The organism is Aeromonas sp. QDB63 (genome assembly GCF_027707425.1).
Lineage (GTDB): Bacteria > Pseudomonadota > Gammaproteobacteria > Enterobacterales > Aeromonadaceae > Aeromonas > Aeromonas caviae.
Genome location: NZ_JAPCIS010000011.1, coordinates 1 through 112,648, shown reverse-complemented (window position 1 = coordinate 112,648; position 112,648 = coordinate 1). Strand labels below are relative to the sequence as shown.

The window sequence follows — 112,648 nt, the reverse complement described above, 5'->3', positions numbered from 1 at the left end:
GGCATGACACTGCTGCGCAAGAGCGAGAACAGCGAATACAAGTACACCCTGGCCTTCGTCGGCTACGGCGACGAGAAGGATGAAGCCGTCATCGAGCTCACCTACAACTGGGGGGTGAGCGAGTACGAGCTCGGTTCCGCCTATGGTCACATCGCCCTGGAAGCGGACGACATCTATGCCACCTGCGAGGCGCTGCGCGCCGCCGGCGCCAAGATCACCCGCGAACCGGGCCCGGTGAAGGGCGGCACCACCGTCATCGCCTTCGTGGAAGACCCGGACGGCTACAAGATTGAGCTGATTGCCAAGAAAGACGCCGGTACCGGCCTGGGCGCCTGAGCCCACGCCGCCTGGCGGTGAGAAAAACAACGGGGCCCAGGGCCCCGTTTTCATTGGCTGCGGCCACCGTCAGGCCAGGCGGAAGCGCCCCATGCTCTGGCGCAGACCCGCCGCCAGCTGGCTCAGCTCCAGACAGGCTTTGGCGGTGTGATCCGCGCCAGTCGCGACCTCGTTGGAGGAGTCGTTGATGCGCGCCACGTTGCGGCCCAGCTCATCGGAGACCGCATCCTGCTCGCCACAGGCACTGGCAATCTGGATCGCCATGTCGGCTATCTGGGCCACCGCCTCTTCAATCTGACGAATGCCCGCGCTGGTGCGTTCGCTCTGACTCACGCACTGGCGGATCATCTCGCAACTCTGGCCGGTCACCGACTTCGCCCGGTTGGCACGGGCCTGCAGGGTCTCGATGATGGCGACGATTTCGCCGGTGGAGGCCTGGGTACGCCCCGCCAGGGTGCGCACCTCGTCGGCCACTACCGCAAAGCCGCGCCCCTGCTCACCGGCACAGGCCGCCTCGATGGCGGCATTGAGTGCCAGCAGGTTGGTCTGGTCGGCAATGCCGCGAATGACATCCACCACCAGGTTGATCTGGGCAGACTCTTTCTCCAGTTAACTCACCAGGTTGCCCGCCTGCTCCATCTCACCGGCCACCCGGGTGATGGCATCCAGTGCCCCCTGCACATCCTGACTGCCGCGACGGGCCAGGGCATTGGCGGAGCTTGCCGACTCCGAGGCCACCTCGGTGTTGCCCGCCACATCCGCTACCGTCGCCTTCATCTGGGCCATGGCGGTGGCGACCTGGGCTATCTCCTGCTGCTGGCTCTGGATCCCCTGGGATGATTGCTCGGAGACCGCGCTCACCTCCTCGATGGCGGCCCCCAGCTGGGTCACGGCGGCGGCCACCTCCTCGATGAGCCCACGCAGGTTGTCCTGCATCTTGAGGGAGGCGCTGGCCAGCATCCCCAGTTCGTCCTGCCCGATGTGCTGGCGATCCAGCCGATGGGTCAGATCCCCCAGGGCGATGGCATTGGCCTGGGCCACCACGGCTTGCAGGGGCAGGCAGATCTGGCGGGTGAGGAACCAGGTCATGACCCCCATGAAGATCAGCAGGGTCGCGATGCTCACCACGGCAAAGGTCATCACCATGGTGACGCTGCCAAGCAGGCTGCCACGGTTCTCTTCCACAAAGCCAAGATTCACCTTCACCAGGGCACGCACCGCCAGCTCCAGCTCGGTGTAGAGTCCGTTCGAGCGAAACAGCGCCTCCCTGGCCTCATCCCTGCTGCCCTGGAACAACAGGGCATCCACCTGGTTGACGGCCCCCAGATATTGCAGCCACTGCTGCTTGACGCGGTTGAAGGCCTGGCGTTCATGCTCGGCCCCCACGGTTGCCTCGTAGGCATCCATGACCTGCTGCACCTTGCCCAGGCTCTCCTGGATGCGGGCGCGGCGAACCTGCCTGTCGACGGCATCTTCCACCATCAGCAGGGCAAACTGGGCACGGCGCACATAGGAGACGTCATAGAGCAAGTTGTCCACCGAGAGCACGCTTGGCAGGGTGGAGTCGGTGAAGTTCAATACCCGATCCCGAATGTCCCGCAGTTCGGTGGCGAGAAACAGGCCGAAGACGGCGTTGATGACGGCAATGACCGCAAAGACGGCGGCAATCTTCTTGCCGATGGAGAGATGCTTGTAAGACATGTTGGCTGGTGATCCTCGACTGCAGATGTGCAGTGACACAATGATCACATCCGTGTAAGCGGTGACCCGAGACTCCTGACGGGAAATGACGATGGGAGCAAAGAGAGGGGATCCCTTGCTTCCCGCTCGCCCCACGCCGGGCCTTGTGCCCGCCACGAGGCTGCCAGCACAGGAGCGACCAGCTCGACGCAAAACTTGAGCCGATTGCCACAATCGGTCCGCCGTCATGGACAAAGCAGGGGCCAGGTTATGTAATGGCCGTTCGTCTCTCCCCATTCCTGTCTTCAGAGGCCCCATGGACAACGTATCGACCCTCTCCCCTTCCTGGTCTGTCCAACTGCGCGAGCAGATAGCAGATCGCCCCCTCATCGCCCTGGGGCTGCTGCTCGCCCTGGTCGCCGTGCTGCTGCTCCTGGTGCAGAGTCTCGTCATGCTGGCAGCAGGAGAGATCACGGCCGGGGTACGCTATGGCCTCATTGGCGGCGCTGCGGGTTTTGCCGCCACGGCGCTGGGCGCCCTGCCTGCCCTGTTCCTGCGTGCCGTCCCCCAACGGGTGGAAGATGCCATGCTGGGGTTCGCCGCCGGCATGATGCTGGCGGCGAGCGCCTTCTCCCTGCTGCTGCCGGGGCTCGAGGCCGCCGAGGGGATCACGGGTGACGGCTTCCTCGCCGCCGCCGTGGTGGTGGCCGGTATGACCCTCGGGGTGCTGCTGATGCTGGGACTGGATCAATTCACCCCTCACGAACACGACAAGACCGGCCCCTGTGGTCCCGGCCATGAGAGCTGCTCACGGGTCTGGCTGTTCGTCTTCGCCATCGCCCTGCACAACCTGCCCGAAGGCATGGCCATCGGGGTCAGCTTCTCCCAGGGGGACATGACGGTGGGACTGCCCCTCACGACCGCCATTGCCCTGCAGGACATTCCCGAAGGACTGGCTGTAGCGCTGGCCATGTGCGCAGCCGGTTTTCGCCCGCCGGTGGCCGTGCTGGTCGCCATCGGCAGCGGCCTGCTGGAACCGCTCGGCGCCCTGCTCGGGGTCGGGCTCGCCAGCGGCATGGCCATCGCCTACCCCATCGGCCTCGGGCTCGCGGCTGGTGCCATGCTGTTTGTTGTCTCCCACGAGGTGATCCCGGAAACCCATCGCAACGGCCACCAGACCCACGCCACCCTGGGCCTGATGGCAGGCTTCGCCCTGATGATGACACTGGATACAGCCCTGGGGTGAGACGCCGACGCCCCATGCAACCCGTGGTCTCCCATGAAGTGATCCCGGAAACCCATCGTAACGGCCACCAGACCCACGCCACCCTGGGCCTGATGGCAGGCTTCGCCCTGATGATGACGCTGGATACAGCCCTGGGATGAAACGCCGATGCCCCATGCAACCCGTGGTCTCCCACGAAGTGATCCCGGAAACCCATCGCAACGGCCACCAGACCCACGCCACCCTGGGCCTGATGGCAGGGCTTCGCTCTGATGATGACACTGGATACAGCCCTGGGATGAAACGCCGATGCCCCATGCAACCCGTGGTCTCCCACGAGGTGATCCCGGAAACCCATCGCAACGGCCACCAGACCCACGCCACCCTGGGTCTCATGGCGGGCTTCGCCCTGATGATGACCCTCGACACCGCGCTCGGCTGATCACCCCCCTCAAGCCCCGTACGCCCGGTGACGACAGCGCGAACCCCTTGAAATAAGAGGGGGAAATCGCCTAATGTTGAGCCCCCGGCGCCCTTTGACTGGTTGATGTACGGCGCCTGAATCCCATCGGAAGCCTGCCCGGATGACCCTCAGGATAATCCTGCTGCTGTGTCTGCTTGTCCTCACCGCCAGGGCTATTGGCGCCACCGAGGTCTTTTATACGGCCGCGCAGCAGGCGTCGTCCCCCAAGTACGTGACGCTCCCCGACGGGCATGTCGGCGGGATCTGCGTCGATCTCTTCCGGCTCATGGAAGCAAGGGAGCCAGCCCTTCGCATTGAGGGAGATCAGCGCTTCCTGCCGCTGCGACGGCTGGAAAAGAAGGTGCAGCACGGCCAGCTGGACTTCATCTGCGGCGTGGGGGAGAGCCCGGCCAGGCGGGATCACTTCATCGTCCTGACCCCCGCCATCTTCACGGTGCGCTACCACCTGGCGGTGCGCCGTGACGATCCCGTCGAGATACGCAGCTGGCAGGATGTCAGGGCCCTCGGCCAGGCGGGCATCATCCTCATCAACCATGGCAGCGGCGCCATCGCCCGGCTCCAGGACATCGGCGGCCTCATCATCGACAGCGGCGGGATCAGCAACCAAGCCAACTACGAGAAGTTGTTGATGAAGCGCGGCCGTTTCGTCTACTACCGCTCCCCGGGGTTTGAGTCCGACTTGCGCGAACAGGGGCTGGCCGACAAGATCCGCATCCTCCCCACCGTGATGGAAGAGACTCCCTTCTACATCCTGTTCCATCGCCACAGTGCCCCCGAGCGCCTGACCCTGTTCGCCAACACCCTGCAACGGCTCGCAGACAGTGGTGAACTGGCCGCCCTGGCCAGACGCTACCCCTGACCCCCCATCCGCGCCATCGCAATGCTCGGCGCCACCGCCAAGTTTTGCTATCATCCACGCCAACTTTTTCGGCCCAGCGGCCATCGAGACGAGGTAGATGATGAAAGTAGGTATTATCGGCGCCATGGAGCAGGAAGTAGCCCTCCTGCGCAGCCAGCTGAGCGAGCCCACCACCCTGCAACTGGGCGGCTGCGAGTTCTATCAGGGCAAGCTGGCCGGTAAAGAGGTGATCCTGACCCGCTCCGGCATCGGCAAGGTCGCCGCCAGCGTCGCCACCAGCCTGCTGCTGGAGAAGTTCGCTCCCGATTGCGTCATCAACACCGGTTCCGCCGGCGGCTTCGCCCAGGATCTGCACATCGGTGACGTGGTCATCGCGAGCGAGATGCGCTTCCACGACGTGGACGTGACCGCCTTCGGTTACGAAATGGGCCAGATGGCCCAGCAGCCCGCCGCCTTCCCCTGCGACGAAAAACTCATCGCCCTGGCACAAGCCTGCATTGCCGAGCAAGGCAAGCACCAGACCAAGGTCGGGCTCATCTGCACCGGTGATCAGTTCATGTGCAAACCGGACGCCATCGCGAAAGCCCGTGCCGACTTCCCGCAGATGCTGGCGGTGGAGATGGAAGGGGCCGCCATCGGCCAGGTGTGCCACATGTTCAAGGTGCCCTATCTGGTGGTACGGGCCATGTCGGACATCGCCGGCAAGGAGCAGGTGGAATCCTTCGATGCCTTCATCGAGGTGGCGGGTCAACACTCCGCCGAAGTGATCATCGCGCTGCTCGGCAAGCTGTGATCGACGCCCCCTCCTGGGATGCCCTGATGACCGCCCTCGCCTCCACGACGGCGGGCATCATGGTGGGGGCCGCCCTGCTGGAGGCCCTGCTGCCCTGGCCCGCACGCTTTCGACCCGGCGCAGCCGTGCCTCTGCTCACCCGCCTCGGCCAGAAGGTCTATCGCCCCGACGGCACGCCACGCCAGCAGAGCCAGGCCGGGCTCCTTGCCCTGCTGGTGGTCTGGGTGCCCTGCGCTGCCGGTCTCTGGGCGGTGCGCAATCTCTCCCTGTCCGAGCCCCTGTTCGACCTCCTGTTCCTGCTGCTGATGCTCGAATCCCGCCCCTTGCGGGAACTCGCCCAGGGGAGCCGCGCCCTGGCGACCCAGGAGACGCTGGTCGTGGCGAGGCTGCAGGTCGCCCCCTGGCTCAAGCGGGAAACCGGCAAGCTCTCGGTGATGGGGTTGAACAAGGCGGTGAGCGAGACCTGCGTACTGCGCCTCGTCGGTCAGTGGGCCGCCCCCCTGCTGGGCTTCGCCCTGGCCGGGGTACAAGGTGCCCTGCTGGTGCGGCTCGCCCAGTTGACCCATCTGGCGTGGAACCTCAAGCAAAGCGCGTTCGTCCACTTCGGCCGCCCGGCTGCGGCGCTCTATCAGGGTTTCTGCGCCCCCGCCATCCTGCTGCTGGCGCTCCCCCTGTGCCTGACCCAGGTGCGCGGGCTGGGCAACAGAATGCGCCCTGCGCTGCATTGGCCTCATCCCGCCATGGGGGTCCTGCTCGCGCTGCTGGCCCGGGCGACGGGCAGCCGACTCGGCGGCCCCCGCTACTATCAGAGCCAGCTGGTGCGCTTTCCGGTATTTGATGAGGGGAGCGAACCCGATGCCAACCTGCCCCTGCGCCTGCTGCAGCGTCTGCAACTGACCGGCTGGGGCTGGCTCGGGCTCTCGCTGCTCCTGACATGGATGGCGCTCAATCATGGCTGATCGCGTTTCCCTTCGTGCCCTGGGCCTGTTTGTCTGCCTGCTGGGCACCTCACTGTGCGCCATGGCCACCCCGCCGCAGCGCATCGTGAGCCTCACTCCCCATCTGACGGAACTGCTGTTCGATATCGGCGCCGGGGATCGCGTGGTCGCCACCGACGATGCCTCCGATTACCCCGCCGAGGTGGCCAACCTCCCCCGGGTGGCCAACTATCGCAGCATCAACCTCGAGGCGCTGCTGGCCCAGAAGCCGGATCTGGTAGTGGCCTGGCGCTCCGCCCAGGCCCGCATGCTGGGCCCGGTCGAGCGCCTCGGCATCCCCGTCTTCTACTCGGAGCCCACCGACTTTGCCTCCCTGGCCACCGAGATGCGCAGCCTGGGGCACCTGCTCGGGCTCACGCCCAGAGCCGACGAGCAAGCCCGCGCCTATCTGACCCGGCTCGACGCCCTGGCGGCGCGCTACGGCGAGCCCAAGCCCCTGTCTGTCTTCTATCAGCTCTGGTACCCGCCGCTCACCAGCGTCAATAATTCGACCTGGCCGGGGCAGGCCATCACCCTCTGCGGCGGACGCAACATCATGGCGAAGACGGGAGCAGCCTACCCCCAGGTCGGGCTGGAGCAGGTGATCAAGGGCAATCCCGGGCTTATCCTGGCTGGCGGCCGGGATCCTTCCGTGCTGGATCACTGGCGGCAGTGGCCCATGCTGGACGCCGTCAAACACCAACGGCTCGCCCTCATCAACGCCGATGAACTGCACCGTTTCACCCCCCGCGCCCTCAACGCGGTGGAGCAGATATGCGAGGCGATCGCCGGGACTAGCGCGCAAACTCCTTGATGGCGCCTGCGTCACGGCGATGCTGTCTCCCATATCGCTGGTTATGGCATAAAATATGCTTTTGAATCTAACAGACACTCACTTCATAACGGGACCATGACATGTTCAACGGCAAAACGATCCTGATCACCGGGGGAACCGGCTCCTTTGGCAAGAAGTTCATCGAGGCTGTCCTCTCCCTCTACACGCCGAGCCGGTTGATCGTCTACTCCCGTGATGAACTCAAGCAGTTCGAGATGCAGCAGCGTTTCAATCACCCCTGCATGCGCTATTTCATCGGTGACGTACGGGATGCCGAACGCCTGGACATGGCCATGCACGGCGTGGACTTCGTGGTGCATGCCGCCGCCCTCAAGCAGGTGCCTGCCGCCGAATACAACCCCATGGAGTGCATCAAGACCAACGTCGGGGGCGCCGAAAACGTCATCAAGGCGGCCCTCAACAACGGGGTCGAGAAGGTGATCGCCCTCTCCACCGACAAGGCCGCCAACCCGGTCAACCTCTATGGCGCCACCAAGCTCTGCTCCGACAAGCTGTTCGTGGCCGCCAATAATATGGCGGGCAAGCACCCGACCATCTTCTCCGTGGTGCGCTACGGCAACGTGGTGGGGTCGCGCGGCTCCGTGGTGCCCTTCTTCGATCAACTGATCAAGGAAGGGGCCAGCAGTCTGCCCATCACCCATGGCGAGATGACCCGCTTCTGGCTCACCCTGCAGCAAGGGGTGGAGTTCGTGCTGACAAACTTCGCCCGCATGAAGGGGGGGGAAGTGTTCGTTCCCAAGATCCCGTCCGTGCGCATCACGGATCTCGCCAGCGCCATGGCCCCCGAGCTGCCCCAGGAAGTTATCGGCATCCGCCCAGGGGAGAAGCTGCACGAGGTGATGTGCCCGGCTGACGACTCCTACCATACCTATGAGTTCAAGGACTATTACGTCATCGCCCCCAGCATTACCTTCAATCACCGTAGCGATGACTTCTCTGTCAATGCCATAGGAGAACAAGGTTGCAGCGTGCCTATAGGATTTGAATACAACTCTCTCAATAATCCCGTCTTCATGTCCCAGAGTGAGTTGCAGCAGCTCAACAAGGAGGTATTGGCGGAATGATCCCCTATGGCAAACAGGACATTTCGACGGCAGATATTGCCGCAGTCAATGCAGTACTAAGCTCCGACTTCTTGACTCAAGGCCCGAAAGTCGCCGAATTCGAACAGGCACTCTGTGCCTACACAGGGGCCAGGTATTGTCTGGTGGTCGCAAGCGGTACAGCGGCCTTGCATCTGGCGGTCGCAGCAATGGAATTGCCCGAGGGTAGTGAAGGCATAACTACACCCAATACCTTTGCCGCTACGGCCAATAGCATGGCTTACTGTGGTATCAAGCCTGTATTCGCCGATATAGACCCCATCAGCTATAACCTATCCCCCAGCTCAGTATCGGCCCGTATAACTTCAGCCACTCGGTTACTCAGCCCTGTTCATTTTGCAGGTCAACCTGCGGACATGCCGGCTCTTTCCCTCATCGCCAAACAACATGGTCTAAAAATCATCGAGGATGCGGCCCATGCGATTGGCTCCTGCTACGCCGATGGTAGTCCGGTTGGCAGTTGTCGCTATTCGGATGCCACCATCTTCTCATTTCACCCTGTAAAAACTCTTACTTGTGGTGAAGGGGGTGCAGTGATGACGAATGACCCTACCTTGTATCAGCGCATGTTGCTGCTACGCAGCCATGGCATTACCAAAGATCCTGCTCTAGTCAGCCAACAACCGGGGCCCTGGTATCACGAGATGCAGACCCTAGGCTGGCATTACCGCATGACTGACATGCAGGCGGCCCTGGGCTTAAGCCAGTTGCAACGCCTAGATCTGTTCAAGGCGCGCCGCCGTACCCTGGTAGCGCAATATAACCAGGTACTGGCAGAACTTTCCTGGCTTAAGACTCCCCAGGAAATGGAGGGGCTCTCCTCTTGTTTCCATCTCTATGTGGTAGAAATCGATTATGCAGCTATTGGTAAGAACCGCAGCGAAGTCATGGCTTCATTGATGGCTGAGGGCATTGGCACCCAGGTTCACTATATTCCTGTTTATCATCATCCTTGGTATCGTGAACAATATGGAGACAAAACAGGGTCATGTCCGGTCGCAGAGCGTTATTATCAGCATTGTCTCTCTTTGCCTCTCTATTTCACTTTGAGTGATGAAGAGCAGAGCCACGTGATCCAAGCTATACAGCGCTTGGCCCGTTAGTCAGAAAATACTGTGTATCACTCTTGGCAGCCCGACCTCTATGACATGGAAACTCCTATGACCACAGCACAGACCCTGGCCATCATCCCTGCGCGGGGAGGAAGCAAACGCATTCCGGGTAAGAATATTCGTCCTTTTGCTGGTGTTCCTATGATTGTGCATTCAATTAGAGCTGCACAGGACGCGGGCTGTTTTGATCAAATCATCGTCTCAACCGATGATGAACTAATCGCAGAAGTTGCTCTTCAGTACGGTGCAAGCGTGCCATTTATCCGCCCTCCTGATTTAGCCGATGACCATGCGGGAACCCAAGAAGTGATCGCACACGCCATCAACTGGGCCATCTCACAAGGATGGCAACTCGGTTCAGTGTGCTGTCTATATGCAACGGCGCCTTTCGTCCGTGCGGATGACCTACGTACTGGCCAAAATATACTAGAAGAGAGCCATCAGCATTTTGTTTTTAGTGCCACTACTTTTGATTACTCTCCTTACAGAGGATTTATTCGATCTGGTGATGGTGTCGAAATGCTTTTTCCCGAACACTTTCCCACCCGCTCCCAGGACTTACCCGAGGTCTTACACGATGCGGGGCAATTTTATTGGGGTAAGCCCACAGCTTGGTTAACCGAGCAGCGGCTGTTCAGTGCCAATGCCAGCCCCCTGATGCTGCCAAGGCACCGGGTTCAAGACATAGACACCCTCGAGGATTGGCGCAGGGCCGAATTACTGTGGCAATTGCTCAAGCAGGAGGAAGTCACATCATGAGTGCCCACATTTTCTCTACGACATCAGAAAATGCCCTGTCCTTGAACATTTACAGTAGAGGAAATGCCAGCTGCCTATTGAGTCATCTCAACTATTTCGCAGTCAATGCCGTGAGCAAGAAAATGCGTCGACTCGATACCTTGTCCCAACAGTTGAATGCCCCAAGCTGGCTGCTCAAGAGCTATTTCATCCAGGAGCTGTGCAAGCGGGGCATCCTCAGCCTCGGCAGCCACAACCTGAACCTTGCCCACAGCGAAGAGGACGTCCAAACCCTGCTGGCCGTCTATGCCGATATCCTGCCGGCGCTTATCCGGCTGGATGCGGACAAGGCCATTCATCAGGCCCTGGATGGCGAACCTATCCAGCCGGTGTTCAAGGTGCGTTGAGTGATGAAACTTTGGATTTTTACTGAAGGAGATCAATTGAGAGGTTTAGGGCATCTAAGTAGGTGCTCTTCGTATGCGGCTGCATGGCAAAATTTAGGAGGCATTGTTCAGTGGGTTATTGATGGAGATTCAACGGCCAAACGATTCATGAATCAAAGTAATGTCATATGGAAAAAATGGCAGCATGGGAATATAATTGTTCCCTCAAATAAAAACATTGCTATTGTCGATAGCTATACAGTATCCTTAGAACAGCTTGAATATTTATCTTCGTTATTTAATATAATATCATACCTTGATGATACCTTTCGCTTACCCTATCCCAAGGGAATTGTTGTACATCCAGCATCAACTTCAACTCAAATCACAAAAAGTTCATGTTGCTGGTTGACAGGGCCTACTTGGCAGTCTATTAGACCAGCATTTATCAAAACAATAAAAGAAAAAGCAGTAGTAGGCACTATTAAAAACATTCTCATTATGATGGGAGGAACAGATATTAGAAACATTACCTCCCTCGTTATTAGTATTGTAAGGAAAGTATATCCCTCTGCAAGGTTACATGTCATAACAAATATTGCATTAGACAATGCGAATAATTGCACCTATTACAGTAACCTTAGTGCTAATCAAGTAGCCGATTTAATGCGTAAAAATGACATATCTATTTGCGCTGCAGGTCAGACAATTTTTGAGCTGATCGCATGCTTACTACCCTCAATCATCATAAAGACAGCTGAGAATCAATCGATTCAATTAAAGCAAGTTTCATCTAAAGATCTATTTCCAGTGATTGAGGAATGGAGTCATGATAACTTAAAAGAAAAAATATCATTCTACCTTTCATTATTAGATAGTTATGATGAAAGGAGTAAGTATGTTTATAAAATGAAGAATTATGGTGTCTCCGATGGTGCAAGTAGATTTGCAAATTTGCTTTTTTATTACTCAAAAATATCAGATGTTATAGCTTACGGTTGTCTAAAATTAGTTCCCTTCACAATGCTGAGCAAGGCTGAAAAGATAAAGATTTTGTCTATAAGGAATAGAATTAAAGTACGCTGCCAGATGATGAACACCAAACGTATTTCAATATCCTCACATTTTAGATTTATCAGCACCCAGATTAATAATCCTTTAAATATAAACTATGCAGTATTTTATGGCGATGTAATTATTGGTTCTACATCTTTACATAAAATAGACTGGGTATATAAAGAGGCTTGGTTAGACATATATAGACACCCGAGCCACAACTGGTCTGGTTTTGGCAATAAAATTTTACTTGCAGCAAAGCACGTGGCTTTTGACATTGCACATCTAAATAAACTCAATCTATGTGTTAAAAACAACAATAAAAGTGCTTTGGATTTATACAGAAAGCATGGCTTTATTCAGGTATGTTCGGAAAATGACATTGTAAAAATGACACTTTGCAAAGAGAGTTATCAACAAAATGAAAAATACTAAAAAATCTATCTTAGTTATTTCCGCACATCCTGATGACGAAACAATTGGCTGTGGTGGTACTATTGCAAAGCATATCAGCCAGGGTGATTCGGTATACGCACTATCATTTACTGATGGTGTCAGCTCAAGAGAGGCCCATGCGGATCGCACCACCTCAAAAGACAGAGTAAAGGCATCTGAAATGGCAGCTGAATTACTTGGTTTCTCTTGGATTAGCAGAGGCGAGTATCCAGATAACATGCTAGATACAATACCAGTACTGGATTTGGCAAAAAATATAGAAGCAGTGAAGAGAAAGTATTCTCCGGATATTATTTATACTCACTCCTATGCAGACCTTAACGTCGACCATAGAAAGGTTCATGAAGCAACATTGATCGCTTTTAGACCCCAACCAAAAGAGACCTGGCAGGAAATTAGGGCTTATGAAGTAGCATCATCAACTGAATGGGGAATGCAATCCTTTACCCCTAACTTATTTATTAATATTGATGAGTTCATAGAAATAAAAAAAGAAGCCCTAGCATGCTATTGGATGGAGTTGAGAGACACACCTCACCCAAGATCTATCTCATCGATTGAATGCATTAATAGAGTTAGAGGTTCTCAAGCCGGATTCAATTATTCTGAAGCCTTTGAAATAATTAAGTCGAGAGGATTTTAAATGAAATTTGCCATTGCTTGTAAAAGTGATCACTTCTGGCATCAAATGAAAGCCCAATCACCAGAATTAATTAGTGAAGCAAGTGGTATATATAAATGTCAAGATGATTTGCGTTCATTACTAGAAAGCAATGTGGATATAGTTTTCTTTCCACACTGGTCATGGGTTGTACCTAGTGAAATAATAAATAAAACCACCTGTATTTGCTTCCATAGTACACCACTACCCTATGGGAGAGGGGGGAGCCCAATTCAAAACATGGTTTTAAATGGGCATACAGACACTCAGGTTGTTGCACTTAAAATGACGAATCAACTAGATGCTGGGCCAATATATCTACGTCAAGATGTATCGCTTATTGGGGGCGGAGAAGAGATTTTTAGAAGAATATACCAAACAACAATATCTATGATGAAGAGCTTATTGATTGCTCTTCCATCTCCTACAGAACAAGAAGGCGAGGTTACGATTTTCACACGTAGACAAAGTGATGACAGCAAACTTGACATGTATCATAGCATTGATAATGTATTTGATAAAATAAGAATTTTAGATGTGGATAACTATCCTCCTGCCTATATAGAAATAGGAGATTATAAATTAACTTTCACACATCCATCCATGAGACTTTCTGGCGAAATTGATGCTCATGTCAAGATACACAAAATAAGATGACATATTTAACAATCAATTCAAATATTAGTTATGAATAACTTTCGTCTTAATCACGTTCAAATAACAGAAATAGAGACATTCATGGCCCAAAGAATTCATCCGGCTCGATGCTTTATCATTGCCGAGCTCTCTGCCAATCACGGTCATTCTCTGGAGACGGCCCTAGCGACAGTACGCTCAGCCAAGGCGTGTGGCGCCGATGCCATCAAGATCCAGACCTACACAGCTGATACTATGACCCTTGATTGCGGCAATGAATATTTCCAGATCAATCAGGGCACCATCTGGGATGGCACCACGCTCCACAAACTCTATCAGGAGGCCTATACCCCCTGGGAGTGGCATGCCGCCATCCAGGCCGAGGCCCGCAAAGAGGGGCTCGTCTTCTTCTCTACTCCCTTCGACACCAGTGCCGTCGATTTTCTGGAGACGCTCGACGTCCCTCTCTACAAGATCGCCTCGTTTGAAATCACCGACATTCCTCTGATCGAGTACACCGCCAGCAAGGGAAAGCCGATGATTATCTCGACCGGTATCGCGACCCTGGCCGATATTGATGCTGCCGTGCAGGCATGCCGCCGCGTGGGCAATCATGACATCACATTGCTCAAGTGCACTTCTTCCTATCCAGCGCCGGTGGACGAGGCCAACCTGCTCACCATGCCCAATATGAAGCAGACTTTCGGAGTCGAAGTGGGCTTGTCGGATCATACCCTGGGAGAGGCCGTTGCCATGGCTGCCACCGCCCTGGGGGCTCGTGTGATAGAGAAACACTTCATTCTGGACCGAGCCCTGGGTGGGCCGGATGCCTCCTTCTCCATGACACCGGATGAATTCGCTCATATGGTCGAGGGAGTACGGCAAGTCGAGGCTGCACTGGGGAATGTCAGCTATCACCTCAACGACAAGACACTGCGAAACCGGAAATTTGCTCGTTCTCTCTTCGTCTGTGAGGACATGAAAGCCGGGGATGCATTCACGTCACGCAATGTCCGCTCCATCCGCCCTGCCGATGGGTTGCCCCCGGTTCATCTTCCATCCCTGCTGGGTCGCCATGCCAGCCAGGATATTCAGGCCGGCACGCCGCTGGCATGGTCATTGATTGTCTGACTGCAAGGAACATCCCATGGATCAGAAAAATGTCTTCATGGCCCGGGAAGGGAATGAATGGTATGAGCGCAACAAGAGCGCCATTCTCGGCAAGACACTGGACAACGACCCTATCTTCAAGGCGCTGGCGTATCTGGGCTGCAAACCTGCCAGGATTCTGGAGATAGGGTGCGCCAATGGCTGGCGGCTAGCGCAGCTGGCCGAGCACTACGGTGCCCGATGCTATGGGGTGGACCCCTCGGCCAGCGCCATACAAGACGTTGAATATGGTAACTTTCGCTCTATTTAAACTAACAATTAATTTTCTTCCTGTTGAGGGCTGAACTCATTGAAATAGAATCTAAAGTACATATCCAAAACGATATTTTATTTATGTGTAACTGGCTCAGATAATATTACGTTTCTAACCTTCAACAAAAGGATCTTAATATGAAAGCAGGTCATGTTTTATTACAGAGGGAAACCAATAACAACCTTAGCATTACAATAAGGAACTTAACGAGTTCAGACATCACCCTTCAATATTGTAACTGGTTGAATGACAAAGAGACAAATCAGTATCTTGAGTCTCGATTTACTGAATGGGACATGCAATCCCTTTTAAATTATTATCATGAAAAGAACAAATCAGAACTAATGCTGGCTATCATTGATGATGATACAGGAACACACATTGGAAATATAAAGGTCTCAGGAATAGATAAACACCATCACAGAGCAGAGATAGGAATCATCATTGGTGATGAACATTTCTGGGGGAAGGGAATTGCAACCACGGCCATTGGAATCGTTGCTGACTACTGTTTTGACACCCTGAACATTCATAAGTTAACTGCCGGTGCATATGCCGACAACCTAGCGTCCATCAACGCCTTCATAAACAATGGTTTTATTATTGAGGGGCAAAGAAAAGAACACGTCCTGACGCCATCAGGTTGGTCAGATGTGGTTTTGCTAGGAAAATTAAAAGTTCAAAAACAATGATGAAACGCCGACTCAATGTCGGCGTTTCATTGTCATGTCCTAAATAAGTTCATTACTTCATTATCAATCATATCCACACTATCAAGCGCTTGTGGATACATCTCCTTTGCCTTCGCCAAAAACTCAAGCCAGAGGCCAATGGCTGGCTGCATCAGCACTAATGTTTTTTCTTCATCTTCAAAAGAATAGAGAATGGAGCTCAGCAGGGTAAACACATAGTTCATCGAACCAATCATAACTTGTGCAATATGCTGCTGTCGGGTAGCGGCGATTTGAGAAAGATAGCCAAAATTGCGCAACATCAACTGATTGATCTCATTACGAGACGTAAATTCCTGTTGCCATTCGGTCACCATCTTGTCAATGAAAATATTGAAGAACTCGATATCCAGCAATGGCTCGAAATTTTTCTTTGACAAGGGGATAGGTGCACAAAAGGTGCCAATTTCCCCAAGCAGAGCAGACTTATCAATCGGTATAGAGAGACTTATATCTGCACTTGGAAAGGCCTTCGCCCTCTCTATCTTGGCTCCATCGCTGCAATTAAAACAACTTACGTCTTCATTGGCAGCCAGCACCTGCTCGATCACCCATCTTGAGGTATCAAACATAGCATTACTTATTATAGTTTCACCAAAATTCCCTTCACGTTGCCATAAGCTATCGCCATACATCATATCCCCCAGAGCGCGGGCACTTTCCTCATTGTTATAGTACGAGCTGAATTTAGAATGATGGTGACCCTTGTGCTTATAGCCATTATCCAAACCGAACAGATACAGCGTTTTAAAACCAAGATGGATAGGAGCAGCAATACCGATATTCCCCACCAAGGGATTTATTCCACCAAGGGATACGTAAGAACCCACATGGGGAAAGTAATTATGGTATAGTCTCACTCCCGGCTCGCTTGGCTTAAATAAAAGCGCAGACATATTAAACAAAGTAGCGCAATCAGGATGAATTACATCTGCACTCAAAAAAAGAATATCTTGGAGATAATCAGGATCGTTTAAATTAACTAGAAAATCATAGACGATTTTCGTTCGTTCAATCGCAACGTAAATGTCTGGTTTAATCCCCACTTTGTGTAGTGCGGAAATGGCACTACCACAAGCAACAAGAATAGCTCCATCCTTATTTTCTTTAATTATATCTAATGATTCATCTAAAGAAGGGCCATTCCCAATAATGAATACTGGAGTGTGCTTAAATCTGTTTGATAACTTCTTTCCCTTCTGTATAAATGGTACAGAGCGCTCAATATTAGTTACTGTGTGAGATAAGGAAATTATATTGTCATCAAAAAAACCCCATCCCATTACCAACAAATAATATTCCTGTTGTACTTTTTCTATCAGCTTTCTTATCTTTTCGTTCTGATAACCCCACATAACAAAAGCATTGGCGACTAAGAAGGAACCGCGGCTGTGAATGGCCGAGGCGAAGTCCTTGACGATGGTCTCTTCATCCTGTCCCAACAAGATCTGCAGTCCCAGATTCTCCTGATGCAGGTAATCGAGCAAGGGTGCCCAGTCAAAGCAGTACAGAGAGGCGTAAAAGAGATCCAGATCCGGCTCAAACAAGAAGAGGGTGCCAATCTTGCACCTTTCATAGAGATAACCAAGGTGGTACCCGAGACCGACGCCGAATACCAGGGCACTGGGCACCTCGCTGGGCACATGACCAAGCAAGGTTTCCTTCGCAGAAATGTCGTCAAGATAGGTATTCAGCTTGTTGAGGTACTCGACATGCATAAAGCCCAGGGGATTGGCCTCTTGACTAAAGGAGAACTTGGACAAAGTCCCCTTCTCCATGAACTCGGTCACCAGGGTCTCGCATATGAGGTAGGGCTCGGCCCCGTAAACGGCAACATCATCATCGAGCCACGCCAGATTGGGTTGACCATTTTCAGTGCAGAATAATTTGAACGGGCGGGCCGGTTGATATGCCTCATACATGTCGGCGATATGGGGAATATATCGACGAAATGCCGCCATATTCTGTGCAAAACGCAACGGCAGTGCGACTGCCATGGCCGCTTCCTGTTCGGCTTGCTGCTGTAGTCGCAGTGCCTCCTGTTCGGCTTTTGCCAGGGTAGCATTCAAATTGACTGACATCAGAACTCCTTGCTGTTCACGCGATACGCTTGCCCAGCCTTGTTGGCTTTACCGACTTGAGCTAGCTGTTTGAATACGATCTGGTGATGACTGGCAGCCAGGGCTTGCAGACGTGCGTCCTCAATAGCGTGTGCGGCCGCCAGGGTGGCGGCAGGCTGTCGCTGCATCGGCTCCACCCTGGCCAGCTGTACCAGACTGTCTATCAGAGCCAGCCGCTCATCCATGCACTGCAGGGCCTCGTCATATTCTTTTTGTTCCAGCAGCGTTTCCATCAGGCTGACATTGTCCTGCAGCGCCGCTTCGAGGGCGGCTAGCGCGGTGCTCACAGCTCACCCAGCTGCTGGCGCATCTGAAAACCTTGCTGTTTTTCTGCCTCGGGCAGCTGATCCCAGGCGGATTTGATCGTCACCATCAGGTTCATGACCTCATCGAGGGGAGCAACATCTCGTGTCAGGCTGGCATCCCAGATCCGCTCATCCATATAGGCATAAAGGCCGTGCAAGTCTTCGGAGATGGCGCCCTGGCTCATATCGAGTGCATCTTGCAGCCCATGCAACAAGCCTTGCGCCTTGGAGACGGCGATGGACTTTGCCTCCATGTCTTGCCGTTCGATGGCCCCTTTGGCCTGTGCCAGGCGCTCGAGAAATCCCTGCATCATCAGTTGAATGACACGGTGCGGATCGGCAACCGCCAAATCAGCCGCTATGCTGGTTGCCTTATATGCCTTCAGATTACGGTGGTACATAAGATGAAACCTCGAAATATCACTCTCAATTATCTTTTATTTGCAATGTAGACAGGGCAGATGCCGAGTTGTTCATTTTGACCAGCAGGGCATCCAGGCTGCCGTATTGGGCACGCAGGGCCGCCTCATATTTCACCAACTGGGCATTGCTGGTCACTTCTTTCTGACCCAGGCTACGCAGATCCGCATTCAGGGTATCGGTGCGCTGCGCCAGCATGCCCCCTGACTTGGTATATTCTTTGAGCCCCTTGCTCAGAGAGCCGGCAAGGCCCTTTTCATTGCCAAACAGGGCCACCACCTGATCGAAGTTCTTGTCGACCGCTTCCCCGAACTTCGTCTTGTCGAGGGACAGTTTTCCCTTGTTATCCATCTTGATGCCAATCTCGAAGATGGTCGAATAGGTCGAGCTGCTCTCAGAAGGGCTGACCAGCAGATTGCTCATGAAGGTGCTGATGGCCCGCGTCGTGGAATCACCGGCCAAGGCACCGCCGTCATCCTGTTTCACGCCCCCGACGAAGCTGCTGCGCTTGCCGAGCGTCCCTATCTTGTCCTGCAAGGCGTTGTAGCCATCGACGAACTGCTGCACCAGCTCCTGAATGGAGGTCTTGTCGGTGGTGATATCCACCTTGTTGGACTTCAGATCGCCATTGCTGTCCTTGTCCGATACCCGCAGCACCGTCAGCTTCAGATCCTGAATGCTGTCATCGAAGACATTGGTATCGCTCTTGAGGACGTTGCCATCGACCACGATCTCGGCGCTGCTCGCCGGCTGAGTCTGACTCATGGCACTGCCGGCGGCACCGGTCGAGAAGATATCCAGCTCGGCATTATCGCCCGTGATGGTCAGATCTTTGCCATCGCCCGACACACCCGAATCGATGATGAGTTTTGCCTTGCCATCCGCAGTGTTGACTATGTTGACGCTCAGGCCGAAGTTGTCACCACTGCCGTTGATGCTCTTGCGGATATCTTGCAGGGTATCCCCCGCTTTCACATCAACCTTGAATTCCTTGTCACCCGCCTTGAAGGTCAACTTGCCATCCTGGGTGATCAGAGGGGCCGTCGAGCTGTCAAACATCCCTTCCTGCCGGCTCGTCTGTGCCAACTTATTGACGGTAATATTGTACTGACCGTTGGAGCCGCCGCTCTTGCTTTCCATCTTCAGAACAGGATCATCTTTGTCTTGCGTGATATTGATGGCCCGTTTGTTGAACGCACCCGGGGCACTCAACTTGTCGAGGATGTCGGTGAAGGCGGAGATAGAGGACTTGAGCTGGCCTATGCCAGACAAGGTGATCTGGGTACTGTTGCGTTTGGTGATGATCGGCTGCTGCAACTGGGCCTTCTTGGCCTCCACACTCGCCGAGATCACACTTTCAAGCTGGAGCCCAGACCCTGCACCCGCAGAGGTAATCGCCATACATCCTCCTGTTTATTAACTTAAAAAATAGGGTCAAACCTGGCCATCGAACAACAGACCCGAGAGGTTGATGCTATCGTCTCCCCCCTGTTCCATGGCCTGCAGTCTCTTTTTCATCAAGAGAATTTCTTCACTCGGGATCTGGCGTATTACCTGCCTGGTATCGGCATCTATCACCTTGATCACAGGCTGATCGAGCTCAGGCACAAGACTGAAGTTGATGGTCCATCCCTTCACTCTGCTCAAACTGTCCAGCCTTTCTTGCAATTCTTGGGCCTGCTTTTCTAATTGCGCCTTCTCGGTGCGCGATGCTGACGCCTTGATATGCGCTGATGGTTCTTGCGATGCCTTGGCTGTCGGCTCGACCCCCGCCTGCTGCTCCACACGCTCCTCAGCGATGGGTGGAGAAACAGACATGGCGGCCTGAGGGCCGCCATGTTGAGTTAGCGTCGAAGTAACAGAGGGCATGGCTATCGATTCATTGGCCATCTGCTGCTCCTTCTATCAGTAGCTGATGGGTGTAACGGCTTAGCCCAGCAGTGACAGAGCCGACTGCGGACGCTGGTTTGCCTGGGCCAGGATGCTGGAAGCCGCCTGCTGCAGGATATTCTGCTTGGTCATGTTGGCGGTCTCGGTGGCAAAGTCCGCATCGCGGATCCGGGAGCGCGCGGCGCTGACGTTTTCCGAAATGTTGGCCTGGTTGCGGATGGTGGAATCCAGACGGTTCTGCACCGCACCCAGTTCGGCACGCTTGCTGTCCACAACCTCCAACATCAAGTCGGTAGCAGCAAGAACAGCCTGCGCATCAGCTTGCGTGCCTATGTTGATATCACCATCAGCACCACCACCAAAGATGGTCGTCATATCGATGGATGTACCGATGATTGTCCCCAAATTTACATCCGTTCCCGCTGCTTTTGCGATCCCCGATATGCTGAAACCTCCACTCTGGGCCAAGCTAAAGCCGATAGTCTGATTGGCATCGGCACCCACTTGGAAAGTGCCGCTGTAGTTGCCATCCAGCAGCTTGGTTCCGGCGAAGGTGGTATCTTTCGAGATACGATTGATCTCGGCACCCAGTTGATTCACCTCCTTTTGCAGAGCTGCACGATCTTTATCAGAGTTGGAGCCGTTGGCAGATTGTTGGGCCAGGGTACGCATACGCTGCAGCATGCCGGTCACTTCATCCATGGCCCCTTCCGCGGTCTGTGCCAGGGAGATGCCGTCGTTGGCGTTGCGGTTGCCCTGATCCAGGCCGTTGATCTGGGAGGTCAGGCGGTTTGAGATCTGCAGGCCCGCCGCATCGTCCTTGGCACTGTTGATGCGAAGGCCCGATGCCAGTCGGGTATAAGAGGTATCCAAAGACTTACTGGTATTCATCAAGTTACGCTGGGCGTTCAGTGATGAAGTGTTGGTATTGATAAACATGGCCATAAAAGATTTCTCCTGATGAACAAGAAACTGCGGGCTCTGCTTGCATCTATGCAGCCAGGGTCCCACCGTTCAGATGGACAGATTGAACGGTCTGTGCCATCTGGCGGGCCCCCTGTTTGAACGAACACAAGACCCGCAGTTGCGCAAATGTTGGATTTCCGAACACCCCTCAATTTGCTTCACTCTCTGTAACGGCAACCCCATCAGAAGCTTTAGGAAATTTATTGCCGTATTCATCAGCAGAGAGGCAATATCTCTCCGCTTACAGCCCTGTGCTGGATAACTCGATTCTTTTAACTTGAGGTCGGGACTTGTTCAAAATTCAACACAGAAACATGCTTTTCATGGCATGGTTTATGCTTAATGTTATTGAGCTGCCAATTTTTCGGCGCTCATAAAAAAGGCCGACAATGTCGGCCAAAGAAGAGCTTACGCTCAGGAGAACAACCTCGAGGGTGACAGAGTGAACGATCTGCGCAACACTCGAGGGGTAATACCAATAAGAGAACTTTTCTTTCGATAGGACAAGGCGTAAATCCGAACACCCCATTGTTCCATCTTGCTTACCAGGGCGGCCTGAACAACCGCCCTTTTCTTTTTCTTGCAATCAGTCCTCTTAGCCTTGCAGCAGGGAGAGCGCAGACTGCGGGCGCTGGTTGGCCTGGGACAAGATGCTGGAGGCTGCCTGCTGCAGAATATTCTGCTTGGTCATGTTGGCAGTCTCGGTAGCAAAGTCTGCATCGCGGATACGGGAACGCGCAGCGCTGACGTTTTCCGAGATGTTGGCCTGGTTGCGGATGGTGGAGTCCAGCCGATTTTGCACCGCACCAAGTTCGGCACGCTTGCTGTCAACAATCTCCAACATCAAGTCGGTAGCAGCAAGGACAGCCTGCGCATCAGCTTGCGTGCCTATGTTGATATCACCATCAGCGCCACCACCAAAGATGGTCGTCATATCGATGGATGTCCCGATGACTGTCCCCAAATTTACATCCGTTCCCGCTGCTTTTGCGATCCCCGATATGCTAAACCCCCCCGACTGAACCAAACTAAACCCGATGGTCTGATTAGCATCAGCTCCCACTTGGAAAGTCCCACTAAAATTGCCATCGAGTAGTTTGGTGCCCGCAAAGGTTGTGGAAGTAGAGATACGATTGATTTCGGCACCCAGTTGATTCACCTCCTTTTGCAGAGCTGCACGATCTTTATCAGAGTTGGAACCGTTGGCCGATTGCTGGGCCAGAGTACGCATCCGCTGCAGCATGCCGGTCACTTCGTCCATGGCACCTTCAGCTGTCTGCGCCAGGGAGATGCCGTCGTTGGCGTTGCGGTTGCCCTGGTCCAGACCGTTGATCTGGGAGGTCAGACGGTTGGAGATCTGCAGACCTGCCGCATCGTCCTTGGCGCTGTTGATGCGCAGGCCGGAGGCCAGACGGGTGTAGGAGGTATCCAGGGATTTGGTGCTGTTCATCATGTTACGCTGAGCGTTGAGCGATGAAACGTTGGTATTGATATACAGACTCATGATTTTTCTCCTAAGCTATTAAAATTTAACTTTAATTCACTCAGGCTTTATTGTGTTTTGTGCCTGATATGTTTAGTTAACGGCGCCTTTTCACAAGGCTTTAATTTCTTTTTTCTGCCTTTCTGGCAGTAATCGCCGCCTAACCTATATATCGGCCTCTATTCCCTTCCCTTGAGAAAAAAATCGGGATTTTTTGTCACCTGACTGCCTGCCCCACGGGCCATAGTGGCCACAGCCCGCATCAGACAAGGCGGGAGCGTGATCTTCACCCAGCCTTCAGAAACCGGCGCTGGCTCCCACTTTTGCACGCCAGCATTGCTCATCCCCACACCTTGCCCCTAAAATCGCCGCCCCATCATCTATTAGACGTGAGTTGTTCTCCATGCAGACTCTGGTTGAGCAGATCGTTTACATCAGCGACATGTTTGGTACTGCGGTATTCGCGTTTTCGGGGGTCCTGGTGGCGGGTCGTCTCAGAATGGACGGCTTTGGCGTCATGGTGCTGGCCGCGGTGACTGCCATCGGTGGCGGCACCATCCGCGACATGATCCTGGGGGCGACCCCGGTGTTCTGGGTTCGCGACCCTCTCTACATCTGGGTGGTGATCGCCACGGCCCTCGTCGGCATGTGGATGGTCAAACTGCCCCGCCGCATGCCCTGGTACGTGCTGCCGGTGGCGGACGCCTTCGGGTTGGCGCTCTTTACCGTGATCGGTGCCCAGAAGGCCCTCAATTTCGGCACACCCGGGCTCATTGCGGTGATCATGGGCACCATGACGGGGGTTGCGGGCGGCATGATCCGTGACGTGCTGGCCCGGGAGGTGCCCATGGTGCTGCAAAAGGAGATCTACGCCACCGCCTGCATTCTGGGCGGCATCCTCTATACCCTGTCGCTGGAGGTCGGGGTAGACAGGGTCAGCGCCATGCTCATCAGCATGCTCGGGGTGTTTGGTCTGCGGGTGGCGGCCATCTACTGGCACCTCTCCCTGCCCACCTTCTCGCTGCAGCGCAACTGAGAAGCCTCAGAGTGGGCGAGATCCCATCCCGGCAGGGACAAGATTGAACCAAGCCGGCTTTTCTGTTGTCATACAGGGGTCGTTTCAAGCCGGAAAACCTCATGCAAAAACTTGGGCTCATTACCACGCTTGTTCTGATGATGGTGGCAGCGGCTCATGCGGGAGCACAGGCCCTGTTCGGGCGTCTGGCATCCACCCCGGTGCAGCAGTTCAACCAGCAGATCCGTCAGGCGAGCAGCAGTCAGCAAGGCTGGGTCAACGACTATCGCGAAGTGGCTCGCCGCTTCGTGGGCCATAAAGATGTACCCACCCGTATCCATGCTCAACAGCTGGACAACGATCTGGTGCTCTCGGTGGCCCTTGATGGCCAGCGTAGCGACATGCTCTACATCCTGACCCTGTTTCGCAGCAACAACCTGTGGCAGATGCGTCAGGCCGAGATGGGCTGGCGCTGTCAGGGTCAGGAAACCTTCACCCCGGTCCCCTGCCCCTGAGCGTCTACCTTCATCCGAGTGAAATAAAAAATCCGGCGCCTTGGCCGGATTTTTTATACGCGTCTTGCCGTCACATCACGGACGGTAGACCTTGACGTTGGCAAAGCCCTTCTCTTTCAGGTAAAGCGCCTGCAGTTTGCTCATCACGCCACGATCGCAATAGAGCAGGTAGGTCTTCTCTTTCGGCAGGTCACCAAAGGCGGTGGCCAGCTTGAAGAAGGGGATATGCATGATCTCGCGCCCTTCCACCACCAGCGGCTTGTCGTCATGCTCCTCCATGGAGCGAATGTCCAGGATCACCTCGTCGTCACCGCTCTCGGCGGTGGTCTCCACCTCCTGCACCTCGGCGGCGGTCTCTTCACCGATGCGACGAATGTCGAGGTAGCGGGCCTCGGCCACCACCTTGTCCAGAATGGCAAAGTCGAAGTTCTCCTCTTCCGCCTCGATGCGGGAGAGCTCGGCCTTCACGGTCGGCTTCTTGGAAATCACGCCGCAATACTCCGGCATGGTCTCCGCGAACTCCAGGGTGCCGATGCGGCGGGCTTCGCTGATGATGTCCGGCTTGTCCCAGGTGATGAGCGGGCGCAGGATCACCTTGTCGGTCACCCGGTCGATGACGTTCAGATTGGTGAGGGTCTGGCTGGAAACCTGGCCAACGCACTCGCCGGTCACCAGGGCCGGGATCTGGAACTCGTCGGCCACCTTGGCAGCGGCACGCATCATCATCCGCTTGAGCACCACCCCCATCTGGCCGTTGTCGATCTTCTCGAGGATCTCGGCCACCACGGGCTCGAAGTCCACCGCGGTGAAGCGCACCCGGTGGGAGGAGCCGAAACGGTTCCACAGGTGATAGGCCACCTGCTTGACGCCAATCTCGTGAGCCGCCCCACCCAGATTGAAGAAGCAGTAGTGCACCCGGCAGCCGCGCTTGATGAACTGGAAGGAGGCGACACCCGAGTCAAACCCGCCGGAGAGCAAGCTCAGCACATCTTCCTGGGTGGCGATGGGCATGCCGCTCAGCCCCTGGTGGATGGCGCTGACGATGAAAAGCTCCTCGCCATCGATCTCGAGGTTGATCTTTACATCCGGGTTCTTGAGGCGCACGCCGTTGCTCACGCAGTGCTGGTTCAAACCACCGCCCACGTAGCGCTCCACTTCGAGGGAGGAGAACTCGTGCTTGCCGTGGCGCTTGGCACGCACGCAGAAGGTCTTGCCCTCGAGCTGATCACCCCAGACGGCTTTCACCTGCTCGAAGATGTCGTGCAGGTCGGTAAACTTGCTGGCCTGCACCTCGAGGAAGGCCTGAATGCCGGGGATGCAGGCCAGGGCTTCGATGGCTTGCTCGCGGAACTGGTCATTGCGGGAGCTCACGATCAGCTTGTCCCAATCCATCCGCACCCGGGCATCGTCGTCAAAGCGGCGCAGGACATTGCGGATATTGCCCTGCAGGATCTTGATAAAGCGCTGGCGAACCGACTTGCTCTTGATGGTGATTTCAGGGAACAGCTTGATAATGAACTTCATGGTAATGACTCGGGTGGCCTTGATTTAAGGGCGCGAATTATATCAGAACTTTGTGACCAGCGCCTACTGCATGAGCGGCTGCTCACATTCCCCCACGCAAAGTTTGCCGCATCCGGGCAATCATGCGTATATTCCCACCCCTGCATCCTGGCAACACAGCATCCATGAAAACCCATATCTACTACCCCGGCATGGAGGTACGCGACGAGCTCTGGCTCAAGTTTGCCCTGCTCTATCTGGAGCGGCTCGCCTTCGTCTTCACCGTCAGTGAGAAGAGCGGTCTCACCGCCCTGCTGGAGACCCTGCGCCAGCAAACCGACCTGCTGGCCGAGCCGCCACAACCCGCCTTCTTCGCCCATATCACGCCCCAGGTCGAGAGCCAGATTGCCGGCCTGGTCGCCCCCGACTTCGTGCGTCACAAGGTGTTTGGCAACAGGGAGCTCATCGCCCGCTGGCGTTCAGCCCCCAACCACGACTGCTTCTGCCCGGCTCAGGCGGGACTGGAGCGGCTGCACGGGTTTTGTCTGACCCACGGCTTTGCGACGCAGGATGAAGGGGGGATCAGAATGGCGCGCCGCTTTGCCAACCTGCTCTCCATGCGCCTCGCCCGTGAGTGGGCACTCGCCAATGACGGGGCGCTGATTACCGATCACGACTATCTCGACCGCCTGCTTCACCTGCTCGAATCTCGCTACCACAATCGCGGCGGTCAGGATTGCTTCCACCTCGAGATCCCGCTGCAAGTGCCCACTCACCTGGCCGACATCCCGTTTGCAGAGCTCATTGCCCTGCGGGGGCGAAGCGGCTTTCGTCAGCAGCTCGCCGAGTTCCATCAGGCCCTCGATGCCCTGCTCGCCATGCTGGGCAGCGGCTACGCCGAACCCGCCGTGTTGACCCGCTTCGAGCAGGCCCAGCAGGGGTTCACACCCTTGCTGGGACCCGAGACCGTCACCCTGCCGCTCACCACGCTCGTCAGTACTGGCTTACCGGCCATGGCGATGATCCACCACCTCAAGGAGAGTCACCCACAGAGCGACCTGGTGTTTCATCCCATCAAGAAGAGCCACTTCCACCAGCGCAAGAGCCGGCATTTCTTCACCCGGCTGGGGCAGGTCAAGCCCTGACTCCCCGCCTCTGCCGGGGAATCGACAATCAACTGACGGCATCGGGACCATCACCGATGCTGTCAATATTTTGGCGCTCACCACGCCCTCAGGAGGAGTTTTCCAGCCGAAACTCGATGCGATCGCTGTTTCCCGCCTCATCCACCACCACTAGCTGATAGCGGCCCGCCTTGCTCACTACTTGATCCCCGTCCCAGCGCAGCCGCTGCCCGTTGAGAAACCAGGCCGGCTTGCCGACACCGCCGAGCACCCTGGGCTGCAACCGATAGCGCTGACTGCGGATAAGGTTGCCCTCCCCCAGCGCCAGGATGCGGATGGGGGCCTGCTGCTCGGCGCTCTGTCCCTCCCCCGCGCAGCCCCTGGCAAGCAGCGCCTGACGCCGCTCGCCCGGTGAGCGCCATGGCTCCAGCGACAGCGGCCAGAGCGCTCTAAAAGCGGATTGTGCCGCATCGTGGCAGCGGGTCAGCGTCGGCTTGCCGTCGACAGTGAGCGCAACCTGGCGCAGCGGCGAGGGCCAATCCATGGGATCCGGCAAGGTGGGAGGGTCGCGCCCTTCCAGCAACCAGGCGCTCTGATGCTGCAAACAGGCCTCAGGCAGGGTCGCGCTCCCCTTGCGCCCCAGGGGCCAGCAAACTTCGGCCTCGCTCACCGTGTTGGGTTGTGCCGGCAGGGGGCTGTTGTCCGAGAGCCGCGAATAGGCAGAGAGCAGCAGCGGCACTGCCGCGCTCTGGCCGTAGAAACCGGGCATGGGAGTGCCGTCGGGGCGCCCCAACCAGACGCCGATAGTCCAGCGACCGGAGACCCCCATCGCCCAGCTGTCGCGATAGCCATAGCTGGTGCCGGTCTTCCAGGCCAGCCGGTTGACCCGGCCTGTCGCCTCGCTGGCAAAGGGCTGATCTGAGCGCCCCTGCGCGCTCAATATTTGCCAGATGATCCAGGCCGCTCCCGGGCTCAGCAAGGGGCGTGACACCGCCTGCTGCCCCGCCAGCCAGACCGGCATCGCCACCTGCCCCTGCCGGGTCAGCGCACTGTAGAGCGCCACCAGCTGCTCGAGCCGAATGCCCGCTGCCCCCAGCGCAATGGCCGGATTGGGCTTGTCGGAGAGCGCCAGCCTCACCCCGGCGTTGTCGAGGCGGCTGACCAGCTTGTCTGCCCCAAGCGCCTCCAGCACCTGCACCGCCGGCACGTTGAGGGATTGCTGCAGCGCCTGGGCAAGGGTCACCGGCCCCTGAAAGGCGCCGGAGAAGTTGGCGGGGCGATAGTCAGACCCGAGCCTTGGCGCATCGGAGAGCAGGGAGGCCGAGTGCACCAACCCCTCGTCCATCGCCAGACCGTAGATGAAGGGCTTGAGGGTGGAGCCGGGGGAGCGGATCGCCTGCACCATGTCGAGGTAACCGTGGCGACGCAGATTGCCATACTCGGCGCTGCCCACATAGGCGCGCACCGCCATGGTCCTGTTGTCGACCAGGAGCAACGCCGCTGAGGTCTGCTCGGGGAAGCGGCGGATATAGCTCGCCACCCGCCCCTCCAACCAACGCTGCAGATCGCCGTCGATGGTGGTATGCACCAGGGCCCCGGCCTGATGGTCGGCGGCGAGACGGGCAAACAGTGGCGCCGCCATCGGCGTGAAGTGACCGCGAGCCAGCACCGGCTCTATACGCCCCTCCTGCCAAACCTGCTCTGGCCAGACGCCCTGCACCACCAGCCGCTGCATCACCTTGTCGCGGGCGGTGCGGGCCCGCTCGGGATGCCGGTCCGGCCGGTTGCGGCTGGGAGCCTGCGGCAGCACCGCCAAGAGCGCTGCCTCGGCATAGGTCAGCTTGGCCGCACTCTTGCCCAGGTAGGCAAAACTTGCCGCCTGCACCCCCTCAAGATTGCCGCCAAACGGCGCCCGGTTGAGGTAGACGGTGAGCAGGGTGCGCTTGTCGTAGTGCCACTCCAGCTGTAGCGCGCGCGCCATCTGGCGCAGCTTGCCGGGCACGCTCCTGTGGTAGGGCTCGATAAGACGCGCCACCTGCATGGTAAGGGTCGAGCCGCCCGATACAGCCCGCCCATAGCGCAGCCACTGCCAGACCCCGCGCACCATGGCCACCGGATTGACTCCGGGATGACGCCAGAAGTAGCGATCCTCGTAGCCCAGCAGCGCCTCAATATAGCGGGGGGAGACCTGCTCCAGGGTCACGGGGTAGCGCCACACGCCGCTGGTATCGGCAAAGGCGCGCAGCGGCCGCCCCTTCATGTCGAGCACCACCCGTGCATAGGCAGGGTCGAGCGGTGGCGGCGGGAATAGTCGATCCAGCACCAGCAATGACAGGGGCAGTGCTACAACGCCCAGCACCGAAAAGCGCAGCCAGCGTGGCAGGCCACCAAGCCAGCGCCAGCCAGCGTGGCCAGTGCGACCCAGGCTCAGCCAGCAACGCTGCCAACGGGTGAGCGGGCGAACCCGCTCAAGGGAGGGTGTGTTACTCAGAGATAAGCACCTCGTGGATATCCTCACCCACAGCCCGGATCTCGGGTCGGTACATATCCTCCACCTGGGTCGGCGGCACCTGATAGCGACCCGGCGTCACCGCCCGCATCAGGTAGACCAGTTGCTGGTTGCTCCCCTCGCTCAGATCCAGCGCTGCCGTGTAGCGGTCATCACGAAACTCCTGATGCTTGAGGTAGTCGTTCCACTCGCTCTGCCACGCCGGTTTCCCCTCGATGGAGAGCTCTTCGAGCTTGATGCTGTTGCCAAGGGCCGGATTCTCCAGCTCGAAGCCGGCGGGCACCATCTCCACCAGCAGGGCATCGGGCACCGCCGATTCACTGCTGACATTGAGCCGCACCACCACCAGATCGCCGACCTTCACCTTGGTCGGGTCAAAACGCTGACCGTCGCTGTTGAACCAGCTGCGGGTCACGCTTATCCCCTGACTCAATCTGGTAGGAGCCTGTTCGGGGTAACCGACCAGGGTGCGCTGCACATAGAGGGATCCCCTGCCCTCGTTGGTGACGGTGCTCGCGGCCAGTGCCTCTGAGGCACCCTGATGCAGCGGAGCCGAACCGCTCAGGGATCCACTGCCAAGAGAGGAAGTTACCCTGGCCTGCCAGTCGGCGGCCGGATCGACGCGGGCCAGTCGCAGCAGGGCGAGCCGCTCCTGGGTGCTGAGCCACTGACGGTGAGCCAGGGTATCGGCCACCTTGGCACTGAGATCAGGCCAGCGCTCCGCAGCCAGCTTGTGCTGGCGCAGCAAGGAGAGCTCAAGGGCCTGATCGCGCAGCGGCGAGCCGTAATCACCCAGATAGTCATCACCGCGCTCGGTCGCCAATGCCCGGCTGAGGGCCTTGGCGGCGTTCTGCTCATCCCCCATGGCCGAGAGCGCCAGCGAGAGGTGCAAGAGCGGCAAGCCGGAGCGGGCGTGATCGGCCTGCTGCTCCCAGACAAGGCGCAGGGTAGCGAGCGGCGCCTTGCCCACCCGGGCCAGCACATAGGCACTGTAAGCCTGATAGGCCAGCCGGCTGTGCTCGGGAGCACTGCTCCAGCGCTCACCATACTGACTGTCGGTAAGATAGCTCTGCAACCGGTTCAGCGCCTGATTGAGCATCGCCTCCGGCACGGAGTCGCCCGCCTCCTTGCGCGCCAGCAGATAGTCGGCGGCATAGGCGGTGAGCCACTGCTCCTCGTCGGAGCGACCATCCCACAGGCCAAAACCGCCGCTTGGCAGTTGCAACCGCTGCAGCCGTTGCAGCAGGGCGCGCTGCACATCCGCCTCACTCGCCGCTTTCTTGCCCGCTGCGGGTTTACTCCAGGCGGCCCGCTCATCCGCCGTGGTCAGCAAGTAAGGCCAGGCACGGGACAGGGTCTGCTCCAGACAGGCGTAGGGGTAGTCGGCCAGCGCCTGCCACTGGGCTGCCGGATCCCAGGGGGGAGTGCCGGAGAGGCTGAGCAGCCCCTGCAGGTTGGCGCGATCCAGCCCGGCCAGCTCAGCTGGCGCAAAGCTCATCTGCTGGCCGGGGGACAGCATCTGATAGCGCTGGCGAGTCTCGGCCGGCCAGGGGGAGCGCAGCGGCAGATACCAGTCGCGGCTGATGGCAAAATCCTTGCCGCTGGCTGCCAACTGCAGGCTCGCCACACCGCTCGCCCCGGTCACGGTGAGCGGCAGGGTCAGCCACTGCTCCTCGCCGTTTTTAAGGGAAAGGGTGCCGGGCAGCTCGCCATTTGCCTTGAGCCCGCCGTTGAGGGTCCAGGCAAGGGAGAGGGTCTGATCCTCACCGCTCATGTTGCGCAGCTGCACCAGCGCCCGGGTCTCATCGCCTCTGGCGCCAAAGCGCGGCCAGCCAATCTCGGCCACCAAGGGCGCCACCACCTTGACGGCGCGCTCGGCCTCACCGACCTGCTGTTCGTTCCAGGCCAGCGCCATCAGCGCCAGCTCGCCGTTGAAGTTGGGTAGATCGAGCGGGATCACCGCCTTGCCGCTCTCATCAAAGCTCACCTCGCCACTCCACAGTGCGGCTATCTCGACCCGGCTCTCCAGCGCGCCACCCTTTTTCAGCGGCGCCCGATCGCCCCCGTAGTTGAGGCGGGCCAGCTTGCCATCCTGCGGCGGGATCACCTGGCCGTAGTTGTCGAACAAATCTTGGGCGAAGCGCTTGCGACCAAAGAAGATCTCGAACGGGTCGAGCGGCTGGTAGTCGCTGATGTTGAGCACGCCCCGATCCACCGCCGCCAGCACCACCCGCCCCTGGCTATTGGGGGTGGAGGTTGCGGTCACTTCCAGCCGGGTGAGCGGCACCGCTTTATCAGGCGCGCTCAGGGTGAGCTGCAGACGGCGCGCTTCCCGATCCAGGGTGAGCGGCACCAGACCGACCGAGCGCAGGCTCTGCACACTCTTTTGGCTCACCGGCTTTGAGTCACTGTCTGGCGCGGCGATCTGGGCCGAGATATGCAGATCATGACGCTGCCACTCGGGGCTGACCGGGATCTCGAACTCGCCGCGGGCATCCTTGGCATCGCCGCCGGCCCCCATGAGCTCGATACGCTGCCACCAGCGCAGGCCGTCGCCATCTTCCACCAGCAGCAAGCCCTTGCCGGGTCGAGGGGCCACCAGCGTCACTTTGGCCTTGTCCCCGGCCAGATAGGCGCGCTTGTCGAGGGTGATGGCAATCTTGTCAGGCCGCGCCTGCTCGCCACCGCCACCCCAGGCGTAACTGCCTATCTCCACCCGCAGGCTGGATTGATGGCCCTGACTGTTCTCCACCTCCAACCGATACCAGCCCGCAGCCAGTTGCAGCGTGAGCGGGGTCGGCCCCTTGCCATCCAGCTGCAGGGTCTGCTCCTGCTCCAGATAGGGCTGGCTGTTGAACTCGTACTTCCACCCCTCCCCATCGGCGTAGTGCCAGTAGTAGTCGCGGTACTCGTTGATGAGGCGCACCTTCACCGCCCCCGCCACCGGCTGGCCTTGTTCATCGAGGTTGAGGATCTGGAAGGGGAGCGGCTTGCCCCCCTCTACCCGCTCCGCTACGAAATCGGCCTTGAGCGCGGGCCACTGGCTGCCCGCGGGCCAGCCATACTGGGTGCGGCTGCGATTGACGGCGCGACCGCCGGGCTCGGAGAGCGACACCCGATAAGCCACCTCCAGCGGCCCGAGGGCGCGCACCCCATCGAGCTCATCAGCAAGCGAAAAAGTCCCCTGCCCCTGCGCATCCAGGGTGAGATTCAGCGGCTCGAGATCCCTGGCCTGCTCGGCGAGCAGCACGTCACCCAGGGTGAACTCCTGCCACTGAGTAAAAGGCATGGTGGCGCGGCTTAACTTCACCTCCGCCTTGGCCTTGGTGGCGCTGGCTGGTGCGCCGTAGAGATAGTCCCCTTGCAGCGGCAAAGTGAGGGCGGCGTCCAGAGTCGTCACTTCCCCATCCGGCCCCTTGCCAAGCTGCAGTTTCAGCCGCTCCGGCAGAAACTCCTCCACCAGAAAAGGCCACTCGAAGCGGCTACCGGCAGCGGTCTTGAGGTTGATGGTCCAGCGCCCGAGCGGCGCATCATCCGGCAAACGCAGACCGTAGTGGGCCGCGCCCAAATTGTCCGGCAGCAGCCGCTTTTGTTCGAGCAGCTGGCCGTCCGGCTGTTTCACCTCCAGCTCTACCGCCATCCCCGGCAGCAGCTGACCATCCTGCCCCTTGAGCAGGATCTCGCTGTCGAGCCGCTCGCCGGGACGATAGAGATCGCGCCCGCTGAACAGATAGAGCTGCTGGGCCTGCCAGGGCTGGGTGCCGAGATCGAAGGTGGAGAGATCGAGCGCCGCCCCGTCGAGGCGCAGCACCGCCAGATGCTTGCCCTGCTCGGCCAGCAGCAGGCGAGCCCCCTGCACCTGATCGAAGCGGCGATGACCTTGGGGGTCGGTGGTTTGCACCTGCAGCCGGTTGCCCTTCTGGTCGAGCAGGGAGAGCTGCACATCCTTGAGGGGGTCGGCGCTGGCCAGGGAGCTGACGAACACCTCCAGCTCATCGCGGTAACGGCGGGCACTGAGCCCCATGTCGCTCACCGCAAAGTAGGTGGTCTCCTTGCGCCAGTCGTAGTTGCCAAGGGGCGACATCACCGCAAAGTAGACGCCAGCCTCCGCCAGCTGCGGCTCCTTCACATTGATGAGGCGGGTCTCGCGCCGGTTGGCATCGAGCTCCAGCGCGTAACGGCCGCTGAACACCCGCTTGGCCCGCTTGGTGATCTGCTCAAGCTCCCAGTTGCCCATGCCGGCACCGGGGCGATACTCGGCCAGGAAACGGGGCAGGTATTCGGCATCGACCCGGAAGAAGTCGATATTGACCTCGTCCACATTGACCGCGCTGATGGGCAGGCGCAGCTCGTCGCGCAGCGGCAATACCATGCCGCTCGCGGTAAACGACGCCCCCGCCTCCAGCGGCCGGGTTTTGAGGGTCCAGCTCTGGGGGGATGGGCCCAGCCCCGCCTTGAGGCTCACCTCGTAGCGTTTGTCGGGCTGGACGTTCGGGAAATAGAGGGTGCGACCATCGTCGGCCAGGATCCACTCCCCCTGCACCTGCTTGCCCCCTTCACTCACAGAAAGCCAGCTCTGCCAGTTTGCCTTGGGCACCAAGGGGCCGGAGAAGACCAGCGCCAGCGCAGGGGCATCCCTATATTGGCGGGCATTGGCCTGCACCACGGAGGCGGGCGCTCCCGCCTCCTGCCGGGCCATCGGTTCTGTCGTCGGAACCTGGCTGACAGGCTTGTCGGGGCCGCAACCAGCCAGCAGCAGCGCCGCCAGCCAGGCCACACGGGGAAGACGAGTCACGGGGCAGGAGAGAGAGAGGTGCATGGTGTTCATCCCGGGTTGGATCGCCGCAGCGCAGGAGCCAATAGAATAAAGCGTCACTCCCGGGAACACCAACTGCCATATCGGGCGGCATCGGCCAACAGAGATGGGCGCATCGCCTCGAACGGGAGCGCGACGCCCCGTGAACCGCGAGGTTTATTCGAGACCCTGCATGCGATGTCCTGTTCCATGAAAGAGGATTGTCGTGATTTTCTGAACCCAGGCTAAACCGGGCACCACTGTTCACTTGTGCGCGATCGGGCCATTCATTATTCTCGGCCCTGCTCAACGCAGGCCTTCCAATCAACGACATATCAAGCAGATAAATATTTTTTAAGCCTTGAACACCTGTGCCATACATAACGTGCAGGTGCGCTCGATGTATGCCTCAACCATTGAAAACAAACTTATTAATTGTCCATCGACCAGAATGCCGACCTTGAGTTCACACAGGGTCAGCGGGGTCATGCATCCATCCCTCTCTGGAGTCATATCAGCATGGAAAATAACGATCTGTCCCTCGTCGAAAAAAGATTGGTTGCCCGATTCCTGGACATGTTCATCAAATTTGGCCTTATTCTGGCGCTAGGCTCGTTCTGCTTCACCGTGTTCTCCCCCTTCATGAACATGATGCTGTGGGCCCTGATCCTGGCGGTCACCCTTTACCCCCTCCATCAGCGCTTTGCCGCCCGACTCGGGGGAAAACAGGGCCAGTCGTCCACCCTGCTGGTCCTGCTGGGCATCCTGCTCATCGTGGCCCCCACCGTTGCCATGCTCGGCTCCCTGGGAGACAGCGTCAGCGCCCTGATAGACAAGGTGAACAACAACACTCTGGTGATTCCGGCGCCTTCCGCCGACATCGCCAGCATCCCGCTGATCGGTGCCAAGCTGCACGCCTTATGGACCAAGGCATCCGTGGATCTGCCGAGCCTCCTCATCAGCTACAAGCCGCAGCTCGGCGACATGGCCAAGCAGACTGTCACCATGCTCGCCAGCATGGGGGGCGGCCTGCTGGGCTTCGTCGCCTCTTTCATCGTGGCTGGCATCATCATGGCCTGGGGGGCGCCGGGTGCCATCAGCGCCGAGCGCATCGCCATGCGCATCACCGATGAGCGCAAGGGCCTCGCCCTGACCAAGCTGTGCACCAGCACCATCCGGGCCGTGGCCATGGGGGTCATCGGGGTCGCCTTCATCCAGGCCCTGCTGGCTGGCGTCATCATGTCCCTCGCCGGGATCCCGGCGGTCGGCATTTTCTTCGTCCTGGCGCTGATCCTGGGTATCGCCCAGGTCCCCGTCATCCTGGTCACGGGACCGGCCATCGCCTTCATGTGGATGGCGGGGGATCACGGCACCCTGCTCAACGTCATCTACTCAGTGCTGCTGGTCGTGGCCGGCATGGCCGACAACGTGCTCAAGCCGCTGCTGCTGGGACGTGGTGTCGATGCGCCCATGCCGGTAGTGCTGCTGGGGGCCCTCGGCGGCATGGCCACCAATGGCATCCTCGGCATGTTCATCGGTGCCACCCTGCTCTCCATCGGCTATCGCATCTTCATGGCCTGGGTCAACGACGGTCTGGCCAACGCGGAAAAATAACCCCATGGCCGACGCACTTTCTCTCCTTCGCCCCCTGTTTGCAGGGGGCACCTGCCTGCTGCTCGGTGCCTGTACTCTGCTCGGGCCCGATTATCAGGCCCCCGGTGTCGAGGAGATGGCCAACTGGCACAGCGCCAGCGAGGGTCAGCAGGCGGTGACGGTGACCGACTACCGACGATGGTGGGACAACTTGCACGATCCCGTGCTGAGCGCCCTGGTGGAGGAGGCCTTCCTCAAGAATCCGGACGTGCAGATCGCCGGCCTGCGGATCCTCGAGGCCCAGGCCCAGCTTGGCATCGCCGAGAGCCTGCTCGGCCCCCAGGCGACGGTGGGAACGGCAGAATTCCTCCAGGCAGGTCAGACCCGGGGCGGCCACAGCAGCGCGGGCAACAGCTACGGCGCCGGCTTCAACCTCGGTTGGGAACTTGACTTCTGGGGCAAGTTCCAGCGCGGAGTCGAGGCGGCGGATGCCAGCTATTTCGCGACCCTGGCCCAATATGACGACATCCAGGTGTTGATGGCCGCCCAGGTGGCCCAGCTCTATGTGAGCATCCGTACCCTGGAGGCCAGGCTCCAGATCGCCCGGGAGAATGCCCGCATCCAGCGGCGCAGCCTGGAGATCACCGAGCGACTGTTCAAGAGCGGCAACAGCGCCGAGCTGGACGTGCAGCAGGCCAGGACCCAGTACCTGGGCACCCTGTCCGGCATTCCCCAGCTCGAGACCAGCCTGCGCCAAAACCAGAACGCCCTCTCCACCCTGCTCGCCAGAGCCCCGGGTCCCCTGCCCGAGATGGCCTCAGACACCGGCAAGATCCCCCAGGGCGAGCTGGCCCTGGTCACCGAGATGCCGGCGGATCTGCTGCGCCGCCGTCCTGACGTGCGGGTGGCGGAGCGTCAGCTGGCCGCCCAGTCTGCCCTCATAGGGGTGGCCGAGAGCGAGCTCTACCCCTCCATCACCCTGCTCGGCACCCTGGGAGTCAATGCCAGCGGCGGGGAAAGTGGCACCTTCTCCTGGGCCGTCGGTCCTTCGCTGAGCTGGAACCTGCTGGATCAGGGGCGGCTCGGCAACCAGATCCTGGTGCAGGACGCCCGCTTCCAGCAGCTTCACGAACGCTATCGCGACAGCGTGTTCAAGGCGGCCCGCGAGGTGGATGACGCGGCCGTGGCCTATGCCAACGGCCAGGAGGAGATCGCCCTGCTGACCCAGACCGGCGAAGCCGCCCGCCGCTCCCTCGAAATCGCCAACACCCAGTACCGCGAGGGGATGGCGGACTTCCAGCGGGTACTCGACTCCCAGCGTGCCCTGTTCAACCAGCAGGAGCGCCTGGTCAACAGCCGTGGTGCCCGGATGCGCGACCTCATCACCCTCTACAAGGCACTGGGTGGCGGTTGGGAACAGGGGCGCGAACGTCCCCTGGTGACCCCCAAGGTGGAGGCTCAACTGCGCACGCGCGCCGACTGGGCCCCCCTGCTCGACGCAGCCCACTCCCCCATGACACAGAAGGCAAACACCCATGACTGACACAGCCTCTCCCGGTCAGGCCAGCCGCCGCGCCACCCTCGGGCTGCTGGCCGCGATCCTCCTCCTGCTCACCTGGTATCTGCTGGCGGACAGGTTGACCCCCTACAGCTCCCAGGCCCGGGTGCAGGCCTTCGTGGTTCCCGTCGCCGCCGAGGTGGCAGGCCAGATCAAGCGGGTCTATGTCCACGACAATCAGGACGTGGAGGCTGGCGCCCCCCTGTTCGAGATCGATCCCGAGCCTTATGACATCGCCCTGGCCAAGGCCAGATCCGACTACCAGACGGTGCTGAGCGGCGTCAAGGCAAATACCGAAGGGGTCAAGGCGGCCGAGGCCTCACTGATGGCCATGCGCGCTGCCTACGACAACGCGGCCAAGGATGCCGAGCGCCAGGAGCGGCTCTATCGGGAGGATCCGGGGGCCATCTCGGTGCGTCGCCTGGAGGTGGCCCAGGCCAACCGCGAGACCGCCAAGAGCCAGGTGGCGGCGGCCGAAGCCGACGTTCGCCGCGCCATCGAGGCCGCCGGGGAGAGCGGCGATGACAACTCCCAGCTGCTCAGTGCCCGCTCGGCGGTGCACAAGGCCGAGCTGGATCGCCAGAACACCCGCGTGGTGGCGCCGGGCCGGGGGCTCATCACCGACCTCAGCACGGATGCAGGCCAGTTCATCGGGGCCGGCGCCCCGGCCATGACCCTGATCGCCATCCACGACGTCTGGGTATCGGCGGATCTGACGGAGAACAACCTCGGCAACATTCGACCAGGGGACAAGGTCGCCATCCTGCTCGACAGCCTGCCTGGACAGCTATTCGAGGGGAAGATCCGCAGCGTCGGCTACGGGGTGGGCGATGGCAAGAACCAGCCCGCCGGTACCCTTCCCACGGTGGACAACAACCGCGACTGGCTGCGCCAGGCCCAGCGTTTCCCGGTCAAGGTCGCCTTCATGGGCGACGACTTTCCACCGGTCGAGGCGCTGCGGATCGGTGGTCAGGCCGACGTGCTGGTCTACACCGGCGAGAGCGGGGTGATGCACCTCCTGGGGACGCTCTATATCCGCCTGATGAGCCTCTTCTCCTTCCTCTATTGAGACGCCAGATGCATAACGCCGACAGGGCTGTACTGCGCATTGGCACGGGCATCGGGCTCGCGACGGGGATCTGTTACGGCCTGGCGCTGCCCATGCCCCACCTCGGGGTCATCATGGCCTGGGTGGTGTTGTGCCGACCCGGCGAGCCGCTCAGCCTTGGCAAAGGGTTGCTGGGTGGCGCTCTGCTGCTGGCCGTGATGGTCGGCGGCGTGCTGCTGGTGCCCCTGCTGACCCACTATGCCCTGGCGGCCGTGCTGCTCGTCGCCCTGCTGCTCTACCTGCTGATGCAGCAGGCGATGGCCGGCAAGGGGGCCGCCGCCATGCTGCTCATCATGGCCATCACGGTGATCCCGGTGGCCGGTCTCATCGAGCAGTCCCTTGCCATCGCCCTTGCCCAGATGATGGGACTGGGGATCCTGATAGGCACCCTGGTCAACCGCCTGGCCCACGCGCTCTTCCCTCCCCTGCCGGTGGCCGGGGCGGCGGCAAGGCCCGTGCCATTGCCCCCCGAACACCCCGAGCGGCTGGCGCTGCGCGCCGTCGCCATGGTGCTGCCGGTGTGGCTGATGGCCCTCGGCAATCCGGCGTTCTACATTCCGGCGGTGATGAAGACGGTGACCCTGGCCCAGCAGAGTACCTCCCTCAACGCCAGACAGGCGGGCCAGGAGCTGGTGCTCTCGACCCTGATGGGCGCCCTGCTGGCGTTCGCACTCTGGCTCGGGCTCAGCCTCTGGCCCTCGCTCCTGATGCTGGTGCTGATGCTTGCCCTGATGACCCTCTGGCTGGCGCGGCGCCTGGTGCGGCTGGTGGCGGGGCGTTTCCCGCCATCCTTCTGGAGCAACGCCTGGATCACGGCGCTCATCCTGTTTGGCCCGGCCATCGAGGACAGCGCCACCGGCAAGGATGTGTGGTTGGCGGCCGCCATGCGCTGCGGCCTCTATCTGGTGGTGGCCGGCTATGGCTGGCTCTGTATCTTGCTGCTCGAACAGTGGTGGCCAGTCGGCCGCCCACTGGCAGAAGCCAAGCTAGGAGATTGATATGTTAACGATTTTTTTGGTCGGCATCCCGGTGATCCTGGTCAACATGCTGCTGCAATCCCTGGTATCCGTCTGGTGCATCCGCTTCTACGTCAAGCGATTCAATCGACGCGAGGGGGCCCTGGCCGGCATGCTGGCTTTGTTTGGCATCATCACCCTGGTGATGCTGGGCAACCTGGCCCAGATCGGCGTCTGGGGAGTGCTCTTCCTGTGGCTCGGGGAGTTCGATACCCTGCAGGAGGCCGTCTATCACTCCGGGGTCAACTTCGCCACTCTGGGCTATGGCGACATCGTCATGAGCCCGCAGTGGAAGCTGCTCGGCCCCCTGGAGGCGGTCAACGGTGCCCTGATGATAGGCCTCTCCGGCGCCTCCATGCTCGCGGTCTTGCAGCACCACATTCGCAATCAGCTCGCTGACAGCCCCCCCTGAGAGCGAGGGGGCCACCTGCGGCAAACCCGTGCGGCAACAAAACGGGCCACTCACTGGAGTGGCCCGTTTGCATACAGAGTGATCAATCGGGCCATTTCAGCCTGGAGGATCTACTCGGCGATCACCGTCTGCCAGGTCTTGAAACCGCCGGAGAGGTTCTTCACCCGAAAACCGTGCTGGCTCAGCAGGCGGCAGGCCACGTGACCGCGCAAACCCACCTGGCAGCTGATGAGCAGCTCTTTATCCCTGGGCAGCTCATGGAGGCGGCCACGCAGCTCGTCCAGAGGAATGTGCAGCGCCCCCGGAATGCGCCCCAGCTTGTCGAGTTCGGGGCCATTTCGCACATCCACCACCAGCTGATGGGGGTGGCGAGCCTGCACCTCGGCTGCGTGGCAGAGCAGGGTGTCCCCCTTCAGATGGTTGCTCGCCACGAACCCGGCCATGTTGATCACATCCTTGGCCGAGCCAAAGGGCGGCGCATAGGTGAGCTCCAGATCCTGCAGATCAAACACGGTGAGGCCGGCGCGCTGGGCCACCGCCAGCACGTCGATGCGCTTGTCGATGCCATCCTTGCCGATGGCCTGGGCGCCGTAGATCTTGCCATCGGGGGCAAACAGCAGCTTGAGGCTGACCGGGTGGGCACCGGGGTAGTAGCCGGCGTGGCTGCCCGGGTGGACATAGACCTTCTCGAACGGCAGCCCCAGCTGCACCAGCCGCTTCTCGTTCAGCCCCGTGCTCGCCACCGCCAGATCGAACAGCTTGCAGATGGCGGTCCCTTGCGTCTTCTTGTAGGTTTCGCTTCGCCCCAGCATGTTGTCGGCGGCAATGCGCCCCTGCCGGTTGGCGGGGCCCGCCAGCGGGATCAGCACGGACTCGCCGGTGACGAAGTCGGTCTCCTCCACCGCGTCCCCCACCGCGAAGATGCAGGGATCCGAGGTGCGCATGCCCGCATCCACCTTGATGCCGCCCCGCGGTCCCAGCACCAGCCCCGCCTTGGCGGCGAGCAGAGTCTCGGGCTTGACGCCGATGGCGAGGATCAACAGGCCGGTGTCGAGATGAGAGCCGTCATTGAGGGTCAGGCGCAGTCCACCCCGCTGGGCGGTCGCCACGGCGGCGGTCTTCTCGGCAGGCACCTCCAGGCTCTCGATGGCCGAGAGGCCGGTGCGCAGGCGCAGATCGATGCCCTCCTCCCGGATACGGGCATGGAGCATGTTGGCCATCTCCTTGTCCACCGGCGCCATCACCTGATCGGAGAGCTCAAGCAGGGTGACATCCAGCTTGCGCTGGTGCAGCGCCTCCATCATCTCCAGCCCGATGAAACCGCCCCCCACCACGGTGACGTGGCGGGTCTTGTCGTGCGCCAGCGCCGCCAGGATGCGATCCATGTCGGGAATGCTCCGCAGGGTGTGTACCCCCGGGCTCTCGATGCCGGGGAAGGGAGGCCGGATGGGGGCAGCGCCCGGGCTCAGCAGCAGCACGTCGTAGGCTTCGCGCCGCTCTTCGCCGGTGAGCAGGTTGCGCACCAGCAGGCTCTTGCCGGCCCTGTCTATCTCGATGACGTCGTGAAACACCCGCACATCCACGTTGAAACGGCGCTTGAAGCTTTGCGGTGTCTGCAGCAGCAGGGCATCCCGATCCGGGATATCCCCCCCGATGTGATAAGGCAGACCGCAGTTGGCGAAGCTCACGAACTCGCCCCGCTCGAACATCACGATCTCCGCCTCTTCGCTCAAACGGCGGGCACGGGCGGCGGCGGACGCCCCCCCGGCCACACCACCCACTATCAGGATCCGTTTCATCTGCAAGACTCCACTCAACAGGAAATGACCAATAAATTAGACTTATCTAATTTAGAATTCAATGAAATTTTGTTTGCCACGGATTTGCAGTATTCTTGCCCTCCGACAATTGCTCAACAGGATAGTGTCAGTTCATGTCGTCTACCGCGCTCAGCCATCTTCCGACCGCCAGCCAGGCGCCCCTGTTCTTCCGCCTGGATACCCGTAGTCAACGGCTGGTCGCCCTGACCGATGTGATGCAGACGCCGCTCCACTGGCTCGACGAGCCCCGCAGTGCCTGGCCGGCCCAATTGCCGGACGCCCTGCGCCAACCCATCGAGCAGCGGCTGGCCAGCGGCAAGGGGGGCAAGCTGGTGCTGCGCTTTGACGCCCTCCTCTGGCACATTTCCCTCTCCCACGAGCAGGACGCCTTCTGGCTCATCTGCCTGCAGACTCAGTCCCAGGAGAGCGCCGCCAGCCTGTCCCTGCAACTGCCGCGCCTGAGCCAGATGGCCAGCCAGCAGCAGTATGACGCCATGCTGGAGAGCCTCAAGGAGTGCCTTGGGGCCGATCGCCTGATCCTCTGGCACTACCAGGCCCATGGCGCCCTTGGCGGCGAACAGCTGACCCCGGTGTTCACCCTGGGGGTGGACGCGCTCGGTGCCATTCGCGGAGACAGCCGTTACATCCGGGCCCTGCGCGCCCGGGGCGCCCTGAGCTTCTCGGAGGCGGCCCACCAGCCCATGTTGAGCCAGCACTACTATCTGGCCGATGCCAATGTCTGCTCCCGCCTGGACGGCGCCTTGCTGGAGCAGGAGAAGCTCATCGGCGTGCTCAGCCTGGAGTATGCCGAGAGCACCCTCATCAGCGATGACACCCTGCAACTGGTGCGTCATTGTGCCCGCTTGCTCGGCCACTGGCAGCCGGACCCCGTGGCGACCGACGCCCCGGACCTCGCGCCTCCCCCGGGGCTTGCCAACCTGACCGGCAACGATTACTGCCGCGCCCTGCTGCGCTGGGCCATGGGCCTGAGCGGTGCCCACAGGGGCTGGATCGGCGAGTTTCAGCCTCGCGGCCAGGATCTCTGGCTCATTCCCCGCTGCGTGGTGGAGGGGGATGCTTTCGCCGTCGTCAAACCCATGCCCATGGACATCGGCCCGGGCCGGGAGATCTTTCAGCACGGGCAGAGTCTCTACGTGGAAGATCTGGCCCTGCGCTATCCCCAGTCCAGCCAGCTGCTGGCCCTCGACGCCAAGGCCTATGTCGGCATCCCCTTCCCGGGGCCAAACGGTCTCCCCCTGGGGCAGCTCACCCTGCTGCTCGCCACCCCTCTGGCCGATCCCGCGCCCCTGCTGGACGTCCTCTACGAACAGCGCGAGCGGGCCGCCAGCGAGTTGCAGCGCCTGGCCAATGACGATGCCCTGCGCCTGGCCGAAGTGGCCTTCAACACCCACGACGGCCTGCTGGTGATGGATCCCGGGGGCATCATCCTCAAGGTCAATGCCTCCTTCAGCCGCATCACCGGCTTTGCCAGCGAGGAGATGCTGGGCCTGCACATCGACGCCCTGAGGCCCACCTACTATGGCGACACCCTCAAGGAGGAGGTGATCGCGGCGGTCAACCGGCAGGGATACTGGCTCGGGGAGGAACAATGCCTGCACAGGGAAGGACACCTCTTCCCGGTGCGGCTCATGGTGAGCGGGGTCAAGGACGAGGAGGAGGAGATCAGTCACTTCGTCTGCAGCTTCCACGACATCACCCAGGAGAAGGAGACCGCCCGCCACATCGAGCGCCTCGCCTACTACGACGACCTGTGCGATCTCTACAACAGGCGCAGCCTGACCGACATCATGCAGCGCACCCTGCAGGCCCCGAGTGGTCAGTGGGGGGCCCTGCTGCTGCTGGATCTGGACAACTTCAAATCCATCAACGACTCCCTCGGTCACGCCTGCGGCGATCTGCTGCTCCAGGCCGTGGTGGTGCGACTCAAGTCCCTGCCCCAGGAGAACCTGGTGCTCGCCCGCACTTCGGGTGACGAATTTGCCCTGCTCTTCACGGCACTGGGCCAGGGCTATATCACCGCCAAGATCCTGGCGGAGCACTTTGCCCGGGAGCTGATGGGGATCTTCCGTGCCCCCTTCGACATCGGCGATCACAAGCTGCACTGCAGCGCCTCCGTGGGGATCAGCCTGTTCAGCGATGACGACAAGGATCACCTTGTCCTGATGCAGCAGGCCGATACCGCCGTCCACATGGCCAAGCGCGCGGGCCAGGGCAACCATATCTTCTTCAGTGAAGCCATGGCGGAAAAAGAGAAGAGCAAGCTTTCTCTCAACAACCAGCTGCGCGATGCCCTGCGCAACAACGAGCTGGTGCTGCACTACCAGCCCCAATACCGGGTCGACAACGGCACGCTCTCGGGCATAGAGGCGCTGCTGCGCTGGCAGAAGGCCGACGGCACCATGGTGCCACCCGGGGAGTTCATCCCCATCGCCGAGGAGACCACCCTGATCCAGGAGATAGGCTACTGGGTGATGAAGACCGCCTGCGCCCAGTACAGCTTCTGGCTCAACAACGGTCTCGCCATCCCCCATCTGTCGGTCAACGTCAGCGCCCGCCAGTTCCACACCGCCGGTTTCGTGCAGCAGGTGGAGTACATTCTGCGGGACACCGGGGTGCCCCCGTCGCGCCTGCTGCTGGAGATCACCGAGTCCGTGGTGCTGGAAAACCGGCTGGAGAGTATCGCCAGGATCCGCCAGCTCAAGGCCCTCGGCCTGCTCATCTCCATCGACGACTTCGGCACGGGCTACTCCTCCCTGGCCTATCTGCGGGATCTGCCCGCCGACGAAGTGAAGCTCGACAGAAGCTTCATCCAGACCCTGGTCCACAGCGAACAGGACAAGGCCATCGTCAAGGCCATCCTGGATCTCGCCCGGGTGTTTCGTTTCACCGTCACCGCCGAAGGGGTGGAGGAAGAGGAGCAGCTCGCCGTGCTCAAGGCCCTGGGATGCCAGCATTATCAAGGCTTCCTCACCAGCCGGCCGCTCCCCGTCAAGGCACTGGAGAGCCTGCTGGGTGCCACCCCTGCGGGCTAAACTGGTAGGATTTATAGGGCTTTCTGTCATAAAATAACGACCGCTCGAACCTTGTCCGCACCATTGGAGTCGTCTATGTCAGTCATTAACCGGATCCCCGCCGTTGAATCCAAGGGACCTGCCACCCCCGGCACGCAGCGGATCCCGACCGTTGAAGCCAGCGACACCGGCACTACCGACATCATTGGCCGGATCCACTCCGTCGAGACCTGCGGGACCGTCGACGGCCCCGGCATCCGCTTCATCGTGTTCATGCAGGGCTGCCTGATGCGCTGCAAGTATTGTCACAACCGGGACACCTGGGACACCCAGGGCGGCCGCGAGGTCACCGTGCCCGAGCTGATGAAGGATCTCACCAGCTATCGTCACTTCATGAATGCCTCCGGCGGTGGCGTGACCGCCTCCGGCGGCGAGGCCATGCTGCAGCAGGAGTTCATCGCCGAACTGTTCACCGCCTGCAAGGCCCAGGGGATCCACACCTGCCTGGATACCAACGGTTTCGTGCGTCACTACGACGAGTTGCTCGACCGGGTGCTGGACAACACCGATCTGGTGCTGCTCGACATCAAGCAGATCAACGACGAGAAGCACATTCCCCTCACCCACGTCAGCAACAAGTACACCCTGGAGTTCGCCCGCTACCTGGCCTCCCGCGGCCAGACCATGTGGATCCGCTACGTGGTGGTACCCACCTGGTCCGACGATGACGAGAGCGCAGAAGGACTCGGCCAGTTCATCGCCGAGCTGGGGGAGTGCGTCGAGAAGGTGGAGCTGCTGCCCTACCACGAACTTGGCAAGCACAAGTGGGACGTGCTGGGAGATACCTACGATCTGGTCGGCATCAAGCCCCCCAGCAAGGAGACCATGGACAGGGTCCAGGGCATCCTTGGCAAGTATCACCCCAACGTGAAGTATTGAGACAGGAGGCCGCCCGGCAGAGGGCGGCCTCTTTTCATTGCGCCGGCATTCGCCACGGCGCCATCACCGACAGCCGCATCCGGGGGAACCGCTCATGAGTGAAGGACAAGTCGCCGCCCTCCTGCTCTGGCTGGTGCTGCTCGCCTTCAGTCTGAACGCCTCCCTGCTGCGCACCCTTGGCGCCCACCCGCTCTATCAGCATCTTTGCCTCGGCGGCGCCATCGTGCTGGTACCGCTGTGGACCTTGCGGGCCGGGTTGCACGAGGGGCTCGAGATCCACTTTCTCGGCCTCACCAGCCTGACCCTGTTGCTGGGCTGGCGCCTCGCCCTGCTCGCCCCCTGCCTCACCCTGCTGCTCCTCGCTTACTTCGGGGTCATCCCCCTGGCCGACATCGGCTGGCAGGCCCTCATCGGCGTTGCCCTGCCGGTGGCCACCAGCTGGCTGCTGTTTCTGGGGAGCTGGGCCTGGCTGCCTCGCCACCTCTTCGTCTACCTGTTCGTGGCGGCATTTCTCGGGGGGGCGCTGAGCATCTCGGCCAAGGTGCTCGCCAGCGCCCTGCTGATGGGGGTGAGCGGCACCTACTCCTGGCACACCATCAGCGCCGACTACCTCTCCATCTGGCCGCTGCTGCTCTTCCCCGAGGCGCTCCTCAACGGCATGACCATGACCCTGCTCGCCGTCTATCGCCCCCACTGGGTCAACACCTTCTTCGACAGGGAGTACCTGGGGCGCTGAACCTGCCCGTAGTCCATAAAAAAAGCCCGCAGTTGCGGGCTTTTTCTCTGCTGGCAGTCAGACGCTGCGCGGGCGCAGGTGGGCATGCCAGCGGGCTTCCCACTTCTTGAACAACCAGACGATGACGAAGGTGAGCAGCATGTAGAGCAGACCTGCGGTCAGGAACGCCTCGAACGGACTGTAGTAGCGGGAGTTGATGATCCGCGCGGCCCCCGTCAGATCGACGATGGTGATGATGCCCGCCACCGCCGACCCCTGCAGCATGAAGATCACCTCGTTGCTGTAGGCCGGCAGCGCACGGCGAAACGAGTTGGGCAGGATGATGCGGGTGAGGGTCTGCCAGCGGGTCATGCCAAAGGCGCTTGCCGCTTCGATCTGCCCCTTGGGCATGTTCATCACGGCGCCACGCACTATCTCGGCGGTGTAGGCACCGGTGTTGAGAGTGAACGCCAGCAGGGCACAGAACCAGGCTTCCGAGAAGAGGGACCAGGCCGCACTGTTCTTGAGCCACTCCCACTGGGCGGCACCGTAGTAGATGATGAAGAGCTGCACCAGAAGCGGGGTGCCACGGAAGAAGTAGATATAGGCCCAGATTGGCCCCTTTATCAACCAGTTGCGGCTGTTGCGCAGTATGCCCATGGGCACCGCCAGCATGAGCCCCAGCATGAGCGAGGCGGCCACCAGCCAGATGGTGGTATAGAGCCCCTCCCAGTAGGTGGGCCACTCCTTGAGAATGATCGAGAAATCCATGGCTTACCTCGTCTTGATGGCGTAGTGACGCTCGGCCCACTTGAGCGCCGAGGTAGAGACTGCGGTGAAGACCAGGAAGATCAGCGCCACCGCCATGTAGAAGGTGAAAGGCTGCTGGGTCGAGCCCGCCGCGAGCGACGCCTTTCGCACCATGTCATCGAGCCCGATGATGGAGACCAGGGCAGTGGTTTTCAGCAGCACCAGCCAGTTGTTGCCAAACCCGGGCAGGGCGTGGCGCATCATCTGGGGAAAGAGGATCCGCACAAAGACCTGGCTTGCCCGCATACCGAAGGCACGGGCCGCCTCGAGCTCCCCCTTGTCCACCGCCAGGATGGCGCCGCGGAAGGTCTCGGTCATGTAGGCGCCGAAGATGAAGCCGATGGTGGCGACCCCGGCCGCAAACGGGCTGATGTCGATGTAATCGGGCAGCAGGGAGACCCACTCCTGGTTCGGGTTGCTCGCCAGCAGGTGGTTGTTGTAGGCCTCGTTGACCCAGGTGCAGATCCCGTTGATGAGCACCTGGCCGCCGAAGAAGAGCAGCATCATCAGCACCAGATCCGGGATGCCGCGAATGACGGTGGTGTAGGCCGCCGCGATGCCGCGTGCCCACTTGTAGGGAGAGAGCTTGGCCAAGGCCCCCAGCATGCCGAGCACCAGGGCCAGCAGCAGGGAGGCGAGCGCCACCTCCAGGGTGATCCAGGCCCCCTCCAGCAGAGAGGTTTCGTATCCTTTCAAATCAAACATATGCAATGCAGCTCCATCGCAATCGGGCCCGTCACTCCCAGCGGAAGGCAACGGGCCCGATGACTACTGACGGGATCAACCTGTCGTTGTTCGCCTGACGTCGGCTTACTCGCCGTACACGTCGAAGTCGAAGTACTTGTCGTTGATTTCCTTGTACTTGCCATTGGCACGCAGGGCCAGGATGGCGGCATTGAATTTCTCTTTCAGATCCTTGTCAGCCTTGCGCACCGCGATGCCGGCACCCTCGCCAAACCACTTGGGATCGGTCAGTTTCGGGCCGATGAACTCGAAGGCATCGCCCCCTTCCTTCTTCAGCAGGCCGTCGCTGATGGCGGCGGAGTCGGCCATCACGTAGTCGACACGGCCGGATTTCAGATCGAGGTAGGCTTCATCCGCAGTGCCGTAGCGCTTGATGGTGGCGTTGGGGAAGTTGTCGGTGATGTAGGTGTCCATGGAGGTGGCACGCTGCACGGCGATAGTCTTGCCGTCCATGAAGGCCTTGTCGAGCTGGATTTCGGTCCCTTTCTTGGCGGCGAAGCGCGCCGGGATGTGCTGGTACTTCTGGGTGAAGTCCACCTTCTTCTTGCGCTCTTCGGTGATGTCCATGGTGGCGATGATGGCGTCATACTTGCGCGACAGCAGCGCCGGAATGATGCCGTCCCAGTCCTGCTTGATCAGGGTGCACTTCACCTTCATCTCTTCACACAGGGCGTTGGCGATGTCGATGTCGAAGCCTTTCACCTCGCCGCTCGGCTCGGTCCAGGAGAAGGGGGGATAGGCCCCTTCCACCCCGATCCGGACCTCTTTCCACTCCTTGGCCATCAGGCTACCGGAACACAGGGCCGTCATCACGGCAGTCGCCAGCATCAGCTTGTTCATGTATCTCTCCTTGATAAACACGTCGATCGTTGAAAGTACGGATGGTTTAAATTGAATCCCGTCCATCAATAGATGGACGAGATGAATTGCTTGAATCGCTCCGACTTGGGATGGGCGAAGATCTCCTTGGGATTCCCCTCCTCCTCCACGCGCCCCTGGTGCAGGAACATCACCTTGTTCGACACGTCGCGGGCGAAGGACATCTCGTGGGTCACCACCATCATGGTACGCCCCTCTTCCGCCAGCTCGCGCATCAGGCCAAGGACCTCCCCCACCAGTTCAGGGTCGAGGGCCGAGGTAGGCTCGTCAAACAGCATCACCTCGGGCTCCACCGCCAGCGCCCGGGCGATGGCGGCCCGCTGCTGCTGGCCGCCGGAGAGGTGACCGGGATAATAGTCGCGACGCTCCCACAGCCCCACCCGGTTGAGCAGATGCTCCGCCTTGGCGATGGCCTCGGCACGGGGCACCTTGAGCACCTGGATGGGCACTTCGATGATGTTCTGCATGATGGTCATGTGGGACCAGAGATTGAAGCTTTGAAACACCATGGCCAGTCGGCTGCGGATACGCTCCACCTGGCGCATGTCTTCCGGCAGGCGTTCGCCGGAACGGCTGGTTTTCATCCGGATCAGCTCCCCATGGAGGGAGACGCTGCCCGATGAGGGGGTTTCAAGCAGATTGATACAGCGTAGAAAGGTCGACTTCCCCGAACCCGAGGAGCCGATGAGGGAGATCACATCCCCCTTGTGGGCCGTCATATCGATGCCCTTGAGCACTTCGTGGGTGCCAAAATACTTGTGCAGATCACGAACTTCCAGTGCGGCAACGTCGCTCATCCATTACAACCTTGTCTGTCCCTAGACGCCGCTTCGGCGTGACTCCACCATCGTTAATTTAACAAAACGTTAACCGATGGCAACCTTCAGCGAAAATATCATTGAGGTAGTGAAAAAACAATACAGAACCGAGGTATTTGGTGTTTTATCTGTATTTTTATTGGCCTATTGAGTATTTTTCAGCACTTTGTCTGCATAAAATCCATTTTTTGTCGCACCTTCCCTACCGCTCTTTTATACCCGCATCGCACTGGTAGCAAGCATATTTCACCATATCCGCCAGATGTCACCCAAAAGGACTTTATTCACCCAGGCAGATTCCCCTTCTCTCGTCATTTCATGGGGATGAAATTGATTTTTCAGGTGATGTGGCCCTCTTTCTCTGTTTGCATACAGAGCCGACTGTCATCAAAAAACACAACAATATGATAAAAAAGTCCCGTATGGGCCATGCTGATGCACAGATCCGTGACACAGGTGCAACAAGTCGTGATAAGGTGCCGTTTTTCCACGTTTTGTGATCGAGGCCCCGATGTTGCTCAATGTGTTGCTGATCCTGCTGCCGCTGGTGATCGGCTATCTGGTTCCCCTCTCTTCCGCCCGTCTGATCAAGCTGGTCAACCAGTCCCTGGGCAAGATGGTCTACCTCATCCTGTTCCTGATGGGGCTGGGGCTGGCCTATGTGGAGAACCTGGGCAGCAACCTGGCAGTGATCTTCAAGGTGGCAGGGGTGATGCTCGCAGCCATTACCCTCTGCAACCTGCTGGCCCTGTGGTGGCTGGACAAACGCAGCCCCCCCACCCACGAGGCCAGTGACGGCAAGATGCCGAGCAAGCTGCACCTGTTGTGGGAATCCCTCCAGCTCTGTTTCGTGGTGTTGGGGGGCGTCTTGCTGGGGCTGGTGGTGGACCTGCGCGCCCTGCCCATCGACAAGTGGAGCGAGTGGGCCCTGATGCTGCTGCTCTTGCTCATCGGCATCCAGATGCGCAACTCCGGCATGCGCCTGCGCCAGATCCTGCTCAACCCCTGGGGCATGAAGATCGCGCTCACCGTCATCCTCAGCAGCTGGCTCGGCAGCCTGCTGGCCGCCCAGCTGCTCGGCATGCCCTTTGCCCATGGCCTCGCGATAAGCTCCAGTTTTGGCTGGTATTCGCTCTCCGGCATCCTGGTAGCGGACAAGCTGGGCCCGGTGCTGGGCTCCGCCGCCTTCATCAACGATCTGGGGCGCGAGCTTATCGCCATCCTCATCATCCCGGTGCTGATGCGCCGCCACCCCAGCGCCGCCATCGGCTACGGCGGCGCCACGGCGCTGGACTTCACCCTGCCTGTCATCCAGAAATCCGGCGGCATCCAGGTGGTGCCGGTGGCCATCGTCTCCGGCTTTATCCTGAGCCTGCTCGGCCCCATTTTGATCCTGGGGTTCCTGGCCATCTGAGCCCCATGGCACGAAAAAGCCCGGCACTGCTGCCGGGCTTTTTGTTGATGAACTGAGCGGGCTGAATGACAGGCGCCGGTATTCAGGTGCGCCACCGACCCCCACTCATCACCCGCTCGATGGTGAACGTATCAGGATCGATCAGCAGCAAATCCGCATCCTGCCCCACCCCCAGGGTACCCTTGCTCGCAAGCCCCAACGCCCTGGCCGGATTGGCCGTCACTACCGCCAGTGCCGTCTCCAACGCCACCCCCTTGCCGCAGGCCGCCACCACCTCCTGCCACAGGCTCCCTATCTGGCCGCAGCGCAGCTCGATGAGCCGCCCCTCGCCGTCAAAGCGCGGCAGACTGGCGTTGGCGTCCGAGCTGAAGCTGATGCGATCCACGGGCACGCCAGCCGCCAGCAACGCCACCAGGGCGTCGGCCGCGAGCCGCTCCCCGTCATCCAGCAGGTCCGGGAAGCTCGACGTGGTGAGGTCGACCCAGCCGCCTGCCCGACCCCACTCGATGGCCTCGGCAAAGAGCCAGGGATTGCGGTTGCAGTGAGTGGGGTAGAGCTGGCGAAGCGGGATGTCGGTGTCATCGCGCAGGGCCCGCAGGGGCGCCAGCGCCCCGCGGCCATCTCCCAGGTGAAAGAAGCTGACGCCACTTTTGCCCGACAACAGCCCGGCCACCCGCGCCTCGCTCGCCAGGCGCGCCAGCTCGTCGTGGGTGGGGGCGCTGGACCTGTGATCGCTGATGGCCACCTCCCCCACCCCCAGCACTTCGGGGATCAGCATGATGTCCGACTCCACCGTGCCGGTGAGGGTCTTGACCGGCAGGTGGTAGGAGCCGGTGTACATGAAGGCGCTCACCCCGGCGGCGCGAAACTCGCGCACCTTCCCCAGCACCTGGGCCGGGCTGCGGGTCAGGCTGTCGGTGCCGAGGGCCGCCACGAGCGTGGTAACCCCCGCCGCCAGAGCTTCCCTTGCCGAGAGCTCCGGCGTGCGAAAGCCGAAGCCTCCCTCGCCTCCCCCTCCCGTGATATGGGCGAGCGGGTCTACCAGTCCGGGCACCAGATAGCGGCCGCCAGCGTCCACCCGCGTCAGTGGCCAGTCGACCGGAACCGTCAGTCCCTTGCCCATCCAGGCGATGCGGCCATCCGCCACCAGCAGATCCTGCTGGCCGAGCGGGGCCGGACTATGGATCTGTGCACCCTCGATCAGGGTCAACATGGGGTCTCTCCTTGCTGCATGAAAAAGGAGGGAGCAGGCTCCCTCCGACTGTTACCCATCAACCGCCATAGATATCGTACTTGAAGTACTTCCGGTTGATCTCCTGATACTTGCCGTTGGCGCGCAGGGCCTTGATGGCGTCGTTCAGCCTGGCCCTGAGATCCGGATCCCCCTTGCGCACCGCGATCCCCATGCCGTCGCCAAACCATTGACGGTCGGTCAGGGCCGGCCCCACATAGTCGAACTTGTCGCCCCCTTCCTTGCCAAGCAACCCCTGTTCGATGGCCGAGGCGTCGGCCAGCAGGGCCAACACCCGTCCCGCCTTCAGATCGAGGTAGGCTTCATCGGCACTGCCGTAACGCACTATGGTGACGCTGGAGCCGAAGTTGTCGGTCAGGTACTTGTCGTGGGTGGTGGCCCGCTGCACGCCGATGCGCTTGCCCGCCATCCCTTCCGGCGTCAGCGTCAGTTCGGTGCCCCTGGCCGCCACGAAGCGGTTGGGAATGTGTGCATATTTCTCGGTGAAGTCGACCTTCTTGCGCCGCTCGTCGGTGATCGACATGGCAGCGATAATGGCGTCGTACTTGCGCGACAGCAGGGCCGGGATCATGCCGTCCCAATCCTGGGCCACCAGCTCGCACCTGACAGCCATCTGCTGGCACAGGGCGTTGGCAAGATCGATGTCAAATCCCTTGATCTCTCCGGACGCATCGGTCCATGAGAAGGGCGGATAGGCCCCCTCCACGCCAAAGCGTACCGTCTTCCACTCCTTGGCGGTGACGGGGGCGGCGAGCAGACAGGCAGCAACAAGGGCTGACAGGGTCAGTGTGGTCTTCATCGTGAGTACTCCATTACATAAAAAGCGCACAGGCGCGGTCAAGGCATCGCAGGCAGAGGCAAGCGATGGCCAACAAACGGCAAATTGCAGATGAGCGGGATTACGCCGCCATGGGCGTCAATGAACTGCTCCGGGGCCTCGACCTATTCGTCGAACCACTCGGAGAGATAGAAAGGCTTGAAGTAGAAGGCCAGAAAAAAGCCTCTGGCTTTGCGCATCATGGTGATTTGTCGCGTCCTGTGACAAAGATGGCAAGCACCTTACCACGCCTCAAATTTGCCCGGCAAGGGGACTTGGGGATGAAACATCCTGCCCATGGTCAATCCGGCCACGATTCGTTAGGCTCGGATCACCCGTTCACGCCCAGGCACGCGAGCCCCATCCCATGAATTTTCTCGCCCACCTCCATCTGGCGGCCCATACCGGCAGCTCCCTCACCGGCAACCTGCTGGGGGACTTCATCAAGGGCCCGCTGCCGACGGGTCTGGCTGACCACTTCGACGAGGGGATCTGGCTGCACCGCAAGATAGACGCCTTCACCGATGCCCACCCGGCCCATCGGGCCGCCGTGGCGAGCTTCGACCCCCCCTGGCGCCGCTTCGGCGGCATTGTGGTGGACATGCTCTACGATCACTGGCTCAGCCAGCACTGGCAGAGGTTCAGCGCAGCCCCCCTGCCCCGCTTTCTGGCGCAGAGCTATGGTCAACTTCTCCTGGATCATCACAGCCTGCCACAGGGCCTGCCGATGGCCCTGCGGCACATGGCCGAGCAGGACTGGCTGGCCTCCTACCTGTACCGGGAAGGGGTGGGGGCGGCCCTCAACGGCATCGGTCGTCGGCTGCGCCGCCCCGTGCCGCTCGGGGAGGCGCTCCACGCCCTGGATCAGGCTCGCTGGATCGAGGCCGAGCACGCCTTCCTGCACTTCTACCCGGAGCTGATGCGCTTTTGCGAGGCGCAGATCGCCGCCCACCGCACGGCCACCTCATCCCCACCATAAAAAACGCCCCGAGCGGGGCGTTGTCATCGGGGGAATGCTCAGGCCTTGGGGCTGGCCGGCAGGAAGCGAAACGCCTTGGCCGGGACGAATTTCTCCGCCGTCTCCCCCGCATAGAGCTGCTGCTCGGTCAGGGGCAACTTGCGCACCGGGGCCCCCGCGGTGAGATCCAGCTTGTCCATGCTCACCCAGAAGGTGTTGGGCAGATGGGTCAGCTCGAAGAAATAGCGGCGATGCTGCTGATCTGCCACGCTGCGCCACAGGGTGGTGGAGATGTTGGGCTGATCCGGGGTGCTGATCCCCATGGGTACCGAGACATTGCGCATCACGCTCATCACCCCGGCCACCGCCTCGTTGGCCTGGTCGGTCTTTGGCAGGGTCTTGATGTAGAAGGAGGCGCGGGCAAAACGGTCCGCCGAGCGGTTGGTGCCGGGCAGCATGGTGAGACCGCCAATCTCCTCCCAGTAGTCGTTGAGGGCCAGTTGCTTGTCAAAGGTCGGCGAGTTGGTCATCACCTGATAACTGCGATCGTGGTAGATCTGCAGCTTGCCCCCCACGTACTGGAAGATGGCGGAATCGCCGCTCGCATCGGAGAGGGAGAGGTGCAGCTGGCCCGGCTTGCCATCCGGGGTCAGGGTGGTCACCACATAGAACTCGTCCTTCGACAGGGCGGCGACCGCATCGGCCACGGTGGCGAAGTTGTCCAGCGCGTACTGGGCCCAGAGCGAGATGGAGAGAGTCTTGCGCGGATCCTTGTCGCTCGGGGTCACATACTCGGACTCGGTCAGATAGAGGAGGTTGGCCACCAGCCCCTTCTCGTTCATGCCGTCGGCGGTGCCCGCATCGAAGCCTGCCGCCACCACGGAGCCGAAGCGCGACGTCCACGTCATGGAGTGCGCACCGGCCTCCCCTTCCCGCGCGATGCCACGGGGCAGCGCCCAGAGATTGGTCGGCATGGCGCTGCGCCAGTCCATGGTACGACCGGTCACCACCAGCGCTCCCTCCCCTTGATAGACGGCGCGGGTACAGGCATCGGCGAGGGAACTGACGGAGAGGGAGACGGTCAGGGCCAGTAGGGTCTTGTGCAACAGGGGGGAACGCAGGATTGTCATATGGATCACTCGAGTCTGGTGAAAACACAAGCATACCCCTTTTTGCATAACAGGGGCTGACTGAGGCTGGCAAACCAGGTGACAGATCTGCCAACAGAGGCGCTTCCCTGCCAATCAGCGATCAATATCCATAAATTAATCAAAGAGATAAGCAAGCCACTTCGGGGCGATACCGCCAGATGCCATTCGCTGGCTTGCGTCGGTTTCAGACACATACCCTGCCCGCCAGCAGGCGGACAGGGAGGGGCTCAGCCTTCCTTCTTGCGGATACTCAGCCCCAGCTCGCGGCCACGCAGGCGGGCATAATAGATGGTGCCCACAAACGCCAGGGTGGTGAGCACCAGCTCCACCACCGCCAGCCACCGCTCCCCCTCATCCGTGGTGATCAGGGTCAGGGCGTGCAGGAAGTAGGGCATCAGCACGAAATTGCCCCAGGCGTGGGTGTAGGGATTGCCCTGCACTATGCCCTTGAGGGGGAAGAGCAGCGGCACCGTCCAGATCACCGGCAACAGCCAGGGATTGAGGTCCGGGTGGGGCGAGAGCCAGAGGTGCCAGAGCAGCACCCAGGCCAGCAGGCCGAAAAAACCGGCCAGGGTCAGCAGGCGAGCGAAGCGGGTGCTCACTTGAGGATCTCCAGCACCTGCTCGGGCGGACGGCCGATGCGGGCCTGCCCGTTCTTGATGACGATGGGGCGCTCGATGAGCTTGGGGTGCTGGTGCATGGCACGAATGAGGTCATCGCCGCTCACCTCGCCGAGCCCCAGCTCCTTGTAGAGATCTTCCTTGGTGCGCATCAGCTGTCGGGGATCCGTGAAGCCAAGCTGGCTCAGGAGGGTGCGGATCTGTGCCTCGCTCGGGGCCTGCTCCAGATAGAGTACCACCTCGGGGGCGACCCCGTGCTGTTCCAGCAAGGCCAGGGTTTCACGGCTCTTGGAGCAGCGCGGATTGTGGTAGATTTGGGTCTCGCTCATGATAACTCCCTGATTAATCGCAAGATGGGACAAGAAATGGCGCTATTGTAGGGGAAACGGATGGTCAGGGTAAGCGGGAAGGCTATGGAAATGAAACGGATCTGTTGGCTGATTGTGGCAACCCTGATGGGGGCCTGCAGCCCGGCACCCGACTTCACCGACGGCGCGGGAAAGAAGGTCAGCCTCGCGGATCTCGGTGGCAAGCCGCTGCTGGTCAACTACTTCGCCCCCTGGTGCGCCCCCTGCCTGCGGGAGATGCCCCTGCTGGCAACATTGCACCAGGAAGGCCAGATCCGGGTGATCGCCATCAACTATGACCCCGCCTCCCCCACCGAACTGACCGAGCTGGCACAGCGCCACGCCATCAGGGTTCCCCTGATGATCCCGGATGACGACGCCCGCCTCCCGTTCCCAAGGCCCGGGGCGCTGCCCACCAGCTATCTGCTCGATGCCAGGGGCACGCTGCTGGAGACCCTGGTGGGGGAGCTGGACGAGCAGAAGATAGGCGAGATAAAACGCCGCCTGGCGAGCGCCCAATAGCAGAGCCATCCATCACATTCATTTCTTCATCATCAAGATGCGTTGAAACCGATGAAAGGCCCTATTTTAGCCTGCAAAACAAGGCGGGGTGCCCCCAAAGGAGCACCCCGCCTGCCATCAACCCGCTCCGGACTCAGCCCTTGAGGCTGTCCAGATCCTTCTTGGCCCGCTCCAGCTGGGTGATGCGCGCCTCGATGCGGGCCAGGGTCAGCTTGTCGCTGGTGGTGCCCCGCGCCACGATCAGTTCGTCGATGGCCGCCTGATAGTCACCGCGCAGGGAAAGGGTCTCCGCCCGTGCCATGTGCAGGTCCGTCATCCTGCCCGCCTTGCGGTAGGCGTCCGACAGCAGGCTCCAGGCCAGGCTGTTCTCGTCGTGCTCCCGGGCATAAGGGTCCAGGATGGCGATGGACTTCTTGTAGTTGCCCCCCTCCAGATAGGCGTTGCCGAGGTTCACCACCACCACCTCGTTGTCCGGCATCCGGGTGCGGAAGCGCTCCAGTCTGGCGATGGCCTGGGCGCTGCGCCCCTTGGCGAGATCGATGTCGGTCAGGGCATCCACCACGAAGAGATCCTCCGGGTGACGGGTCGCCAGCTCCTGCATCAGGGTGTCGGCCTCGTCGGTGCGCTTGAGCTGCAACAGGGCCAGCGCCTTGCCATAGATGGCGGCATCCTTGAGGGGGTAATCCCCCTTCTGCAGGCGGCTGTCGAAGTAGGTGAGCAGCGCCTGGGGCGTCTCGGTGCCATAGCGCACCTGGATGCGCACCTTGGCCAGCCAGAAGTCCAGGCTCGGCGGCAGGGCGCGCGCGCCATAACTCCCGGCCCGGGCACGGGCTTCGCTGATCCGGGTCTCCGGCAGGGGGTGAGTCAGCAGCATCTCCGGCGGCTTGCTGGCGTAGCGGTACTCCGCCGCCAGCTTCTGGAAGAAGTTGGCCATGCCCATGGGATCGAACCCGGCGTCATACAGCGTCTTCATGCCGATGCGATCCGCCTCGTATTCGTTGTCCCGGGTGTAGTTGATGGCCGACTGCATCGACAAGCCAAGCGTGGTCTGCAAGGCCGCGATGCCGGCGGTGGGGTTGATCACCGCGAGTGCAATGGAGCCCACCAGGCCGGCCAGGGTCATGGCGGAGCTGCTCGCCTGTGCCTCCATGTAACGGGCGATGTGACGCTGGGTCACGTGGGTGATTTCGTGGGCCAGTACCGAGGCCAGCTCGCTCTCGCTCTCGGCGTAGAGGAAGAGGCCGGTGTGCACCTTGACCCGGCCACCGAGGAAGGCCGCCGCGTTGATGCTGGGATCGTTGATGAGGAAGAAGGTGAACGGGAAGCGCACCCCGTCGGCATTGGTCAGCAGCCGCTGGCCCAGATCGTCGATGTATTCGTTCAGCACGGGGTCATCGATGATGGGCAGGCCCGCCCGGGCAAAACGCATGAAGGCGTTGCCGTAGCGCACCTCCTGCTCGATGGGCAGTGCGGCGACCCCGGCGGTACCGATGTCGGGCAACTGGTTGCTCCCCTGGGCGTGGAAGGTCGCCCCCATCAGGGTGACCAACAGGGGAAGCGATGCTATCAGGGGGGAAAAACGTGCCACGTTATCTCTATCTCCAATCAGACCCCAGCGGGCATCGGCAGAATACCCTTGCCATTCAAGGCCCACAAGCGTTGTTTCATCCTCTCATCACGGCCATAATGACCGCCACGCACGCGATGGAGTTCTCATGGAACAGCTCGACCTGACCCCCTGGCGTTGTCCCGAGCCCCTCATCCGGCTCAAGCTCTGGTTGCGCCAGGCCCGGCCCGGTCAATCCGTGTGCATCCAGCTCGGGGATGCAGGCTCCCGGCAGGACATTCCCGCCTATCTGCGCCGTCAGGGTCACCATGTCCAGACCCGGGAAGAGTCAGCTGCCCGCCTCTCCCTGCTGCTCGTCGTTGCCCGTCCCCCCCGGGACGCCCTGCTCGCCCCCGAGCCCATGCCACCCACCCCGTGAGCCGCCATTCAAGGAAGCCTCGATGTTAGATGTATTGAAGCGCTGGTATCAGACCCGTTTTTCCGACCCCGATGCCGTCACCCTCTTCCTGCTGCTGGTCTTCTGCTTTGCCGTGCTCTGGCTGTTTGGGGATCTGCTGGCACCGCTGCTGGTGGCCCTGGTGATGGCCTATCTGCTGGAGTGGCCGGTGAGTCGCCTGCAACGAGGCGGCCTCTCTCGCACCGTCGCTACCAGCCTGGTCCTGCTGTTGTTCATCACGGTGACGACCCTGATGCTGCTGGGCCTCATCCCGACGCTGGTGAGCCAGGGGGTCAACCTGGCCAAGGAGGCCCCCGCCATGCTGGCCCATGCCCAGGACTATGTGCGCACCCTGCCGGAAAAATACCCCGAGATCATCGACGTCAGCCTGGTGGAAACCATCATCGACAACATTCGCCAGCGCATCCTGACCGGCGGCGAACAACTGGTGAGCGCCTCTTTGAGCTCCCTCATCAACGTGGTGGCCATCCTCATCTACGCCATCCTGGTGCCCCTGATGGTCTTCTTCATGCTCAAGGACAAACAGGTGCTGATGGGGGGCCTGCGCCGCTTCCTGCCCCGCAACCGCACCCTGGTGAACCGGGTCTGGGTGGAGATGAACGACCAGATCATCAACTACATCCGCGGCAAGGTGATCGAGATCGTCATCGTCGGCATCGCCACCTATGTGCCCTTCGCCCTGATGGGATTGCGCTACTCCGCCCTGCTGGCGGTCGCGGTGGGCTTCTCCGTGCTCATCCCCTATATCGGTGCCGCCGCGGTGACCGTGCCGGTGGCCATGGTGGCCCTGTTCCAGTGGGGGCTGACCCCCGACTTCGCCTGGCTGATGGTGGCCTATTTCGTGATCCAGGCCCTCGACGGCAACCTGCTGGTCCCCCTGCTCTTCTCCGAGGCGGTCAACCTGCACCCGGTGGCCATCATCATCGCCGTGCTGGTGTTTGGCGGTCTGTGGGGCTTTTGGGGCGTCTTCTTCGCCATTCCCCTCGCCACCCTGGTCAAAGCGGTGCTCAACGCCTGGCCCAAGCGGGAAGATCTCCCCCGCCCCGCCCCCTGACCCTGGCAAGGGGCGAGGCCGGGTCTCGCCCCTTCCAGATACCGGCCACCAGCAGCACCTCCGTGACGCTGGCTCATGCTTGCCTTGTCGGGTTTAATTGAAAACCGACATCCGTTTTGACTTGCTACGCCGGTCTGATTCGTTCCCACTGCCCACCCACCGACAAGGATCTGTCATGTCCCCAGTCCCTGCCCTGCGCCATGCCTCTCTGGGTGCCTTTCTGGCACTGCTGTTCTGTTCTCCCGTCCGGGCAGACCTCGATATAGGGGCCCTCAGCGCCTTCTCCAGCGACAGCCCTGACAGCCCCATTCCCAAGGGGCTGGTGCTGGGCGGGGCCGTCATCGGCGGTCAGGCCCTTTACCAGCACCAGGACGACACCCTGATGCCCATCCCGGGGGCCCTCTATTTTGGTGACAACCTGATGTATTTGGGGGATCGGGCCCGCTACTACCTCAGCCGCAATGGCAACCTCTCGACCTATGCCTTCGGCCGGATGCGCTTTGGCAACCTGGACCCGGACGACGATCCCTTCCTCCATGGCATGGAGAAGCGCAAGGGGCAGTTCGAGGCCGGTGTTGGGGCCGATCTCATCACTCCCTACGCCCTCTGGAGCGTGCGGGCCACCACGGATGTGACCGGCACCAGCAACGGTCAGGAGCTGATGCTGTGGGCCAACTTCCCCATCATCCGCGGTCCCCTGCTGCTGATGCCGGGAGCCGGCGTCATGCTGCGCAGCCACAACCTCGCCAACTACTACTTCGGCGGTGTCTCGCAAGACGAAGCGAGGGCGGACAGGCCGGCGTGGAACACGGGCACCACCCTCTCCCCCATGGTCTCCCTCATCGGCAGCTATCGCTTCAGCGCCAACTGGATTGGCGGCTTTGGCATCAACTACGAGCGCTACGACGACGACATCGCGGACAGCCCCATCGTCCAGCATCAGGGAGAACTCTATGCAGGCTTCGGGGTGGGCTACATCTGGTAGCCCCGACTGGGCAACAAAAAAGGAGCCCATGGCTCCTTTTTTACGGCTATCCGGCGCAGCGTCACCCTGCCACTTCGGCGAGAAATTCGGCGAGCGCCCGGTTGATGAACGCGGGGTTCTCCAGGGTCGAGATGTGACCGGCCCCCGGGATCTCCCTGAACGGGCACCCCAGCACCTCGGCCATCAGATACCCCTCCAGCACAGGGCGAGCCTTGTCCTCGCACCCCGTCATCACCAGTGCGGGCAGCCTCATCTCTTCGAGCCAGTCGATGCGATCCTCCCGGGTCACGAAGCTGCGCCCCACCGCCACCAGGCTCGCCACCTTGTCGGCGGGCCATTGGGCCAGCCGGGCCTTGAAACCGGCCATCAGGGCCGCGTCCGGTTGATGGGCAAAGAAGAGCGGCGCCACCTGATCGGCGATGGGCGCAGGCACGGCGCCGACCTGTTCGATCATCGCCAGCATGCCGAGATAGCGCTCGCAGGTAATCTGGGGTTCAAGGCCGACGAAGCTGTCCATCAGCACCAGGCCCTTGAGGCGAGCAGGCGCCATGCGCGCCAGCTCCACGCCCCACATGCCACCGATGGAGAGCCCCACCAGCACGCACTCGTCGATGCCGAGGGCATCGAGCAGCGCCAGATGATCCCGGGCCAGGGCCGCCAGGGTGCAGGGCCCCTCGGGCAGCACATCGGAATCCCCGTGACCCCAGAGCTCGGGCACGATGCAGCGATAATGCTCCTTGAGGGCCTCGATTTGCGGTGCCCACATGGCACTGTCCCACAGGTAGCTGTGGCCAAAGAGCAGTGCCGGACCCTGCCCCTCGTCCAGATAGGCCATGCGGCGGCCCGCTATCTCCATAAACTGCTTCATGTTTTCTCCTGTTGCCAGCGGCGATGAAACTGGCTTTCCTGTTTTTCTGTTGCCAGCGGCTGATGAGGCGGCAGTGTAACACGCCACCCTTGGCAGGGGTGCCCGCCTGGTGCAAGCTGGAGAGACTCACAACGAGGAGTCACCAAGGAGAGGATGATGGCCAAGGAAAAGAGCAAGAAACGCCCCCGTCTGGACAAGAAGACCTACGAACATCACCTCGCCCACCTGCAGGAGGAGCTGGTCAAGTTGCAGGAGTGGGTCAAGCAGGAGGGGCTCAAAGTGGTGGTGCTGTTCGAGGGGCGCGACGCCGCGGGCAAGGGGGGCGTCATCAAGGCGATCACCGAACCCCTCAACCCCCGGGTCTGCCGGGTCACCGCCCTGCCCGCCCCCTCGGATCGGGAGCGCACCCAGTGGTACTTCCAGCGCTACGTGGCGCACCTGCCCTCGGCGGGCGAGATGGTGCTGTTTGACCGCTCCTGGTACAACCGGGCCGGGGTCGAACGGGTGATGGGCTTTTGCAGTGACGACGAGTATCGCGAATTCCTGCGCGCCTGCCCCGAATTCGAGCGGATGTTGATCCGCTCCGGCATCACCCTCATCAAATACTGGTTCTCGGTCAGCGACGAAGAGCAGGAGAAACGCTTCAAGGAGCGCATCAACACTCCCATCAAGCGCTGGAAATTCAGCCCCATGGATCTGCAATCCCGCTCCCGCTGGGTCGAGTATTCCCGCGCCAAGGATGACATGTTCACCTACACGGATACCGAGGATTGCCCCTGGTTCGTGGTGGACGCCGACGACAAGCGCCGCGCCCGCCTCAACTGCATCTCCCACCTCCTTGGCAAGGTGCCCTACGAGGCGATCCACTACGAGCCCATCACCCTGCCTCCCATCAAGACCGAAGGGTATGAGCGCCCTCCGCTCACCAGCCAGCACTTCGTGCCGGACGTCACCGCCGCCCTCGAGTCAGACAAGCACGGACAGTGACGGGCCCCGGCCAGCCGCACCCGCTGGCCGGAACCCGGGCCTCGGATGACGGGCAATAAAAAGCCGGTCTTGCGACCGGCAAAAGGCATTGAACGTATAGAAAGGAAAACCTGGCACTCTCGCCCTCTCAGGCGCGGATATATTTGGCCGTGCGCGGGAACGCCTGCTCTTTGGCATCGAACAGGTAGCAGGCTTCGGCCGGGATGCCGACGCTGTACTCCTGGCCGGTGGCCACGTCGATGTCGGAGCTCGCCTTGACGGTGAAGTCATGACCATCCACGTCCATGTAGACGAAGGATTCTGCCCCCAGGTGTTCGGCTACCTGCACCACGCCGCTCACGCGGCTGTCGGCATGGGCATGACCCAGCGGCACCAGGTGCTCGGGGCGAATGCCCAGCTCCACCTTGTCGCCCACCGCGCCGCGACGGGCATCCACCCGGGCACGCACGGTATCGCCGGAGGTGAGCTTGACCACGCACTCCTGCTCCCCGATCTCCACCAGCTCGCCCGCCAGGAAGTTCATCTTGGGGGAGCCGATGAAGCCTGCCACGAACTTGTTGTCCGGGTTGTGGTAGAGCTCGAGGGGGGTGCCGAACTGCTCCAGGTTGGTGGCCGCCTCGCCCTTGAGCGGGCTCAGCACCACGATGCGGTTGGCTAGCGTCATGGCCTCCACCTGGTCGTGGGTCACGTAGATGATGGTGGAGTTGAGCTCCTTGTGCAGCTTGGCGATCTCGATGCGCATCTTGACCCGCAGAGCGGCGTCGAGGTTCGACAGGGGTTCGTCAAACAGGAACACCTGCGGCTGCTGCACGATGGAGCGGCCGATGGCCACCCGCTGACGCTGACCGCCAGAAAGGGCCTTGGGCTTTCTGTCCAGCAAAGGCTCGAGACCCAGGATCTCGGCGGCGCGCATCACCCGCTTGTGGATGTTCTCCTTGTCCATCTTCTTGAGCTTGAGGCCAAAAGCCATGTTCTCGTAGATGTTCATGTGCGGGTAGAGGGCGTAGGACTGGAACACCATGCCCACGTTGCGCTCCACCGGCGGCACGTCGTTCATGTAGCGCCCGCCGATGGTCAGCTCGCCGCTGGTGATGTCTTCCAGACCCGCGATCATCCGAAGCAGGGTGGACTTGCCGCAGCCGGACGGGCCGACGAAGACGATGAACTCCCCTTCCTTGATGTCGAGGTTGATGCTGCGCAGGGTGTCCTTGTGGACAGCCGGGTCGTAATTTTTGCGAACGTTGTTGAGTACTACTTCAGCCATGTCGAGCTCCGCTCTTGAATCTTTGCAAATCGTGATGACGGGGGGAGCCAGCTCCCCCGGCCATGAACCGTTAACCTTTCACGCCGCCTGCGGTCAGACCGCCCACCAGCCAGCGCTGGGCGAGCAGGAAGACGACCGTGATGGGGAAGCCTGACAGCACGGCGGCTGCGGCGAAGTCACCCCACAGGTAGTTCTGCGGATAGAGGTACTGCTGGGCCCCGACCGCCAGGGTCAGATTGTTCACATCCTGCAACAGGATGGAGGCCATGGGCACCTCGGTGATGGAGCCGATGAAGGCCAGGATGAACACCACCGCCAGAATGGGCACCGACAGGGGCAGCAGGATCAGGCGGAACGCCTGCCACGGAGTAGCGCCATCGATGGCCGCCGCCTCCTCCAGGGAAGAGTCGATGGTCTCGAAGTAGCCCTTGATGGTCCAGACGTGCAGGGCAATGCCCCCCATGTAGGCCAGGATCAGGCCGCCGTGGGTGTTGAGACCCAGCCAGGGGATGTAGTCACCGATCTTGTTGAAGAGCGCGTAGATGGCCACCAGTGCCAGCACCGCCGGGAACATCTGGAAGATCAGCATGCCCTGCAGGATGGTGGACTTGCCACGGAACCGCAGACGGGCGAAGGCGTAGGCACAGGTGGTGGAGAGCACCACTATCATCAGGGCGGTGATGCCCGCCACCTTGATGGAGTTCCACAGCCAGGTCAGCACCGGGAACGGCGGCGGCGTGATGCTGCCATCGGCGTTGGTGATGGACATGCCGAGCGCCAGCTTCCAGTGATCCAGGGTCGGATTGGTGGGGATGATCTCCCCCACCGAGAAGTTGCCGTTACGGAACGAGATGGCGATGACCATGATCAGCGGGAAGATGATCAGTGCCAGGAAGCCCCACATCACCAGGTGGGTTGCCCACACCCGGTATTTGACTGATTTGGGTTGTACGATTGCCATGTTGAAGCCTCCTTACAGTTGCTTGTCGGCTTTGGACAATTTCAGGTTGAGCAAGGCCAGCGCACCCACGATGAGGAAGATGGCGGTGGCGATGGCACTGGCCAGACCGTAGTCCTGACCACCCGAGCCCTGGAACGCGATCCGGTAGGTGTAGCTCACCAGCAAGTCGGTGGTCCCGGCCGGCGTGGTGGCCCCGATGATGTCCGGCGCCCCGTTCGTCAACAACTGGATAAGTACGAAGTTGTTGAAGTTGAAGGCAAAGGATGCAATCAACAGCGGTGTCAGCGGCTTCATCAAGAGCGGTACGGTGATCTTGAAGAAGTTCTGTACCGGCCCCGCCCCGTCCATGGCAGACGCCTCGTAGAGATCTTCCGGAATCGCCTTGAGCAGGCCCATGCAGAGGATCATCATGTAGGGGTAACCGAGCCAGGTGTTGACGATGAGGATCATCACCTTGGCCAGGAAGGGATTGGTGTACCAGTCCGGCTTGATGCCGAAGGCCGCTTCCAGGAACAGGTTGATTTCACCGAAGTTCTGGTTGAACAAGCCCTTGAACACCAGGATGGAGATGAACGCCGGTATCGCATAGGGCAGGATCAGCATGACCCGGTAGAAACCACGCCCCCTGAGCTGCTCCCACTGCACCAGACACGCCAACACCATGCCAATCGCCAGGGTGAACGCCACCGAACAGGCGGAGAAGATCACGGTCCAGACGAAGATCTGCATGAAGGGACTCTGGATACCCGGGTCCGTCATGATGCGCATGAAGTTTTTCCAACCCACGCTCACCACGAAACCGGGGGCAATGCCCTTGCCGACGAAGTGACCTTCCGCATCGATGTACTGGTAGAAGCCGGTGTCACCGTTGGGCTGCATCAGCTCGCCGCTCTGGTTGTCACGCAGCAGGTTGCTGTCCTTGATCATGACGCCGGACTTGAGCACGGCGCCGTCGACCAGCTGGGTATAGAGCTGTTTCTGGGCGGCGAACTTGCGCAGGCTGCTCAGGGTCAGATGGATATTGCCTTCGGGCAGTACCACATCCAGGGCACTCAGGTGGGTGCGGTGATCGACGATGGCACGAATGGGTGCCGCCTTGTCGGTCGCCTCCCCGGCCAGGGGTTGCAACTGAACAACCTGGGGCTCGTCACGGACCCGTCCTTCACGGACGGCCAGGGTACGCGCCTTGTTGTTCAGCAAGGTAAGGGGTTGACTGATAAAGGATTGGTCGTCCTGTTTCAGCAGCAGCTGAAACTGATTGTTCTCACCACCCAGGAGGGTGAAATCGAATTCACCGCCGGTCACCTTGTAGGTTTTTTTCAGATGGTAATCCCGTGCCTGCTCAAGGGAGAGCAAGTTGGATCCCGAATAGTTGGTGAAGGCGATGCCGATCGTGTAGGCAAGAGGGAAGATGATAAAAACAACCATGCCTGCCACACCGGGGAAAATATAACGGTGGGCATAGGTCTTCTTGTTCATGAAGACATAGAGACCGACGGAGACGACCACCAGATCGAGCAGGGCAAATACCCACTCGCCGCTGGCATACATCATCACGGCCGCATAACCATTAAGCACTGCGATCAGTGCCGCCATGGTCCATTTCAGCCAGACGTACTTGTCTTTCTTCGGACCGGCATAGGATTCGATAGAAGGTACTACTTCCATGCCAATTAACCTTTATTGCGCCAAGAGAGATTGAGAGAGTGGGAGGCCCGAAGGCCTCCCGGGTAGTGCATGCTTACTGGACGATACGCTTGGCAGCGGTATCCAGGGCTTCGTCAACACCCTGACGGCCAGAGGTGATGTTCTTGAGGGCGGTTTCGAAGGAGGACCAGAAACGGCTCATCTCGGGCACGGACGGCATCGGTTCGCCGTTCTGGGCGTTCAGCATGGTGGCCTTGATGTTGGGGTCGGCTTCCAGGGTCTTCTGGAAGGACTTCAGGGCCACGGCACCCAGCGGCTTGTCGGCGTTCATCGGCGCCAGACCGGCATCGGTCAGCAGGTAGTTCTCGAGGAACTCGATGGCCAGATCCTTGTTCGGGCTGGCGGCGTTGATGGTGGCACCCAGTACGCCAACGAAGGCCTTGGCGGGCTTGCCTTTCAGGGTCGGCAGCTGGGCTACGCCATACTTGATGCCGCTCTTGTCCAGGTTGCTCCAAGCCCAGGGACCGTTGATCATCATGGCCACTTCGCCCTTGTTGAACTTGGCGTCCATCACACCGTAGTCAATGCCCTTCTCCAGGTGACCGGATTTGATCATCTCGGAGATGTAGCCGACGCCGGCCTTGGCACCTGCGTTGTTCACGCCGGTGTCTTTGACGTCATAGCCGGTGGCGGTCTTCTTGAAGGCGTAACCACCGTTGGCAGCCACCAGGGGGTAGCTGAAGTAGGGGGTGTCATAGGCCCACATGATGGCGCGCTTGCCATTTTTCTTCAGGTCTTCGTCGATCTTGGCGATCTCTTCGAAGGTCTTCGGCGGGTTGGGCAACAGATCCTTGTTGTAAATCAGGCTGACGGCTTCTACCGCGACCGGGTAGCCATAGGTCTTGCCATCGACGGTCATGGCATCCCAGGCGAATTGCTCGAACTTGGCCTTGGTGGCGGTATTCGGGGTCACGGGAACCAGCAGACCGGACTTGACCCACTCACCGTAACGGTCGTGAGCCCAGAAGAAGATGTCCGGGCCGTTGCCGGTGGCGGCGGCTTGCTGGAATTTGACTTCAACCTGATCCGGGTGGGCGACGGTGACCTTGATGCCGGTTTCGGCTTCAAACTTCTTGCCGACTTCGGCCAGGCCGTTGTAGCCCTTGTCACCGTTGATCCAGATGGTCAGCTGACCTTCATCAATGGCAGCAGTGGCAGAGCAGGCCACGCCCAGGGTAGCCAGACCGATCAGGGATGACAGCAATTTCTTTTTCATGAGCCTTTCCTTGTATTAGTTCCGCGCTGTAAGAGCATTGTGTGCAGATGCATATTATCCCAAGCAGTCAATGCCTCACATGACACGCCTCGCATTTTTGAAATGCAATTACGTATTTTCTTCCAGAAAGTTATGAAAACATTTTCTTATTTCAGCGACTTAGGAAGGGATATCCCCATATTTTTGCCAAGATATGGAAATTAAATTACAGAAAGGAAATCAATTTACGTCATTGAAAGGGATTTCACCCCACTGAAAACCCTTTCATTCCCGATATTTTGTTCAATGTGTTAACAAAAGTACTGAGGTGGTTTCCATCTACATCACCCCCTTAAATAAAAAGGCACCGGAGCGGACTCCGGTGCCTTTTTGCAAGAAATGACGGCTGGATCACATTACGACTGGCGCAGCAATTGATCCTTGAGATTGGGCGGGACTCCCCTGATGGTCAGGGTGTCGGTCTGGGGATCGTAAAAGACCCGGCTGTTGAGCAACTTCTGCTCGAAGCTCAGAGTCAGGCCGCCACCGGAGCCCACAAACTTGGTCAAGCCCCGCAGGGTGGAACGGTCCGCCGGGAAGCGCTCCTCCAGCTCGTACTCCTGACCGATGAAGCTGTAAAAATCGAGGTCCCCATCACCGGGCAATTCCGCCGACAGCTCCTTGATCTCGATCTCCTCGCCGGCGCTGGCCTGCTCGGTGCAATATTTGAAGACCTGCTTCTTGTAGTCATTGCGTTCGGCCGGTTCGAGTTGGCGGCTGTCGCAGTAATCGTCCACCGCCTGCAGCAACCCCTTGTTCTGGATCTTGGCATCCATGCCCTCCCGGGCCCCCAGCAGATCCATGAAGAAATCCCCCAGCTTGCGACCGACCCGGCCCTTGCTGAAGGTGATATAACGACGCGAATCCCCCTGGGTTTTCCACTCGGTGAGATCGATGCGGGCCACCAGATTGAGTTTGCCGATATCCAGGTACTGGATGTGGCGCAGCTCCAGCGCCTCGCTCACGGTGACGCTCTCCTTGCCTTCCAGCAGGGCGATCATCAGGTAATCCACCCCCACATAGTTGTACTTGGCAATCAGCAACACCCCTTGCTCGTCCAGGGCATGCTCCACCAGCTGCTTGACCAGCATCTGGGTCAGGTTGACGGAAAAGGGGACGAACTCGGTCTGCTCCGCCAGCAGCTGCTCCAGGGCGATGCGAAAGGCGGGGGAAGGCTGCTTGGGGGCGTCTTCCCCCTCCGCCAGCTCGGCGACGGCGGCCTCGGGATCGGCGAAGAAGCCAAAGCCCTTTCCCCCCTTGCCGTTGTAGATGCGATGCAGCTCCGCCATCAGCCCTTGTACCGCCTCGTCGGCAGGCAGGGTCTGGCTGCGGGTATCGGCGTGGGGCTGGCCATCGTTGCCCGCCCGCAGGGAGTGAAGAATGATCTTGTCGATATCGAGACTCATGTCACAAAGCCATAGTGTTAGCCGAAAGGGTGAAGTATTATAAGGCGCTTTGAACCGAGGTGAACCCAAGATTATGCCGATCGTATCAAAGTACAATAACGAGCAGTTTGACGCCCTGATGAACGACCTGATCACCGCCCTGGAGAAACACAAGGCACCGGTGGATCTCAGTCTGATGGTCCTTGGCAACCTGACCACCAACATCATCAACGGCATGGCCCCGGCCCAGCGCCAGGCGATCACCGAGAAGTTCATCCAGGCACTCACCGCCTCGGTGGGCCATCGCCACGATGCGCACTGAGTTTCTTCGCATTCTTTGATGTTTTTCAAGCAGATGGATCATTATGGTCGAAACCGGCAACCCCTATCGCGATAATGTCTCTCGCCTGATCACCTGGGGGCATTGGTTCTCCTTCTTCAACATCATCCTGGCCATGCTGATCTCGACCCGTTACCTGGGCGCCATCAGCTGGCCGTCGACCACGCTCGGCGTGACCTATCTCGTCATCAGCTGGATAGGTCATTTCTCGTTCCTGAGCTTCGTCACCTATCTGCTGACCATCTTCCCCTTGAGCTTCATCCTGCCCAGGGAGAAGCCGCTGCGCTTCATTTCATCCATCATCGCCACCCTGGCTCTGGTGCTGCTGCTTATCGACACCCAGGTGTTCCAGCTGTTCAAGTTCCACTTGAATGGCCAGGTGTGGCAACTGCTGCTGGATCAGGCGCAGACCGAAGAGGGCTCTATCTGGAGCATCATCTTCGTGGCGGTGCCCGCCATCTTCCTGCTGCAACTGCTGCTGTCGGCCTATGTGTGGCGCAAGATCAACAAGCGCAAACGCCGCCAGTACGGCAATCAGGTGGGACTGGCCCTGCTGGTCTGCTTCATCCTGACCCATCTGGTCAACAGCTGGGCGGATGCGACCCTGTATCAACCCATCACCATGCAGCGGGCCAACTTCCCCCTCTCCTACCCCATGACCGCCAGGAGCTTCCTGGCCAAGCATGGCTGGCTCGACCTCGAGCAGTATGAGAAGAAGGCCGAAGATCAGGGAAGCGCTGAGCACCGTCTGCTCTATCCCTTGCGCCCCCTCAGCGTGAGCGCACCCAGCGATCACAAGAACCTGCTGGTGGTGGTGGTCGACTCCCTGCGAGCCGACATGCTCAACAACATCAACATGCCCAATCTGCAACGCTACGCGGACAACCACTTCAATTTCCGCCAGCACATGAGTGGTGGCAATGATGAAGCCATGGGGATGTTCAGCCTCTTCTACGGGCTGCCCGGCCACTATTACGGGGACATCCGGGCCGACAAGCGCCCCCCTGTGCTGTTCGACGAGATGCTGCGTCAGGACTACCAGTTCGGCCTGTTCGGTGCACTGGAAGATGCCAAGCAGTATCGCCAAAGTCTGCTTGCGGGTCTGCGCAAGCAGGTCTTCGTCTCCCGCCAGACCGATGACCGCAGGCTCATCGATGACTGGCAGCAGTGGCTTGGCACGCGCACCGCGGACAGACCCTGGTTCTCTCTGGTCTATCTCTCTAGCCCGGGGGATTATCAGGTGCCAGCCAGCATCAAGGGCCCCTTCCAGCCCGAGTTGACCCGCTTCAACCCGGCCACTGCCTATCGGCCCGAGAACCTGCAGAAGCTGGAGAACCGCTACAAGAACGCGGTCTTCTATACCGATCAACTGCTGGAGCAGATGCTGACCCAACTGCAATTGCAGGGGCTTGATGATCAGACCATCGTCGTGGTCACCTCCAACCACGGTCAGGAGTTCAACGAGACCCAGAGCAACAGCTGGGGCTATGGCAGCAATTACTCGACCTATCAGGTGCAGGTCCCCCTGGTGCTGGCCTGGCCTGGTGCCGAACCTGCGCCCCAGGCGCAGGCGAGCAGCCACCTGGATCTGGTACCGACCCTGATGAAGAACATGCTGGGTGTACGCAACCCCTATCGTGACTACAGCACGGGGCGCAACCTGTTCGAAGCCAGTACACGCACCTGGCTGCTGGCGGGGGATCAGAATGACTTCGCCATCTATCAGGGCAACACCATCACCCAGTTCAACAAGCAGGGGGACTTCGAGCTGCTGGACCGTGACACCTATCGCCCCATCAAGCACGGCACCCCGGACATGGGCACCCTGATCCAGGTGATGAACGAGCTCAATCGCTTCTATCGCGCCCCCTGATCTGCGCCAGTCCACCTCCTTGAGCCCGCCCCTATGGCGGGCTTTTTCTTGCCCGCACCACACCCGTCCTCCTGTTTCTCATGGCGTCATTCGCAAACGTATGCCACCACCTTACTGATTTAACTCTCAAAAAATTCAATTCGATCAATATCATAAAAACAAAATGATAATGATTGTCATTTATTGATCTGCTTGACTCCCTCTGCAATAATCCGCGCCCTCAGGCTTAAATGATAATTATTCTCAAATATGAAAATTCGACTTCTTCACTACTGGCCCATGCTGCTGTCCGGTACGGCGCTGGCTGCCAGCGATCCCGCCGGGGTCGACACAACGGACATGCCCCCCGAACTCAAGGGGCGCGAAACCATCGTGGTCAAGGGACAGCGCATCGAGCAGAAGCTCTCCGACGTGTCGGGTTCCATCACCGTCATCACGGAGGAGGATCTGGATCGCCAGGTTGCCACCGAGCTCACCGATGTGTTCAAGAACGAACCCGGCGTCTCGGTGACCGGCTCCGCCGGCCGCCCCCAGAACATCATCATCCGCGGCATGGGCGGCAACCGGGTGCTCATCATCAAGGACGGGGTGCGGGTCAGCGACGGTTTTGGCGCCGACGACCTCAACGACAAGGTGGGCCGCTTCAGCTTCGATCTCGAGGACGTCAAACAGATAGAGGTGGCCAAGGGAGCCGGTTCCTCCCTCCATGGCTCCGATGCCATCGGCGGCACCATCGTCATCAGCACCAAGCAGCCGGAAGATTACCTTCAGGGCCAGGATGCCTATCTCAGCAGCAAGGTGCTGCACGATGGCAGCAGTGACAAGCAGAAGCTGAGCGCCACCGGCGCCGCCCGGATACGGGATACCGAACACCTGCTGCGCCTCTCCGGCTGGCAGGGACATGAGACCGCCAACTACGACGAGAGCCGCATCCCGGCGGTTCTGGATGGCCTCAGCGCCTCCACCAGCTCTCGCATCCAGCTGAACGAACATCATCTGCTGCGCCTCGAACTCGACTACTTCGAGGACAACGCCGAGCGGGATCAGGGGCCGCGCGAAGTGCCCCAGCCCGATGGCAAGTGGCAGGTGCGCCAGTACCACGAGCAGGGCAGCCAACGCACCCAGGGGGGCAAGCTGGCCTGGGAGGCGAGCAACCTCGACACAATACTGGCCGACAGCCTCACCTGGAGTGCCTACGGCAATCACTCGAAAAACACCGCCAACAAGCGCAGCCTGCTGCAAAACGATCTGCTGAGCGGTTATCCGCGCTATCGCAGCGAACGGGAACTCGCCACCTTCACCGAAGACAGGATCGGTACCGAGCTGGATGTGCGCCGGGATCTCGCCACCGGGCATATCTCCCATCAGCTCAGTTACGGCATCGAGCTGGAGCGCACCACCCACGAGCGGCCGGTGGAGAAGCTGAGTCTGGAGGCCGGCATTCCCCAACCCGGCCAGTCCGCCCCCTTCAGCCGCGCCCGTACCGACAGGGCCGGAGTCTGGCTCGGCGACGTGGCCAGCCTGGGCCAGTGGCAGTTCACCCCCACCCTGCGCATGGATCACCAGTGGCTCACGCCGCTGGACGGCAGCCACGACAGCAACCACAGCTGGCACCTCTCCCCGAGCCTGGCCACCAGCTACCGCTTCAACGACCAGTGGCGCAGCTGGCTCAGCTATGCCAACGGGTTCCGAGCGCCTTCCTACGACAAGGTGTACGGCAACATCCCCCACTACTTTGCTCTGCCGCCCTTCGAGATCATCGCCAACACAGGGCTCAAGGAGGAAACCAGCCACAGCATCGAGTGGGGGCTGAGTGGCGAGGGGGACAACTGGAGCATCAAGCCAGCGCTCTTCTACAACCGTTACTACAACTTCATCGACTGGCGCGAGGTGGGGCTGCGCCTGAGCGATGGCGTCATCCTGCGCCAATATCGCAACGTCGCCAAGGCCGAAACCTGGGGGGCCGAACTCGCCGCCAGCTACTGGCTGACCCAGGAGTGGGAGCTCGCCACCAAGCTCGGCTGGGTCGATGGCGAGGACAACAAAGGTGAAGCGCTGCGCACCCTGACGCCCCTCGAGGGCAACACCCGTCTGAGCTATCAGGCCAATGAGTGGAGTCTGGGCATTCAGGCGGACTATGCCGCCGCCATGAACCGGGTGCCCACCTGCGGCAACAGCCTGACCGGCCGCCAGGGGGACTGCCTCGAAAGTGCCGGCTGGCTCAGTTTCGCCCTGACGGCCGACTGGCTGGTCACCGACTCCCTCAAGGTCAACCTCAAGCTCGACAACCTGTTCGACACCCGCTATACCCGCTATCAGGATGTGGCCGGGCTGGAAGCCGGGACCGATGCTTCCCTCTTCACCCAGAGCGGCCGCACCCTGAGTGCCAGCCTGCGCTACACCTTCGTGGGGATCTGATGCACAGCCTATTGATCCTGGCCAGCCTGCTGGCCACGCTGGCCCCCGCCTCTCCCCTGCCTGAGGCAACCCTGGAGGCCGCGCCCCTCATCCCCGAGCGCCCGCAACTGATGAAGGGGGAGATAGCCCGTCTCGATCCCTATGGTGGCTGGCGTGACGACAGCCGCCAGGATCCCGCCCTCCTGACGCTGCTGCGCGAGCAGAACCGCTGGACCGAGCAGCAGCTCGCCGGCCAGGCGCCACTGGTGCAGCGCCTGCAGACGGAGTGGCAGGGCCGGGAGCGGGGCGAACCAGTGCCGGACGACTGGCTGAGCCAGGCTGGCAGCCAGTGGCGCATGGAGGCGGACGGCAGCCTGTGGCAACGCAGCGACGCCAATGACGCTCCCCGAAAGCGGCTGGCTCCCCGCCAACCTGCCGAGGGGTATTACGAGCTCGCCGCCTGGGCCCTGCACCCGGACGGGCAACTGCTTGCCCTGGCCGAAGACCGCAGGGGAGATCGGGACTACCGCATCACCCTGCTGGATCTGGCGAGTGGCGAGACACTGGCCTCTTTGCCTCACCGCGCCGGCGATCTGCTCTGGAGTCTGGATGGCAAGACCCTCTACACCCTCGCCAACGAGCGCCAGACCCTGCGCCCCTGGCAACTGCTGGCCTGGCAGGATGGCAAGGAGACCCTGGTGTATGAGGAGCGCGATCCCGCCTGGCTGCTCGGCCTCTATCACACCACGGATCGCCGCCACCTGGTGCTGCAAAGCAACAACCACGACAGCTCCGAGCAATACCTGCTGGACGCGGGTCGGGCCGACCTGCTCAAGGGGCGCGAGCGCGGCCTCGAGTACTACCTGGATACCCAGGGGGACAGGGTGCTGCTCAAGAGCAACCGGGACGGCGCCCTCGGCCTCTATCAGGTGGCCGACTTGAGCCTGGTGGCGAAGGGAGAGTGGCAACGGCTCTGGTCCGGCGAGGGCCGGGAACTCGAGAAGTGGCGCCTCTTTGCCCGGCACACCGTGCTGCAATACCGCAAGGAAGGGGATGACTGGCTCGATGTGCTGGATGCCAAGGGTGCGTTGACCCACAGCCTGCCGCTCACCGATGGCGCAGGCACGGCCTGGATCCAGGGCAGCCAGCAACCGGCCAGCGACAAGGTGCTCATTCGCCGCCAGGGGATGGCCGAGCCACCTCACCAGCGCTGGCTGGATCTCGCCTCCGGCGCCTGGGAGGGGACACCCGAGAGCAGGGACACCTCCCCCTATCAGAGCGAGCGACGCTGGATCGCGGGCAAGGATGGGGTCAAGGTGCCTGTCTCCCTGGTCTGGCGCAAGGGCATTACCCACCCCAGGGCACTGCTGCTCTACGGCTATGGGGCCTACGGCACCCCCATGCGTCCCTACTACCAGCCCCGGGTGCTGAGCCTGCTGGATCGCGGCTTTGTCTACGCCATCGCCCATGTGCGCGGGGGCGGTTTGCTCGGCGAACCCTGGTACCGGGAGGGTCGTGGCCGTGACAAACAGCACAGCGTGGATGATTTTCTCGCCGTGGCCGATGCCCTGGCACGGGATCCCGCCATCGATCCCGCCCGGCTGTTTGCCATGGGCGGCAGCGCCGGCGGCCTGCTGGTGGCAGCGGCACTCAACTAGGCGCCCACCCGTTTCGCCGGGGCCGTGCTGCAAGTTCCCTTCGTCGACCTGCTGGGCACCATGCAGGATCCCGAGCTACCCCTCACCCGGCAGGAGTACGCCGAGTGGGGCAATCCGGCCATCCCGGGTGACTATGCCGCGATGCGCCGCCTAAGCCCCTACGACAACCTGCACAAGGCCCCTTATCCCCCCGTCTATGTGACGGGCGGCCTGCACGACAGTCAGGTGCCCTACTGGGAACCCCTCAAGTGGATAGCCCGCCTGCGATCCCATAGCACGGGAACAGGCCCCTATCTGCTGCGCACCGAACTCGACGGCGGCCATCTGGGCGCCCCCCGAACGGCGGCGCTGCGTGCGGCGCAGGAGTTTGCCTTCCTGCTCACCCTGGCGGGCGTCAATCACTGACACCTTGCCCTCTTTTTCTGGAGTGAACCATGAAACCCTCTTCTCTGGCCCTCTGGCTGGTGGCAACCCTGATCTCATCACCGCTGCTGGCGGCCGATCTGCAGTTTGTCGATGAACCACCCCTGACCACGACGCCGAAGCGCTGGCTCGAGCAGCGCCTCGGTGTGCTCCTCGCCCCCGATTACGACAGGGCCAGCCTGCTCGGCCACCATTACAGCTTTCGCCAGCTGGTGAACGGCCTGCCGGTGGCCGCCACCCAGGCCGCAGTCAGTGTCGACGGGGACGGCCGCCCCTGGCGCCTCTACCACAACCTGCGCCCCTTGCAGAGCACAGCGCCCGGCTGCGATGCCAGCGGCACCCTGGATCCCCTGCTCGCCACCCTGCGCACCGACGGCAACCAGATAGAGACGCTGGGGCCGGTTGAAGCCTGGTACTGGCGAGACGGTGATACCCTGGTGCCTGCCCTGCGCCAGCGGGTGCGCGAGCACAAGGCAGGCAATGCCAAGGCCAGCCAGGTGCAGCTGTTTGCCCGTTGCGACGGGGAGCAGGAGCTTGGCCGTCTCGGGGATCAGGCAACTACCCACCCTCTGCATGTCGCCGACGCTGGCGATATGCAGGTTCAGGCCAGGGTGTTCGACCCCGATCCCCGCACCCGCCTGCAGGACGCCAGCCTGGTCTGGCACGACACGCTGGTGCTGGCAGAGGCCGCCTATCAGGATCCGGTTCCCCTGCCGGTGAGCCTGCAAGCCGGGCAGTATCGCCTGAGCGGCCCCCATGCCAGGGTGGTGGATGCCATGGCCCCCGAATCGGCCCCCTACAGCAGCAGTGACGTGCAGGGTTTTCGCCTGACCCGGGACGATCGCGGCTTTGCGGACATCAACGCCTACTACCATCTGGATCTCGCCCAGCGCCACCTCAAGGCGCTCGGCTTCACCGATCTCATCCCCGGGGCACTCGGCATCGACACGGACGCGGGCTATCAGGACAACTCCCTCTACGATCCGTTCGAACGCAGGCTGGAGCTGGGTCGCAGCGGCGTGCCCGATGCCGAGGATCCCATGGTCATCTGGCACGAGTTCGGCCACGGGGTGCAGCACCACATCCTGCCGGATCTCGGGGAAGAGGGATACTGGGGGGCCATTGGCGAGGGCTTTGGCGACTACCTGGCCGCCAGTCATCGCCAGCGCAGCGAAGCCGGTCGCCAGTTCGAACCCGCCATGGTGTTCAACTGGGATGCCCGCTTCACCGACCGCACCCCGCGCCAGCTCGACGATCTGCGCGCCCGCTACCATCCGGACTACCGCTACCCCGCCCACCGCACCATCAACGGCAGCAACGGGGATCAGCTCTGGGGCACCCCGCTGTTCCAGGCCCTGCTGACGGCGGTGGCCGAGCACGGCGAGGCGGCTAGGGACGAGTTTGATCGCGTCATCATCGAATCCCACTTCGGCCTGGGGCCGGCCATTCGCATGCCGCAACTGGCCCGGATCACCGTGGATACCGCCGCCCGTCTCTACCCGACGCGAGCCTATGCCCGTCTGCTTGAGCAGGCATTTCGTCAGCACGGGCTGCTGCAAGCTCCCGTCTATATCGCCCTCGCCGAGGGGAGCGCCATCCCGCTGGGGCAGCGCCAGTCGGTGCAGCTGACCCTCAGCAACCCGGGCAAAGGGGAAGTGACCCTCAACGAGCTGGCCCTCACCCTGCCAACCGGGTTGCAGGCCGATCCTGACAACTGGCAACCAGCAACCCTGGCCGCCGGTGCCAGCATGACCACCACCCTGCGCCTGCTGGCCCAGAGCCCGCTCGCCTGCGGCGACGAGGCGAGCCTCTCGGTGAATCTCGCCATGAGCGGTACCAGCCCCACCGAGCGCCAGTGGCAGCAATCCCTGACCCTGCCCATCGGCACCCCCGTCATCAGCCGGGCCAGTGGTCGGTCACAGCGACTGAACGATGCCCAGAGCGAGGAGGTGCGCGGCTTGAGCGAAACCAGCCTACTGCTGGAGAAGAGCGATGCCCGTGTGAGCGACAGGCTGCAACTGAGCCTGGATCTGCAGCACGAGGCGCTGGATGAGCTGGAGATCTGGCTCAGCTCCCCCGCCGGCACCCGGGTCCAGATCTGGGACAAGGGTTACAGCCCCCTGCCGAGCCTGAAAGGGGTCTTCCCCACCGAGTTGCAGTCCCTGCAACCCTTCAGCGCCTTCGAAGGAGAACCCCTGGCCGGTCGCTGGACCCTGGAGGTGGTGGACAGCAAACCGGGCAATCAGGGTTTCCTGAACGGGTGGAGCATCAGCCAGCGTACCGGCGCCCAGTGCGGCAACACCGTGCCCGTGCCGGATGACGGCATCATCCGCTTCGATACCTCGGACAGCAGTGGCGGGGGGACCTTCTCCCTGCTCTGGCTGCTGCCGCTGGCCCTGTGGCGCCGTCTGCGTCGCCTCTGACTCTCCCTATATAAAGAAGAGAGGGGCCAAGGCCCCTCCAAGGACACACCATGACCATGAGAATGACCCCGATCGTCTGCCTGCTGGCCCCCCTGCTCAGCGCCTGTGGCGGCGGTTCGGACGAGGCTCCCCTGACCGCGCCGGACTACCGCCTGACGGTCAGCCTGCCCGCTGCGGGCACCCTGTGCATCAACCTGAACCAGAACGACGACTGCGAAGCCAATGAGCCCGCCGTCAGCGGCGAGGCCGGTGCCCACACTCTGACCCGGCGCCACCCTGATCTGCTCACCACTCCCCTGCTGTTCATTCCGGCGGATCCCGCCGCCCTGCCCCTGGCCCACCCGGCGGCGCGTCAGGACAACCAGCACCTCACCCCCAGCCCCCTCAGCACCCTGCTGCAGACGCGTATCTCGGACGGGCTGCCACCGGCTCAGGCCCTGACGGACGTGCTGTTCGCCCTGGCGCCCCTTCACCCCGGCCCAGATCTGGCGGCCCTAGCGCAGCTGGGCGACTTCAACCGCGCCCTCGCCGAGCTGGCCCTCGCCGCCTTCGATGACGAGGCCACCCTGCCCGCCAGCGAACGCCGTCAGCAGATCTGGCAAGGCCTTGTCACCCTGCTGCCCGAGCTCGCCCGGCACTTTGCCGCCAGCCCCGAGCTACTGAGCCAGCAGGCCAGACTCGCCGCCGTGCTGATGCAGCAGCAACCCCGGGCGTTGGTGACCGCCAGCGGCGTCACCACCTACACGGACGGGGTGGATTATCTGCTCGACCAGGAGCCTGCGGATCACCCGGGCCAGGAGGCGAGCCTGGACCAGGCGCCCCTGCGCTATCGCAAGCTGGATGGCAAGGGGCAGCCCCTGGCGGACAACGCCCCCAACTGGGAGTGCGTGGAGGATCTCAATACCGGCCTCGTCTGGGAGAAGAAGCTGGCGGATCCGGACAGTCCGAGGGATCTGCACCGCACCTTCGCCTGGGAGTTCGACGAATATCACCCGACCCAGGAGGAGCGGGATTACGCCTGCCCCGAAGGGGAGGCCATCTGCACCACGGAGCAGTACCGTCAGTGGCTCAATGCACAGCAACTGTGCGGCATCACCCACTGGCGCCTGCCCCACGCCCGTGAGCTGATGAGTTTGCAGCACTACGGCTCCCTCGCCCGCCAGGATGGCCAGCTCGTCACCCTGGATGTGCGCTACTTCCCCGATGTCGGCACCGGACTCAATGGCTTCGATGGCTATTACTGGAGCCAGACCCTGACCCCGTCCCGCCGGCTGGAGAGCGCGCCTCTGAGCGCCATCGCCCACATCTTCCTCGGCGAGGACGCCGGTGCCGACTATCCCACCCCAGTTCAAAACAGCAATGACGCCAACGGTCTGCAACTGCGCCTGGTGGCCGAGGTAACCCGATGAACAAGTATCTTCTGACCCTGCTGCTCACCCTGTGCAGCCCCCTGGCACTGGCCATCGCCATCTGCGACGACGCCCTACCCCGTACCAGCCCCACCGCCCGTTTCCAGGATCACGGCAACGGCACCGTCACCGACAGGGGCACCGGTCTGACCTGGATGCGCTGCCAGCTCGGCCAGACCTGGCGCAACCAGAGCTGCGAGGGGGAACCCACCCGCCTCTACTGGCAACAGGCACTGCAGACGGCGGAACGGATCCGTACCGAACCGAGCCATGCCCTGTATGGCTTTGGTGGTCATCACGACTGGCGCCTGCCCACCATCAAGGAGCTCGCCAGCATTCTGGAGTCCGCCTGTTACAAACCGGCATTGAACGAAACCATCTTCCCCCGCGCCATGGCCGGGGATGGCAAGGAGGTGAATGACGGCTATGTCTATCTCTGGTCTTCTACCCCGGTGCCGGCCCTTCAGGGCGTCGCCTACCTGGACATCACCAGCGGCTCCGTCGCCCAGCGCGCCCCCCGCTCTTGGGCGAAACAGGTTCTGCTGGTGAGGTGACAGCCTGACCATGGGGGCCACCCGGCCCCCTGCTTGACACGAGGCAAGAAGCGCCAGGGTGACCCTGGCCGTCAAAAAAGCATCAAATTGCGTCATGTGATGCCTGTTCAGAGCGGTTTTGCACGCCGCAGCGCTGGCATGAAACCGGCAGAGCGGTTAGTCTAGCGGCGTTGAACCAATCCCAAGAGGTACAGATGAAAACCGTGTTGCGTTTTAGCCTGCTGGGCGCCTTGTTATTGGGTGGCCATGCCTTCGCCGCCGAACCGAAAAAATTTGATATCAGCATGTTCCCCGCCGCCGAAGTGAACCAGGAACGTGTCGTGATCCGTCTGCCGGAAGTCGAGAACGAAGCCGACATGATGGTCGAACTGCAAGTCGGCAAGAAGATGCTGGTCGACTGCAACCTGCCCCGCTTCGCGGGCAATCTGGAACAGCACAGCGTCAAGGGCTGGGGTTACAACTACCTGACCCTGGGCCAAGTCACCGGCCCCGTCAGCACCCTGATGGCCTGCCCAGACGGCCAGAAGAAGGAGAGTTTCGTCCAGATCTACGGTCAGGGCTTCTTCGTGAACTACAACTCCAAGCTGCCCTTCGTCATCTATGTGCCCCAGGAGTACGAGGTGCGCTATCGTCTGTGGCGTGCCGACAACCTGGCACAGCCAGCCATGATTGAGTGAGTGCCGCGCACTCGGGTTCAGCTCAGTCATGATGATAAAAAGGCGCCATACGGCGCCTTATTTTTAGCTTCCGAGCCCGTTCTTGAGCGGTTTTTCCTGTACAAAATCTGACATAACTCCACTATTTTTCAGGCTTTTTTGTGCAGCGCACCGCAAAATGCCCCCTCGGGATGCGACAAACCCTGTTCGATAAAAGATATTTATTAACATAGTAAGAAAATTGATTTTGCACTCTGCGACGGCCTGATGATACTTGCCCGCAAAGGTCAAACTAACCAGAACAAGAGCACTATGAGCTTCGAATCAGACAAGCGTTTCAACGACTTCAAACATTTTCCCCGTGGCCTGCGTCGCAGTGGCGAATTCACCGTGGCCGAAGCGGACAGTCTGGAAAAATATGGCACCGTGATGCTGGCGCTCTATCAGGGCAACCTGGCCCCGCGCGATGACGTAGAAAGTGCCTTTATCGAACAGGTCAAATCCGGCGCAGCCGGCAACAACCCCCACGCCAAGGTGTGGTTCAAATACCTGAAGGTGATTGGTCCCAAGCGCGTGCACCGTCTGTGCACCGTCGCAGGCGGCGCCAATGAAGATGCGGGTGGCAGCTTTGAAGGCGGCGGTGGCGGCAGCGACGAGTCCCTCGATTAATGGATACCGAGCTGCTTCGGACCTTCATCGAGGTCAGCAAGACCCGGCACTTTGGCCGGGCGGCTGAAAATCTCTACCTGACCCAGTCGGCGGTGAGCTTCCGGATCCGCCAGCTCGAGCAGCAACTCGGGGTCAGCCTGTTTGCCCGTCATCGCAACAACATCCGCCTGACTGCCTCCGGTGAGCGTCTGCTGCCCTACGCAGACGCCATTCTGCATACTTTGGGGCGCGCCAAGCAGGACGTGGCCCTCTCCCCCGGTTTCAGCCAGCAGCTTGCCATCGGCGCCCCCGCCGTCTTCTGGGAGCTCGACTTCAACGACTGGCTCAACCATGTCTATGCCCTGGCCCCCGGCCTCGCGGTGCGCCTCGAAACGGCCTCCCGCGAGCACCTCTGTCGCCAGTTGCTGGAGCGCTCCCTCGATCTGGCCCTGCTCTCCGAGCCGACCAAGATCGACGAGATTGCCCTGCACCCCATCGGCGAGCTGGTATTCGAACTGGTGAGCCGGGAGCCAGCCGCAAACGCCGACAGCCTGATGCAGATGCCCCACATTCATCTCGACTGGGGCACCAGCTTCGAACCGCCATCGAGCCGGTTGCAGAGCCTGCAGAAGACCCCCGTGCTGCATTCGAGCTCCGCCAGCATGGCCCTGCAATTCGTGCTGGCCAACGGCGGCGCCGCCTACCTGCCAAGGCGCATGGTGAGCCCCTTCCTGGAGCAGGGGCAGCTTCATCTGGTGGAAGGGGGCCAATCCCTGAGCCGCCCGCTCTACCTCGCCTATCTGGAGAAATCCGACCGCCGGGAGCTGATCGATCAGCTGCTGACCCTGCCGCTGGGCTGGCATGACGCCGACTTGCGTCAACCGCCTGCCGAATGAAACAGGGCGATTTCACGCCCAGACCTGTGTTTTCATCTGCCGTGGTTATCGGTGCAGCACAAACAACATGAAAAAGGGGCCATCAGGCCCCTTTTGTATGGATGTCTTTGTGCATCAGCCGTGATGGCGACGGTCGTTGGCCTGGGCCAGCAGGGTGCGGCTCTCGCGCAGGAACTCCTCCGCCCGCTCGCCGAAGAAGCCGGAGACCTGGCTGAAGGCCTCGATGAAGCCCTCCCTGTCCCCCCGCTCCAGCAGACCCAGCGCCTCGCCGAAGTTCTGGTAATAGCGGCGGATCATCGCCAGATTCTGCGGCGACGACAGAATGATGTCGGCATAGAGGTGGGGATCCTGGGCGAACAGCCGTCCCACCATGGCCAGCTCCAGCCGGTAGATGGGAGAGCTTAAGGCAAGCAGGCGGTCGATGTTGGCCTGCTCCCGGGAGAGGTGCCAGCCGTAGGCGAAGGTAGCAAAGTGGCGCAGCGCCTGAATGAAGGTCATCGCCTCGTCGTGGGCCCTGGCCTCCACCTGCTGCAAACGCGCCCCCCAGATGGTCATCTGCTCCAACAGCCACTGACTGGCGGCGGGCTCGCGCCCCTGACAGCAGACGATCACCTGCTTGGCGAGGCTCGCCACGTCCGGCCCGAACATGGGGTGCAGCCCCAGCACCGGCCCCTGGTGTACCGCCAGCATATGGGCAAGCGGTTCACTCTTGACGCTGGTCACGTCCACCAGCAGGCAGTCCGCCGGCAGGTTGCCGAGCCGGTCGATCACCTGGCAGGTGACGTCGATGGGCACCGCCACCATCACCAGCCCGGCGCCGTGCAGGATCTCGTCGGCGCGTGGCCAATCGGCCTGACCCAGGGTTTCGACCCGGTAGCCCGAGAGGCTGAACAGGTTGCCGAACAGGCGGCCAAGCTGCCCCTGGCCACCGATGATCACCACCTTGCCGAGCTCAGGCTTCATGCACTTGAAGTGGTGCTCCTTGTCGCTGGCGGACTCCAGAATATAGGACTCGCGCATCACCCGGCGCAGCACATCCTCGATAAGGTCCCCCGGCACCCCCAGTGCCTCGGCCTCGGCGCGGCGGCGGGCCAGCATGCTCGCCTCCCGATCCGGCGCGTAGATGGGCAGGCCGTGCCGGCTCTTCACTTCCCCCACTTCCCCCACCAGGGCGAGACGGGCAGCCAGCAGATCAATCAGCTGCTTGTCCACCGCATCTATCTTGTCCCTGAGGGCATTCAACTCTTCCGCCATGTCCAGTCCCTGCTGGCGCCGCCCGCAGCGACGCCCTGTCATTCAAGAGGCAACAAGGTATCACTGCGTGGGCAGTGATACCTCGATGGTTCAATCAGTTACAACAAGATACCACGGCTTATGCCGATGTTCTGGCCAAAAGTGGTGCCGCCAGCTGGCTGTGGCAGCGGGCCAGCAGCGCATCCGTGGTCTCCCAGTCGATGCAGGCATCGGTGATGGAGACGCCGTAGCGCATCTCGCACTTGGGCTGCTCGCTGGACTGGTTGCCTTCGAACAGGTTGGATTCGAGCATCACCCCGATGATGGAGCGGTTGCCCTCCTGGATCTGGTGAATGACGTTGTCGGCCACCTTGGGCTGCAGCCGGTGATCCTTGCTGGAGTTGCCGTGGCTGCAATCCACCACCAGACCGGGCAGCAGGCCCGCCTTCTCCAGCGCCTCTTCCGCCAGCGATACATTGACCGAGTCGTAGTTCGGGTGCTTGCCGCCGCGCAGGATCACGTGACCATCCGGGTTGCCCTGGGTCTGCAGCAGCGCGACCTGACCCTGCTGGTTGATCCCCATGAAGGCATGAGGACTGGAAGCGGCCTGCAGCGCATTGATGGCGGTGCCGAGGTTGCCGTCGGTGCCGTTCTTGAAGCCGACCGGCATGGAGAGGCCGGAGGCCATCTCCCTGTGGGTCTGGGATTCGGTGGTGCGGGCACCGATGGCCGACCAAGAGAAGAGCTCCGCCAGGTATTGCGGGCTGATGGGGTCGAGCGCCTCGGTCGCCAGCGGCAACTCCAGCTCGGCCAGCCAGCAGAGCAGCTCGCGGGCGCGGTGCAGACCCAGCTCCACGTCAAAGGTGCCGTCCAGGTTCGGATCGTTGATAAAGCCCTTCCAGCCGACCGTGGTGCGTGGCTTCTCAAAGTAGACCCGCATGACAATGTAGAGAGAGTCCTGATAGGCGTCATGCAGCGCTTTGAGTCTGGTTGCGAACTCTTTGGCGGCGTCCATGTCGTGGATGGAGCAGGGACCACAGATCACCAGCAAGCGGTGATCGCGACGGTGGATGATGTCGGCGATGGTATTGCGGGCCCCTTGCACGAATGCCAGCGCGCGATCGGAGATGGGCAGTTTCTCCTTGAGCTGGGCAGGCGTGATCATCACTTGTTCGGACTGGATATGGATGTTGTTCAGGGGATCTCTTTGCATCTTCTCATTCTCTCTACTGTTTAAAGCCAAGGGCGCTGACCGTTCATTTTTATTTACACAAGTCAGCGCTTTGTTACGCAACCGCCCCCACCTTACCAAGGAAAAACAAACAATCAAGTGAAACTAGCGTCTTAGCACGCTGATAGATGGATAAATGACCAAGAATGCAGAGTGAAACAACTCAAAAGTAGCGACTCGCGAGGCAAAACCAGCCCCAAATCGTAAACATTAGGTTACACTCATCCATTTCAATATCATCTCTCTGCCCCCTCTCATGGCCCCTTATCCGGCCCCTCATCCCGGCGATGACGCCGGGCACAAAAAAGCGGGGCACCTGGCCCCGCTTGCATTCCCGTGTTGCTCTTCTTTTATTCTTTGCCGTGGGCCTTGATAGCCTCGACCGCCTTGTCGGGGAAGTCGCTGAATACCCCATCCACATCGGCCTGGTAGAGGAAGATGTTGAGCAGGTCGGTGAAGTCTTTCGCATAGGCCGGGATCTGCCCCTCATCCTGACGGAAGGTATAAGGATGCACCTTGAGACCGGCCGCGTGGGCCTCTTTCACCATGCCGGTGAAGACCGGCTTGCCGGGAGTGCCCGGCTCGGTCACCACCATGGGTTTCCAGGGACCGATTCCCTCGGCATAGGTGGCGATGGTCTTCATGGCCCCCGGCTTGAACATCCAGTCGTAGTCATAGGGGGTTGCCTTGCCCTTGGCATCGTAGACCATGGTCTCGTTCCAGTCGGTCTCGGCCATCAGCTGCACCAGCTTGAGATCCATGCCCATGGCGGGCATCAGCTCGCCGTTGATGCGCTTGAGCTCGTTGGCATCGAAACACTGCAGATAGACCTTGTCACTCTTGCTGGTGTAGCCGTACTCCTTGAGCACGTTCAGCACCGCCCTGGAGATGTCCTTGCCTTCGTGGCGAAACAGCCAGGGAGCCTTGATCTCCGGGTAGATACCGATGTGCTTGCCGGTGCTCTTGTTGAGCCCCTGGATCATCTCGATCTCTTCCTGGAAGGTGTGGATCCTGAAGCTGGACTTCCACAACGGGAAGCGCGCCGGATAGACCGGCACCTGCTTGCCGTCCACCAGCTGGAACGGCTCGGTCATGCGCAGGGAGCGCACCTCGTCCAGGGTGAAATCCACCACATAGTAGCGTCCGTCCGGGCGGGCCCGGCCGGGGAAGCGCTCGGCCACGTCCGTGATGCCATCGAGGAAGTGATCGTGCATCACCACCAGCTGATCATCCTTGGTCATCACCAGGTCCTGCTCCAGATAGTCGGCCCCCATGCCATAGGCCAGGGCCTTGGACTCCAGGGTGTGTTCCGGCAGGTAACCGGAGGCGCCACGGTGGGCGATCACGATTTTGCCTTCGTCGGCCGCCAGTGCGGGCAGCGCCAGGGCGACCCCGAGGCCAAGGGCTATCAGGGTACGGTGAGGTTGCTTCATCAAGAGGTCTCGTTGTTATGGTGTGTAGGATGCAGGTAATTGTTATAGCAGGGGTTTATTGCAGTTTGACGGCGGGCGGCAAAGGCCGCCCGCCATGGGTCATCAGCAGGCTTCGGGCAGGGCGTGGTGGTGCTCGAGCAGCCAGGCACCGAGCTGCTGCTGTTCGGACTCCGACAGGCGCAGCCCCAGCTTGCTGCGGCGCCACAGGATGTCCTCCAGGGAGTGAGCCCATTCGCGCGCGATGAGATAGCGTACTTCGGATTCATACAGCCCGGCGCCAAAGTGCTGGCCGCGCTCCTCCTTCAGCCAGAGGCGGGCATGAGCGCCATAGGCTTCGGCGATGCGCAGGGCGCTGCGATCGTCAAGCCAGTCGAATTCCAGCGCAAAGGCTCGCGCCAGTTCACGCACCGAGCAGTCGAACTCGCCACCGGGCAGCCGGCAGGAGGCGGTCCAGTCATCTCCCATCTGGCTGAACCAGGGCTTGAGCTTGTTGCAGGCGGCCTGGGCCAGCTTGCGGTAGGTGGTGAGCTTGCCGCCAAACACCGACAACAGCGGCGCGCCGTCGGATTCACCACTGAGCTCGAGCGTGTAGTCTCGGGTCACCGCCTGGGGTGAATCGGACTCGTCGTCACACAGGGGGCGCACCCCGGCATAGGTCCACACCACGTCTGCCGGGCTTATCTGCCTGGTGAAGTGGGCATTGACCACCTTGCACAGGTAGTTGATCTCGGCATCGCTGATCTTGGCTTCCCGCGGGCTGCCCTTGTGCTCCACGTCCGTGGTGCCGATGAGGGAATAGTCCTGCTGGTAGGGGATGACGAAGACGATACGGTTGTCCTCGTTTTGCAGGATGTAAGCCTCTTCGCGCTCATGGATGCGCGGCACTATCATGTGGCTCCCCTTGATGAGGCGAATGCCGCGGGGGGATTTCTCGCTCAGGCTCTCGTCATAGAAGGTCTTGACCCAGGGGCCCGCCGCATTGACCAGACCACGGCAGCTGACGGTGAACTGCTCGCCCCCTTCCCGCTCCAGCGTCAGGGTCCAGTGCTTGGATCCGCGCACCGCCTTGACGCAGCGGGTACGGGTCTGCACATCGGCGCCCTTGTCCCGCGCCAGCATGGCATTGAGCACCACCAGCCGGGCGTCGTCGACCCAGGCGTCCGAGTATTCAAAGCCCTTGTTGATACCGCTCTTGAGACCGTCCTGCGGCAGGAAGCGCAGGCCGCAACTCCCCTTGAGCTTGTCCCGCTTGGCCAGGTTGTCATAAAGGAAGAGACCGGCTCGGATCATCCAGGCCGGACGCAGGTGCGGGCGATGGGGCAGACGAAAACGCATGGGACGGGCGATGTGGGGAGCCATACCGAGCAGGACCTCCCGCTCCGCCAGCGCCTCTTTCACCAGCCGGAATTCGTAATGTTCGAGATAGCGCAGGCCGCCGTGGATCAGCTTGCTGGAGTTGGACGAGGTGGCAGAGGCGAGATCGCTCGCCTCGAACAGCGCCACCTTCAGCCCCCGCCCCGCCGCATCTGCCGCGATGCCGACCCCGTTGATGCCGCCGCCGACGACGACCAGATCATAATGTTCGCTCATGTTCACCTACTTTCTTATTTTGTGTTTGCCATGACAGCAATGTTTGATTTCGCTCATATTAGAACATGAAAAACCAATAAACGAACATTTCGTGAGAGAAATGTGATCGCGATTGTTTTCACAATGCTAAAAATGCTGCCAGTCGGTGACGGCCTAGCCAGGCTAAGGTCTGCCGGAAACAGCCATTTCGGGCAGGGAGGAGAACAAAGAGTCCCGGATGGGGGCGCCCATGGGGCAAGGTGATGAACGCGATGGCGTGAATCCCTCGCAGGCGCCTGGCGTCGGTGCAAACCGGGTGCCCGAGTGCGGGGACAACATCAGGGGTCAAAGAAGGTGTGTCAGCGCCAGGAACTGGCCGCTTAGGCGCCGCAAGGGAGACGCCGCAGGCCGGGAGGGGGCAGAAAAAAAAGCGGCCGCCCCGAGGCGGCCTGATGCCTGTACGGGGAAGCTCAGCAGATATGGCAGGCGATCTGATGCTGGGACATCAGTCGCATCAGCTTCTCCGGCGGCTCCTGATCCGTGAACAGGGCGTGGATCTGGTTGAGGTTGCCGAGGTTGACCATGGCGTTGCGGCCAAACTTGGTGTGGTCGGCGGCAAGGAACACCTGGCGGGAGTGGGCGATGATGGCCTGGGCGATCTTCACCTCGTGATAGTCGAAATCGAGCAGGGAGCCGTCGCTGTCGATGCCCGAGATGCCGATGACGCCGTAGTCCATGCGAAACTGGCCGATGAAGTCGCGGGTCGCCTCCCCGACGATGCCGCCATCCCGGTTGCGAATTTCACCGCCGGCGATGATGACGGTGAAGTCATCCTTGGCGGTCAGGATGCTGGCGACGTTCAGGTTGTTGGTGACCACGCGCAGCTCCCGGTGGTCGAGCAGGGCCCGGGCGATGGCCTCGGTGGTGGTGCCGATGTCGATAAAGAGCGACGAGCCGTCGGGGATGTTGGCAGCCACTTCCCGGGCGATGCGCTCCTTCTCCTTGAGCTGCATCACCTTGCGGGCACTGTAGGCGGTGTTGACGGTGCTCGAATGCAGTGAGGCCCCGCCGTGATGGCGCCGGATCTTGTTCTGTTCGGCGAGATCGTTGAGATCCCGGCGAATGGTCTGGGGGCTGACGTCAAAATGGGTCACCAGATCGTCGGTCGAGACGAAACCCTGCCGGGTCAGGACGTCCAGGATCTCCAGATGTCGTTGGGTTTGCTTCACGCTTGCACTCCGCAGATGAGACGAAAAAAGGCCCCGGCAGGTGCGGGGCCTTTGGCAGTGTACCTGATCCCTTTTCCAATCGATAAGGTCAGGATCACGTTTTATGCCTTATGGGCAGCCGCCTTGGCGGCAATCGACTCGTTCTCGTGCTTGAGGGTCATGGCCAGCAGGATGATGGAGAGCACGCAGGAGACGGTGAGAACCATGAAGCCGCCGTCCCAGCCGAAGTGGTCAACGGTGTAGCCCAGCATGGCGTTGGCCGCGACCGCGCCACCCAGATAACCGAACAGGCCGGTGAAGCCCGCCGCGGTACCGGCCGCCTTCTTGGGCGCCAGCTCCAGGGCGTAGAGGCCGATCAGCATGACGGGGCCATAGATGAGGAAGCCGATGGCGACCAGGGCCATCATGTCGATGGTCGGGTTGCCCGCCGGGTTGAACCAGTAGACCAACACGGAGAGGGTCACCAGCACCATGAACAGGATGCCTGCCGGGGCGCGGCGGCCGTTGAACATCTTGTCGGAGATCCAGCCGCACAGCAGGGTGCCCGGGATCCCCGCCCACTCATAGAGGAAGTAGGCCCAGGAGGAGTGATCCACGCTGAAGTCCTTGGCCTCTTTCAGATAGGTGGGCGCCCAGTCCAGCACGCCGTAACGGATGAGGTAGACGAAGGCGTTGGCGATGGCGATGTACCAGAGCAGCTTGTTGTGCAGCACGTACTTCATGAAGATCTCCTTGGCGGAGAACTCCTGCTCGTGGCTTTCGTTGTAATCCTTCGGGTAGTCGTTCTTGTACTCCTCGATGGGAGGCAGACCGACCGACTGCGGGGTATCGCGCATCACGAAGAAGGCGATCACCGCGATGGCCGCCGCCGCCGCCGCAGGCACATAGAAGGCGCTGCGCCAGTCGTTGAACCAGCCCATGCCGAGGATGAACAGGGGGCCTATCATGCCGCCGCCCACGTTGTGGGCCACGTTCCAGACCGAGACGATCTCACCCCGCTCCTTCTGCGACCACCAGTGCACCATGGTACGGCCGCAGGGGGGCCAGCCCATGCCCTGTGCCCAGCCGTTCAGGAACAGGAGCACGAACATGATGCCAATGCTGGAGGTAGCCCAATGCATGGTCCCCATCATGAACATGATGCCTGCCGAGAGCAGCAGACCGGCGGAGAGGAAGTAGCGCGCGTTGGATCTGTCCGACACGTTCCCCATCAGGAATTTGGAGAGACCGTAGGCGATGGAGACGCCGGAGAGGGCCAGACCCAGATCCCCGCGGGAGAAGCCCTGCTCGATGAGGTAGGGCATCGCCAGACTGAAGTTTTTCCGTACCAGGTAGTAACCCGCATACCCGAAGAAGATCCCGAAGAACACCTGCCAACGCATGCGTTTGTAGAAGGGATCCACCTTGTCGGCCGGCAGCCGGTCGATATGGGGTGCAGGCCTGAAGAGACTAAGCATGTTCTGCTTCCTTTTATTGTTGTTCTGGGCGGTTGAGGACGCCCCGCTCATGCCGGCGATCAGACGCGTCTTAATTCGCAAGCGAGCCTATTGTGCTCATTTGTGAACATTTAATCTGTGATGAGCGCTAAATTATTGCAGTTTTATTACAAAAATTGTGACGCAGTGAGTGAACGCGCATCCAGGGTCAGCCCACGCATGGCGTGGCTTTTGGCTACTCACTAAGGAGTAATATGGCCGACAACTGTTGCTTTTCGTCACATTTTCTTAGCAATGAATGGGATCTTGCCCACATTTCCGGTGGCGGGGGTATGGTGAATTGACGCAGAAGGTTTATTTTCTCTCTCGTCCAAGAACGAGCGCAAACGAGCATAACGTTTGCGCAAGCTCAAAAAACAAGAAGAAACGTTTTCGGGCGCAATGAATGGGAATGAAAGATAACAAAACGGAACATCAAACCTACTGTGGGTGGATATAAGGAATAACAACTATGAGCATACAAAGACCCAATACCCTGCTTGGCGAGTGCCTCGCCGAGTTTATCGGCACCGGCCTGCTGATCTTCTTCGGTGTCGGCTGCGTGGCCGCCCTGGTGCTGGCTGGCGCCAACTTCGGGCAATGGGAAATCTCCATTACCTGGGGCCTGGGTGTCGCCATCGCCATCTATGTCAGCGGTGGCATCTCCGGTGCCCACCTCAACCCTGCCGTGACCCTGGCACTGATGACCTTCTGCGGCTTTGACAAGCGCAAGGTGGTGCCCTTCATCATCGCCCAGATAGCCGGGGCATTCGCCTCCGCCGCCCTGGTCTACGCCCTCTACAGCAACCTGTTCACCCAGTGGGAGCTGACCCACAACGTGGTGCGCGGCAGCGTCGAGAGCCTCGGCACCGCAGGCATCTTCTCCACCTACCCCAATGCCCTGCTCTCCAACATGCAGGCTTTCGCGGTCGAGATGGTGATCACCGCCGTCCTGATGCTGGGCATCATGGCACTGGGTGACAACAACAACGGCGCCCCCAAAGGCTTCGCCGCCGCCCTGCTCATCGGCATCCTGATCGCGGTGATCGGCGCCTCCCTCGGCCCCTTGACCGGCTTTGCCATGAACCCGGCCCGTGATTTCGGCCCCAAACTGTTCGCCTTCGTGGCTGGCTGGGGTGACGTGGCCCTGACCGGTGGTCGTGACAACCCCTACTTCTGGGTCCCCATCCTTGGCCCCATCGTCGGCGCCCAGATCGGTACCGCCCTGTATGTGAAAGTGCTGGCTCCCTGCGTCCCGGGCAACCGCGTCGCCACCGAAGAAGCCTCCAAGCTGTCTAACAAAGAAGAGGCCGCCGCCTGAGAGCGGCCCTCCCCAACGTGTAACAACGTGGAAAATAAAAACGTGGAGAACATCATGTCTGCTGAAAAGAAATTTGTCGTTGCGCTGGACCAGGGCACCACCTCCTCCCGTGCCATTGTCTTCGATCAGGACGCCAACATCGTCGCGACCTCCCAGCGCGAATTCACCCAGCACTACCCGAAAGCGGGCTGGGTCGAGCACGACCCCATGGAGATCTGGGCGACCCAGTCCTCCGTCTTCACCGAAGTGCTGGCCAAGAGCGGCCTGCACAGCGAGCAGATCGCCGCCATCGGCATCACCAACCAGCGTGAAACCACCGTCGTCTGGGAAAAGGCCACCGGCAAGCCCATCTACAACGCCATCGTCTGGCAGTGCCGCCGCACCGCGGCCATCTGTGAAGAACTCAAGGCCCGGGGCCTTGAAGAGTACGTTCGCGAAAACACCGGCCTGGTGCTGGATGCCTACTTCTCCGGTACCAAGGTGAAGTGGATCCTGGACAACGTGGAAGGGGCCCGGGAGAAGGCAATGAACGGCGAGCTGCTGTTCGGCACCATCGACACCTGGCTGGTGTGGAAGATGACCAACGGCGAGGTGCACGTCACCGACCCGACCAACGCCTCGCGCACCATGCTCTACAACATCCGCGACCTGAAGTGGGATGAGCGCATGCTGGACGAGCTGGGCATCCCCGCCTCCATGCTGCCGCAAGTCAAACCCTCCTCCGAGGTCTATGGCTACACCACCCGTGGCGGCGGCGCCCGCATCCCCATCGCCGGTATCGCCGGTGACCAGCAGTCCGCCCTGTTCGGCCAGCTCTGCTTCGAAAAAGGGATGGCCAAGAACACCTACGGTACCGGCTGCTTCATGCTGATGAACACCGGCACCGAGCCGGTTCGCTCCAGCAACGGCCTGCTGACCACGGTCGCCATCGGCCCGAAAGGGGAAGTGAATTATGCCCTCGAGGGTGCGGTATTTATGGGTGGCGCCACCATCCAGTGGCTGCGCGATGAGCTCAAGATCATCCACGATGCCCGCGATACCGACTACTTCGCGAGCAAGGTAGGCGACACCAACGGCGTCTACCTGGTGCCGGCCTTCGTGGGCCTGGGCGCCCCCTACTGGGATCCGTATGCTCGCGGCACCATGGTCGGCCTGACCCGTGGCGCCAACCGCAACCACATCATCCGCGCTGCGCTGGAATCCATCGCCTACCAGAGCCGCGACGTACTGGATGCCATGCAGCAGGACTCCGGCATCAAGCTGGCGGCCCTCAAGGTGGACGGCGGCGCCGTGGCCAACGACTTCCTGATGCAGTTCCAGGCTGACATGATGCACACCCCTGTGGTGCGTCCGACCCGCATCGAGACCACCGCCATGGGCGCCGCCTTCCTGGCCGGCCTCGCCGTGGGCTTCTGGAAGAGCTCCGAAGAGCTGGAAGACAAGTTCAGCGTGGACCGCGAGTTCATTCCGCAGATGGACCGCGACGATCGCGCCAAGCGCTACAGCGGCTGGAAGAAGGCGGTGGAACGCTCACGCCGCTGGGCCGAAGAGGAGTGATGGGGTAACCGACGCATCCTTGAGATGAAAAAAGCAAAGAGGCCGACAGCGATGTCGGCCTCTTTATATTGGCGCTCGCAAGCCCCTCGGCCCCCTCCCCTTGAGGAGTGGGAAAAGATGGCCCCTCCCTCTCGTGGAGGGGAAGGGCGGGAGGGGATTGGCCCTGTCGGAACACGCCTAGAGCGCGTGGTTGCCGAGCTGCTCTTTCAGGAAATCGAGCCAGACCCGCAGCCGGATGTCCCGCTGGGCATCGGAGTAGAAGACCGCATGGATGGGGCGCGAAGCGCCGCTGTTGCTGCGGGCCAGCACCTCCACCAGCGCCCCGCTCGCCCTGTCATCCCCTGTCATGAAGTCCGACAGGCAGACGATCCCCTGCCCCGCCAGCGCCAGCTGACGCAAGGTTTCCCCGCTGCTGGCCCGCAGGGTCGGGGTGATGGCGAACCTGTCCCCCTGCTCCTCGCTCAATAGGGGCCAATGATTGAGGTGATCGGGGTGCAAAAAACCGAGCAGCTCGTGGCCAGCCAGCAAGTCAGCCGGCTGGCGCGGGGTACCGCGTGCCTTCAGATAGTCGGGGGAAGCCAGCAGCCGCAGCCGCGAGCGGCCCAGCGGCAGGGCCCGCAGGGAGGAGTCCGTCAGCTCGCCGATGCGAATGGCCATGTCCACCCGCCGCTCCATCAGGTTGATGAAGCCCTCGGAGCTGTGCAGTTGCAGCTCGATGGCGGGGTAGCGGCGGCGAAACTCGCCGATGATGGGCACCAATCTATGCAGGATGAAGGGGGTGGCGGCGTCCACCCGCAATATGCCCTCCGGCTGCTCCCGGCGCATCAGCAGCAACCCTTCCGCCTCGCTCATCTCGGTCAGGATCTTCACCGCCCGCTGATAGAACCAGCTCCCCTCCTCGGTCAGGCTGACCCGGCGGGTGGTGCGGTTGAGGAGCACGGTGGCGAGCTTCTCTTCGAGACGCTTGATGCCGCGGCTCACCACGGAATTATCCATGCCGAGATTCTCCGCCGCCTGGCGAAAGCTGCCCGCCTCCACCACCGCCACAAACAGGGTCAATTCATCGGAATGGGTCTTCATTGTTGTCATCCTGGCAAGAGTAATGGGTCTTTATAGGTGCAATGGCCGGGAGTTGGCAAGACAGGCGTCGCTTCGTATCGTGACGCACCACCTGTTTTATCTGCGCCCTTGCCAGTACAATGCCGCCAACCGGCACCGTATGGCGCCACACTATGACAGGGACGATCCATGACATTCGACAACAGGCTGGCCGCCGCCCATCGGGAGCTGGCCGAGAAGGGCGTGCAAACGCTCAACTACAACCCGCCGATCATCTGGCTGCTGCGAAAGGCGGGGTTCACCATCAGGCCGCCCCACTACGAACGCTTTCTGATCAACGTTCTTGCCCTGGGACTCCCCATCGGCGCTATCTGGGGGGTGTTGATGTGGTGCCTCGGCTGGCAGGATGAGGTGAGCTCGGGGTTTGCCCTGCGCCAGAGCCTGCTGTTTGGCATCGGGCTCGGTCTGCTGATGGGGACCTGGTTCTGGTTTAGGCGCAAGCAGCTCAAGCTGACCCCCTGGGACGCCTTGCCGCACTCCACGATCCGCCCGCAAAAACGCTGACAACCGAAATAATCACCGACAAGGAGAGCCCATGACCAAGGCCCATGAAAAACTGAACTATGTGGAGTTTGCGGCCAGGGATCTTGCCGCCACCAAGGCCTTCTTCACCGCCGCCTTTGGCTGGCAGTTTGCCGACTACGGCCCCGATTATTGCGCCTTCGAGGGAGAAGGGCTGGATGGCGGTTTCTATCGCGCGGATCTCTGCAGCCACACGGAGCAGGGGGGCGCCCTGCTGGTGTTCTACAGCGCCGATATCGAGGCGACCCAGAGCAAGGTAGCCGGCGCAGGGGGCACCATAGTGCGCCCCCTGTTCGACTTCCCCGGTGGCCGCCGCTTTCACTTTGTCGAGCCCAGCGGCAATGAATTTGCGGTCTGGTCCGAACTGGCTGTCTGTCTCTGATAGCGAGGGGCAGACATGCACAGTCTCTCGCTCCCAGTCATATACAAAGCTTACCTTTATCTTTTTTAGCTTTAAATTCACGGATAAAACACCTATTTTATGATCGCGAAGCTGTCAGATTAAGGGAGAATGACCTACTACTATACGGCCAGCGCCTATTTATATTGCCACCAATAAAACAAAATATATTATCTAAATGAACTTCATTGGAAGAATAATATGTCAAAAGCAATTCAAGGATTTGAATACGCAATAAAAGATGCTGAAGAGTTATTGGCTCATTTTGATAGTATCAATGCTAATCCCCCACCTACGAATAGTGAAGTATTAAAACGAGCTGGCCTAGTGATGGCTCTCACAGCATGGGAAACATATGTAGAGGATCGCCTAGTCGAAGAAATGCACAAAAAATTGACTGTTGTACAAGGCAGCTACCTAGGCGATTTTATCCTCAAGAAACTGCATGCAGACTTAAAAACGTTCCATAATCCAAGTTCTGACAAAACCAAACGAATATTTCAAGACTATCTAGGTTTTGATGTTACAGAGGGATGGCGATGGTCTAACTATGAACCAGATAAAGCCAGAACCACTCTAAATCAATGGATTAAAAAACGCGGTGATGCTGCACATCGTTCAAAACCAATAAATTCTGGAATACCATCTGCGCATCTTATAAAACGTGATGAACTTGAAAAGGTGATTCGCTTTATAAAAGATCTCGTTAAGGTCACCGACAATTACGTCAACGTTAAAATTGATCAGCATCATGCCTCCGTACTTGAAAGGCAACACCAGCTATCTGGCTAAATTTTGTAATGAGCATTAATGTAAATAGTACAGTTCCTATTATCATCAGAGACCGGTGTTTATCCGGTCTCCTTATCAACTCCAGTTTATGAGATCTCCCCATTGCTGCACTCACCTCAATAGTGTTTTGCGACTGCTGCCCTGTATCCCCCAGTCTGGGGCGGGCATACTGACTCCCGTCTTAACGAGGAGGTTCAGATGCCATCCCCCCTGATTGTGATTGCCCAGCTTGACGCCAAACCCGAATTCGCAGCCCAGTTTCGCGCTGCCCTCGAGCCGCTGATCGCCGCTACCCTGCAAGAGCCGGGGTGCCTTCGCTACCAGTTGCATCAGAGCCTGGAGAGCCCCCACGGCTGGATGCTGTACGAGGAGTGGGAGAGTGAAGCAGCCCTCAGCGCCCACCAGCAGCAGCCCCATTTTCTCGCCTTCGTGGCCGACCCCCAGGAGTGGTTTGCCAGCAGCCTGGTGCGCCGCTATCACAGGGTCTGAGGCTGCCGGCGCCCTCCCCGCCGGATCTGCACCGCAGGCCCGGCAAACAGACAAAGCATTGAGCGTAGAAACACTAACCTGAGGAATTTGATGATGAAGATGCCCAACCTGGGTCTTGGAACCTTCCGCCTGAAAGATCAGCCCCTTCGCGACTCCCTGCTCCAGGGGCTGGAACTTGGCTACCGCCATATCGATACCGCCCAGATCTATGACAACGAGGCCGAAGTCGGCCAGTTGATGAGCGAGAGTGGCGTGCCCCGCCAGGATATCTACCTGACCACCAAGGTGTGGACCAGCGAGTTCGGTCCGGGCAAGGTGATCCCGAGCCTGGAAGTGAGCCTGGAAAAACTCGGCACCGACTATCTGGATCTGGCGCTCATTCACTGGCCCTCCCCCCTGGATGAGGTGCCGATGGCGGTCTATCTGGAGCAGCTCGCCGAGGCCAAAGCCCGGGGCCTGACCCGGGAGATCGGGGTCTCCAACTTCACCGTGGCCCAGCTTAAACAGGCGGTCGAGATCCTGGGGCCGGGCGCCATCGCCCACCAGCAGGTGGAGATCCACCCCCTGCTGCAAAACCGCAAGGTGGTCGAATTCTGCCAGGCCCACGGTATCGCCATCACCGCCTACATGCCGCTCGCCTATGGCAAGGTGCTCGCCGAGCCGCTGCTGATGGAGATCGGCAAGCGCCACGGCGTCTCGGCGGCCCAGGTGTCGCTGGCCTGGCTGCTGGCCCAGGGCATGACGGTGATCCCGAGTTCCACCAAGCGGGAGAATCTGGCCGCCAACCTGGCCGCGCTGAAGGTACGGCTTAGCAGCGACGAGATGGCGCAGATTGCCACCCTGGATCGGGGTGAGCGCTGCGCCAACCCGGACTTTGCGCCGAATTGGGATTGATCCCCCTCATCCCCAGCCCTTCTCCCGCCAGGGGAGAAGGGAGCAAATAAGGCTCAATGACATTCTTCAGCACCAGCGGGAGGCACAATGCCTCCCGCTTTTTTTGTCCCCAATACCGCGCGTCACTGCCACCCGCGCCGCTGGCCCCCTCCCCTGGAACCTTCCGCTGCCCTTCCCTCTTTATTCCCAGTTCGGTCTGTACGCTTTGCCTCTGCATTCAAACTTGTGCTGCATGGCCGCGCTTGTCCTCGCGGCCTCGGCCACTCCCACTTTCACGGCCCCATTGCTGCTGATTTGGCAAAAGTAATTTGACGTTGCCGTCATTTTTACCAACAAACACCCTCGGCATACTGGCGCCATTCTCCCGTCGGGAGTCCCAATCGAAGGAGTTGTTATGCCACTGGCGTTATTTGCCCTCACTTTAAGTGCCTTTGCTATAGGCACCACCGAATTCGTGATCGTAGGGCTCATCCCCACCATCGCCGAGCAGCTCAATGTCTCGCTCCCCTCGGCGGGCCTCCTGGTCAGCCTCTATGCCCTTGGGGTGGCCATCGGCGCCCCCGTGCTCACGGCGCTCACCGGCAAGCTGCCGCGCAAGTGGCTGCTGGTGGGGCTGATGGCGCTGTTCACCGTCGGCAACCTGCTGGCCTGGCAGGCCCCCGGGTACGAGAGCCTGATTGTGGCCCGCATCCTCACCGGGCTGGCCCACGGGGTCTTCTTCTCGGTAGGCAGCACCATCGCCACGGGTCTCGTGGCCAAAGAGAAGGCGGCCAGCGCCATCGCCATCATGTTCAGCGGCCTCACGGTCGCCCTGGTGACCGGCGTCCCGCTTGGCACCTGGATTGGTCAGGTCTTTGGCTGGCGCGAAACCTTCCTGGTGGTGAGCCTGCTCGGCCTCGTCGCCATGGTGGGCAGCATGCTGCTGGTACCGGGGAACCTGCCGAAGGGGGCCGCCTCCAGCGTTCGCGAGCAGCTCTCGGTGCTCACCAGGAAGCCCTTGCTGCTGGTCTACGCCAAGACGGCGCTCGGTTACGGCGGTGCCTTCACGGCGTTTACCTTCCTCGCCCCCATCCTGCAACAGGTGAGCGGCTTTAGCGCCGGCGCGGTGAGCCTCATTCTGCTGGTGTACGGGGTATCGGTCGCCGTCGGCAATATCTGGGGCGGCAAGCTCGCTGACCGGATGGGCCCGCTGCCTGCGCTGAAGCTGCTGTTTGCCGGGCTCGCCGTGGTGCTGCTGGTGCTCACCTTCACCGCGCCGCACCCGGTGCTGGCGGTACTGACCGTGCTGGTGTGGGGCGCCTTCGCCTTTGGCAACGTACCGGGTCTTCAGGTACTGGTGGTGAAACAGGCCGAGCGCCACACCCCCAATGCCGTGGATGTGGCCTCCGGTCTCAACATCGCCGCCTTCAACGTCGGCATTGCGCTGGGCTCCGTGGTCGGCGGTTTCGTGGTGGAGCACCTCGGCCTGATGCACACCCCCTGGATTGGCGCCCTCATCGTGCTGCTGGCCTACGGCCTCACCCATGTCAGCGAAGCGGGCGAGCGCCGCGCCGCCCTTGCCTGACCCCCGGGCAAGCAAAAGGCCGACACCCTGTGTCGGCCTTTTTCATGGGCAAGATGCGAGACTCAGGGCTCCTTGAGATCCTCATCGGCAGCCCAGCGCGCCTCCAGCCAGAGCAGGTTGACCAGCCCGCAGAGCAAGGCGAACCCCAGCCCCAGCAACCAGGTGAAATACCACATATCGCGTTGATCCTTGTGTTGAAGCGGATTAGTAGAGGCTGTGGCCGTGCTGGCGCACCTGCTCGGCGCTGACCCTGCCGCGCACCACCCGGTATACCCAGAGGGTGTAGCCGATGTTGACCGGCATCAGTACTCCGACGATCCCCAGCATGATAAGCAGGGTGCGCTCGCTGGAGGTGCTGTCCCACAGGGTCAGGCTGCTGGCCGGCTCCAGGGACGAGGGCAGCACGAAGGGGAAGAGCGCGATGGCCACGGTCAGCATCATGGCGGCGCAGGCACCGCCGCTGGCAACGAGCGCCAGCCCGGACTTGCCGAAGCGGCTTGCCAGCGCGCACACCAGGGGCAGCAGGAGCCCGAGCACAGGCACGGCCCAGAGCACCGGATGGGCGACAAAGTTGCCAAGCCAGCCCGCCGGCACCGCCACCACCTCTTTCATCAGCGGAGTGAGGGCGCCGTTGAGATCGCCGATGGCCGTGATGCGATACCCCGCCATCTCTCCAAGCCAGACGCCGCCAAGGGCAAAGAGGGCGCTCGCCAGGGGGCCGAGCCAGAGGGCGAGGCGGGCGCTGCGCGCCGCTATGGCTCCCTGGGTCTTGCACTGCAGGAAGCTGGCACCGTGCAGCAAGAGCAGCGCCAGCGCCGTCCCCATGGCGGTCAACAGCAGCGGCCAGTGGAACGCAAAGGCGCCATAGTGGATGCGAAGGGCCGCATCGAAGCGAAACGGCAGTCCTTGCAGCACCAGGCCAAGGGTGGCACCAAACACCAGGGTCGGCAGCAGACCGCCCACCACCAGGGCGCGGTCCCACCAGCGGCGCCAGACCGGGTCCGGCAGCTTGCTGCGATAGTCAAAGCCCACCGGGCGCAAAAAGAGACCGAACAGCAGGAACATGAAGGGCACGTAAAGCGCCGAGAAGGCGGCGGCATAGACCAGGGGCCAGGCGGCAAACAGGGTGCCGGCACCGGCGATGAGCCACACCTGGTTGCCCTCCCACACCGGCCCCACGCTGTTGAGCAGCACCCGCCGCTCGTCATCCGTCTTGCCGACCACGGGCAGCAGCATGCCGACCCCGAGATCGAAGCCATCCATCACCACGAAGCCGACCAGCAGGAAGAGCACCAGCCCCCACCAGATCACTTTCAGGGTTTCGTAATCCATCAGGCAGGACTCCCGTTTTGCAACACTTCACCTTGATAACGACCCGTCTGCAGGCTGGCAGGCCCTTTGCGGATCACATGACGCAACAAGAACAACTCCACCACCAGCAGACTGCTGTAGATGAGGAAGATGGCGATGAGGCTGAACCAGAGCTGCCCCGGTTGCAGCAGGGAGACGGAGGCCGACACCGGCAGCACGTCGCTGATGGTCCAGGGCTGGCGACCGAACTCCGCCACGAACCAGCCCGCCTCGATGGCAATCCAGGGCAGCGGAATAGACCAGAGCAGGGCCCTGAGCAGCCGCGGGGATTGCACCAGCCTGCCCCGGCACAGCTGCAGGAAGGCGGCGGCAAAGAGCGCCAGCAGCGCCACGCCGATGCCCACCATCAGGCGAAAGCTCCAGAACAGCGGCGCCACCTGGGGGATGGAGTCCTCCACCGCCTTGGCGATGGCCCCCTCGTCCGCCTTGCCAATCTCCTTGGCATAGGGGGTGAGCAAGAGGCCGTAGCCCAGATCGCTGCGGTGGCGCTCGAAGGTGGCTCGCGCCGCCTGGTTGCTGCCGTCTGCCCGCATCGCTTCGAGCGCCTCGTGGGCCAGCATGCCGCTGCGAATGCGCGCCTCGTGCTGCGCTTTCAGATCTTTGAGGCCCGTCACCTGCTCATCCAGGGAGCGGGTGGCGATGATGCCCATCAGATAGGGTATCTTGATGGCCGCGTGGGTGGTCTCGGCACGCTGATCCGGCAGGCCGAACAGGGTGAAAGAAGCCGGGGCGGGCTCCGTCTCCCACTCCGCCTCGATGGCGGCGAGCTTGACCTTCTGCACCTCCCCCGAGCGATAGCCCGACTCGTCCCCGAGCACGATGACCGAGAGGATGGCCGCGAGGCCAAAGCCCGAGGCGATGGCAAAGGATCGCAGGGCGAAGCGCACCTCCATGCCGCGCAGCAGATACCAGCTGCTCACCCCCATCACGAACAGAGAGGCCGCCACATAGCCCGCCGCCACCGTGTGGACGAACTTGACCTGGGCCACCGGGTTGAAGATGACCGCGGCCACATCCACCAGCTCCATGCGCATGGTCATGGGGTTGAACTCGGCGCCGACCGGGTTTTGCATCCAGCCGTTGGCGATGAGGATCCAGAGGGCGGAGAGGTTGGAGCCGAGCGCCACCAGCATGGTCACCAGCAGGTGCTGACCGCGGGAGAGCTTGTCCCAGCCGAAGAAGAAAAGGCCCACCAATGTAGACTCGAGGAAGAAGGCCATCAGCCCCTCCACCGCCAGCGGCGTGCCGAAGATATCGCCGACATAGTGGGAGTAATAGGCCCAGTTGGTCCCGAACTGGAACTCCAGGGTGATCCCGGTGGTCACCCCCATCACGAAGTTGATGCCAAACAGCTTGCCCCAGAAACGGGTGATGTCCTTGTAGATCACCTTGCCGGTCATCACGTAGGCCGACTCGGCGATCACCAGGATCCAGGACAGCCCCAGGGTGAGGGGCACAAACAGAAAGTGGAACATCGCCGTCGCGCCGAACTGTATTCGGGAGAGGCTGACCACATCATCCAGGCTTATCATGCATGACTCTCTATGTTGCATTTAACGGACAGGTTTTCGCCCGCCAAGTACACCATGGTCCATGACACCTATAACAGATGCAGTTATAGTGAAAAACACCTATAACAGTTTGGGCCCACCATGTCCCGCTACGGCCAGTTGGCAGACCAGCTGCAACAGCAGATCACGAGCGGCCTCTGGCAGCCGGGAGAGCGCATCCCCTCCATCCGCCAGAGCTGCAAGACCCACGGCCTCAGCCCCATGACGGTGCTCCAGGCCTATCAGTTGCTCGAAAGCCGGGGCCTCATCCTGGCGCGGCCCCAGTCCGGCTACTACGTCAAGGCCGCGAGCACGGCCCGGCGGGAGAGCCAGCCCCAGCAGGCCCGCTACAGCGGCTCGGTGGACATCAACGATCTGGTGTTCGAAGTGCTGCAGGCGAGCAAGTCACGGGAGCTGGTGCCCCTTGGCATGGCGGTGGCGGACCCGACACTCTTCCCCCACCCCCAACTCGGTCGGGCCCTCGGCAGTTGCATGCGCCGCCTCGACCCCTTCAGCACGGTGGCAGATCTGCCCCCCGGCAACGAGGCACTGCGCCGCGCCATCGCCCGGCGCTATGCCGGCGAGGGGATGGCGGTGGATCCCCAGCAGATCATCATCACCACGGGGGCCATGGAGGCGCTCTCCCTCAGCCTTCAGGTGCTGACCGAGCCCGGGGACTGGGTGGTGGTGGAGTCCCCCACCTTCTACGGCGCCCTGCAGGCCATCGAGCGGCTCAAGCTCAAGGTGGTGGAGATCCCGGTGATCCCCGGGGTGGGCATCGATCTCGCCCTGCTGGAGGAGGCCCTCGCCCAGCGCCCCGTCAAGGCGTGCTGGCTGATGGGCAATGTGCAGCACCCCCTCGGCCACACCATGCCCGATGAGCACAAGCAGGCGCTGATGGCGCTGCTCAACCGCCATCAGGTCCCCCTGGTGGAGGATGACGTCTATGCGGAGCTCTATGTCGGGCGCGAGCGGCCAAGGCCCATCACCCATTGGGATGCGCGGGGAGAGAGCCTGCTGTGCGGCTCCTGGACCAAGTGTCTGGCGCCCGGCTTTCGGGTCGGCTGGGTGGTGGCGAAGCGCCACGCTGAGCGCATCCAGCGGCTGCAACTGATGTCGACGCTCTCGACCAATGTGCCCAGTCAGCTGGCGCTGGCCGACATGCTGCGCCAGGGCGGGGTGGACGCCCACTTTCGCCGCCTGCGCCACACCCTGGCCCAGCGCCAGCAGCAGATGCGGGCAGCCCTGATGCGCCTCTTCCCCGAGGCGCGCATCTCCTCCCCGGACGGGGGCTACTTTCTCTGGCTCGAATTTGACGCCCGCCTCGATGGCCGGGCGCTCTATGCCAGCGCCATCGAGCAGGGGGTCTCCATCGCCCCCGGGGCCCTCTTCTCCAGCCAGGGCCAGCACAACCACTGCCTGCGCCTCAACAGCTCCCATCCCTGGAGCCCGCAGCTGGACGCGGCGCTCAACCAGCTTGCGGGCCTCATCGCCCGGCAACGGGAAACCTGGCAGAGCCCCCCTGACGCCTCACGCGACAAGGGCCCGTAACGGGCCCTTTTGCAAGCGAATGCGCCTTACCTGGCCATGGTCTGTGACTGGGCCTTGAAGCCCAGTCGCTCGTAGAGGGCCCTGGCCCGCTCGTTGAAAGCCATCACCTCCAGGCGCAACTGGCTTGCGCCCCGTGCCTTGCCCCACTGGTCCCCGTGGGCGATCAGCGCCCGGCCGATGCCCCGGGAGCGCTGCCCCTCATCCACCACCACGGTCGTGATGCGGCAGACGGGCAGCTTGCTGAGAAAGGGGACACTCTCGTTGAGGTCGATGCGGGCGGTGAGAAAGCCCGCCACCTCCCCCGCCACCACCGCCACGCAGAAAAGACGCGCCTCGTCGGCAATGGCGCCGAGCAAGAAGGCCCTGTCCTCCGGGGACGGGGGGCAGAACACCTCGGGCACCTGCTCGAAGTGGAGCTGACCTATCTGCCGGTTCAGGGCCAGAATGGCGTCGATATCCTGTTCAGTTGCCTTGCGAATGTCCACCTGATGCTCCTTGCAGTGAGGGTCGCCAGCGAGGAAAGAGGCTTGGCGGTCACCCTTTGGAACCCGCATCTTATCGGCTCGTCACGGCAATCAACAGCCCCCGGCAACGACAAGGCCCCATGACGGGGCCTTGTGGACAATCCTGATGGCAATGCGGGCTCAGCCCGGCGCCCCCAACTGGGCCACCTGGCGCTCTATGCTCCCCTTGAGGTTGTCATCCAGCTTCAAGGCACGCGCCAGCTCGTCCAGATAACCGCGCTCCATGAAGTGATCCACCTCAATGGTGAGCAGGGAGGCGAGGTAAACCTCGGTCGCCAGCTCCATGTCGGTCACTTCTCGCGCCAGGACATGGGGGTCGAGGGGGCGGGAGAGCTCGGCGTCAATCCAGCGGGCCGCATCCCGCGCCCCCTGTTCGGTCAGGTACTCCTGGATCTTCTGGCGCTCGGCGGCATCGATGTGGCCGTCGGCCCGGGCCGCCGCCACCATGGCGCGCACCAGCAGATTGGCGCGGGCATCCAGGGCCTTGCCCTCCAGGGTGTCCAGGGGCTGGGTCGGCTGGGCCGGGGTGGACTGCTGGGTCTGCCAGTCCTGATAGAGCTTGTAGGCCAGCCCCCCGAGAGCTGCCGCCCCCCCCACCGCCGCCACCTTGGTGCCATATTTGCGCATCTTCTTGTTGCCAAGCAGCAGCGCCATGGCCCCGGCGGCCAATCCCCCCTGCGCCATGCCCTTCATCTGGGCCTTGCGCGTGTCACCACCGTCGTTGAGCCAGCCCTTGCCAGCTCCCATCAATTGCTCCAGCATCTGTTTCATGGGGCCTCCTCCCTCGCGTGATGAGTCATGCTGGGCCGCCTGCGCTGAACTCAAGGTGAATGACGGCGCAGGCAAGAGGAGGCGCTGGTTGGATCAGTGCCGGCCCCGCCCGCTGCTATTGTCCCCGGGGGACAGCCAAGGAGTCCCCCCCTTGCCTCGACATAAGGAAGTACCATGAGCGCCCGTGAACTGACCCTGCAATTTCTCGCCGAACCCGCCGACGTCAACTTTGGCGGCAAAGTCCATGGCGGCATGGTGATGAAGTGGATTGACCAGGCCGGCTACGCCTGCGCCGCCGGCTGGTGTGGCGGCTATGCCGTCACCGTCTATGTGGGGGGCATCCGCTTCTTGCGTCCCATCCAGATAGGCCAGCTGGTGGAGGTGCACGCCAAGGTGATCCACACCGGCACCACCAGCATGCACTTGGCGGTGGATGTCTACAGCCGCCACCCCACCGACCCGGAGCGGCGCAAGACCACCCACTGCATCATCATCTTCGTGGCCATGGACGAACATGGCAAACCCACTCCGGTGCCCCAGTGGCAGCCGGTGAGCGAGAGCGATCTGCAGTTGCAGCAGTACGCCAAAAAGCTGATGGCCCTGCGCGAGGAGCTGGACAAGGAGATGCGCCAGCACATGTGACCCGTCCCGCCCCGGGCTGCCGGGGCGTGTCTTCGCGCCGCCGGGCGCTATAATGGCGACCACCCTTGCCCTTGAGAACCCAAGATGTCCCTGGAAAATGCCCCCCCCGAGGTCCAGCTCGCGGTGGATCTGATCGAACTGCTGGAAACCAACCACATCGCCCCCGCGCTGGCCCTGGCGGCACTCGCCATCGTTCGCCGGGATTATGAGCGCAAGCTCGAGGAAGGTCGGGAGGCCTGAGCGCCCCCGCAGGAGGCACCATGTCAGCACCCATTCGCATTGAACAAGGCCGCGCCATGCTCCTCGGGGGGTTGCGCCGTCACCACCCCTTCGAGCAGGGGGACTTCGCCGGCCAGTGGCGCGACCTCAGCGCCCTGCTTCCCCTGCCGGGGCAGCTCGGGGAGCACGCCTATGGCGCCATCTGCGCCGCCACCGACACCCACTGCGAATACCTCTGCGGGGTGGAGGTCGCCGCCCTGGAGGTGCTGCCTCCCGGGCTTGGCCGCATGCGCATCGCCCCCCAGACCTACGCCATCTTCTTGCATCAGGGGCATGTCACGACCCTGCCGCACACCTGGCGCCAGGCCCTGGCATGGCTCGCGCAATCGGACTATCAATCTGCCCAGCAGCCGGATTTCGAGCGCTACGGCGCCCGCTTTGACGCCGCCACCGGCAGCGGCGAAGTGGAAATCTGGCTCGCCGTGGTACCAAAACAGGCCCTGGCCTGACCCCTGGCCGCCCGGGCTACCTCGGCCCCATCACCTCGTCACAGAGCGCGATCAGCGCCTCCCCCAGCCGGGCGAGGGGCTCGCTCGTGCCCGGCCCCTGGTGCAGAGCCAGCTCCACCGAGCGCACTGCAGGCCAATGGGCCAGCACCACCTGATCCGGTTGCAACAGGCGCGCCGGCAGCAGGCTGACCCCGATCCCCGCGCTCACCGCCCCTTGCAGGCTGGCGAGACTGCCGCTCACGTAGGCGATGCGCCAGGGGATCCCCTCGGCATCCAGGACGTCGGTCATCTGGCGCCGGTAGAGCCCCTCGCTTGGAAACACCACCAGAGGCAGGGGGTCGCGCCCGGCGGCGGGCCACTCCCGGCTGTCAACCCAGGCCAGGGGCTCGCGCCAGCGGGCGATGGGCTCCCCCTGGCCGCGCCCCTGCTTGATGAGGGCCAGATCCAGCTCTCCCCCTTCGAAGGCCTGCCACAGGGCATGGCTGAGATCGCTTTGCACCTCCAGCCGCACCTGCGGGTGCGCGCGGGCGAAGGCGGCCAGCACCGGGGTCATGGCCCCCGCGGCAAAATCCTCCGGCACCCCGAGGCGCAGGGGGTGGCTCGCCTCGCTCACCCGCTCCCCCGCCCGGGCCAGCAGCCCCAGGATGCGGCGCGCCAGCCCGAGCAGGGTCTCCCCCTGGGCCGTGGTCACCACCTGGCGACCGGATCGGTCGAGCAGGGTGCAGCCCAGCTGCTGCTCCAGGCGGCGCATCTGCTGGCTCAGGGTGGACTGGGTGAGGTGGATACGCTCGGCGGCGCGGGTAAAGCTGCCGGTTTCGACGATGGCGACGAAGCTCTGCAGCAATTGGGGGTCCAGCAGGGGGCGCTCCATGGGCCATCTCCATTTATAAAACCACTGGAAGTCATTTTATCATTTAATTTCCAAATGATGCGGCGACCCTCTAGGCTGCTGTCCTCCCCCTTTTTTGCCAGGATATGACCATGCCACCCCCTTCCCAGTCCGGTGCCCGCCTCCTCAACTCCCTCACCGCCGCCTCGGCCCCCAGCCATCAGGAGTGGCTGGAGCAGGCCCTGCACCTGGCCCTGACCCATCGCCAGCAAGGGGGGCGCCCCTTCGCCGCCCTGCTGGTGAGGGAGAACCGGCTGGTGGCGAGCGCCGTCAACCGCATGCTGGAGGCGGGGGACCCCACCCGTCACGCGGAGCTGGAAGCGCTGCGGGAAGGGAGTCGCCAGGGGCCGCTGGCCGGGGCCATCGTCTATGCCAGCGGGCACCCCTGCCCCATGTGCCTGTCGGCCCTGGTGATGAACGGCATCCAGGCGGTCTACTACGCCTTTGACAACGACGATGCCGCCCCCTTCGGCTATGACAGCCGCGCGGCCTACGCGGCCCTGCGACTGCCCCTGTGCCCGCCGCCCCTGCCCCTCATCAAGCTGGCGAGCCCCATCGCGGCCGAAACCCTCTACGGTCCCCTGCCCCATGCATAAGCGCCGCCTCCCCCCGGGCAGCGGCGCCTTGCTGGTGCTGGTGATCCTCATCGCCCTCAACCTGCGCCCCTTCCTCACCGCCATCGGCCCCCTGGCCCCTCGCATCGACGCGAGGCTGGCCCTCGGGGTAGATACCCTGGCCTGGGTCACCCTGCTGCCCCTCTGGCTTATCGGGGTCGGCGTGCTGCTCACCCCGGCGCTCCTGGGTCGCACGGGCCCGCGCCCCCTGCTCGGGACGGCCCTGCTGTTGCTCGCCCTTGGCAGCGCCCTGCGCGTCGATCTGGCGAGCGGCGCCCTGCTCATCGCCAGCGCCGCCCTGTGCGGGCTGGGCTCGGCCCTAGTGCAGGGGGTACTGCCCGGCCTCATCAAGGAGGGGTTCGCCCAAAAGGTGCCCCTGGTGATGGGGATCTTCTCCGCCTGCATGATGGGGGGCGGGGCGCTCGGGGCCGTGCTCACCCCGCGCCTTGCCGAGTATCTGGACTGGTCTCGGGCGCTGGCGCTCTGGGGCCTGCCGGTGCTGCTGGCCCTCGGCTGGCTGGCCTGGCGGGTGCCCCTGCCTGCCCCGGCCAGCACGCCCGCCCCCACCGGGGAGCAGCGGCTGCTCCCCCTGCCCCGCACCTGGCTGCTCATCGCCTGCTTTGGCATCATCAACAGCGGCTACGGCATCGTCGTAGCCTGGCTGGCCCCGGCCTACATGGCGGCGGGCTGGAGCGCCCAGCAAGGGGGCGAGCTGGTGGCCTGGCTCGCCCTGGCCCAGACCGCGAGCGGCCTTGGCCTGCCCCTGCTGGCAGCCGGTCGGCTGGACCGCCGCCCCTGGATGGCGCTGGCCATCGCCATGCAGCTGGCGGGCTTTGGCGGCCTCTGGCTCGCTCCTCAGACCGCCCCCCTGCTCTGGTGTTTGCTGTGCGGCGCCGGGCTTGGGGGGAGCTTCTCCCTCATCATGGTGATTGCGCTGGATCACCTGCCCGACCCGCGCCGGGCGGGCGCCCTCTGCGCCCTGATGCAGGGCGTCGGCTTCATGGTGGCGGCTACCGGCCCCTGGGTGGCGGCCCGCCTGCACCATGCAAGCGGTGACTTCGCCGCCGCCTGGCAGTGGCAGCTCGGCGCCCTGGTCCTGATGAGCCTGCTGGTGGTGCGTCTCAACCCGCGCCACTACCCAAGGGCCATGGGCCTGCCCCCGGAGCAGGCCATGGCTGTGCAGACGGCAGGCCACAAACCTGCCTGATCCGGCGAGCACCGGCCTTGGGGGCCAGAAAGCACAACACCGGCCAAGGCCGGTGTTGTGCATCAGGGTGCGGGAAGGCCTGGCGCTCAGCGCCCCTTCTTCTGGCGCCCGCCCTGCCCTGGCCGCGGTTTGCCCGGGGCGGGTTTGCCCCCCTTGCCGGGCGCGCTTTTACCTGCTGCCCCTTTGCTGGCAGCCCCTTTGCCCGCCCCGCCCTTGCCTGCGGGGCTCTTCTTCTCGAAGGCCTCGGGACCCGGCACATTGGGCCGCCCGCCAATCTCGTGATCGTCGCTGCGCCGCGGCTTCTTGCCCTGGGCCGGGGTGCCGGCCGCAGCCGCCTTGGGCTTGGCAACCTGAGCCCCCTTGGCCGGTTTCGCCTCGGAGGAGGAGTCCTCAATGAGCTTGAACAGCTCGATCAGCTCGTCGTCGGTGAGGTCGCGCCACTCCCCCACCGGCAGCCCCTTGAGGCTGACGTTCATGATGCGGATGCGCTCGAGCTTGGTCACCTCGAAGCCGAAGTGCTCGCACATGCGGCGGATCTGGCGGTTGAGCCCCTGCACCAGGGTGATGCGAAACACGAAGGGCGCCTCTCGTTTCACCTTGCACTTCTTGGTGACGGTGCCGAGGATGGGCACCCCGGCCGCCATGCCCCGGACGAACTCGTCGGTCACCGGCTTGTCCACGGTCACCAGGTACTCTTTCTCGTGATCGTTGCCCGCCCGCAGGATCTTGTTCACCAGATCCCCGTGGTTGGTGAGGAAGATGAGCCCCTGGGAGTCCTTGTCGAGGCGACCGATGGGGAAGATGCGGGTGCTGTGGTTGACGAAGTCGACGATGTTGTCCTTCTCCCCCGCCTCCGTGGTGCTGACGATGCCCACCGGCTTGTTGAGGGCGATGAAGACCAGGCTGTCGGCTTCGCGCGGCTCGATCACCTGACCGTTGACCTTGACCAGATCCCCGGCAAACACCTGATCTCCCACCCCGGCCCGCTTGCCGTTGATGAAGACGTTGCCCTGCTCGATGAAACGATCGGCCTCACGACGGGAGCAGATGCCGCTCTCGCTGATGTATTTGTTCAGGCGCATGGATTCATCGGCCAGCATGGGTCACCTCCCGGGTCGGATGGGCCTTGAGAATGGCTGGCTGGATCAGCCGCGCTGTGGTCGGGTTCGTCTGCATACAACTCCATGAAATAAGGGCCTGCGCCCTGCATGTTCGGCAAAAAACGCCGCTACAGTAGCACATTGCACGCGCACGCGCCCGGCCCCGTCGCCCCCTGCCCGCTGGCTCACAGGGGGTGCTGCCCCTGATGCAGCAGCAGGCCCCCCATTATCCAGCGTGCGGTGACGCCGCGGCCCTGATTGGGCTGCACCGCGCACTCCCCGCCTCTTTTCACTTCATGGTGCTCACTTCATGGGCCGGGCCCCCGCCGCCGAAGATAGGGTGCGGCCTTCGGCAGATAGCCAGATGATCTAACGCTTGATATTTATCCAGAAAAAATGCATAAAAAGATTTTGGTCATCGCGAATTATCTGCTCTGACCCGCCGACGACGGGAAATGACACCCCCATCGGGGCGCAACAACGGGCCCCTTGAGCCCCGCGAACCCTGAAGACGGGCATGGTCCCCTCTCTGGCAGGACGCCACTTTCATCATTCACGACAGGAGTTAAAGATGAGTCATTCCCTCTCCCAGGAGGCCTTCCTGGCCCAGGTCGCCAGCCGCAACCCTCACCAGCCCGAGTTCATCCAGGCCGTGAGCGAGGTGATCGCCTCCATCTGGCCCTATGTGGAGCGCCACCCCCGCTACCTGCAACACGGCCTGCTGGAGCGATTGGTGGAACCCGAGCGCCTGGTGCAGTTTCGGGTGAGCTGGGTGGATGACCAGGGCCAGGTGCAGGTGAATCGCGGCTACCGGGTGCAGCACAGCTCCGCCATCGGCCCCTTCAAGGGCGGCATGCGCTTCCACCCCTCGGTGGATCTCTCGGTGCTGAAATTCCTCGCCTTCGAGCAGACCTTCAAGAACGCCCTCACCACCCTGCCCATGGGGGGCGGCAAGGGGGGCAGCGACTTCGATCCCAAGGGCAAGAGCGAAGGAGAAGTGATGCGCTTCTGCCAGGCCCTCATGCTGGAGCTCTATCGCCACCTGGGGGCCAACACCGACGTGCCGGCGGGCGACATCGGGGTGGGCGGGCGCGAGGTGAGCTACATGGCGGGCATGATGAAGAAGCTCACCAACAGCGCCGAGTGCGTCTTCACCGGCAAGGGACTCTCCTTTGGCGGCAGCCTCATTCGTCCGGAAGCCACCGGCTACGGCCTGCTCTACTTTGTCGACGCCATGCTGGCCCATCGCGGCCAGTCCCTCGATGGCCTGCGGGTCTCGGTGTCGGGCTCGGGCAACGTGGCCCAATACGCCATCGAGAAGGCGATGGCCCTCGGCGCCCGCGTCATCACCGCCTCCGACTCCGGCGGAACCGTCTATGATCCGGACGGCTTCACCCCCGAGAAGCTGGCCCGTCTGATGGCGCTTAAAAACGAGCAGCGCAAGCGGGTGGCGGATTACGCCCACGAGCTCGGGCTCGAGTTCTTCAGCGGCCGCACCCCCTGGCACCTGGCGACCGACGTCGCCCTCCCCTGCGCCACCCAGAACGAGCTAGATGCCGAAGATGCGGCGCAGCTTATTGCCAACGGCGTGCAGCTGGTGGCCGAGGGGGCCAACATGCCCTCCAGCGCCGCCGCCATCCGCCTCTTCCACGAAGCAAAGGTGCTGTTCGCCCCGGGCAAGGCGGCCAACGCCGGCGGGGTTGCCACCTCGGGCCTCGAGATGAGCCAGAATGCCCAGCGCCTCTCCTGGACCCGGGAGGAGGTGGACGCCCGCCTCAAGGGGATCATGACCAGTATCCATGCCACCTGTGTCCGTTACGGTCAGGATGATGACCATGTGAACTACGAAAGCGGCGCCAATATTGCCGGCTTCGTCAAGGTCGCCGACGCCATGCTGGCGCAAGGGGTCTGCTGAGCGCCCTGGCCCGGGGCTTCACCCTCAACACAACGGCAGCCCTTGGGCTGCCGTTGTGTTTTGTGCCTGGCGCGACTTCACACTCTCTTCACCCAGGCATGAAAGTCTCCCATCCGCTCCATCTCGCTGACGAGGATGACAAGATGACGATGAAAACAGGTGCCCTGCTGATCCTGGCCGGGCTCGGCTGCTTTGTGGCCTTCAACCTGCTGGGCTCCACCCTCGATGCCCAGGGCTTCCTGCACGAGCCCTTTGCCCTGCTGCCCCTGGGCTATCTGCTGCTCTTCACCGGCATGGTGCTCACCGTGATCCCTCTGCTGCGCAAGGGGCGCACCAGGGAGCAATGACACAAATCGCAAGGTGCCAAGAGCTCAGCAATAGCGGCTGATCTCGATGAGGTTCTAATCCGGGTCCAGGCAATAGACCGATTCGTTGACATCCTCCCCCACCTTAGCGCTTCGCGTCACAGGAGGGGGATTCCCATTACTGGGTGATAGCTGCTCGCGCAG

At 61.4% G+C, this 112,648-nt stretch carries 102 protein-coding genes and 4 pseudogenes (1 of these 106 cut by a window edge); 63 read left to right on the top strand and 43 right to left on the bottom strand.

Features of this window, described 5'->3' with window-relative positions:
• Positions 1 to 336, top strand: the 3' portion of a protein-coding gene (gene gloA, locus PG879_RS10030; RefSeq protein WP_010674310.1) for a lactoylglutathione lyase. It extends 72 nt beyond the left edge of the window; 336 of the gene's 408 nt are visible here — the last part of the coding sequence; its start codon lies beyond the left edge, outside the window; it ends in the stop codon at positions 334 to 336.
• Positions 337 to 405: 69 nt separating this feature from the next.
• On the opposite strand, the pseudogene PG879_RS10025 reads toward gloA, so the two are convergent.
• Positions 406 to 2,037: pseudogene (locus PG879_RS10025) on the bottom strand (methyl-accepting chemotaxis protein).
• Positions 2,038 to 2,332: 295 nt separating this feature from the next.
• Between PG879_RS10025 and PG879_RS10020 the strand changes: the two are divergent.
• The 17 genes and pseudogenes from PG879_RS10020 to PG879_RS09935 all read left to right on the top strand — a co-directional run bounded on the left by PG879_RS10020 (position 2,333) and on the right by PG879_RS09935 (position 15,473).
• Complete coding sequence (locus PG879_RS10020; protein ID WP_041212823.1) at positions 2,333 to 3,262, top strand: ZIP family metal transporter; 930 nt, start codon at positions 2,333 to 2,335, stop codon at positions 3,260 to 3,262.
• A 23-nt stretch (positions 3,263 to 3,285) separates the two neighbouring features.
• Positions 3,286 to 3,402: pseudogene (locus PG879_RS10015) on the top strand (ZIP family metal transporter); the annotation flags it as partial.
• Positions 3,403 to 3,566: 164 nt separating this feature from the next.
• A pseudogene (locus PG879_RS10005) lies at positions 3,567 to 3,683 on the top strand (ZIP family metal transporter); the annotation flags it as partial.
• A 142-nt stretch (positions 3,684 to 3,825) separates the two neighbouring features.
• Positions 3,826 to 4,584 carry a substrate-binding periplasmic protein gene (locus PG879_RS10000; protein WP_270830109.1) on the top strand — a complete coding sequence of 253 codons (759 nt, stop codon included), beginning with the start codon at positions 3,826 to 3,828 and terminating at the stop codon, positions 4,582 to 4,584.
• A 100-nt stretch (positions 4,585 to 4,684) separates the two neighbouring features.
• Complete coding sequence (gene mtnN, locus PG879_RS09995; RefSeq protein ID WP_010674306.1) at positions 4,685 to 5,377, top strand: 5'-methylthioadenosine/S-adenosylhomocysteine nucleosidase; 693 nt, start codon at positions 4,685 to 4,687, stop codon at positions 5,375 to 5,377.
• Positions 5,378 to 5,403: 26 nt separating this feature from the next.
• The gene (locus tag PG879_RS09990; protein ID WP_270830108.1) at positions 5,404 to 6,336 is read left to right on the top strand and encodes a cobalamin biosynthesis protein; all 933 of its coding nucleotides are present in this window, start codon (positions 5,404 to 5,406) and stop codon (positions 6,334 to 6,336) included.
• Positions 6,329 to 7,168: a cobalamin-binding protein gene (locus PG879_RS09985; RefSeq protein WP_405696145.1), complete on the top strand. Its 840-nt coding sequence runs from the start codon at positions 6,329 to 6,331 to the stop codon at positions 7,166 to 7,168. The genes PG879_RS09990 and PG879_RS09985 overlap by 8 nt, the downstream gene beginning before the upstream one ends.
• A 101-nt stretch (positions 7,169 to 7,269) precedes the next feature.
• A complete protein-coding gene (gene pseB, locus PG879_RS09980) occupies positions 7,270 to 8,274 on the top strand; it encodes a UDP-N-acetylglucosamine 4,6-dehydratase (inverting) (protein ID WP_266141428.1) in 1,005 nt (334 codons plus the stop codon).
• Positions 8,271 to 9,416 carry a UDP-4-amino-4,6-dideoxy-N-acetyl-beta-L-altrosamine transaminase gene (gene pseC, locus PG879_RS09975; RefSeq protein WP_270830105.1) on the top strand — a complete coding sequence of 382 codons (1,146 nt, stop codon included), beginning with the start codon at positions 8,271 to 8,273 and terminating at the stop codon, positions 9,414 to 9,416. The genes pseB and pseC overlap by 4 nt, the downstream gene beginning before the upstream one ends.
• 57 nt (positions 9,417 to 9,473) lie before the next feature.
• The gene (pseF, locus tag PG879_RS09970) at positions 9,474 to 10,184 is read left to right on the top strand and encodes a pseudaminic acid cytidylyltransferase (protein ID WP_216944053.1); all 711 of its coding nucleotides are present in this window, start codon (positions 9,474 to 9,476) and stop codon (positions 10,182 to 10,184) included.
• A 122-nt stretch (positions 10,185 to 10,306) separates the two neighbouring features.
• Entirely contained in the window at positions 10,307 to 10,570 is a 264-nt protein-coding gene (locus PG879_RS09965) for a hypothetical protein (RefSeq protein WP_270830104.1), read from the top strand.
• Positions 10,571 to 10,573: 3 nt separating this feature from the next.
• On the top strand, positions 10,574 to 12,040 hold the full coding sequence (locus PG879_RS09960; protein WP_270830103.1) for a GNAT family N-acetyltransferase: 1,467 nt from the start codon (positions 10,574 to 10,576) through the stop codon (positions 12,038 to 12,040).
• On the top strand, positions 12,027 to 12,704 hold the full coding sequence (locus tag PG879_RS09955; RefSeq protein ID WP_270830101.1) for a PIG-L deacetylase family protein: 678 nt from the start codon (positions 12,027 to 12,029) through the stop codon (positions 12,702 to 12,704). The genes PG879_RS09960 and PG879_RS09955 overlap by 14 nt, the downstream gene beginning before the upstream one ends.
• Positions 12,705 to 13,379 carry a formyltransferase family protein gene (locus PG879_RS09950; protein ID WP_270830099.1) on the top strand — a complete coding sequence of 225 codons (675 nt, stop codon included), beginning with the start codon at positions 12,705 to 12,707 and terminating at the stop codon, positions 13,377 to 13,379. It begins immediately after the preceding gene.
• Positions 13,380 to 13,460: 81 nt separating this feature from the next.
• On the top strand, positions 13,461 to 14,489 hold the full coding sequence (pseI, locus tag PG879_RS09945; RefSeq protein ID WP_270830114.1) for a pseudaminic acid synthase: 1,029 nt from the start codon (positions 13,461 to 13,463) through the stop codon (positions 14,487 to 14,489).
• Between the two features lie 16 nt (positions 14,490 to 14,505).
• Entirely contained in the window at positions 14,506 to 14,778 is a 273-nt protein-coding gene (locus PG879_RS09940; protein ID WP_270830097.1) for a class I SAM-dependent methyltransferase, read from the top strand.
• Positions 14,779 to 14,918: 140 nt separating this feature from the next.
• Positions 14,919 to 15,473 carry a GNAT family N-acetyltransferase gene (locus tag PG879_RS09935; RefSeq protein WP_270830095.1) on the top strand — a complete coding sequence of 185 codons (555 nt, stop codon included), beginning with the start codon at positions 14,919 to 14,921 and terminating at the stop codon, positions 15,471 to 15,473.
• Between the two features lie 32 nt (positions 15,474 to 15,505).
• Here PG879_RS09935 and PG879_RS09930 read toward each other — a convergent pair whose 3' ends face one another.
• The 7 genes from PG879_RS09930 to PG879_RS09900 form a co-directional block, all read right to left on the bottom strand.
• Entirely contained in the window at positions 15,506 to 17,593 is a 2,088-nt protein-coding gene (locus tag PG879_RS09930; protein ID WP_270830093.1) for a motility associated factor glycosyltransferase family protein, read from the bottom strand.
• Complete coding sequence (locus PG879_RS09925) at positions 17,593 to 17,919, bottom strand: hypothetical protein (RefSeq protein ID WP_270830092.1); 327 nt, start codon at positions 17,917 to 17,919, stop codon at positions 17,593 to 17,595. The genes PG879_RS09930 and PG879_RS09925 overlap by 1 nt, the downstream gene beginning before the upstream one ends.
• On the bottom strand, positions 17,916 to 18,338 hold the full coding sequence (gene fliS / locus PG879_RS09920) for a flagellar export chaperone FliS (RefSeq protein WP_270830090.1): 423 nt from the start codon (positions 18,336 to 18,338) through the stop codon (positions 17,916 to 17,918). Before fliS ends, PG879_RS09925 begins: the two co-directional genes overlap by 4 nt.
• Before the next feature lie 25 nt (positions 18,339 to 18,363).
• Positions 18,364 to 19,758, bottom strand: a complete 1,395-nt coding sequence (fliD, locus tag PG879_RS09915; protein WP_270830089.1) for a flagellar filament capping protein FliD — start codon at positions 19,756 to 19,758, stop codon at positions 18,364 to 18,366.
• Positions 19,759 to 19,791: 33 nt separating this feature from the next.
• Positions 19,792 to 20,247: a flagellar protein FlaG gene (locus PG879_RS09910; RefSeq protein WP_270830088.1), complete on the bottom strand. Its 456-nt coding sequence runs from the start codon at positions 20,245 to 20,247 to the stop codon at positions 19,792 to 19,794.
• 39 nt (positions 20,248 to 20,286) lie between these two features.
• Positions 20,287 to 21,192 (bottom strand): flagellin N-terminal helical domain-containing protein, encoded by a 906-nt coding sequence (locus PG879_RS09905; protein WP_270830085.1) that lies wholly within the window; start codon positions 21,190 to 21,192, stop codon positions 20,287 to 20,289.
• 616 nt (positions 21,193 to 21,808) lie between these two features.
• A complete protein-coding gene (locus PG879_RS09900; protein ID WP_270830084.1) occupies positions 21,809 to 22,717 on the bottom strand; it encodes a flagellin N-terminal helical domain-containing protein in 909 nt (302 codons plus the stop codon).
• Between the two features lie 382 nt (positions 22,718 to 23,099).
• On the opposite strand from PG879_RS09900, the gene PG879_RS09895 reads away from it, so the two are divergent.
• Together PG879_RS09895 and PG879_RS09890 are read left to right on the top strand one after the other, a co-directional pair.
• Positions 23,100 to 23,732, top strand: coding sequence for a trimeric intracellular cation channel family protein (locus tag PG879_RS09895; RefSeq protein ID WP_042075824.1), 633 nt, complete (start codon positions 23,100 to 23,102; stop codon positions 23,730 to 23,732).
• A 101-nt stretch (positions 23,733 to 23,833) separates the two neighbouring features.
• Positions 23,834 to 24,226 carry a hypothetical protein gene (locus PG879_RS09890; RefSeq protein ID WP_039038657.1) on the top strand — a complete coding sequence of 131 codons (393 nt, stop codon included), beginning with the start codon at positions 23,834 to 23,836 and terminating at the stop codon, positions 24,224 to 24,226.
• Between the two features lie 75 nt (positions 24,227 to 24,301).
• Here the strand turns inward: PG879_RS09890 and thiI are convergent, their stop codons facing one another.
• Positions 24,302 to 25,750 (bottom strand): tRNA uracil 4-sulfurtransferase ThiI, encoded by a 1,449-nt coding sequence (thiI, locus tag PG879_RS09885; RefSeq protein WP_010674285.1) that lies wholly within the window; start codon positions 25,748 to 25,750, stop codon positions 24,302 to 24,304.
• A gap of 164 nt (positions 25,751 to 25,914) precedes the next feature.
• On the opposite strand from thiI, the gene PG879_RS09880 reads away from it, so the two are divergent.
• Positions 25,915 to 26,874 carry a hypothetical protein gene (locus PG879_RS09880; protein WP_010674284.1) on the top strand — a complete coding sequence of 320 codons (960 nt, stop codon included), beginning with the start codon at positions 25,915 to 25,917 and terminating at the stop codon, positions 26,872 to 26,874.
• A gap of 88 nt (positions 26,875 to 26,962) precedes the next feature.
• Here PG879_RS09880 and pbpC read toward each other — a convergent pair whose 3' ends face one another.
• The 3 genes from pbpC to PG879_RS09865 all read right to left on the bottom strand — a co-directional run bounded on the left by pbpC (position 26,963) and on the right by PG879_RS09865 (position 34,646).
• Positions 26,963 to 29,371, bottom strand: coding sequence for a penicillin-binding protein 1C (gene pbpC / locus PG879_RS09875; RefSeq protein WP_270830079.1), 2,409 nt, complete (start codon positions 29,369 to 29,371; stop codon positions 26,963 to 26,965).
• The gene (locus PG879_RS09870) at positions 29,337 to 34,181 is read right to left on the bottom strand and encodes an alpha-2-macroglobulin family protein (protein ID WP_270830077.1); all 4,845 of its coding nucleotides are present in this window, start codon (positions 34,179 to 34,181) and stop codon (positions 29,337 to 29,339) included. Before PG879_RS09870 ends, pbpC begins: the two co-directional genes overlap by 35 nt.
• 330 nt (positions 34,182 to 34,511) lie before the next feature.
• Positions 34,512 to 34,646 carry a hypothetical protein gene (locus tag PG879_RS09865; RefSeq protein WP_010674281.1) on the bottom strand — a complete coding sequence of 45 codons (135 nt, stop codon included), beginning with the start codon at positions 34,644 to 34,646 and terminating at the stop codon, positions 34,512 to 34,514.
• Positions 34,647 to 34,733: 87 nt separating this feature from the next.
• On the opposite strand from PG879_RS09865, the gene PG879_RS09860 reads away from it, so the two are divergent.
• From PG879_RS09860 to PG879_RS09840, 5 genes are read left to right on the top strand one after another with little or no spacing between them, the layout of a single operon-like run.
• Positions 34,734 to 35,771 (top strand): AI-2E family transporter, encoded by a 1,038-nt coding sequence (locus PG879_RS09860; RefSeq protein ID WP_223955555.1) that lies wholly within the window; start codon positions 34,734 to 34,736, stop codon positions 35,769 to 35,771.
• Positions 35,772 to 35,775: 4 nt separating this feature from the next.
• Complete coding sequence (locus PG879_RS09855) at positions 35,776 to 37,293, top strand: efflux transporter outer membrane subunit (protein WP_043156293.1); 1,518 nt, start codon at positions 35,776 to 35,778, stop codon at positions 37,291 to 37,293.
• Entirely contained in the window at positions 37,286 to 38,377 is a 1,092-nt protein-coding gene (locus PG879_RS09850) for an HlyD family secretion protein (protein ID WP_161469660.1), read from the top strand. The genes PG879_RS09855 and PG879_RS09850 overlap by 8 nt, the downstream gene beginning before the upstream one ends.
• Positions 38,378 to 38,385: 8 nt before the next feature.
• A complete protein-coding gene (locus PG879_RS09845; protein ID WP_161469661.1) occupies positions 38,386 to 39,414 on the top strand; it encodes a DUF2955 domain-containing protein in 1,029 nt (342 codons plus the stop codon).
• Position 39,415: 1 nt separating this feature from the next.
• Positions 39,416 to 39,844, top strand: a complete 429-nt coding sequence (locus PG879_RS09840) for an ion channel (RefSeq protein ID WP_161469662.1) — start codon at positions 39,416 to 39,418, stop codon at positions 39,842 to 39,844.
• A 110-nt stretch (positions 39,845 to 39,954) separates the two neighbouring features.
• Here PG879_RS09840 and PG879_RS09835 read toward each other — a convergent pair whose 3' ends face one another.
• On the bottom strand, positions 39,955 to 41,643 hold the full coding sequence (locus PG879_RS09835; protein ID WP_161469663.1) for an FAD-dependent oxidoreductase: 1,689 nt from the start codon (positions 41,641 to 41,643) through the stop codon (positions 39,955 to 39,957).
• A 134-nt stretch (positions 41,644 to 41,777) separates the two neighbouring features.
• Here PG879_RS09835 and PG879_RS09830 point away from each other — a divergent pair, with 134 nt between their 5' ends.
• From PG879_RS09830 to PG879_RS09820, 3 genes are all read left to right on the top strand, one after another.
• Positions 41,778 to 44,717, top strand: a complete 2,940-nt coding sequence (locus PG879_RS09830) for a sensor domain-containing phosphodiesterase (protein WP_161469664.1) — start codon at positions 41,778 to 41,780, stop codon at positions 44,715 to 44,717.
• A gap of 75 nt (positions 44,718 to 44,792) precedes the next feature.
• Positions 44,793 to 45,635 carry a pyruvate formate lyase 1-activating protein gene (gene pflA, locus PG879_RS09825; RefSeq protein ID WP_010674272.1) on the top strand — a complete coding sequence of 281 codons (843 nt, stop codon included), beginning with the start codon at positions 44,793 to 44,795 and terminating at the stop codon, positions 45,633 to 45,635.
• Between the two features lie 94 nt (positions 45,636 to 45,729).
• Positions 45,730 to 46,371, top strand: coding sequence for an energy-coupling factor ABC transporter permease (locus PG879_RS09820; protein ID WP_053288556.1), 642 nt, complete (start codon positions 45,730 to 45,732; stop codon positions 46,369 to 46,371).
• 57 nt (positions 46,372 to 46,428) lie between these two features.
• On the opposite strand, the gene PG879_RS09815 is transcribed toward PG879_RS09820, so the two are convergent.
• From PG879_RS09815 to PG879_RS09800, 4 genes are all read right to left on the bottom strand, one after another.
• Entirely contained in the window at positions 46,429 to 47,121 is a 693-nt protein-coding gene (locus tag PG879_RS09815; protein ID WP_010674270.1) for an ABC transporter permease, read from the bottom strand.
• A gap of 3 nt (positions 47,122 to 47,124) precedes the next feature.
• Positions 47,125 to 47,865 (bottom strand): ABC transporter permease, encoded by a 741-nt coding sequence (locus PG879_RS09810; RefSeq protein WP_010674269.1) that lies wholly within the window; start codon positions 47,863 to 47,865, stop codon positions 47,125 to 47,127.
• A gap of 105 nt (positions 47,866 to 47,970) precedes the next feature.
• Entirely contained in the window at positions 47,971 to 48,744 is a 774-nt protein-coding gene (locus PG879_RS09805) for an ABC transporter substrate-binding protein (RefSeq protein WP_010674268.1), read from the bottom strand.
• Positions 48,745 to 48,809: 65 nt separating this feature from the next.
• Positions 48,810 to 49,580, bottom strand: a complete 771-nt coding sequence (locus PG879_RS09800; protein WP_010674267.1) for an ABC transporter ATP-binding protein — start codon at positions 49,578 to 49,580, stop codon at positions 48,810 to 48,812.
• Between the two features lie 532 nt (positions 49,581 to 50,112).
• On the opposite strand from PG879_RS09800, the gene PG879_RS09795 reads away from it, so the two are divergent.
• Positions 50,113 to 51,015 (top strand): lysine exporter LysO family protein, encoded by a 903-nt coding sequence (locus PG879_RS09795; RefSeq protein ID WP_029314327.1) that lies wholly within the window; start codon positions 50,113 to 50,115, stop codon positions 51,013 to 51,015.
• 82 nt (positions 51,016 to 51,097) lie between these two features.
• Here the strand turns inward: PG879_RS09795 and iadA are convergent, their stop codons facing one another.
• Together iadA and PG879_RS09785 are read right to left on the bottom strand one after the other, a co-directional pair.
• The gene (iadA, locus tag PG879_RS09790) at positions 51,098 to 52,228 is read right to left on the bottom strand and encodes a beta-aspartyl-peptidase (RefSeq protein ID WP_010674265.1); all 1,131 of its coding nucleotides are present in this window, start codon (positions 52,226 to 52,228) and stop codon (positions 51,098 to 51,100) included.
• A gap of 58 nt (positions 52,229 to 52,286) precedes the next feature.
• Positions 52,287 to 53,066, bottom strand: coding sequence for an ABC transporter substrate-binding protein (locus tag PG879_RS09785; RefSeq protein ID WP_010674264.1), 780 nt, complete (start codon positions 53,064 to 53,066; stop codon positions 52,287 to 52,289).
• A 65-nt stretch (positions 53,067 to 53,131) separates the two neighbouring features.
• Here PG879_RS09785 and PG879_RS09780 point away from each other — a divergent pair, with 65 nt between their 5' ends.
• Both PG879_RS09780 and PG879_RS09775 read left to right on the top strand, forming a co-directional pair.
• Positions 53,132 to 53,455 carry a hypothetical protein gene (locus PG879_RS09780; RefSeq protein ID WP_029314324.1) on the top strand — a complete coding sequence of 108 codons (324 nt, stop codon included), beginning with the start codon at positions 53,132 to 53,134 and terminating at the stop codon, positions 53,453 to 53,455.
• The gene (locus tag PG879_RS09775) at positions 53,452 to 54,063 is read left to right on the top strand and encodes an acyl carrier protein phosphodiesterase (RefSeq protein ID WP_010674263.1); all 612 of its coding nucleotides are present in this window, start codon (positions 53,452 to 53,454) and stop codon (positions 54,061 to 54,063) included. The genes PG879_RS09780 and PG879_RS09775 overlap by 4 nt, the downstream gene beginning before the upstream one ends.
• A 38-nt stretch (positions 54,064 to 54,101) precedes the next feature.
• Here the strand turns inward: PG879_RS09775 and PG879_RS09770 are convergent, their stop codons facing one another.
• The 3 genes from PG879_RS09770 to arsC all read right to left on the bottom strand — a co-directional run bounded on the left by PG879_RS09770 (position 54,102) and on the right by arsC (position 56,142).
• Positions 54,102 to 55,172, bottom strand: a complete 1,071-nt coding sequence (locus PG879_RS09770; protein ID WP_010674262.1) for a linear amide C-N hydrolase — start codon at positions 55,170 to 55,172, stop codon at positions 54,102 to 54,104.
• 248 nt (positions 55,173 to 55,420) lie between these two features.
• On the bottom strand, positions 55,421 to 55,795 hold the full coding sequence (locus PG879_RS09765; protein ID WP_010674261.1) for a DUF2069 domain-containing protein: 375 nt from the start codon (positions 55,793 to 55,795) through the stop codon (positions 55,421 to 55,423).
• Complete coding sequence (gene arsC, locus PG879_RS09760; protein WP_010674260.1) at positions 55,792 to 56,142, bottom strand: arsenate reductase (glutaredoxin); 351 nt, start codon at positions 56,140 to 56,142, stop codon at positions 55,792 to 55,794. The genes PG879_RS09765 and arsC overlap by 4 nt, the downstream gene beginning before the upstream one ends.
• 60 nt (positions 56,143 to 56,202) lie before the next feature.
• Between arsC and PG879_RS09755 the strand changes: the two genes are divergently transcribed.
• Positions 56,203 to 56,682 (top strand): TlpA family protein disulfide reductase, encoded by a 480-nt coding sequence (locus tag PG879_RS09755; protein ID WP_216944029.1) that lies wholly within the window; start codon positions 56,203 to 56,205, stop codon positions 56,680 to 56,682.
• Between the two features lie 133 nt (positions 56,683 to 56,815).
• Here the strand turns inward: PG879_RS09755 and PG879_RS09750 are convergent, their stop codons facing one another.
• A complete protein-coding gene (locus tag PG879_RS09750; protein WP_223918331.1) occupies positions 56,816 to 58,270 on the bottom strand; it encodes a beta-barrel assembly-enhancing protease in 1,455 nt (484 codons plus the stop codon).
• 127 nt (positions 58,271 to 58,397) lie between these two features.
• Here PG879_RS09750 and PG879_RS09745 point away from each other — a divergent pair, with 127 nt between their 5' ends.
• The 3 genes from PG879_RS09745 (at position 58,398) to PG879_RS09735 (ending at position 60,745) form a co-directional block, all read left to right on the top strand.
• A complete protein-coding gene (locus PG879_RS09745; protein ID WP_042880621.1) occupies positions 58,398 to 58,667 on the top strand; it encodes a sulfurtransferase TusA family protein in 270 nt (89 codons plus the stop codon).
• A gap of 22 nt (positions 58,668 to 58,689) precedes the next feature.
• Positions 58,690 to 59,760, top strand: coding sequence for an AI-2E family transporter (locus tag PG879_RS09740; protein ID WP_029314318.1), 1,071 nt, complete (start codon positions 58,690 to 58,692; stop codon positions 59,758 to 59,760).
• A 175-nt stretch (positions 59,761 to 59,935) separates the two neighbouring features.
• Positions 59,936 to 60,745 carry a MipA/OmpV family protein gene (locus PG879_RS09735; RefSeq protein ID WP_254203826.1) on the top strand — a complete coding sequence of 270 codons (810 nt, stop codon included), beginning with the start codon at positions 59,936 to 59,938 and terminating at the stop codon, positions 60,743 to 60,745.
• Between the two features lie 61 nt (positions 60,746 to 60,806).
• On the opposite strand, the gene PG879_RS09730 is transcribed toward PG879_RS09735, so the two are convergent.
• A complete protein-coding gene (locus PG879_RS09730; protein WP_161646972.1) occupies positions 60,807 to 61,613 on the bottom strand; it encodes an alpha/beta fold hydrolase in 807 nt (268 codons plus the stop codon).
• Between the two features lie 156 nt (positions 61,614 to 61,769).
• Here PG879_RS09730 and ppk2 point away from each other — a divergent pair, with 156 nt between their 5' ends.
• Positions 61,770 to 62,600, top strand: coding sequence for a polyphosphate kinase 2 (gene ppk2, locus PG879_RS09725; protein ID WP_010674253.1), 831 nt, complete (start codon positions 61,770 to 61,772; stop codon positions 62,598 to 62,600).
• Positions 62,601 to 62,727: 127 nt separating this feature from the next.
• Here the strand turns inward: ppk2 and PG879_RS09720 are convergent, their stop codons facing one another.
• The 5 genes from PG879_RS09720 to yejK all read right to left on the bottom strand — a co-directional run bounded on the left by PG879_RS09720 (position 62,728) and on the right by yejK (position 69,193).
• Positions 62,728 to 63,864: an ABC transporter ATP-binding protein gene (locus tag PG879_RS09720; RefSeq protein WP_010674252.1), complete on the bottom strand. Its 1,137-nt coding sequence runs from the start codon at positions 63,862 to 63,864 to the stop codon at positions 62,728 to 62,730.
• A gap of 70 nt (positions 63,865 to 63,934) precedes the next feature.
• Positions 63,935 to 64,825, bottom strand: a complete 891-nt coding sequence (gene malG / locus PG879_RS09715) for a maltose ABC transporter permease MalG (RefSeq protein WP_010674251.1) — start codon at positions 64,823 to 64,825, stop codon at positions 63,935 to 63,937.
• Between the two features lie 12 nt (positions 64,826 to 64,837).
• On the bottom strand, positions 64,838 to 66,493 hold the full coding sequence (gene malF, locus PG879_RS09710; RefSeq protein WP_049637099.1) for a maltose ABC transporter permease MalF: 1,656 nt from the start codon (positions 66,491 to 66,493) through the stop codon (positions 64,838 to 64,840).
• A gap of 73 nt (positions 66,494 to 66,566) precedes the next feature.
• On the bottom strand, positions 66,567 to 67,748 hold the full coding sequence (malE, locus tag PG879_RS09705; RefSeq protein ID WP_041212786.1) for a maltose/maltodextrin ABC transporter substrate-binding protein MalE: 1,182 nt from the start codon (positions 67,746 to 67,748) through the stop codon (positions 66,567 to 66,569).
• A 395-nt stretch (positions 67,749 to 68,143) separates the two neighbouring features.
• Positions 68,144 to 69,193 (bottom strand): nucleoid-associated protein YejK, encoded by a 1,050-nt coding sequence (gene yejK, locus PG879_RS09700; RefSeq protein ID WP_039038628.1) that lies wholly within the window; start codon positions 69,191 to 69,193, stop codon positions 68,144 to 68,146.
• A gap of 73 nt (positions 69,194 to 69,266) precedes the next feature.
• On the opposite strand from yejK, the gene PG879_RS09695 reads away from it, so the two are divergent.
• The 10 genes and pseudogenes from PG879_RS09695 to hdfR all read left to right on the top strand — a co-directional run bounded on the left by PG879_RS09695 (position 69,267) and on the right by hdfR (position 82,449).
• Complete coding sequence (locus PG879_RS09695; RefSeq protein ID WP_039038627.1) at positions 69,267 to 69,494, top strand: YejL family protein; 228 nt, start codon at positions 69,267 to 69,269, stop codon at positions 69,492 to 69,494.
• Positions 69,495 to 69,537: 43 nt separating this feature from the next.
• Complete coding sequence (locus PG879_RS09690) at positions 69,538 to 71,385, top strand: DUF3413 domain-containing protein (protein WP_010674246.1); 1,848 nt, start codon at positions 69,538 to 69,540, stop codon at positions 71,383 to 71,385.
• A 279-nt stretch (positions 71,386 to 71,664) separates the two neighbouring features.
• On the top strand, positions 71,665 to 73,803 hold the full coding sequence (locus tag PG879_RS09685; protein ID WP_372587712.1) for a TonB-dependent hemoglobin/transferrin/lactoferrin family receptor: 2,139 nt from the start codon (positions 71,665 to 71,667) through the stop codon (positions 73,801 to 73,803).
• Positions 73,803 to 75,845, top strand: a pseudogene (locus PG879_RS09680) (prolyl oligopeptidase family serine peptidase). The gene PG879_RS09685 and the pseudogene PG879_RS09680 overlap by 1 nt, the downstream one beginning before the upstream one ends.
• Before the next feature lie 29 nt (positions 75,846 to 75,874).
• The gene (locus PG879_RS09675; RefSeq protein WP_270830068.1) at positions 75,875 to 78,286 is read left to right on the top strand and encodes a proprotein convertase P-domain-containing protein; all 2,412 of its coding nucleotides are present in this window, start codon (positions 75,875 to 75,877) and stop codon (positions 78,284 to 78,286) included.
• Positions 78,287 to 78,336: 50 nt separating this feature from the next.
• Positions 78,337 to 79,695, top strand: a complete 1,359-nt coding sequence (locus PG879_RS09670; RefSeq protein ID WP_216944026.1) for an Lcl C-terminal domain-containing protein — start codon at positions 78,337 to 78,339, stop codon at positions 79,693 to 79,695.
• On the top strand, positions 79,692 to 80,249 hold the full coding sequence (locus tag PG879_RS09665; RefSeq protein ID WP_010674241.1) for an Lcl C-terminal domain-containing protein: 558 nt from the start codon (positions 79,692 to 79,694) through the stop codon (positions 80,247 to 80,249). Before PG879_RS09670 ends, PG879_RS09665 begins: the two co-directional genes overlap by 4 nt.
• A 194-nt stretch (positions 80,250 to 80,443) precedes the next feature.
• Positions 80,444 to 80,926 carry a serine protease inhibitor ecotin gene (gene eco, locus PG879_RS09660; RefSeq protein ID WP_010674240.1) on the top strand — a complete coding sequence of 161 codons (483 nt, stop codon included), beginning with the start codon at positions 80,444 to 80,446 and terminating at the stop codon, positions 80,924 to 80,926.
• Positions 80,927 to 81,217: 291 nt separating this feature from the next.
• Positions 81,218 to 81,574: a DUF413 domain-containing protein gene (locus PG879_RS09655; RefSeq protein ID WP_010674239.1), complete on the top strand. Its 357-nt coding sequence runs from the start codon at positions 81,218 to 81,220 to the stop codon at positions 81,572 to 81,574.
• Positions 81,574 to 82,449: an HTH-type transcriptional regulator HdfR gene (gene hdfR, locus PG879_RS09650; protein ID WP_039038620.1), complete on the top strand. Its 876-nt coding sequence runs from the start codon at positions 81,574 to 81,576 to the stop codon at positions 82,447 to 82,449. The genes PG879_RS09655 and hdfR overlap by 1 nt, the downstream gene beginning before the upstream one ends.
• A gap of 114 nt (positions 82,450 to 82,563) precedes the next feature.
• Here the strand turns inward: hdfR and tyrA are convergent, their stop codons facing one another.
• The 6 genes from tyrA to glpT form a co-directional block, all read right to left on the bottom strand.
• Positions 82,564 to 83,703, bottom strand: coding sequence for a bifunctional chorismate mutase/prephenate dehydrogenase (gene tyrA, locus PG879_RS09645; protein ID WP_010674237.1), 1,140 nt, complete (start codon positions 83,701 to 83,703; stop codon positions 82,564 to 82,566).
• Positions 83,704 to 83,821: 118 nt separating this feature from the next.
• Positions 83,822 to 84,895 carry a 3-deoxy-7-phosphoheptulonate synthase gene (locus PG879_RS09640; RefSeq protein ID WP_216944025.1) on the bottom strand — a complete coding sequence of 358 codons (1,074 nt, stop codon included), beginning with the start codon at positions 84,893 to 84,895 and terminating at the stop codon, positions 83,822 to 83,824.
• A 368-nt stretch (positions 84,896 to 85,263) separates the two neighbouring features.
• Positions 85,264 to 86,346, bottom strand: a complete 1,083-nt coding sequence (gene glpQ / locus PG879_RS09635) for a glycerophosphodiester phosphodiesterase (protein ID WP_216944024.1) — start codon at positions 86,344 to 86,346, stop codon at positions 85,264 to 85,266.
• Positions 86,347 to 86,448: 102 nt separating this feature from the next.
• Positions 86,449 to 87,936, bottom strand: coding sequence for a glycerol-3-phosphate dehydrogenase (gene glpD / locus PG879_RS09630; RefSeq protein WP_042865239.1), 1,488 nt, complete (start codon positions 87,934 to 87,936; stop codon positions 86,449 to 86,451).
• Positions 87,937 to 88,385: 449 nt separating this feature from the next.
• On the bottom strand, positions 88,386 to 89,144 hold the full coding sequence (locus PG879_RS09625; RefSeq protein WP_010674233.1) for a DeoR/GlpR family transcriptional regulator: 759 nt from the start codon (positions 89,142 to 89,144) through the stop codon (positions 88,386 to 88,388).
• Between the two features lie 101 nt (positions 89,145 to 89,245).
• Positions 89,246 to 90,601 carry a glycerol-3-phosphate transporter gene (gene glpT, locus PG879_RS09620; RefSeq protein ID WP_010674232.1) on the bottom strand — a complete coding sequence of 452 codons (1,356 nt, stop codon included), beginning with the start codon at positions 90,599 to 90,601 and terminating at the stop codon, positions 89,246 to 89,248.
• A gap of 490 nt (positions 90,602 to 91,091) precedes the next feature.
• Between glpT and PG879_RS09615 the strand changes: the two genes are divergently transcribed.
• Positions 91,092 to 91,940 carry an MIP/aquaporin family protein gene (locus PG879_RS09615; RefSeq protein WP_049636802.1) on the top strand — a complete coding sequence of 283 codons (849 nt, stop codon included), beginning with the start codon at positions 91,092 to 91,094 and terminating at the stop codon, positions 91,938 to 91,940.
• Between the two features lie 54 nt (positions 91,941 to 91,994).
• The gene (glpK, locus tag PG879_RS09610) at positions 91,995 to 93,497 is read left to right on the top strand and encodes a glycerol kinase GlpK (protein ID WP_010674229.1); all 1,503 of its coding nucleotides are present in this window, start codon (positions 91,995 to 91,997) and stop codon (positions 93,495 to 93,497) included.
• Positions 93,498 to 93,674: 177 nt separating this feature from the next.
• Here glpK and PG879_RS09605 read toward each other — a convergent pair whose 3' ends face one another.
• Entirely contained in the window at positions 93,675 to 94,577 is a 903-nt protein-coding gene (locus PG879_RS09605) for a LysR family transcriptional regulator (protein WP_069652739.1), read from the bottom strand.
• Between the two features lie 168 nt (positions 94,578 to 94,745).
• On the opposite strand from PG879_RS09605, the gene PG879_RS09600 reads away from it, so the two are divergent.
• The 6 genes from PG879_RS09600 (at position 94,746) to PG879_RS09575 (ending at position 99,277) form a co-directional block, all read left to right on the top strand.
• Positions 94,746 to 95,120: a DUF6404 family protein gene (locus PG879_RS09600; RefSeq protein WP_109112898.1), complete on the top strand. Its 375-nt coding sequence runs from the start codon at positions 94,746 to 94,748 to the stop codon at positions 95,118 to 95,120.
• A gap of 31 nt (positions 95,121 to 95,151) precedes the next feature.
• Positions 95,152 to 95,520 carry a VOC family protein gene (locus PG879_RS09595; RefSeq protein WP_216944023.1) on the top strand — a complete coding sequence of 123 codons (369 nt, stop codon included), beginning with the start codon at positions 95,152 to 95,154 and terminating at the stop codon, positions 95,518 to 95,520.
• A gap of 219 nt (positions 95,521 to 95,739) precedes the next feature.
• A complete protein-coding gene (locus tag PG879_RS09590) occupies positions 95,740 to 96,330 on the top strand; it encodes a HEPN domain-containing protein (protein WP_201996764.1) in 591 nt (196 codons plus the stop codon).
• Positions 96,331 to 96,528: 198 nt separating this feature from the next.
• On the top strand, positions 96,529 to 96,819 hold the full coding sequence (locus tag PG879_RS09585) for a putative quinol monooxygenase (RefSeq protein WP_216944022.1): 291 nt from the start codon (positions 96,529 to 96,531) through the stop codon (positions 96,817 to 96,819).
• A gap of 90 nt (positions 96,820 to 96,909) precedes the next feature.
• Positions 96,910 to 97,713: a 2,5-didehydrogluconate reductase DkgB gene (gene dkgB / locus PG879_RS09580; RefSeq protein ID WP_202041020.1), complete on the top strand. Its 804-nt coding sequence runs from the start codon at positions 96,910 to 96,912 to the stop codon at positions 97,711 to 97,713.
• Between the two features lie 394 nt (positions 97,714 to 98,107).
• Positions 98,108 to 99,277: an MFS transporter gene (locus tag PG879_RS09575; protein ID WP_042865230.1), complete on the top strand. Its 1,170-nt coding sequence runs from the start codon at positions 98,108 to 98,110 to the stop codon at positions 99,275 to 99,277.
• Positions 99,278 to 99,339: 62 nt separating this feature from the next.
• Here the strand turns inward: PG879_RS09575 and PG879_RS09570 are convergent, their stop codons facing one another.
• The 3 genes from PG879_RS09570 to PG879_RS09560 are packed head-to-tail and all read right to left on the bottom strand — an operon-like array spanning position 99,340 to position 102,180.
• On the bottom strand, positions 99,340 to 99,453 hold the full coding sequence (locus PG879_RS09570) for a CydX/CbdX family cytochrome bd oxidase small subunit (RefSeq protein ID WP_010674207.1): 114 nt from the start codon (positions 99,451 to 99,453) through the stop codon (positions 99,340 to 99,342).
• 28 nt (positions 99,454 to 99,481) lie between these two features.
• Positions 99,482 to 100,609, bottom strand: coding sequence for a cytochrome d ubiquinol oxidase subunit II (cydB, locus tag PG879_RS09565; RefSeq protein WP_201996767.1), 1,128 nt, complete (start codon positions 100,607 to 100,609; stop codon positions 99,482 to 99,484).
• Positions 100,609 to 102,180, bottom strand: a complete 1,572-nt coding sequence (locus PG879_RS09560; RefSeq protein WP_048207353.1) for a cytochrome ubiquinol oxidase subunit I — start codon at positions 102,178 to 102,180, stop codon at positions 100,609 to 100,611. The genes cydB and PG879_RS09560 overlap by 1 nt, the downstream gene beginning before the upstream one ends.
• Before the next feature lie 120 nt (positions 102,181 to 102,300).
• Here PG879_RS09560 and PG879_RS09555 point away from each other — a divergent pair, with 120 nt between their 5' ends.
• Positions 102,301 to 103,749: an aminotransferase-like domain-containing protein gene (locus PG879_RS09555; RefSeq protein ID WP_216944021.1), complete on the top strand. Its 1,449-nt coding sequence runs from the start codon at positions 102,301 to 102,303 to the stop codon at positions 103,747 to 103,749.
• Positions 103,750 to 103,775: 26 nt separating this feature from the next.
• Here the strand turns inward: PG879_RS09555 and PG879_RS09550 are convergent, their stop codons facing one another.
• A complete protein-coding gene (locus PG879_RS09550) occupies positions 103,776 to 104,234 on the bottom strand; it encodes a GNAT family N-acetyltransferase (RefSeq protein WP_039038605.1) in 459 nt (152 codons plus the stop codon).
• A gap of 159 nt (positions 104,235 to 104,393) precedes the next feature.
• Positions 104,394 to 105,044, bottom strand: coding sequence for a tellurite resistance TerB family protein (locus PG879_RS09545; protein WP_201996768.1), 651 nt, complete (start codon positions 105,042 to 105,044; stop codon positions 104,394 to 104,396).
• Between the two features lie 174 nt (positions 105,045 to 105,218).
• On the opposite strand from PG879_RS09545, the gene PG879_RS09540 reads away from it, so the two are divergent.
• The 3 genes from PG879_RS09540 (at position 105,219) to PG879_RS09530 (ending at position 106,414) form a co-directional block, all read left to right on the top strand.
• On the top strand, positions 105,219 to 105,686 hold the full coding sequence (locus tag PG879_RS09540) for an acyl-CoA thioesterase (RefSeq protein WP_010674201.1): 468 nt from the start codon (positions 105,219 to 105,221) through the stop codon (positions 105,684 to 105,686).
• 84 nt (positions 105,687 to 105,770) lie between these two features.
• Complete coding sequence (gene rsmS / locus PG879_RS09535; RefSeq protein WP_010674200.1) at positions 105,771 to 105,926, top strand: pleiotropic regulatory protein RsmS; 156 nt, start codon at positions 105,771 to 105,773, stop codon at positions 105,924 to 105,926.
• Between the two features lie 20 nt (positions 105,927 to 105,946).
• Positions 105,947 to 106,414: a GyrI-like domain-containing protein gene (locus PG879_RS09530; RefSeq protein WP_049636793.1), complete on the top strand. Its 468-nt coding sequence runs from the start codon at positions 105,947 to 105,949 to the stop codon at positions 106,412 to 106,414.
• A 16-nt stretch (positions 106,415 to 106,430) separates the two neighbouring features.
• Here PG879_RS09530 and PG879_RS09525 read toward each other — a convergent pair whose 3' ends face one another.
• The gene (locus tag PG879_RS09525) at positions 106,431 to 107,273 is read right to left on the bottom strand and encodes a LysR family transcriptional regulator (RefSeq protein ID WP_270830113.1); all 843 of its coding nucleotides are present in this window, start codon (positions 107,271 to 107,273) and stop codon (positions 106,431 to 106,433) included.
• A 116-nt stretch (positions 107,274 to 107,389) separates the two neighbouring features.
• Between PG879_RS09525 and PG879_RS09520 the strand changes: the two genes are divergently transcribed.
• Both PG879_RS09520 and PG879_RS09515 read left to right on the top strand, forming a co-directional pair.
• Complete coding sequence (locus PG879_RS09520) at positions 107,390 to 107,899, top strand: nucleoside deaminase (RefSeq protein ID WP_041212766.1); 510 nt, start codon at positions 107,390 to 107,392, stop codon at positions 107,897 to 107,899.
• A complete protein-coding gene (locus tag PG879_RS09515; RefSeq protein WP_049636792.1) occupies positions 107,892 to 109,124 on the top strand; it encodes an MFS transporter in 1,233 nt (410 codons plus the stop codon). Before PG879_RS09520 ends, PG879_RS09515 begins: the two co-directional genes overlap by 8 nt.
• A gap of 86 nt (positions 109,125 to 109,210) precedes the next feature.
• Here PG879_RS09515 and rluF read toward each other — a convergent pair whose 3' ends face one another.
• Positions 109,211 to 110,224: a 23S rRNA pseudouridine(2604) synthase RluF gene (gene rluF / locus PG879_RS09510; RefSeq protein ID WP_010674196.1), complete on the bottom strand. Its 1,014-nt coding sequence runs from the start codon at positions 110,222 to 110,224 to the stop codon at positions 109,211 to 109,213.
• Between the two features lie 571 nt (positions 110,225 to 110,795).
• Between rluF and gdhA the strand changes: the two genes are divergently transcribed.
• A complete protein-coding gene (gene gdhA / locus PG879_RS09505; RefSeq protein WP_041212764.1) occupies positions 110,796 to 112,139 on the top strand; it encodes an NADP-specific glutamate dehydrogenase in 1,344 nt (447 codons plus the stop codon).
• A 143-nt stretch (positions 112,140 to 112,282) separates the two neighbouring features.
• Positions 112,283 to 112,486: a DUF3955 domain-containing protein gene (locus PG879_RS09500; protein WP_049636791.1), complete on the top strand. Its 204-nt coding sequence runs from the start codon at positions 112,283 to 112,285 to the stop codon at positions 112,484 to 112,486.
• Positions 112,487 to 112,648: the final 162 nt, after the last annotated feature.

What these genes read in the sequence shown, in the direction of transcription:
- PG879_RS10020 (WP_041212823.1), top strand. Translation starts at nt 2,333, where the DNA reads ATGGACAACGTATCGACCCTCTCCCCTTCCTGGTCTGTCCAACTGCGC.
- PG879_RS10000 (WP_270830109.1), top strand. Translation starts at nt 3,826, where the DNA reads ATGACCCTCAGGATAATCCTGCTGCTGTGTCTGCTTGTCCTCACCGCC.
- mtnN (WP_010674306.1), top strand. Translation starts at nt 4,685, where the DNA reads ATGAAAGTAGGTATTATCGGCGCCATGGAGCAGGAAGTAGCCCTCCTG.
- PG879_RS09990 (WP_270830108.1), top strand. Translation starts at nt 5,404, where the DNA reads ATGACCGCCCTCGCCTCCACGACGGCGGGCATCATGGTGGGGGCCGCC.
- PG879_RS09985 (WP_405696145.1), top strand. Translation starts at nt 6,329, where the DNA reads ATGGCTGATCGCGTTTCCCTTCGTGCCCTGGGCCTGTTTGTCTGCCTG.
- pseB (WP_266141428.1), top strand. Translation starts at nt 7,270, where the DNA reads ATGTTCAACGGCAAAACGATCCTGATCACCGGGGGAACCGGCTCCTTT.
- pseC (WP_270830105.1), top strand. Translation starts at nt 8,271, where the DNA reads ATGATCCCCTATGGCAAACAGGACATTTCGACGGCAGATATTGCCGCA.
- pseF (WP_216944053.1), top strand. Translation starts at nt 9,474, where the DNA reads ATGACCACAGCACAGACCCTGGCCATCATCCCTGCGCGGGGAGGAAGC.
- PG879_RS09965 (WP_270830104.1), top strand. Translation starts at nt 10,307, where the DNA reads ATGCGTCGACTCGATACCTTGTCCCAACAGTTGAATGCCCCAAGCTGG.
- PG879_RS09960 (WP_270830103.1), top strand. Translation starts at nt 10,574, where the DNA reads ATGAAACTTTGGATTTTTACTGAAGGAGATCAATTGAGAGGTTTAGGG.
- PG879_RS09955 (WP_270830101.1), top strand. Translation starts at nt 12,027, where the DNA reads ATGAAAAATACTAAAAAATCTATCTTAGTTATTTCCGCACATCCTGAT.
- PG879_RS09950 (WP_270830099.1), top strand. Translation starts at nt 12,705, where the DNA reads ATGAAATTTGCCATTGCTTGTAAAAGTGATCACTTCTGGCATCAAATG.
- pseI (WP_270830114.1), top strand. Translation starts at nt 13,461, where the DNA reads ATGGCCCAAAGAATTCATCCGGCTCGATGCTTTATCATTGCCGAGCTC.
- PG879_RS09940 (WP_270830097.1), top strand. Translation starts at nt 14,506, where the DNA reads ATGGATCAGAAAAATGTCTTCATGGCCCGGGAAGGGAATGAATGGTAT.
- PG879_RS09935 (WP_270830095.1), top strand. Translation starts at nt 14,919, where the DNA reads ATGAAAGCAGGTCATGTTTTATTACAGAGGGAAACCAATAACAACCTT.
- PG879_RS09930 (WP_270830093.1), bottom strand. Translation starts at nt 17,593, where the DNA reads ATGTCAGTCAATTTGAATGCTACCCTGGCAAAAGCCGAACAGGAGGCA.
- fliS (WP_270830090.1), bottom strand. Translation starts at nt 18,338, where the DNA reads ATGTACCACCGTAATCTGAAGGCATATAAGGCAACCAGCATAGCGGCT.
- fliD (WP_270830089.1), bottom strand. Translation starts at nt 19,758, where the DNA reads ATGGCGATTACCTCTGCGGGTGCAGGGTCTGGGCTCCAGCTTGAAAGT.
- PG879_RS09910 (WP_270830088.1), bottom strand. Translation starts at nt 20,247, where the DNA reads ATGGCCAATGAATCGATAGCCATGCCCTCTGTTACTTCGACGCTAACT.
- PG879_RS09905 (WP_270830085.1), bottom strand. Translation starts at nt 21,192, where the DNA reads ATGGCCATGTTTATCAATACCAACACTTCATCACTGAACGCCCAGCGT.
- PG879_RS09900 (WP_270830084.1), bottom strand. Translation starts at nt 22,717, where the DNA reads ATGAGTCTGTATATCAATACCAACGTTTCATCGCTCAACGCTCAGCGT.
- PG879_RS09895 (WP_042075824.1), top strand. Translation starts at nt 23,100, where the DNA reads ATGCAGACTCTGGTTGAGCAGATCGTTTACATCAGCGACATGTTTGGT.
- PG879_RS09890 (WP_039038657.1), top strand. Translation starts at nt 23,834, where the DNA reads ATGCAAAAACTTGGGCTCATTACCACGCTTGTTCTGATGATGGTGGCA.
- thiI (WP_010674285.1), bottom strand. Translation starts at nt 25,750, where the DNA reads ATGAAGTTCATTATCAAGCTGTTCCCTGAAATCACCATCAAGAGCAAG.
- PG879_RS09880 (WP_010674284.1), top strand. Translation starts at nt 25,915, where the DNA reads ATGAAAACCCATATCTACTACCCCGGCATGGAGGTACGCGACGAGCTC.
- PG879_RS09870 (WP_270830077.1), bottom strand. Translation starts at nt 34,181, where the DNA reads ATGCACCTCTCTCTCTCCTGCCCCGTGACTCGTCTTCCCCGTGTGGCC.
- PG879_RS09865 (WP_010674281.1), bottom strand. Translation starts at nt 34,646, where the DNA reads ATGACCCCGCTGACCCTGTGTGAACTCAAGGTCGGCATTCTGGTCGAT.
- PG879_RS09860 (WP_223955555.1), top strand. Translation starts at nt 34,734, where the DNA reads ATGTTCATCAAATTTGGCCTTATTCTGGCGCTAGGCTCGTTCTGCTTC.
- PG879_RS09855 (WP_043156293.1), top strand. Translation starts at nt 35,776, where the DNA reads ATGGCCGACGCACTTTCTCTCCTTCGCCCCCTGTTTGCAGGGGGCACC.
- PG879_RS09850 (WP_161469660.1), top strand. Translation starts at nt 37,286, where the DNA reads ATGACTGACACAGCCTCTCCCGGTCAGGCCAGCCGCCGCGCCACCCTC.
- PG879_RS09845 (WP_161469661.1), top strand. Translation starts at nt 38,386, where the DNA reads ATGCATAACGCCGACAGGGCTGTACTGCGCATTGGCACGGGCATCGGG.
- PG879_RS09840 (WP_161469662.1), top strand. Translation starts at nt 39,416, where the DNA reads ATGTTAACGATTTTTTTGGTCGGCATCCCGGTGATCCTGGTCAACATG.
- PG879_RS09835 (WP_161469663.1), bottom strand. Translation starts at nt 41,643, where the DNA reads ATGAAACGGATCCTGATAGTGGGTGGTGTGGCCGGGGGGGCGTCCGCC.
- PG879_RS09830 (WP_161469664.1), top strand. Translation starts at nt 41,778, where the DNA reads ATGTCGTCTACCGCGCTCAGCCATCTTCCGACCGCCAGCCAGGCGCCC.
- pflA (WP_010674272.1), top strand. Translation starts at nt 44,793, where the DNA reads ATGTCAGTCATTAACCGGATCCCCGCCGTTGAATCCAAGGGACCTGCC.
- PG879_RS09820 (WP_053288556.1), top strand. Translation starts at nt 45,730, where the DNA reads ATGAGTGAAGGACAAGTCGCCGCCCTCCTGCTCTGGCTGGTGCTGCTC.
- PG879_RS09815 (WP_010674270.1), bottom strand. Translation starts at nt 47,121, where the DNA reads ATGGATTTCTCGATCATTCTCAAGGAGTGGCCCACCTACTGGGAGGGG.
- PG879_RS09810 (WP_010674269.1), bottom strand. Translation starts at nt 47,865, where the DNA reads ATGTTTGATTTGAAAGGATACGAAACCTCTCTGCTGGAGGGGGCCTGG.
- PG879_RS09805 (WP_010674268.1), bottom strand. Translation starts at nt 48,744, where the DNA reads ATGAACAAGCTGATGCTGGCGACTGCCGTGATGACGGCCCTGTGTTCC.
- PG879_RS09800 (WP_010674267.1), bottom strand. Translation starts at nt 49,580, where the DNA reads ATGAGCGACGTTGCCGCACTGGAAGTTCGTGATCTGCACAAGTATTTT.
- PG879_RS09795 (WP_029314327.1), top strand. Translation starts at nt 50,113, where the DNA reads ATGTTGCTCAATGTGTTGCTGATCCTGCTGCCGCTGGTGATCGGCTAT.
- iadA (WP_010674265.1), bottom strand. Translation starts at nt 52,228, where the DNA reads ATGTTGACCCTGATCGAGGGTGCACAGATCCATAGTCCGGCCCCGCTC.
- PG879_RS09785 (WP_010674264.1), bottom strand. Translation starts at nt 53,066, where the DNA reads ATGAAGACCACACTGACCCTGTCAGCCCTTGTTGCTGCCTGTCTGCTC.
- PG879_RS09780 (WP_029314324.1), top strand. Translation starts at nt 53,132, where the DNA reads ATGGCCAACAAACGGCAAATTGCAGATGAGCGGGATTACGCCGCCATG.
- PG879_RS09775 (WP_010674263.1), top strand. Translation starts at nt 53,452, where the DNA reads ATGAATTTTCTCGCCCACCTCCATCTGGCGGCCCATACCGGCAGCTCC.
- PG879_RS09770 (WP_010674262.1), bottom strand. Translation starts at nt 55,172, where the DNA reads ATGACAATCCTGCGTTCCCCCCTGTTGCACAAGACCCTACTGGCCCTG.
- arsC (WP_010674260.1), bottom strand. Translation starts at nt 56,142, where the DNA reads ATGAGCGAGACCCAAATCTACCACAATCCGCGCTGCTCCAAGAGCCGT.
- PG879_RS09755 (WP_216944029.1), top strand. Translation starts at nt 56,203, where the DNA reads ATGGTCAGGGTAAGCGGGAAGGCTATGGAAATGAAACGGATCTGTTGG.
- PG879_RS09745 (WP_042880621.1), top strand. Translation starts at nt 58,398, where the DNA reads ATGGAACAGCTCGACCTGACCCCCTGGCGTTGTCCCGAGCCCCTCATC.
- PG879_RS09740 (WP_029314318.1), top strand. Translation starts at nt 58,690, where the DNA reads ATGTTAGATGTATTGAAGCGCTGGTATCAGACCCGTTTTTCCGACCCC.
- PG879_RS09735 (WP_254203826.1), top strand. Translation starts at nt 59,936, where the DNA reads ATGTCCCCAGTCCCTGCCCTGCGCCATGCCTCTCTGGGTGCCTTTCTG.
- PG879_RS09730 (WP_161646972.1), bottom strand. Translation starts at nt 61,613, where the DNA reads ATGAAGCAGTTTATGGAGATAGCGGGCCGCCGCATGGCCTATCTGGAC.
- ppk2 (WP_010674253.1), top strand. Translation starts at nt 61,770, where the DNA reads ATGGCCAAGGAAAAGAGCAAGAAACGCCCCCGTCTGGACAAGAAGACC.
- PG879_RS09720 (WP_010674252.1), bottom strand. Translation starts at nt 63,864, where the DNA reads ATGGCTGAAGTAGTACTCAACAACGTTCGCAAAAATTACGACCCGGCT.
- malG (WP_010674251.1), bottom strand. Translation starts at nt 64,825, where the DNA reads ATGGCAATCGTACAACCCAAATCAGTCAAATACCGGGTGTGGGCAACC.
- malF (WP_049637099.1), bottom strand. Translation starts at nt 66,493, where the DNA reads ATGGAAGTAGTACCTTCTATCGAATCCTATGCCGGTCCGAAGAAAGAC.
- malE (WP_041212786.1), bottom strand. Translation starts at nt 67,748, where the DNA reads ATGAAAAAGAAATTGCTGTCATCCCTGATCGGTCTGGCTACCCTGGGC.
- yejK (WP_039038628.1), bottom strand. Translation starts at nt 69,193, where the DNA reads ATGAGTCTCGATATCGACAAGATCATTCTTCACTCCCTGCGGGCGGGC.
- PG879_RS09695 (WP_039038627.1), top strand. Translation starts at nt 69,267, where the DNA reads ATGCCGATCGTATCAAAGTACAATAACGAGCAGTTTGACGCCCTGATG.
- PG879_RS09690 (WP_010674246.1), top strand. Translation starts at nt 69,538, where the DNA reads ATGGTCGAAACCGGCAACCCCTATCGCGATAATGTCTCTCGCCTGATC.
- PG879_RS09685 (WP_372587712.1), top strand. Translation starts at nt 71,665, where the DNA reads ATGCTGCTGTCCGGTACGGCGCTGGCTGCCAGCGATCCCGCCGGGGTC.
- PG879_RS09675 (WP_270830068.1), top strand. Translation starts at nt 75,875, where the DNA reads ATGAAACCCTCTTCTCTGGCCCTCTGGCTGGTGGCAACCCTGATCTCA.
- PG879_RS09670 (WP_216944026.1), top strand. Translation starts at nt 78,337, where the DNA reads ATGACCATGAGAATGACCCCGATCGTCTGCCTGCTGGCCCCCCTGCTC.
- PG879_RS09665 (WP_010674241.1), top strand. Translation starts at nt 79,692, where the DNA reads ATGAACAAGTATCTTCTGACCCTGCTGCTCACCCTGTGCAGCCCCCTG.
- eco (WP_010674240.1), top strand. Translation starts at nt 80,444, where the DNA reads ATGAAAACCGTGTTGCGTTTTAGCCTGCTGGGCGCCTTGTTATTGGGT.
- PG879_RS09655 (WP_010674239.1), top strand. Translation starts at nt 81,218, where the DNA reads ATGAGCTTCGAATCAGACAAGCGTTTCAACGACTTCAAACATTTTCCC.
- hdfR (WP_039038620.1), top strand. Translation starts at nt 81,574, where the DNA reads ATGGATACCGAGCTGCTTCGGACCTTCATCGAGGTCAGCAAGACCCGG.
- tyrA (WP_010674237.1), bottom strand. Translation starts at nt 83,703, where the DNA reads ATGGCGGAAGAGTTGAATGCCCTCAGGGACAAGATAGATGCGGTGGAC.
- PG879_RS09640 (WP_216944025.1), bottom strand. Translation starts at nt 84,895, where the DNA reads ATGCAAAGAGATCCCCTGAACAACATCCATATCCAGTCCGAACAAGTG.
- glpQ (WP_216944024.1), bottom strand. Translation starts at nt 86,346, where the DNA reads ATGAAGCAACCTCACCGTACCCTGATAGCCCTTGGCCTCGGGGTCGCC.
- glpD (WP_042865239.1), bottom strand. Translation starts at nt 87,936, where the DNA reads ATGAGCGAACATTATGATCTGGTCGTCGTCGGCGGCGGCATCAACGGG.
- glpT (WP_010674232.1), bottom strand. Translation starts at nt 90,601, where the DNA reads ATGCTTAGTCTCTTCAGGCCTGCACCCCATATCGACCGGCTGCCGGCC.
- PG879_RS09615 (WP_049636802.1), top strand. Translation starts at nt 91,092, where the DNA reads ATGAGCATACAAAGACCCAATACCCTGCTTGGCGAGTGCCTCGCCGAG.
- glpK (WP_010674229.1), top strand. Translation starts at nt 91,995, where the DNA reads ATGTCTGCTGAAAAGAAATTTGTCGTTGCGCTGGACCAGGGCACCACC.
- PG879_RS09605 (WP_069652739.1), bottom strand. Translation starts at nt 94,577, where the DNA reads ATGAAGACCCATTCCGATGAATTGACCCTGTTTGTGGCGGTGGTGGAG.
- PG879_RS09600 (WP_109112898.1), top strand. Translation starts at nt 94,746, where the DNA reads ATGACATTCGACAACAGGCTGGCCGCCGCCCATCGGGAGCTGGCCGAG.
- PG879_RS09595 (WP_216944023.1), top strand. Translation starts at nt 95,152, where the DNA reads ATGACCAAGGCCCATGAAAAACTGAACTATGTGGAGTTTGCGGCCAGG.
- PG879_RS09590 (WP_201996764.1), top strand. Translation starts at nt 95,740, where the DNA reads ATGTCAAAAGCAATTCAAGGATTTGAATACGCAATAAAAGATGCTGAA.
- PG879_RS09585 (WP_216944022.1), top strand. Translation starts at nt 96,529, where the DNA reads ATGCCATCCCCCCTGATTGTGATTGCCCAGCTTGACGCCAAACCCGAA.
- dkgB (WP_202041020.1), top strand. Translation starts at nt 96,910, where the DNA reads ATGATGAAGATGCCCAACCTGGGTCTTGGAACCTTCCGCCTGAAAGAT.
- PG879_RS09575 (WP_042865230.1), top strand. Translation starts at nt 98,108, where the DNA reads ATGCCACTGGCGTTATTTGCCCTCACTTTAAGTGCCTTTGCTATAGGC.
- PG879_RS09570 (WP_010674207.1), bottom strand. Translation starts at nt 99,453, where the DNA reads ATGTGGTATTTCACCTGGTTGCTGGGGCTGGGGTTCGCCTTGCTCTGC.
- cydB (WP_201996767.1), bottom strand. Translation starts at nt 100,609, where the DNA reads ATGGATTACGAAACCCTGAAAGTGATCTGGTGGGGGCTGGTGCTCTTC.
- PG879_RS09560 (WP_048207353.1), bottom strand. Translation starts at nt 102,180, where the DNA reads ATGATAAGCCTGGATGATGTGGTCAGCCTCTCCCGAATACAGTTCGGC.
- PG879_RS09555 (WP_216944021.1), top strand. Translation starts at nt 102,301, where the DNA reads ATGTCCCGCTACGGCCAGTTGGCAGACCAGCTGCAACAGCAGATCACG.
- PG879_RS09545 (WP_201996768.1), bottom strand. Translation starts at nt 105,044, where the DNA reads ATGAAACAGATGCTGGAGCAATTGATGGGAGCTGGCAAGGGCTGGCTC.
- PG879_RS09540 (WP_010674201.1), top strand. Translation starts at nt 105,219, where the DNA reads ATGAGCGCCCGTGAACTGACCCTGCAATTTCTCGCCGAACCCGCCGAC.
- rsmS (WP_010674200.1), top strand. Translation starts at nt 105,771, where the DNA reads ATGTCCCTGGAAAATGCCCCCCCCGAGGTCCAGCTCGCGGTGGATCTG.
- PG879_RS09530 (WP_049636793.1), top strand. Translation starts at nt 105,947, where the DNA reads ATGTCAGCACCCATTCGCATTGAACAAGGCCGCGCCATGCTCCTCGGG.
- PG879_RS09520 (WP_041212766.1), top strand. Translation starts at nt 107,390, where the DNA reads ATGACCATGCCACCCCCTTCCCAGTCCGGTGCCCGCCTCCTCAACTCC.
- PG879_RS09515 (WP_049636792.1), top strand. Translation starts at nt 107,892, where the DNA reads ATGCATAAGCGCCGCCTCCCCCCGGGCAGCGGCGCCTTGCTGGTGCTG.
- rluF (WP_010674196.1), bottom strand. Translation starts at nt 110,224, where the DNA reads ATGCTGGCCGATGAATCCATGCGCCTGAACAAATACATCAGCGAGAGC.
- gdhA (WP_041212764.1), top strand. Translation starts at nt 110,796, where the DNA reads ATGAGTCATTCCCTCTCCCAGGAGGCCTTCCTGGCCCAGGTCGCCAGC.
- PG879_RS09500 (WP_049636791.1), top strand. Translation starts at nt 112,283, where the DNA reads ATGACGATGAAAACAGGTGCCCTGCTGATCCTGGCCGGGCTCGGCTGC.